Annotated in this window: 74 protein-coding genes and 5 pseudogenes (1 of these 79 cut by a window edge); 45 read left to right on the top strand and 34 right to left on the bottom strand. The window is 69.8% G+C overall.

Annotated features, from left to right (window positions below; genetic code table 11):
• Positions 1–97: pseudogene (locus ACFYTT_RS28575) on the top strand (IS3 family transposase); the annotation flags it as partial.
• Positions 98–763: 666 nt separating this feature from the next.
• Here ACFYTT_RS28575 and ACFYTT_RS28570 read toward each other — a convergent pair.
• Positions 764–868 (bottom strand): annotated as a pseudogene (locus tag ACFYTT_RS28570) (YciI family protein); the annotation flags it as partial.
• 114 nt (positions 869–982) lie between these two features.
• On the opposite strand from ACFYTT_RS28570, the pseudogene ACFYTT_RS28565 reads away from it, so the two are divergent.
• Positions 983–1422, top strand: a pseudogene (locus tag ACFYTT_RS28565) (VOC family protein).
• A 78-nt stretch (positions 1423–1500) separates the two neighbouring features.
• On the opposite strand, the gene ACFYTT_RS28560 reads toward ACFYTT_RS28565, so the two are convergent.
• Complete coding sequence (locus tag ACFYTT_RS28560; RefSeq protein ID WP_387263808.1) at positions 1501–1977, bottom strand: winged helix-turn-helix transcriptional regulator; 477 nt, start codon at positions 1975–1977, stop codon at positions 1501–1503.
• Here ACFYTT_RS28560 and ACFYTT_RS28555 point away from each other — a divergent pair.
• From ACFYTT_RS28555 to ACFYTT_RS28540, 4 genes and pseudogenes are all read left to right on the top strand, one after another.
• Positions 1874–2799 (top strand): annotated as a pseudogene (locus ACFYTT_RS28555) (SDR family NAD(P)-dependent oxidoreductase). The gene ACFYTT_RS28560 and the pseudogene ACFYTT_RS28555 overlap by 104 nt on opposite strands.
• Before the next feature lie 192 nt (positions 2800–2991).
• Positions 2992–3522: a hypothetical protein gene (locus ACFYTT_RS28550; RefSeq protein WP_387263805.1), complete on the top strand. Its 531-nt coding sequence runs from the start codon at positions 2992–2994 to the stop codon at positions 3520–3522.
• 52 nt (positions 3523–3574) lie between these two features.
• Positions 3575–4183 (top strand): hypothetical protein, encoded by a 609-nt coding sequence (locus ACFYTT_RS28545; RefSeq protein ID WP_387263802.1) that lies wholly within the window; start codon positions 3575–3577, stop codon positions 4181–4183.
• A 519-nt stretch (positions 4184–4702) separates the two neighbouring features.
• Complete coding sequence (locus tag ACFYTT_RS28540) at positions 4703–5491, top strand: NAD-dependent epimerase/dehydratase family protein (RefSeq protein WP_387263799.1); 789 nt, start codon at positions 4703–4705, stop codon at positions 5489–5491.
• 95 nt (positions 5492–5586) lie between these two features.
• Here ACFYTT_RS28540 and ACFYTT_RS28535 read toward each other — a convergent pair whose 3' ends face one another.
• Complete coding sequence (locus ACFYTT_RS28535; RefSeq protein WP_387263795.1) at positions 5587–6132, bottom strand: GrpB family protein; 546 nt, start codon at positions 6130–6132, stop codon at positions 5587–5589.
• A 213-nt stretch (positions 6133–6345) separates the two neighbouring features.
• Here ACFYTT_RS28535 and ACFYTT_RS28530 point away from each other — a divergent pair.
• Positions 6346–6649, top strand: a pseudogene (locus ACFYTT_RS28530) (Type 1 glutamine amidotransferase-like domain-containing protein); the annotation flags it as partial.
• A gap of 271 nt (positions 6650–6920) precedes the next feature.
• Here ACFYTT_RS28530 and ACFYTT_RS28525 read toward each other — a convergent pair.
• Both ACFYTT_RS28525 and ACFYTT_RS28520 read right to left on the bottom strand, forming a co-directional pair.
• Positions 6921–7634 carry a hypothetical protein gene (locus ACFYTT_RS28525; protein ID WP_387263793.1) on the bottom strand — a complete coding sequence of 238 codons (714 nt, stop codon included), beginning with the start codon at positions 7632–7634 and terminating at the stop codon, positions 6921–6923.
• A gap of 258 nt (positions 7635–7892) precedes the next feature.
• Positions 7893–10121 carry an MMPL family transporter gene (locus ACFYTT_RS28520; protein WP_387263790.1) on the bottom strand — a complete coding sequence of 743 codons (2229 nt, stop codon included), beginning with the start codon at positions 10119–10121 and terminating at the stop codon, positions 7893–7895.
• Positions 10122–10319: 198 nt separating this feature from the next.
• On the opposite strand from ACFYTT_RS28520, the gene ACFYTT_RS28515 reads away from it, so the two are divergent.
• Together ACFYTT_RS28515 and ACFYTT_RS28510 are read left to right on the top strand one after the other, a co-directional pair.
• Positions 10320–10946: a TetR/AcrR family transcriptional regulator gene (locus tag ACFYTT_RS28515; protein WP_387263788.1), complete on the top strand. Its 627-nt coding sequence runs from the start codon at positions 10320–10322 to the stop codon at positions 10944–10946.
• An 820-nt stretch (positions 10947–11766) separates the two neighbouring features.
• Positions 11767–13383 (top strand): LamG-like jellyroll fold domain-containing protein, encoded by a 1617-nt coding sequence (locus ACFYTT_RS28510; RefSeq protein WP_387263785.1) that lies wholly within the window; start codon positions 11767–11769, stop codon positions 13381–13383.
• A gap of 12 nt (positions 13384–13395) precedes the next feature.
• Here ACFYTT_RS28510 and ACFYTT_RS28505 read toward each other — a convergent pair whose 3' ends face one another.
• Positions 13396–14145 (bottom strand): SDR family NAD(P)-dependent oxidoreductase, encoded by a 750-nt coding sequence (locus tag ACFYTT_RS28505; RefSeq protein WP_387263784.1) that lies wholly within the window; start codon positions 14143–14145, stop codon positions 13396–13398.
• A gap of 91 nt (positions 14146–14236) precedes the next feature.
• Between ACFYTT_RS28505 and ACFYTT_RS28500 the strand changes: the two genes are divergently transcribed.
• From ACFYTT_RS28500 to ACFYTT_RS28480, 5 genes are all read left to right on the top strand, one after another.
• Entirely contained in the window at positions 14237–14836 is a 600-nt protein-coding gene (locus tag ACFYTT_RS28500) for a TetR/AcrR family transcriptional regulator (protein WP_236145516.1), read from the top strand.
• 146 nt (positions 14837–14982) lie between these two features.
• Positions 14983–15975 (top strand): RNA polymerase subunit sigma-70, encoded by a 993-nt coding sequence (locus ACFYTT_RS28495; protein ID WP_387263780.1) that lies wholly within the window; start codon positions 14983–14985, stop codon positions 15973–15975.
• A gap of 28 nt (positions 15976–16003) precedes the next feature.
• Complete coding sequence (locus tag ACFYTT_RS28490) at positions 16004–16465, top strand: DUF6069 family protein (RefSeq protein WP_387263777.1); 462 nt, start codon at positions 16004–16006, stop codon at positions 16463–16465.
• Positions 16466–16538: 73 nt separating this feature from the next.
• Positions 16539–16994 (top strand): Atu4866 domain-containing protein, encoded by a 456-nt coding sequence (locus tag ACFYTT_RS28485; protein WP_387263774.1) that lies wholly within the window; start codon positions 16539–16541, stop codon positions 16992–16994.
• The gene (locus ACFYTT_RS28480) at positions 16991–17524 is read left to right on the top strand and encodes a nuclear transport factor 2 family protein (protein ID WP_387263772.1); all 534 of its coding nucleotides are present in this window, start codon (positions 16991–16993) and stop codon (positions 17522–17524) included. Before ACFYTT_RS28485 ends, ACFYTT_RS28480 begins: the two co-directional genes overlap by 4 nt.
• A 21-nt stretch (positions 17525–17545) precedes the next feature.
• Here ACFYTT_RS28480 and ACFYTT_RS28475 read toward each other — a convergent pair whose 3' ends face one another.
• Entirely contained in the window at positions 17546–18373 is an 828-nt protein-coding gene (locus ACFYTT_RS28475; protein WP_387263770.1) for a helix-turn-helix domain-containing protein, read from the bottom strand.
• Between the two features lie 127 nt (positions 18374–18500).
• Between ACFYTT_RS28475 and ACFYTT_RS28470 the strand changes: the two genes are divergently transcribed.
• From ACFYTT_RS28470 to ACFYTT_RS28440, 7 genes are all read left to right on the top strand, one after another.
• On the top strand, positions 18501–19229 hold the full coding sequence (locus ACFYTT_RS28470; RefSeq protein WP_387263766.1) for an Atu4866 domain-containing protein: 729 nt from the start codon (positions 18501–18503) through the stop codon (positions 19227–19229).
• Between the two features lie 26 nt (positions 19230–19255).
• Positions 19256–20593 (top strand): amidohydrolase family protein, encoded by a 1338-nt coding sequence (locus ACFYTT_RS28465; protein ID WP_387263763.1) that lies wholly within the window; start codon positions 19256–19258, stop codon positions 20591–20593.
• A gap of 679 nt (positions 20594–21272) precedes the next feature.
• Positions 21273–22946 (top strand): cellulose-binding protein, encoded by a 1674-nt coding sequence (locus ACFYTT_RS28460; RefSeq protein WP_387263760.1) that lies wholly within the window; start codon positions 21273–21275, stop codon positions 22944–22946.
• A gap of 265 nt (positions 22947–23211) precedes the next feature.
• Positions 23212–23976 (top strand): polyphosphate polymerase domain-containing protein, encoded by a 765-nt coding sequence (locus ACFYTT_RS28455; protein WP_236145708.1) that lies wholly within the window; start codon positions 23212–23214, stop codon positions 23974–23976.
• Positions 23977–23991: 15 nt separating this feature from the next.
• Complete coding sequence (locus tag ACFYTT_RS28450) at positions 23992–24669, top strand: DUF4956 domain-containing protein (protein WP_387263757.1); 678 nt, start codon at positions 23992–23994, stop codon at positions 24667–24669.
• Positions 24669–26288: a CotH kinase family protein gene (locus ACFYTT_RS28445; RefSeq protein ID WP_387263754.1), complete on the top strand. Its 1620-nt coding sequence runs from the start codon at positions 24669–24671 to the stop codon at positions 26286–26288. The genes ACFYTT_RS28450 and ACFYTT_RS28445 overlap by 1 nt, the downstream gene beginning before the upstream one ends.
• 149 nt (positions 26289–26437) lie before the next feature.
• The gene (locus ACFYTT_RS28440) at positions 26438–27019 is read left to right on the top strand and encodes a hypothetical protein (RefSeq protein ID WP_387263752.1); all 582 of its coding nucleotides are present in this window, start codon (positions 26438–26440) and stop codon (positions 27017–27019) included.
• 148 nt (positions 27020–27167) lie between these two features.
• On the opposite strand, the gene ACFYTT_RS28435 is transcribed toward ACFYTT_RS28440, so the two are convergent.
• The 3 genes from ACFYTT_RS28435 to ACFYTT_RS28425 are packed head-to-tail and all read right to left on the bottom strand — an operon-like array spanning position 27168 to position 30417.
• Complete coding sequence (locus ACFYTT_RS28435) at positions 27168–28385, bottom strand: ABC transporter permease (RefSeq protein WP_387263749.1); 1218 nt, start codon at positions 28383–28385, stop codon at positions 27168–27170.
• Positions 28382–29197, bottom strand: coding sequence for an ABC transporter ATP-binding protein (locus tag ACFYTT_RS28430; RefSeq protein WP_387263746.1), 816 nt, complete (start codon positions 29195–29197; stop codon positions 28382–28384). Before ACFYTT_RS28430 ends, ACFYTT_RS28435 begins: the two co-directional genes overlap by 4 nt.
• Positions 29194–30417, bottom strand: a complete 1224-nt coding sequence (locus ACFYTT_RS28425) for an efflux RND transporter periplasmic adaptor subunit (protein ID WP_387263743.1) — start codon at positions 30415–30417, stop codon at positions 29194–29196. Before ACFYTT_RS28425 ends, ACFYTT_RS28430 begins: the two co-directional genes overlap by 4 nt.
• A 90-nt stretch (positions 30418–30507) precedes the next feature.
• Here ACFYTT_RS28425 and ACFYTT_RS28420 point away from each other — a divergent pair, with 90 nt between their 5' ends.
• Both ACFYTT_RS28420 and ACFYTT_RS28415 read left to right on the top strand, forming a co-directional pair.
• Positions 30508–31215, top strand: coding sequence for a response regulator transcription factor (locus ACFYTT_RS28420; protein ID WP_131052979.1), 708 nt, complete (start codon positions 30508–30510; stop codon positions 31213–31215).
• Complete coding sequence (locus ACFYTT_RS28415; protein WP_131052978.1) at positions 31212–33029, top strand: cell wall metabolism sensor histidine kinase WalK; 1818 nt, start codon at positions 31212–31214, stop codon at positions 33027–33029. The genes ACFYTT_RS28420 and ACFYTT_RS28415 overlap by 4 nt, the downstream gene beginning before the upstream one ends.
• Positions 33030–33093: 64 nt before the next feature.
• Here the strand turns inward: ACFYTT_RS28415 and ACFYTT_RS28410 are convergent, their stop codons facing one another.
• The 8 genes from ACFYTT_RS28410 to ACFYTT_RS28375 all read right to left on the bottom strand — a co-directional run bounded on the left by ACFYTT_RS28410 (position 33094) and on the right by ACFYTT_RS28375 (position 43121).
• Positions 33094–34656 (bottom strand): alpha/beta hydrolase-fold protein, encoded by a 1563-nt coding sequence (locus tag ACFYTT_RS28410; RefSeq protein ID WP_357218188.1) that lies wholly within the window; start codon positions 34654–34656, stop codon positions 33094–33096.
• A gap of 474 nt (positions 34657–35130) precedes the next feature.
• A complete protein-coding gene (locus ACFYTT_RS28405) occupies positions 35131–36093 on the bottom strand; it encodes a LamG-like jellyroll fold domain-containing protein (RefSeq protein ID WP_387263738.1) in 963 nt (320 codons plus the stop codon).
• A gap of 487 nt (positions 36094–36580) precedes the next feature.
• Positions 36581–36883, bottom strand: a complete 303-nt coding sequence (locus tag ACFYTT_RS28400) for a DUF1905 domain-containing protein (protein ID WP_131052975.1) — start codon at positions 36881–36883, stop codon at positions 36581–36583.
• A 157-nt stretch (positions 36884–37040) separates the two neighbouring features.
• Positions 37041–38753 (bottom strand): cellulose binding domain-containing protein, encoded by a 1713-nt coding sequence (locus ACFYTT_RS28395; RefSeq protein ID WP_387263734.1) that lies wholly within the window; start codon positions 38751–38753, stop codon positions 37041–37043.
• 290 nt (positions 38754–39043) lie between these two features.
• Entirely contained in the window at positions 39044–40015 is a 972-nt protein-coding gene (locus ACFYTT_RS28390; RefSeq protein ID WP_387263732.1) for a nitroreductase, read from the bottom strand.
• The gene (locus ACFYTT_RS28385; protein WP_131057294.1) at positions 40016–41104 is read right to left on the bottom strand and encodes a hypothetical protein; all 1089 of its coding nucleotides are present in this window, start codon (positions 41102–41104) and stop codon (positions 40016–40018) included. It abuts the gene before it with no gap.
• Complete coding sequence (locus ACFYTT_RS28380) at positions 41101–41541, bottom strand: DUF4188 domain-containing protein (RefSeq protein ID WP_131057296.1); 441 nt, start codon at positions 41539–41541, stop codon at positions 41101–41103. Before ACFYTT_RS28380 ends, ACFYTT_RS28385 begins: the two co-directional genes overlap by 4 nt.
• Before the next feature lie 2 nt (positions 41542–41543).
• On the bottom strand, positions 41544–43121 hold the full coding sequence (locus ACFYTT_RS28375; RefSeq protein WP_387263728.1) for a phenylacetate--CoA ligase family protein: 1578 nt from the start codon (positions 43119–43121) through the stop codon (positions 41544–41546).
• Positions 43122–43372: 251 nt separating this feature from the next.
• On the opposite strand from ACFYTT_RS28375, the gene ACFYTT_RS28370 reads away from it, so the two are divergent.
• The gene (locus ACFYTT_RS28370; protein ID WP_387263725.1) at positions 43373–44776 is read left to right on the top strand and encodes a non-reducing end alpha-L-arabinofuranosidase family hydrolase; all 1404 of its coding nucleotides are present in this window, start codon (positions 43373–43375) and stop codon (positions 44774–44776) included.
• A 98-nt stretch (positions 44777–44874) separates the two neighbouring features.
• On the opposite strand, the gene mgtE is transcribed toward ACFYTT_RS28370, so the two are convergent.
• Complete coding sequence (gene mgtE / locus ACFYTT_RS28365) at positions 44875–46203, bottom strand: magnesium transporter (protein WP_131051914.1); 1329 nt, start codon at positions 46201–46203, stop codon at positions 44875–44877.
• A gap of 454 nt (positions 46204–46657) precedes the next feature.
• Between mgtE and ACFYTT_RS28360 the strand changes: the two genes are divergently transcribed.
• From ACFYTT_RS28360 to ACFYTT_RS28350, 3 genes are all read left to right on the top strand, one after another.
• A complete protein-coding gene (locus ACFYTT_RS28360) occupies positions 46658–47674 on the top strand; it encodes a TerC/Alx family metal homeostasis membrane protein (RefSeq protein WP_387263721.1) in 1017 nt (338 codons plus the stop codon).
• Between the two features lie 82 nt (positions 47675–47756).
• The gene (locus ACFYTT_RS28355; RefSeq protein ID WP_387263719.1) at positions 47757–49877 is read left to right on the top strand and encodes an acyltransferase family protein; all 2121 of its coding nucleotides are present in this window, start codon (positions 47757–47759) and stop codon (positions 49875–49877) included.
• A 593-nt stretch (positions 49878–50470) separates the two neighbouring features.
• Positions 50471–51676: an acyltransferase gene (locus ACFYTT_RS28350; RefSeq protein ID WP_176095542.1), complete on the top strand. Its 1206-nt coding sequence runs from the start codon at positions 50471–50473 to the stop codon at positions 51674–51676.
• Between the two features lie 141 nt (positions 51677–51817).
• On the opposite strand, the gene ACFYTT_RS28345 is transcribed toward ACFYTT_RS28350, so the two are convergent.
• Positions 51818–52783 (bottom strand): NAD-dependent epimerase/dehydratase family protein, encoded by a 966-nt coding sequence (locus ACFYTT_RS28345; RefSeq protein ID WP_387263717.1) that lies wholly within the window; start codon positions 52781–52783, stop codon positions 51818–51820.
• Between the two features lie 111 nt (positions 52784–52894).
• Between ACFYTT_RS28345 and ACFYTT_RS28340 the strand changes: the two genes are divergently transcribed.
• Together ACFYTT_RS28340 and ACFYTT_RS28335 are read left to right on the top strand one after the other, a co-directional pair.
• The gene (locus ACFYTT_RS28340) at positions 52895–53587 is read left to right on the top strand and encodes a TetR/AcrR family transcriptional regulator (RefSeq protein WP_387263715.1); all 693 of its coding nucleotides are present in this window, start codon (positions 52895–52897) and stop codon (positions 53585–53587) included.
• 164 nt (positions 53588–53751) lie between these two features.
• The gene (locus tag ACFYTT_RS28335; RefSeq protein ID WP_387263712.1) at positions 53752–55314 is read left to right on the top strand and encodes a hypothetical protein; all 1563 of its coding nucleotides are present in this window, start codon (positions 53752–53754) and stop codon (positions 55312–55314) included.
• 95 nt (positions 55315–55409) lie between these two features.
• Here ACFYTT_RS28335 and ACFYTT_RS28330 read toward each other — a convergent pair whose 3' ends face one another.
• Entirely contained in the window at positions 55410–56576 is a 1167-nt protein-coding gene (locus tag ACFYTT_RS28330) for a M14 family zinc carboxypeptidase (protein ID WP_387263709.1), read from the bottom strand.
• A gap of 363 nt (positions 56577–56939) precedes the next feature.
• Here ACFYTT_RS28330 and ACFYTT_RS28325 point away from each other — a divergent pair, with 363 nt between their 5' ends.
• Positions 56940–57569, top strand: a complete 630-nt coding sequence (locus ACFYTT_RS28325) for an NTP transferase domain-containing protein (RefSeq protein WP_387263707.1) — start codon at positions 56940–56942, stop codon at positions 57567–57569.
• Positions 57570–57589: 20 nt separating this feature from the next.
• On the opposite strand, the gene map is transcribed toward ACFYTT_RS28325, so the two are convergent.
• The gene (gene map, locus ACFYTT_RS28320) at positions 57590–58357 is read right to left on the bottom strand and encodes a type I methionyl aminopeptidase (protein WP_387263705.1); all 768 of its coding nucleotides are present in this window, start codon (positions 58355–58357) and stop codon (positions 57590–57592) included.
• An 81-nt stretch (positions 58358–58438) separates the two neighbouring features.
• On the opposite strand from map, the gene ACFYTT_RS28315 reads away from it, so the two are divergent.
• A complete protein-coding gene (locus ACFYTT_RS28315; RefSeq protein WP_387263702.1) occupies positions 58439–58711 on the top strand; it encodes a helix-turn-helix domain-containing protein in 273 nt (90 codons plus the stop codon).
• Between the two features lie 80 nt (positions 58712–58791).
• Positions 58792–59424 (top strand): TOPRIM nucleotidyl transferase/hydrolase domain-containing protein, encoded by a 633-nt coding sequence (locus tag ACFYTT_RS28310; RefSeq protein ID WP_387263699.1) that lies wholly within the window; start codon positions 58792–58794, stop codon positions 59422–59424.
• A 10-nt stretch (positions 59425–59434) separates the two neighbouring features.
• On the opposite strand, the gene ACFYTT_RS28305 is transcribed toward ACFYTT_RS28310, so the two are convergent.
• A complete protein-coding gene (locus tag ACFYTT_RS28305) occupies positions 59435–59899 on the bottom strand; it encodes a hypothetical protein (RefSeq protein WP_387263696.1) in 465 nt (154 codons plus the stop codon).
• A 227-nt stretch (positions 59900–60126) separates the two neighbouring features.
• Between ACFYTT_RS28305 and ACFYTT_RS28300 the strand changes: the two genes are divergently transcribed.
• The 6 genes from ACFYTT_RS28300 (at position 60127) to ACFYTT_RS28275 (ending at position 65548) form a co-directional block, all read left to right on the top strand.
• The gene (locus tag ACFYTT_RS28300; protein ID WP_387263694.1) at positions 60127–62079 is read left to right on the top strand and encodes a fibronectin type III domain-containing protein; all 1953 of its coding nucleotides are present in this window, start codon (positions 60127–60129) and stop codon (positions 62077–62079) included.
• 109 nt (positions 62080–62188) lie between these two features.
• On the top strand, positions 62189–62821 hold the full coding sequence (locus ACFYTT_RS28295) for a hypothetical protein (protein WP_387263691.1): 633 nt from the start codon (positions 62189–62191) through the stop codon (positions 62819–62821).
• A 64-nt stretch (positions 62822–62885) separates the two neighbouring features.
• Positions 62886–63539: a hypothetical protein gene (locus ACFYTT_RS28290; RefSeq protein ID WP_387263688.1), complete on the top strand. Its 654-nt coding sequence runs from the start codon at positions 62886–62888 to the stop codon at positions 63537–63539.
• A complete protein-coding gene (locus ACFYTT_RS28285; RefSeq protein WP_387263686.1) occupies positions 63536–64300 on the top strand; it encodes a sulfite exporter TauE/SafE family protein in 765 nt (254 codons plus the stop codon). Before ACFYTT_RS28290 ends, ACFYTT_RS28285 begins: the two co-directional genes overlap by 4 nt.
• A gap of 100 nt (positions 64301–64400) precedes the next feature.
• Positions 64401–64925: an RBBP9/YdeN family alpha/beta hydrolase gene (locus ACFYTT_RS28280; protein WP_387263683.1), complete on the top strand. Its 525-nt coding sequence runs from the start codon at positions 64401–64403 to the stop codon at positions 64923–64925.
• A gap of 41 nt (positions 64926–64966) precedes the next feature.
• A complete protein-coding gene (locus ACFYTT_RS28275) occupies positions 64967–65548 on the top strand; it encodes a hypothetical protein (RefSeq protein WP_387263681.1) in 582 nt (193 codons plus the stop codon).
• On the opposite strand, the gene ACFYTT_RS28270 is transcribed toward ACFYTT_RS28275, so the two are convergent.
• Positions 65549–66478 carry an SDR family NAD(P)-dependent oxidoreductase gene (locus ACFYTT_RS28270; protein ID WP_387263678.1) on the bottom strand — a complete coding sequence of 310 codons (930 nt, stop codon included), beginning with the start codon at positions 66476–66478 and terminating at the stop codon, positions 65549–65551.
• 110 nt (positions 66479–66588) lie between these two features.
• On the opposite strand from ACFYTT_RS28270, the gene ACFYTT_RS28265 reads away from it, so the two are divergent.
• Positions 66589–67158: a TetR/AcrR family transcriptional regulator gene (locus ACFYTT_RS28265; protein ID WP_387263675.1), complete on the top strand. Its 570-nt coding sequence runs from the start codon at positions 66589–66591 to the stop codon at positions 67156–67158.
• Here ACFYTT_RS28265 and ACFYTT_RS28260 read toward each other — a convergent pair.
• Both ACFYTT_RS28260 and ACFYTT_RS28255 read right to left on the bottom strand, forming a co-directional pair.
• A complete protein-coding gene (locus ACFYTT_RS28260; RefSeq protein WP_387263672.1) occupies positions 67147–67899 on the bottom strand; it encodes an alpha/beta fold hydrolase in 753 nt (250 codons plus the stop codon). The genes ACFYTT_RS28265 and ACFYTT_RS28260 overlap by 12 nt on opposite strands.
• A gap of 9 nt (positions 67900–67908) precedes the next feature.
• Positions 67909–68229 (bottom strand): hypothetical protein, encoded by a 321-nt coding sequence (locus ACFYTT_RS28255; RefSeq protein WP_387263669.1) that lies wholly within the window; start codon positions 68227–68229, stop codon positions 67909–67911.
• Positions 68230–68735: 506 nt separating this feature from the next.
• Here ACFYTT_RS28255 and ACFYTT_RS28250 point away from each other — a divergent pair.
• Genes ACFYTT_RS28250 through ACFYTT_RS28240 form a run of 3 tightly spaced genes read left to right on the top strand, consistent with a single transcriptional unit; the run spans position 68736 to position 70012 of the window.
• The gene (locus tag ACFYTT_RS28250) at positions 68736–69557 is read left to right on the top strand and encodes a helix-turn-helix domain-containing protein (protein ID WP_387263667.1); all 822 of its coding nucleotides are present in this window, start codon (positions 68736–68738) and stop codon (positions 69555–69557) included.
• A gap of 12 nt (positions 69558–69569) precedes the next feature.
• Complete coding sequence (locus tag ACFYTT_RS28245; protein WP_387263664.1) at positions 69570–69776, top strand: DUF397 domain-containing protein; 207 nt, start codon at positions 69570–69572, stop codon at positions 69774–69776.
• Positions 69777–69826: 50 nt separating this feature from the next.
• A complete protein-coding gene (locus ACFYTT_RS28240) occupies positions 69827–70012 on the top strand; it encodes a hypothetical protein (protein ID WP_387263661.1) in 186 nt (61 codons plus the stop codon).
• Here the strand turns inward: ACFYTT_RS28240 and ACFYTT_RS28235 are convergent.
• Both ACFYTT_RS28235 and ACFYTT_RS28230 read right to left on the bottom strand, forming a co-directional pair.
• Positions 69990–70391: a hypothetical protein gene (locus ACFYTT_RS28235; protein ID WP_387263813.1), complete on the bottom strand. Its 402-nt coding sequence runs from the start codon at positions 70389–70391 to the stop codon at positions 69990–69992. The genes ACFYTT_RS28240 and ACFYTT_RS28235 overlap by 23 nt on opposite strands.
• On the bottom strand, positions 70391–70705 hold the full coding sequence (locus ACFYTT_RS28230; RefSeq protein ID WP_387263658.1) for a hypothetical protein: 315 nt from the start codon (positions 70703–70705) through the stop codon (positions 70391–70393). Before ACFYTT_RS28230 ends, ACFYTT_RS28235 begins: the two co-directional genes overlap by 1 nt.
• A 174-nt stretch (positions 70706–70879) precedes the next feature.
• Between ACFYTT_RS28230 and ACFYTT_RS28225 the strand changes: the two genes are divergently transcribed.
• Positions 70880–72538 (top strand): FAD-dependent oxidoreductase, encoded by a 1659-nt coding sequence (locus tag ACFYTT_RS28225; protein ID WP_387263655.1) that lies wholly within the window; start codon positions 70880–70882, stop codon positions 72536–72538.
• Positions 72535–73989: an ATP-binding protein gene (locus ACFYTT_RS28220; protein WP_387263652.1), complete on the top strand. Its 1455-nt coding sequence runs from the start codon at positions 72535–72537 to the stop codon at positions 73987–73989. The genes ACFYTT_RS28225 and ACFYTT_RS28220 overlap by 4 nt, the downstream gene beginning before the upstream one ends.
• Before the next feature lie 36 nt (positions 73990–74025).
• On the opposite strand, the gene ACFYTT_RS28215 is transcribed toward ACFYTT_RS28220, so the two are convergent.
• The 3 genes from ACFYTT_RS28215 to ACFYTT_RS28205 form a co-directional block, all read right to left on the bottom strand.
• Positions 74026–75069 (bottom strand): WxL protein peptidoglycan domain-containing protein, encoded by a 1044-nt coding sequence (locus tag ACFYTT_RS28215; RefSeq protein WP_387263649.1) that lies wholly within the window; start codon positions 75067–75069, stop codon positions 74026–74028.
• A 68-nt stretch (positions 75070–75137) separates the two neighbouring features.
• The gene (locus ACFYTT_RS28210; protein ID WP_131052490.1) at positions 75138–75770 is read right to left on the bottom strand and encodes a hypothetical protein; all 633 of its coding nucleotides are present in this window, start codon (positions 75768–75770) and stop codon (positions 75138–75140) included.
• A gap of 83 nt (positions 75771–75853) precedes the next feature.
• Positions 75854–80035 (bottom strand): ExeM/NucH family extracellular endonuclease, encoded by a 4182-nt coding sequence (locus tag ACFYTT_RS28205; protein ID WP_387263645.1) that lies wholly within the window; start codon positions 80033–80035, stop codon positions 75854–75856.
• 193 nt (positions 80036–80228) lie between these two features.
• Between ACFYTT_RS28205 and ACFYTT_RS28200 the strand changes: the two genes are divergently transcribed.
• Positions 80229–81155: an arginase family protein gene (locus ACFYTT_RS28200; protein WP_387263642.1), complete on the top strand. Its 927-nt coding sequence runs from the start codon at positions 80229–80231 to the stop codon at positions 81153–81155.
• On the opposite strand, the gene ACFYTT_RS28195 is transcribed toward ACFYTT_RS28200, so the two are convergent.
• From ACFYTT_RS28195 to ACFYTT_RS28185, 3 genes are all read right to left on the bottom strand, one after another.
• The gene (locus tag ACFYTT_RS28195) at positions 81134–82879 is read right to left on the bottom strand and encodes a BTAD domain-containing putative transcriptional regulator (protein WP_387263639.1); all 1746 of its coding nucleotides are present in this window, start codon (positions 82877–82879) and stop codon (positions 81134–81136) included. The genes ACFYTT_RS28200 and ACFYTT_RS28195 overlap by 22 nt on opposite strands.
• Positions 82880–83082: 203 nt before the next feature.
• The gene (locus ACFYTT_RS28190) at positions 83083–84039 is read right to left on the bottom strand and encodes a Gfo/Idh/MocA family protein (RefSeq protein ID WP_387263636.1); all 957 of its coding nucleotides are present in this window, start codon (positions 84037–84039) and stop codon (positions 83083–83085) included.
• On the bottom strand, positions 84023–84207 hold the final stretch of the coding sequence (locus tag ACFYTT_RS28185; RefSeq protein ID WP_357218268.1) for an inositol monophosphatase family protein. It continues 691 nt past the right edge of the window; the window shows 185 of its 876 coding nt (coding positions 692–876); its start codon lies off the right edge, out of view; the stop codon is at positions 84023–84025. Before ACFYTT_RS28185 ends, ACFYTT_RS28190 begins: the two co-directional genes overlap by 17 nt.

Here is an 84207-nt window from a genome sequence, read left to right as displayed (position 1 = left end):
CGGGGGCACCTACGGGTCGCCGCGGGTGACCGTCGAACTGCGCGCCCACGGCGTGCGGGTCAACCGCAAGCGGGTCGAGCGGATCATGCGGCAGCAGCGGTGGTTCCGGCTTCCCGGCAGCGAAGCCTCCTACGAGCACGACTTCCGGGTGGGCGGTGGCGAGATGGCGCGCAGCACCTTCACCGGGCTGGACGCGGCGCCCGAGCGACTGGAGTACCGGTCGCGGTACATCGACATCGTGGACGCATACCGGATCGTCTACAGCTACGAGGCTGTCGTCGACGGTGAACTGCGATGGGTCTCGCTGGTCACCGTTCGACTCGAAGCCGAGACACACGGAACTCGCCTGGAACGGACCGAACAGGTGACCTTCCTCAGATACGCGGGGGACGGCAGTGCGGACCTGGCGCATCTGCGCGGCGGGAGTGTGCTGCAACTGAACGGCCTCGACGCGGCCCTGCAATCCGGCCATCGGCGTCAGCAATTCGCAGTGCCCGGCCTTCTCGACCGTCCGTAACCGTCGGCCCGATAAGAACGGACCACCCATGACGACTGTTGGATCTTCCGCCAGGTCCAGGTCGCCGAAGCCGCGGACCAGGGCGGCCGGCAGCCGGCCACGTTCCTCGCGGAACACCGACGCCACCAACGCCACCGCGGCGTCGCCGATGCCTTGTCCGGCGCTCCGCGCCGGCCGCCCGTCCGTTCATCGCGGTCAGGCCCAACTCGGCCACCGGCCGGACCGCGACCGGCCGTCACTGCGGGCGCAGCGGGCAGCCCAGTCCAACGCGGCATCGAGGTCGGACACGTCGATCACATAGGAGCCGCCGAGCACCTCGCGCGTTTCCGCAAACGGTCCGTTGGTCACGACCCGCTAGCCATCCGACGTGATCCACAACGCGGGAAACGGGCATGTGTCGACATCCTCATCTGGCCGCTGTTGACGCGCGAGCGGCGCGCATGACACGACCGCGCGTACGCTGCCGTGGTGCAGATCGACTTGGTTGCCCTGATTGTCGACGAGTACGACCCGGCGATCGCGTTCTTCACCGACGTACTCGGCTTCGACCTCGTCGAGGACTCTCCATCGCTGACGAATGGCGGACGCCCCAAGCGGTGGGTCGTCGTCCGGCCCCCGGGTGCCCAGACCGGGATCTGCTCGCTCGCGCCGACGGAGAACACCAGCGTGCCGCTGTGGGTAACCAAGTAGCCGGCCGGGTCGGGTTCTTCCTCCGTGCCGACGACGTTGACGCCGCGTACCGGCGGATGACCGAGGCCGGTGTCACCTTCGTCCGGGAACCGCGGACCGAACCCTACGGTCGGGTCGCGGTCTTCCTCGACATTGCCGGCAACCGGTGGGACCTCCTCGGCACGACCTCACGTCACCGTGCTTGCCAGCCAAGCCGCCAAGATCACACATCCTGATCTGCCGCGGAGGGCTCGTCGCTGAAGGTGACGTCAGCGCTGGCCGCTGGTTGCGCGGCCGAGACGCGGATGCCCTTATCAGCAAGCGTCGTTGTCGGCGTCGTGACGGGCGCGGGCGTTACGGATTTCGTGTTCGTGGTCCTCCGCCCAGCGGCCGACCGCGATGATGAGGGGCAAGAACGAGCGACCCAGGTCGCTGAGGGAGTAGTCGACGCGTGCGGCAGGACCGGGGCTCGGTATCCGGTTCACCAGCCCGTCGCGCACCAGCGCCCGCAACGTACGGGTGAGGATCCGCCGGCTCAACCCGTCCACGGCCCGGTCGAGTTCGTTGAAGCCGTATGGTCGTTCTGCGAGCACTGCCATCAGCAACACGCTCCACTTGTCTCCGGCGCGCCGTAGTACGTCCGCTGCGGCGCACAAGGATCGGTCCTGCGCCGAGACCGGCACCGGGATGAGCGGAGACATCGATGTTCCCTCTTTCGCCATGCGGGCCGTCCACCGACGATCGAGCGTACCCGGCAGGAAGAAGGAGCATCTGGTGCGCACTTTGGTCATCACCGGCGGAACCCAGGGAATCGGTAAGGCCCTGGCGCAGCACTATCTGAACCGAGGCGACCGAGTCGTCGTCATCGGAACGAACCAGAAAAAAGTGAAGCGCTACTCGCCGAAGCGGATCGGCTCAGCGCCAGCGACCGGTGCTCATTTCTGCCCGCCGACCTCAGCTCGCCGACAGCGACCATCCGGCTCGCCGACCAGCTCCGCACGCGGTACCCGAGCATCGACGCCCTCGTACTCGGCGCCTTCCGTTACCAGACCAGGCGCCAGGAAACCGCCGAGGGTATCGAGCGCACCTTCGCACTGTACGTGCTCAGCCGGTTCCTGCTCGCCGAGGAACTGCGCACCGCGCTGGAACGAGCAGCACACCCAGTGATCGTGAACCTGTGCGGCACAGGCGGCAAAGCAGGCCGGCTGCACTGGGACGACCTTCAACTCCGCAGACAGTACCGGCCCCTCGCTGCCACCATGCAGGGCGCCCGCGCCAACGACCTACTCGGCGTCGCCTTCACCGACGAACATCCCGACAGTCCCGTCCGGTACGTACTACACAACCCGTTGTTCGTGAACACCGGACTCGCCGAACCATTCAGACAACCAACCCGCACCGCGATAAGCATCATCACAAAGGTGTTCGCCACGCCGGTCGCCAAAGCGATCCAGCCGATCATCGAACGGATCGACACACCACCACGCCCCGCGCTGTCCGCCTTCCGGGTAGACCGCATGATCGACATCACCGGCCCGGCCTTCGACCGGAACGCCGCCCGCCAACTGGCCAGCACGCTACGCCATTTGATCATCAACAGGACCCAGGATTAGCCAAGGACCGAGCAACAGTCGTCCAGCTGATTCCACGAAGCCCACCCCCCACGCTGAAACGCCTGCCTCGACGGCCGCGCGGCAGCCAACCAATTTGGGCCAACCCCAAGGGCTTCGTCAAACGGTGACACCGAACCCACCGGACTCACACGCCTCGGCGCCCGTCACTACGATGCCGCCATCGGCCGCTTTGTGTCCGTTGATCCGATCCAAGATATGGCGCAACCGCAACAATGGCACGGCTATTCATATGCCAACAACAGTCCGATCATCTTCAGTGATCCCAGTGGCCTTTACGCAACCGGAGATAATGAAGGCCACCTCAGGGACTACAGTCCGAAGCCGGGCTCTCACAAGATCGTCGACCATAGGCCCAAAGTAAGCAAAACAACAGAACATCGCCCGCCGACCGTGCTTGTGCACAATGTCAACTATACGGTCAAAGTAGACCACGCCGATGGTCAAGTCTTCCTCAACACGTATCCAGTGCCGCCGGGCATGAGCGCGCCACTACTCGCATCGCTCCTGAAGGACTTTTGCCAAGACGGTATCTGCGACGAGATCTTCAAATGCGGGAACTTCATGTCCTGCGCCATGCTCAACACAGATCAAGAAGCGGCAATGGCAATTTCGGCTATATGTAGCCAAGACCATTGCACTGAAGCATTCCGGTGGGCGAACGCTAAAGACTCGATGGTGTTACACTCGGACCGACGCGCGTGAACATTGCTGGCTATGGCGGATACCGCCACTGTTGACCTTAGAGTGGCGAATAATGAATCTTGAAAAGAACTCTCAGGACGCTTGCGCATCTGCTCTGTTTCGGTACGGCTTCAGGCCTAAGCGTAGGGGCATTCTATTGCAACCTCGGGACACCGCAGACGTTGAAGGCTGGCTTGGTTTGAATCTGGCTACTTGGGGCCTGCCTAACACAATCCAGATCAATCCTGTGGTGGGAGTCAGGCACGTTCCGCTTGAGAATGCTCTAGTCGCTCATGCGCGATGGAAGACTCCTGTTGCGTGTGTGTCAAGGCCTCTTGGCTACTTGATGCCTCAAAACGCTTTCGCGCAATGGGCCTTTCCGTCAGGTGGTGACCTTGCTGCTCCCGCAGAGGATTTGGCGACGGCCGTCGCCGAATATGGTCAGCCGTTCATTGAGAAGTGGGCGAATTGGGAAACATTCTCGAATGATATTTCCGAGTCGAAACTTCTGCTCGATAATCAAAAGAGCTTTGTGCTTCCATTGATTTCGGCGATCAACGGGGATCGCGTGCACGCTAATCATCTGATTCGCCGAGAGCTCGACCGGATTGCAGGGGCCTCAGACGTGTATTCAGAATCCTACCAGCGATTTGCCGAAAGCTTCATGAAGAATCCGTTGTGACTACGGATCAGAAGGTTAGGGGTTCGAGTCCCTTCGGGCGCACAAGATCGACAAGGCCTTGACCTGCCATTACGGCGGTCAGGGCCTTGTCTGTTTCTGTCCATGAGGGACGGTTGGCTGCTCGGTGGCTGCTCGTGCGACGAGCATCCCCTGCGTGTCGGTCTGTCCGTGGGCGTCCGGTCGGGTCCGTGCGAGCTTGACGATGCCGAACTTTCACCCTTCCTCAATCAATTCACGAATACTGATCGAATGCGTGGAGGGCGGGGTGGGGTGGGGGCGTGGTTCCGCATCTTGCCGTCGACGTGAACCCGCGCGGTTTGTGTTGTGGCGCGAGTGCATCGGGTTGGTCGCCGTTCGGGCGGCGGAGCCGTGGACGGAAGGAATTCGGTGGTGCTGGGAGGTTAGCGACGGTACGAACAGGGCGTACAGGGTGGGCGTCGTTCTGTCCCCGCCGCTGTGGGGACGGCGGGCTGGCACGGCGGGACTTGCTCTTTCGGCTTGTTGTAGAGGGGTGGTGTGGTGACGCGACGGGCGGCGTCGGGCGGGCGGCCGATTGTTCTGGTGACGGGTGTGGCTGGGGGAGTTGCGCGTTTGTTGCTGTCGGGGCTGGGGGCTGCGTACACTCTTCGCCTGACTGACCGGAGGCCTTTTCCGGGGGCGGTCGTGGGGGACCTGTGTGACGCCGGCTTTGCCCGTCGGGTCTGCGCGGGGGTCGACGCGGTCGTCCATCTCGCGGCCGATGCGGATCCCGATCAGCCGTGGCAGCAGTTGTGTGATCCGAACGCCACGGCGGTGGTGAACGTCCTGGACGCTGCCGTGGCGGTGGGCGTACCGCGCGTGGTGCTTGCCAGCTCGTTGCACGCCATGGGTGGTCACGTCGATGCCGGCCAGACCGAGATCGGCGAGGACATGCCGCCGTATCCCTGCTGTACCTACGGTGCGTTGAAGGTGCTCGCCGAGAATGTCGGCCGTCTGTACGCCGACGTGCATCGCTTGCGCGTCGTGTGCCTGCGCCTCGGTGGTGTGCTGGACCAGCCGCCGGCACGCAGCTGGCTACCGGGCTGGCTCAGCGGACCGGACCTGGTTCGCCTCGTCACCGCAGCCCTGACCGCCGAGGTGCGGTATGGCATCTACCACGGTGTCTCCGCAAACTCCTTCCGGACCTGGCGCAACGACCGCGCCCGAACAGAGCTGGGCTACGAGCCGCTCGACGACGCCGTCACCTATGCCGGCCAGGTACCGGACGACCTCACCGAAACATCCTCACACCATGCTGGGGTACGCCAAAGGATCCTCCACCTGACCTGAACAGCCCTGAAGCCCCTCCAGGCATGATTCAAGGGTGCACTCTCATGCCGATGAGCGTGCCTCGTCGGTGCTTGCGCCTCTACGCCGAGCTGTGGTCACGCATCACTAGGTCCGGGTGTCCAACCGACCTGCTGCGCCCATGCGTCGGCGTGTCGGATGATTTGCCACACGAAGGAGTCCTTCGCCTCGACGTATGCCTGTCGATCATGGCGGAACCGTTGCGCGCATCGGCGCTTTGTCTCGGCGTACGCGGCGGCCTCGTCCGGGTGGGACCGCAGATAGTCCCGGAACAGCAGCGGAATCTGCTGGGAGAAACTCCCGAGCTGCCGCACGTGGATATGTGTCCGCCGCTGGCCCGGCGGCTCCCGGAAGTAGCGCTTCGTCCGTTCGGGGTTGCTGGCGCGGTGAACGTAACCCAGTCCCTCCAGCGGTCCCAGGAACCCATCGACCGGTTCCAGCGACAGCACCGAAATTTGGATGTCGAGGACGGGCTTGGCAGCCAGGCCAGGTACTGAAGTGGAACCGATGTGGTCGATCCGAACTGCCACGTCGCCGAGGGCTCGGCGAAGTACGGCGCCCAGGCCGGCGAAGGCCACGCCCCAAGCAGGCTGATAGTCGACGATATCCACCGGGCTTGGCATCCCGTCATCATGTCATTGGCGCGCCGGTACCTTCGTTGGTCGGCCAGGGAACAGCCGATCGAACGGGCGTGCTCTTCTTCCGCGAACCAATCGTCACCTTGCGTAACGGCGATCCTGGTCGTCAACCTTTCCGGACGTAGCCGATGACAGTGTGTCTGAACCCCTGAGATTGTGCGGCAGCCCCGCGGACCGTGGCCCGGCTGTGCGTGAGGACCTTCGCTGCCGGACACGGTCTGGGTGGGAGTAAGTGCTGGAAGCATGGTGATGACGCTCGGATCGGAGACTACTTCGTCGAGTGGCCGTCCGCGCCGGACGACCGCACCCTAGGAGTCGTCGACTTCTCGATCTTCCCGCACCTGAACGCTTTCCCCACGAACACCCCGTCTGACGCGGAGCGGTAGGCCGGGCCGCCGACATCGGCGGCCCGGCCTACGCCATCGACGAACAGACGGCCATCAAAGTCATCGACGGCTCCGTCGAGGTGGTCTCCGAAGGCCAATGGACGAAGTTCGGGTGATTGCCGCCCGGACGGCCATCCGGATCTGCCGCACAGTGCGCGGCGTGGCACCAGTTACGCCTGCGGTACGACCACGTCGTTGGAGCGGGGCGGATCGAATGTCAAGGTCAACGAGCTGTGGTAGGCGACGGAGCGGCGCTGGGTTCGCGGCTGATCGGCCGGCTCGACGTCACCCGTCCAGACCTTCACGACTCGATAGGCAAAACCGTCCTGGCGCGCCCCCTCGGCGCGGAACGAAACGTGTTTCCGGGATGCGCTGTGATCGCGGGGTTCAGGCCAGGAGAATCTCGCGCATCCGCGCGCCCAGGTTGATTCCGCCGACCACTCGATGGCCGGCCGGATCGTGGACGTCGAGCGTGTTGTTGCGGCGCATCACCTCACGGACCGAGGCCGGCAGCCGGGGCGGGTCGTCCATGGTCGCGAGGACCTGCCCGGCGGTCGAGATCAGTCGGTCGGCCAGGGAGGCGGCATCGGTGTCCACCCGTACCTGGCCGTGTTCCATGGCGACGGTGGTGAGGTCGAGTACCTCGAACACGTGGGCCAGGAGCGGGAGCGGGTCGGTCACCTTATCGAGCCGGGACGCGTGGCTGCCGACGACCTCGACGGCGGCGGACACCTGCGCGTACGGGTGGAGGCCGCACGGCAACGTGAACAGCGGCCACCGCAGCGCCGGGCCGGCCTCCTTCCACAGCGGCCGGTAGTTCCGGCGGTGCACCAGGAGCCTGCGACCTGTGCGTCGGTACACGTCGTGGGCTTGGGCCTGCAGGTGCGTGTGGGCCTCGTTGGCGGCCTCGCTCACCATCCGGGCCGCTACCACCAGGCCGTCGTCGTCGTTCAGCGTCCGGGTGATCGCTTCGACCTGTTCCGGAAAGCGGGCCTGCGAGCCGGCGCCGTACCGGTGCCGCACGTCCCGCAGCAGCGTCTGCTGCCGCTCTGGATCGAGCTGGACTGGCCTGCTACCCAGCAATTGCCGGAGCCAACGCATCTCGCCTCGTTTCAGCCGCTGCGGACCGCGGCAATGCTAGTGCGTCGGGCCCACTTCGTATCGTGTGGGGTCTGTTCGCTCCTCCATCGTGGTGCCGGTGCACGCGTACCCGGTGACGGGGCGACCAGCACTGGCGGCGTCCTCGCCCGTACACGGTGGAGTGACCTGCCCGGCTTCGGTGGAGATCAGAAACAGGTGCTCCGATGGGGTGGCGGGTCTACTGCATCCCGCTACCCCATCGGAGCGACTTCACGAGCGTCAGGCGAGGTGTCGAGCCAGTGACTCGCCTTCGACGTCGAAGGTCGGCACGACCTTCTGCATCCAGCGGGGCATCCACCAGATGCGCCGGCCGAGGATGAGCATGACGGCCGGAACGATCAGCATGCGGACCAGGAAGGCGTCGACCAGTACGCCGATGGCCAGGGCGAAGCCGATGGTCTTGAGGATGATGTCGTCGGTGAGGGTGAAGCCCGCGAAGACGCCGACCATGATGAGCGCTGCGGCGGCCACGACGCGGGCGCTGTGGGTGAAGCCGTCGATGACCGCCTGGCGCGCCGGGGTGCCGTGGACGTACGCCTCCCGCATGCGGGTGACGAGGAAGACCTCGTAGTCCATGGCGAGGCCGAACAGGATGCCGGTGAGCAGGATCGGCAGCAGGAACAGCACCGGCCCCTCGGTGTCGAGACCGACGAGTTCGTTGAGCCAGCCCCACTGGAAGACCGCGACGGTCGCGCCAAGGGAGACGCCCACGGAGAAGAGGAAGCCGAGCGCCGCCTTGACCGGTACCCAGATCGAGCGGAACACGGCGATGAGCAGGATGAGTGCCAGCCCCACCACGACGGCGAGATAGAGCGGGAACACCTCGGTCAGTTCGTTGGAGATGTCGACGCCGACGGCGGTGACGCCGGTGACCAGGGCGCGGGCTCCGGTCTGGTCGGGCAGGTCGGAGAGCGTGGCCCGGATGTCGGCGACGAGGTCCTTGGTCGACTGGTCCGACGGTCCGGACTGGGGGATCACCGTGAGGGTCACGTACTGCGTCGTGCCGAGCTGCTGCATGAAGGCCTGCTGGGCTTCGGGGCTGTCGCTGGTGATGGCCGGGATCACGGCGATGATGTTGGAGTCGTCCTCCGCCGCCAGCGTCTGGAGCCTCTCGGTGGCGGTCCCGACTGCGGCGGCCGGGTCGGTGGCCTGCGCGGTGTCGATGACGATGAGCAGCGGCCCGTTGGCGCCCGCGCCGAAGTTCTCGTCGATGAGGTCGTAGGCGACGCGTACATCGCTGCCTGCGGGTTTGGTGCTGTCGTCCGGAAGCGCGAGTTGCAGGGAGGCCACCGGGATGGAGGCCACGGCGGCGACCGCGACGCCGACGATGAGCGCGGGCCAGCGGAGGCGGGCGAGACCTTCGACCCAACGGCGACCGAGGGTACGTGACGTGCGGGAACTCTGGTCGCTGCCGGTGTCCTCGGTGGCGGCGGCGGCGATCTGCTTCTTCACGACGCGGGCACCGGCGAAACCGAGCAGTGCGGGCAGCAGGGTCAGCGCGATGAGTACGGCGAGCGCGACGGTGAACGCGGCACCCAGCCCCATCTCGGTGAGGAATCCGATGCCGCAGAGGGCGAGGCCGACGAGGGCGATGACGACGGTGAGGCCGGCGAAGACCACGGCGGAGCCTGCGGTGCCGACGGCGCGGCCGATCGCCTCCTCCAGCGGGCGTCCCTGGCGGACCTCGGCCTGGTAGCGGGAGAGGATGAACAGCGCGTAGTCGATGCCGACCGCCAGCCCGAGCATCGTGCCGAGCGCGGGAGTGGTGGTGCTCAGATCGACGAAGCCGGTGAGAGCGGCGATGGAGGCGGCACCGATTCCGACGCCCACCAGCGCGGTCAGCAGCGGCATCCCGGCCGCGACGAGCGACCCGAGGGTGAGGGCCAGCACGACGAAGGCGATGGCGATGCCGATCAGTTCGGCGATGGCGCCACCGATCTCCACACCGAGTACGTCTCCGCCGACGGTGGCGGTCAGTCCGGCCCGCTCGGCGACGTCGCGGGCGGCTTCCAGCGCCTCCCGGTCCGAGGTGGTCAGGTCGACCGCGCTGCGGGCGTAGCTGACCGAGGCGAAACCGGTCCGCCCGTCCTCGGAGACGGCCCCTGCCTCGAACGGGTCGACGATCGACCTGACGTTCTCGGTCCTGAGCGCGGCGAGCGAGTCGGACACGGCCTGCTGGTTGGCCGGGTCGGCCAGCGTCTCGCCGTCCGGGGCCTGGAACACCACCCGCGCCGTCGCGCCGTTCGGCACGGCGTCGGGGTCGCGCTCCCTGATCAGGTCGAACGCCTGCGTCGACTCGATGCCGGACAACTCGAAGCTGTCATTCGTCTTGCCCGACAGGGTCGTCGCTCCGAGCGCCACGGTGAGGAGCAGCAGGGCCCAGATTCCCGCCACGGTCCAGCGGCGTCGGAACGACCAGCGTCCGAGCCTGAACAAGTGCCATGCCATGCCGTCTCCTCCTGCGTCTCGGTGAACAGGTCCCGCGTGGGCACCTCGCCCGGCTCCCGCCGACGAAGCGCGACCTCACGGCCTGTCGTGCCGCAGACGCTAGCACGAAAATATCCGACTGGATATTTTCGTGGTGGTGGTCATAGGATCGGGCAGGCGGCGCACCATGCCGACCGCCGATCGCTCTGGAGGTGGGCCATGACCGACCCGGAAAAGCGGGACCGCCCGAAGCGGGGGCCGTACGCCAAGGGGCTCGCGCGGCGGCAGCAGATCATCGACGAGGTGCTGGCGGTCTACGACCGGCTGGGATACGAGGGCACCTCACTGCGCGCCATCGGTGAGGCGATCGGCGTGACGCATCCGGTGCTCAAGCACCACTTCGGCACCCGCGAGCAGCTCTTCATCGAGGTGCTGCGGGAACACGACCGCCGCTTCCTCGAGACCGCGTACGACGGGGACGCCAGCTTCGTCGACCTCATCCACCAGTCGGCCGAGCACAGCATGCGCGTACCAGGGCTGATGTCGTTGCTGAACAGCATGGTGGCCCACGCCCTGGAGGCCGGAAACGAACACTCGCGCGCCCACTTCTCCGAGCGGTACGCCGACCTGCGCGAGCAAATCACGGGCCTGCTCGCCGAAGGCCAGGAGGCCGGGGCCGTACGCACGGACATCCCCCTGGACCAGGCGGCCTCACTCCTCCTGGCGGCGGCCGACGGCCTGGGCACCCAGTGGCTGCTCGACGGGAGCGCCGACATCAAGAGCGGCCTGCTACTGCTGCAACGCCTCCTCGCACCACCGGACCAGCAGGTGGCACAGACGCACTAGGCAGCAGCACTAATCGGTGGCCTCGCCGCCCTGTTCCGGCCTATCTTGCAGCGAGACCGTCTTCCTGCGACCCCCTACCGAGAGGACATCACCCCGCGTGACCCCGCCCGCTCTGTAGACCTGACCCATTCCGCGCATCGGTCGCCGACCTCGCCGTCGGCTCTCTTTCCGTGCCTTCCGTCAGGTCTTCAGAGGGATCATGTCTACGCGTCCTCTCATCATGTCGTTCCCCATCGGTCTAGTGACGCGGCTTCAGCCGCTGACGATTTCCCATGCTCACTGTCAATCCGACAACGCCTTCGCCCTCGTCATTCATGGCCTTCCCGAGCCGCTGATCGTGCGGTGGCGCCGGGGAGCGCGGCAGAGGTTCATTTGTCCGGTGCGAAGCCGTCGCCGCGGGCCCGAGCCGGGGCGGGAGATGCAGTGGCCTCGCCCCGGGCTGCATCACGCCTCGGTACGCGCGTGGTCGCGGGTCGCCGAACGGGACCGATGGTCGGGATCGGTGCGGTGCCGGCGCCGGAGGTGAACGCCGCTCGATCCGACCGTGGCGGTTGCATGTGCGGCGACCGTGTCGGGCGGTGGCCTGCGCTTCTCAGCCAGTTCTGAGCTCCGGAGCAGGCGTCCCTACCGGAGCATGGTCGCGCTCCGGTAGGGGCGGCGCACCCGTCTGTGGCTACGCCTTGTGATCGCTCTTTACACCGACCGTCTCCGATGCCTACTGTTCGTGCATCGACTGGCTTGATCACGGGGGTGTCAGGTGGCTGGTGACCGCACGGGTGCGTCTCGGCGTTGGTGGACGGTGGGGTTGACGCTGGCACTGGTGTCGTCGCCGCTGGCAGCGCCCACCTCAGCCGGGGCGGCAGCGTCCACCTCGACCGAGGCGCCACCGCCACCGGCGGCGGTGACCTCTAACGACTACCTCAGCGACGGTGCGCCGCGCGGCGGCGTCGGCCTGCCCGGCACGTTCGAGGTGATCCCGCCGACGACCCGCGCGCACGAGGTGAAGGAGTACGCCTACAGCCTCGAATCCGGTGTGGTGAGCGCAGCGGAGACTGTAGCGGCGCGGTCGACGGACCACGGCGCATCGATCACGGTGGCACCACGGCATGACGGCATCAATGTGCTCCACGTCTGGTCGAAGAGTCATGCGGGTCGGATCTCCACGATGCTGACGTACATGTTCTTCGTCCGAGCCGACTCCGGTCCCGCCGCCCGCTGGACGTTCGAGGAGACGGGCGCCGCCGCGACCGATGTCTCCGGCCACGGCAACGCCCTGACACTCGGTGAGCCTGCGGTCCGGGTCGCCGGCCGGTCCGGGGTGGGCACCGCGCTGTCGCTGCCGGGCACGACTGCGGCGACCAGGACCGCAGCGCTCCACACGCCGCACCCCTTCACCGGTGCGTCGACCCCGATGAGGACCGACGCGAGTTTCACCGTCGCCGCCTGGGCCAGGATCAGCTCGACGTCGGGTGGCGACGTGCAGACCGTGGTGAGCGCGAGCGGCTCGCGGACGTCCGCGTACTACCTCGGCTATGCCGGCGGTGACCAGCGCTGGCGCTTCTCCATGGCGGCCGCCGACACCGACGACGCGGCCCTGCACAGCGTGCTGTCCGACGCGGCACCGACGGTGGACAGGTGGACGCATCTTGCCGGCGTCTACGACGCGAGCACCAAGACGATGACCCTGTACGTCAACGGTGTCGCCCAGGCCGCGACCACGACCCTGGTCGGCGGGTTCGACGCCACCGCAGAGGTGGCGGTCGGCAAACGCAGGTGGAACGGTGGCGACGACGGCTTCTTCACAGGTCTCGTCGACGACGTACGGGTGTACACCTCTGTCGAGACCTCGACGGAGCTGGCGAAGCTGGCCGTGCCGCTGCCGCCGACGGTCACGTTCCCGCACGGCAGCGAGGTCACCGGGGGTGGACAGATCACCGTACGGTTCGACGCACGTGGTGACACGAACGTCATCGCCTTCCGGTACAGCATGGGCGACGCCGGCCTCGGTAGCACGGTGAATGCCGCCACGCCGGGCGGCACGGCCACCGTCACCCTCGACGTCGGCGACACCAGGGGTTCCCGCCCGGTCTACGCGGCGGCGGTCGCCGACGGAAACCGGGTGAGTGACAAGAACGACGGTGAGTTCACCGTGAGGCCGGCGACGAGCCTGTCCGGGAACGTGTGGAACGAATACTTCCTGCCGTTGGCGGGGGCGGTGGTCCAGTTGCAGCCCGGCGGATACCAGACCACCTCCGCCGCCGACGGCAGCTACGCCCTGACCGGCGTGCCGCCGGGGGTCTACACCGTCACCGCGACCTTCGGCGGTGAGTGCGGCCTGTCGCACAGCGCCCTGCTCGAAATAGATGGCCAGGGCTTGACGTTCGACTTCTTCCTCGGCGATTTCGGCGACGACCCGGGCGACGCCTGTCCCGAGTAGTGCAGCGCATCCTCAGATCTGGTTCTCGCCGCCGTCGACGTACAGGTTGGCGCCGAGCATGAAGCTGCTGTCGGCGGAGGCGAGGAAGGCCACTGCGGCAGCGATCTCCTCGGTGCGTCCCATGCGTCCGATGGCGATCCGGGCCGCCTCGTTGGCCTTGAAGGCCGTCGCGTTCTTCTCGCCGACGAGTTCGGTGATGCCGGAGGTGTCGATCGGGCCGGGTGAGATGGCGTTCACCCGGATGCCGCGTGCCTTGAGTTCGTTGGCCCAGATGCGGGTGAAGGTCCGCAGGGCCGCCTTGGAGGCCGCGTACGCGCCGAAGCCCGCAGTGCCGCGATCGGCGGCGGTGGAGGCGTTGATGATCACCGAGGCGCCGTGGTTCAGCACCGGGAGCGCCTTCTGCACGGTGAAGAGGGTGCCCTTGACGTTGATCCCGAAGATCTGGTCGAGGTCCCGCTCGGTGATCGTCTCGATGGTCGCGAACGAGGCCGTGGCCGCGTTGGCGAAGAGGACGTCCAGCCCGCGACCGTGGGCCGCGACCCTGTCGTAGAGCCGGTCCAGGTCCGCCGGGACGGTGATGTCGCCGGGTACGGCCGTCACGCCCGCGCCGATGGTCTGCACCGCCTCGTCCAACTCGGCCTCGCGTCGGCCGGTGATGAACACGTGCGCACCCTCGGCCACCAGTCGGGCAGCGGTGGCCCGGCCGATCCCCCGGGTGCCGCCTCCCGTGACGACGGCGGTCTTGCCTTCCAGCCTACGCATTTCTGACCTCCCCCAACTTCCGCACCGATCGGTACGGAACTAGACCGTAGCACTTCTGAACCGATCGGTGCACAAGGGGTAGGATGGTCGTGTGGAGAAGGTGCAACAGGGTCGGCCGCGCGGGTTCGACGCCGAGGCGGCACTTCAGAAGGCCATGACGGTCTTCTGGAAGCAGGGCTACGAAGGAGCCAGCCTGGCCGACCTGACCGAGGCGATGGGCATCTCCCGCACCAGCATGTACGCGGCCTTCGGCAACAAGGAGCAACTCTTTCACCTGGCCCTGCAACGCTACGAGGAAGGTCCCGGCGCCTACGTCGTCCAGGCGCTGGGAGCACCCACCGCCCGCGAGGTGGCGACCGCTTTCCTCACCGGTTCGGTTCAGGCCAACACCCGGCCCGGATGCCCCGCCGGCTGCCTGGGCGTCCAGGGCGCACTGGTCGTCGGCGAGACCGGTCAGGTCGCGCGCGACACCCTGGCCGCCTGGCGCGCCCGAGGTCAGCAGCACCTCCGCGACCGGTTCCAGCTGGCCGTCGAGAAGGGGGATCTGCCCGCCGACGCCGACCCGGACCTGATCGCCCGATTCGTCATGACGATCGCGAACGGAATGGCCGTGCAGGCGGCGGGCGGCGCGACACGCGAGGACCTCCAACGCGTGGCCGACGCCGCCCTACGGCACTGGCCGCCGACCTGAGAGGTGGGTAGATCTGTTGTCGCCCCAACGACAACAGATCTACCCACCTCCCTTGCGCATCCGGCGCTGCGGGCAGGAGTGATGAGTTGTCGGGCCCGCGCCCGTCATACCTATGTCAGGATGCGGCGAGGCATGAGGATGGCGTGATGGGCGAGCAGGTCATGAGTGGTCTGGGCGAGGTCGACGAGTCGGCGTTCTCGGGGCTGGCGGAACGGCACCGGCGGGAACTACACGTGCACTGCTACCGGATGCTGGGGTCGTTCGAGGACGCCGAGGACACCGTGCAGGAGACGTTCCTGCGAGCCTGGCGTCGGCGGGAGACATTCGAGGGACGGTCCACGTTCCGGGCCTGGCTGTACCGGATCGCCACCCACGCCTGCCTGGACCTGCTCGCCAAGCGCCGCCCCGAACCGGCGACCGGCGGCGAGGTGCTCTGGTTGCAGCCCTACCCGGACCGGCTGCTCGACGAGTTGACCACCGGCGACGCGGACGAGCCGGAGGCGGTCGCCGTCGCGCGGGAAACGATCGAGCTGGCGTACCTGGTCGCGGTCCAGCATCTCGCGCCGCGCCCACGGGCCGTGCTGATCCTGCGCGACGTGCTCGGCTGGCCGGCGAAGGACGTGGCGGAACTCCTGGGGGACTCGGTCAACTCCGTGAACAGCGCGTTGCAGCGTGCCCGCGCCGGCATGCGGGAGCACCTGCCCGCCGAGCGCCAGGACTGGACCGGCGGCGAGGAGGACGCCGGAACCCGTGAGCTGGTACGCCGCTACACCGACGCCAGTGTGGCCACGGACATCGGTGGGCTCACCGCGCTGCTGCGGGAGGACGTCCGCTGCTCGATGCCGCCCACCCCGGGCCTGTACATCGGTCGCGACCCGGTGGTGAAGGACTGGGTCGACAACGGCTTCGAGAACATGACGAACCTGCGTGGCATCCCCACCAGGGTCAACCGGCAGCCCGCCGTCGCCTTCTACCACCGGCGAGAGGGTGCAAGCGCGTACCTGCCGTTGACCATCGACGTCCTGCGCATCAGCGGCGGCGCGATCACCGAGATCATCACGTTCCACGCCGACCAGTTCCCCCGGCTCGGTGTGCCGACGTCGCTGCCGGCGGACGACACCGAACAGTCCCGGGCCTGATCCGACGAGGAACGAGAGGAGGAACGACATGAGCAGCACACATGACGCCGATGTCGTCGCCGGTCCGGCAGCGGACCGCCCCCGCCGTACCCGTCGATTCGGCCGACTCGTCGGCATCGGTCTCGTCGCCGCGCTCGCGGCGACGGTCGTGACCACCCTCGCCGCCGCACTCGCCCGGGTGGTGGGTGTCGACTTCGCGCTCCCCGAGGGAGGCGAGGCGATCCCGTTGGGCGGCTTCACGGTGGTGACCGGGTTCTTCTCGGTCGTGGGCGTCGTCATCGCCGTCGCCCTGCTCCACTGGAGCGCCCGTCCCGCCCGACGTTTCGTGTGGACCACGGTGGCCCTGACTGTGGTCTCGATGATCCCGCCGTTCCTGGCCGGCGGAAACGTCGCGACCATCGCCGCCCTCCTCGGGCTGCACGTCGTCCCTGCGGCGGTGGTGATCCCCGTCCTGGCACGGGAACTCCGGCGTCATGAGAGCCGGCCGTAAGGGCGGGTAGCGCGTTCTTCCTGGGAGTACTGGGACCAGGCTGTCGCCGGACCGGATACCTACCGTGGTCGACATGGCGAATTCGAGACTCGGGGGCCTGTTCAGCGCGACCTGCGGCGTCCTGTTGCTCGTGAGTTGCTCCGCCGAGGCGGGCAGTGGTGGTGCCGCTTCTGACGGCGCGACGCCGTACTCGGCGACTGCCGCACCGACTGCGACGCCGTCCGCTGTGACGCCACCGGCGGGGGCGGGTGACGTGTCGCCGCACCCGTACGTCGGGATGTGGGTGACGGCCGACGGCCACATCCGGCAGATGCTGCTGCCCGAGGGTCGGTACGACGAGGCCCGGGGCGAGCGGGAGAGCGCCTACACGGGTTCCTACCAGGTCGTCGGGACCCGGATCGAGTACGTCGACGACACCGGTTTCAGCGCGGACGGCACCTTCGACGGAGACGTCCTGCACCACGCGGGATACGTCTTCTATCGCGAGGGCAGCGACGCGCACCGGCAAGCGAGGGAGGAACGAGGATGAAGGACAGCGTGACGCAGCACAGCCGGCGGGTGCTCCTGACGGCAGGGATGGCCGGTGGACTGACGGCCCTGGCCGGGGTCGGTGCGGCCTCGGCGGCCCCGGCCGAGCGGGACGGCGGGCGCGGCCCCGGGAAACCGGGCGAGGAGGGCCGCAACCGGGCGGCGGTGTTGCGTGCCTTCGCCCGGCAGAACGCGGGCGGCGACATCTACGAGATCCTGCACGACGACGTCCGGTGGACGATCGTCAACGGTCGCACCTACACCTCCAAGGCCGAGTTCCTGGCGGAGGGTTCGGCACCGATCCTGGACCGGCTGTCGTCGATCCTCAGGATGACGATCAAGGAACTGTGGACCGACGGTGACACCGTGATCATCCGGTTCGGGGGTGACGCGACGGCCATCGACGGCGTCGACTACCACAACGAGTACTGCTGGATCTGGCAGCTGCGCGGCGGCAAGGTGGTGCGGTGCCACGCCTTCCTGGACATGATCGCGGTGCGGGAACTCGTCGAGCGCATCGAACTGCCGTGAATCGGCGGTACGAGCCCGGGGTCAGCGGAGCCAACGACTGACGGCCAGGGTGCCCAGCAGCCGCAGTGCCTCGGCGCTGCGGCTGTGCGGCTCCGCGCGGTACACGATCAACTGCTGGCCGGGCGCGTCCCGGACGTCGAACGCGTGGTACGACAGCGTCAGCTCGCCCACCGCGCTGTGCCGGAACGTCTTCGCCTCGTGCGTCTTGCCCTGCACGTCGTGCCGCCCCCACAGCCGGCGGAACTCCGGGCTCGCGGCACCCACCTGCGCGACCAGTTCCCGCGCCCGGCGGTCGTGCGGGTCGTGGCCGAGGGCCAGGCGCAGGTTCGCCACGCACGCCTCGGCGGTACGACGCCAGTCGGCGAAGAACGTCGTGCCGGCCGGGTCGAGGAAGGCCATCCGGACGAGGTTGTCCGCCTCGGCGAAGTCCGCGTAGAACGCGTCGGCCAGCGCGTTGCCGGCCAGCAGGTCGAGTCGCCGGTCGATGACCACGGCCGGGGTGTCCGGCCAGGCGTCGAGTAGTTCCCGCAGGCTCTGCCCGACCTGCGGTCGGGCGGGGGTCGGCGTACTGCCAGGTGCGAGCCCGGCCAGCCGGTAGAGATGGTCGTGAGCATCCGGCCCGAGGTCGAGCGCACGGGCCACGGCGGCCAGCACCGACGAGGACGGGTTGCGCTCCCGGCCCTGTTCGAGCCGGGTGTAGTAGTCGACGCTCACCCCGGCCAGCACCGCGACCTCTTCGCGCCGCAGCCCGGCGACGCGCCGGGTCCCACTGGAGACCAGGCCGACGTCGCCCGGGGTCAACCGGGCGCGTCGGGCGGTGAGGAACGCCCCCAGCGCGGTCGTCGGCATGCCACCAACGGTAACCGCGCGGCCTCCGACCAGGCAGGGTGCGGCACACCCTGGTTCGCTCCGGCCTGGCTGCCGACTCCGCCTCCGGTGACGGTGGGAGCACGAACCCAACCCCAGGAGGTACGCCATGAGCAGCCCCATGCTCGACGAGGCGGTACTGGCGGAGATCGCCGGGAACACCGGTGACCAGCACCGTCCACTGATGTTCGTCAACGCCGCCATCCACACGCTCGACCCGGTGATCGGTGACTTCGCCACGGCTGACCTGTTGGTCGGTACGAACGAGATCGTCGCGGTCGGCACCGGCCTGCACACCGCCGCCGAGGACGACGGCGCGATCGTCATCGACTGCACCGGCCTGGCCATCGTGCCCGCCGTCGTCGACGGTGTCGCTGTCGCCGGCCTGCGTGCTCGTCCGGCCGACCGGGTCGGCGCGCTCACCCCCGGAAACCCGGCCACCTTCGCCCTGATCGCCGGCCCGACCTCCGGCCGGTCCGTGCTGGAGATGATCATCTGGCGTCCGGAACAGGCCGCCGCGATCGTCGTCGACGGCGAGATCGCGCTGGCCAACGGTCGCCGACTCACGCCCGCTCCGGTCGAGCCGGACTCGGGACCACGATCGGTCGAGAGCCCCTACCTGGGCATGTGGATCGACGAGACCGGTTTCCTGCACCAGGAACTCACCGCCGACGGCCGGTACGACGAGACGCGGGGCGGTCGGCCGCACGCGTACCAGGGGGCGTTCTGGATCGACGGCGACCGGATCGTCTACCGCGACGACCTGGGCTTCTGGGCGTACGGCCGGTTCACCGACGGGGTGCTGTACCACGCCGGATACGTCCTGCGGCGCCGATGATCACCGACTACGAGGGGGAGAGTCCGATGATGTTGTTCAGCGGCGGCACGGTCGTCACCATGGACCCGGCGATCGGCGACCTGGAATCCGGTGACGTGCTGGTCCGCGAGGACCGGATCGTCGCGGTCGGCCCGGACCTGCGGTCGCACCCGGAGGCGGTGGGCGCGACCGTCGTCGACACGACCGGCCGGATCGTCAGCCCCGGATTCGTCGACACCCATCGGCACGCCTGGCAGGCGCAGATGCGCCGCAGCATCCCGGACGTGACCGACCTGGGGGCGTACGTGATGTCGACGCTGGCCGGGATCGCGCCCGCGTACACCCCGCACGACATGTACGTCGGCACCCGGCTCGCCGCGCTCACCGCCCTCGACGCCGGCATCACCACGATGCTCGACTTCTCGCACAACTCCCGTACGGCGGCGCACTCGGACGCGGCGATCCAGGCGCTTGTCGACACCGGCATCCGGGGCGTACACGCGTCGATGGGACCGCACTTCGGTGAGTGGGACCGCCAGTGGCCTGGCGATCTGGCTCGGTTGTGCGGGGCGTACCAGGCGACGAACGGCGGCCTGGTGACCCTGCGCCTGGCGGCGTTGGCCACCGACGAGATCGCCGGTCCGGCCCTGGCCTACGGGCCGGAGTTGGCGGCCGTCGCCCGCGATCTCGACCTCGGGGTCAGCGTGGACGCGGTGTTCGGCGTGCCGTCGTCGGCGGCGATCCTGCGCTGGGCCGCCGACGGGCTGCTCGGCCCCGACCTGACCCTGATCCACGCCACCGGCCTCACCCCGCAGGCGTGGCAGGCGATGGGCGACGCCGGAGTCACCGTGTCGCTGGCGCCGACCTCCGAGGCGCAGATCGGCCTGGAGACGGCGGTACCCGCGATCGACGAGGCGCTGGCCGTCGGCATCCGACCCGGACTCGGCATCGACGTGGAGGTGGCGCTGGCCAGCGACATGTTCACCCAGATGCGTACCCTGCACGCCATCCAGCGGATGCGCGCGGTGAACGCCGCGTACGGCACGGACACCACGCCGGACCGGATCACCACCCGGGACGTGCTGGACTTCGCCACCGCGCAGGGCGCCCGGACCAACGGACTCGGTGACGTCACCGGTTCGCTGACCCCCGGCAAGCAGGCGGACCTGCTGGTCGTCGCCGCTGACGACGTCAACACGATGCCGCTCAACGACGCGGTCGGCACACTCGTGCTCGGGGCGGACCCGCGCAACATCGAGACCGTGATGGTGGCCGGCCAGGTCCGCAAGCGGAACGGGCAACTCGTCGGCGTGGACATGGACGATCTGCGCCGACAGGTCACCGCGTCCCGCGACGCGATCCGCAAGGCCGCCACCACGGTCTGACCCGCCCACTGCCCCCGCCCGCCGTCCCCGCCCACCGTCCCCGTGCGCGCGATCATGGAGTTGTGGCCGCCGCGAAAAGGGTGAATCGGGACCAAAGCCTAGCCGCGACTCCATGATCGACGGGGCGAGGTGCCGTTCGTGTGCCGTTCGCGGCAGCCTGCGGTGGGCGGCCAGCGTTACTGGGGCCGGGTACTCCGGCTGCTGCCCCGGCTTCGCCAGGGATGACTGTGCTGGGCCGCTCCGTCAGGTGACCCCCTTTGGCTCCCTTTGCTCTGCTTCAACCCGCGCAACGGTTTCCGTACGGGAACAGTGCGTGGGTTGAAGCAGAGCAAAGGCGGCCGGGAGGACATGGGGCCGCCGGACCGGTGGCGCGGCTGAGCTGCGTCGCGATCCCGGACGGCCTGCACCGGCCCGTCGGCGTGCGGCCACGGGGAGTCAGGGCCCCGGACCCGCATCCCGGCGTGGCGGCGCGTACGGGAGCGGTGGCCGTCGGGCTGAGGTTCTGCAACAAACCTGCACATCCCTGCCCTTGCGCCACGAGTAAGCGCTTTCCTAGCCTGAGGTTACATCGACGTTTCGCTTTATAGCCAGGTCGAGGGTTTGCCGAAACGTCGTCACCTGCGGTGTCGGGCTGTGCAGGAAGTGCCTCGTGCCGCGCTCACTCCCAAGGAGTCCACCAGTGAGAACCACAGTGCGACACAGACTTCTGGCCGGCGGCACCGCAGTGGTCGCGGCGGCCGTGGTGGCCGCGGCGCTGCCGTTGACCCACGCGTCGGGAGCGGCGGACGGGCTCGTCGCCGCCTCGGTCGTCGCCAACGCGACCAACCTCAGCATCGGTGCCGGCGCCGACGGCTCCAGCAAGGGCGGCGGCACCAGTTACGGCAACGTGATCGACGGCGACGTGGGCACATACTGGTCGCCGTCCGGCTCGACCGGCCGCATCTCGGTCAAGTGGGGTTCCGCCACCACGGTCGGCTCGGTCACCATCCGCGAGGCGTCCGGCGCGGTCGGGGTCATCGGTGGCTGGCGACTGGTCAACAACGACACCGGCGCCACGCTGGCCAGCGGCACCGGGGCCGGGACGATCACCTTCGCCGCCGCCTCGCTGCGCAAAATCAACTTCGAGATCACCAGCGCGAGCGGTACGCCGAGGGTCGCCGAGTTCGAGACGTACGCCTCCGGCACGACGACCCCGCCGACCACGCCGCCGCCGACGACCGGGCCGACCACCCCGCCGCCCAGCACGCCTCCGCCGACCACGCCTCCGCCGTCGTCCAACACGCTCTACGTGGCGCCGGCCGGCACCGACAGCGCGCCCGGGACGCTGGCGAGTCCGACGACGCTCGCCTCCGCGATCACCCGGATCACCTCGGGCGGGACGATCTTCCTGCGCGGCGGGACCTACCGCCACTCGCAGACGATCACCATCGGCCAGGGCAACAACGGCACGTCAAGCGCCCGCAAGAACATTTTCGCGTACGCGGGGGAGACCCCGGTCCTGAACTTCTCGGCGCAGAGCGAGGACCCGGCGAACCGGGGACTCGAAATGGGCGGATCGTGGTGGCACGTCCGTGGCATCGTCGTCGAGCGGGCCGGGGACAACGGCATCCTGCTCGCCGGCAACAACAACATCGTCGAGCGGGTGGTGACCCGCCACAACAGGGACTCCGGGCTCCAGCTCTCGCGGCTGATCGCCAACGCGCCCCGGGACCAGTGGCCCTCCAACAACCTCGTGGTCAGCACGGTGTCGCACGACAACGTCGACTCCGACGGTGAGGACGCCGACGGGTTCGCCCCGAAGCTGACCGTCGGCGCCGGCAACGTCTTCCGCTACACGGTCGCCCACAACAACATCGACGACGGGTACGACCTCTACACCAAGAGCGACACCGGCGCGATCGGCGCGGTGACCATCGAGTCCTCCCTCGCCTACGGCAACGGCACCCTCAGCAACGGTGGTCAGGCCGGCAACGGTGACCGCAACGGGTTCAAGCTCGGCGGCGAGGACATCGCGGTGAACCACACCATCCGGGGCAACATCGCCTACGACAACGGCAAGCACGGGTTCACCTACAACCGGAACCTGGGCACGATGACGGTGTCGAACAACGCCAACATCGGCAACACCGAGCGCAACTTCAACTTCGACGGCGGTTCCTCGGTGTTCCGCAACAACACCTCGTGCAGCGGCGGCTCGAACGACCGGATCGTCGGCAACTCCGACAGCTCGAACCAGTTCTGGTCCGGCACCAACGGGTCCCGGTGTTCGTCGTACTCGGGGGCGTTGGGGTGGTCCTTCGCCTCCGACGGCCGGCTGGTCGTGACCTTCGGCGGCCGGGTGGTCACCCCCTAACGAACACGGACGACGTCGGCGTCACCGGTGACGCCGACGTCGTTCACCGGGGGTTCATCCGAGAAACAAAGCTCGTTCATAGGTACGCCTGTTGGTATTCGTTGGCATCTGTCGCCTACGGATCGGCCAACATCCCATGCTCACCTGGCGCAACCGGGCACCCGCCCGCTCCGCAACGCGTACACCATCGGCACCGATCGTCGGGTCCGGCCCGGCTGCGGACCGCGACGATCAGGCCGGCCACGCGCTCCGCGCCCCGAGCCGATTGCACGCCTTCAATCGGTACGAGGTCAAGTACGTGGTGCCGGTCGCCGACGTGGCGGCGCTGCGTGCCGAACTGGACGCGCGAATGGGGCGCGACAGCCATGGTGACCGGACCGGATACGGCGTGTGGAGCGTCTACTACGACACGGATCGACTGCTCTTTTACTGGGAGAAGATCGAAGGTCTCCGGTTCCGTCGCAAACTGCGGATAAGGCACTACGGCGACCGGTCCACGATCACCGACGACAGCCTCGTGCACGTCGAGATCAAGCAACGGGTCAACCGGGTCACCCAGAAGCGTCGCGTCGCTCTGCCGTACCGCCTGGCTCGCGATTTCTGCGACCGCCGGGAGATGGTCGCGCACCATCCCGACCAGCGGGCCTTCCTCGAAGAGGTGCTGGAACTGGTCTGTGGACTGGATCTGCGTCCGGTCGCGATGACCGGCTACCAGCGGGAGGCGTTCGTCGGGCGGGACTCCGACGTCGGCCTGCGGGTCACGATCGACCATCGGGTACGCGGGCGGGACCGCGACTTCCACCTGGGCGCGGAGGCGGAGAACCGCCTGATCGTGCCGGCCACGCTCGCCGTGGTGGAGATCAAGGCCAACGAGCGGGTGCCGTACTGGTTCACCGACCTGGCCGCCCGGACCAACCTGTCGATCGTCCGGTTGTCGAAGTACTGCCAGAGCGTGGAGGCGTTCGGTCGCGCCCCTCGATCCGTCTTCCACGTGACGGACGACGCCGCCGTCTCCCATCCCTACGTGTAGAGAGCAGCGATTCTCATGCCGTTCGAATTCCAGGATCTCTCCGGTACGTTCAGCGTCGGCGACATCGCCCTCGTCCTGTCGCTGTCCTTCCTGCTCAGCGCGATGATCGGCTGGGTCTACCGATTCACCCACCGGAACATCTCGTACAGCCAGTCGTACGTGCAGACGCTCGTCATTCTCGGCATGCTCATCTCGCTGATCATGCTCGTCGTCGGGTCCAACATCGCCCGCGCGTTCGCTCTGGTGGGCGCACTGTCCGTGGTGCGTTTCCGGAACGCCATCAAGGAGACCCGGGACGTCGGCTTCATCTTTCTGGTGATGGGTATCGGCATGGCCTGCGGCACCAGGTTCTACGTCCTGGCCGTGGTCGCCGCCGTCGTGATCAGCATGATCATCGTGCTGATGTACCGCTTCAACTGGTTCGCCGCGAACGTGCAGCGGCAGGTGGTGAAGGTGCAGGTCCCGCCCGTGGAGAACTACACCGAGTCCATCCAGGACGTCCTGGTGCGTCACACCGGCGAGTTCGAGCTGGTCAGCATGGAGACGATTCGGGGCGGCGCGTTGACCGAGATCATGTACACGGTCCGGCTGAAGAAGGGCACCGAACCCGGTGACCTGATCGCCGCGCTGGCCGAACGCACCGGCGGTCAGCGGGTCACGGTGCTGACCGGCTACGACCAGACGGACCTGTGATGAGGCTCAAGCACCGGATCCCGATCCGGGTCCGGCACTACTGGAAGTTCCTGGCCGGCTGCGCCGCCTTCCTGCTCGTCCTCACGGTGACGCTCAGCACGGTGCGCATCCGCCCGTACGTCACCAGCAGTGCGGTCGGCGGTGACCTGGTCACCCAGGACATCGCCGGCACCGTCGACCTGTTCGACGAGACCGTGGCACACCGCATCACGCTCGTCTTCCGCGACGCGGACTACCAGCGGATGTTGGACACCTTCTATGCCGAGGGCGAGAAGGACTACATCGAGGCGGACCTGGTCGTCGACGGCACCAGCGTGCCCAGCGTCGGCATCCGGTTGAAGGGGAACTCCACGCTGCGCAGCCTGAGCCGCAACGGCGAGACCCCGCAGGGCGGACCGGGCGGCGCGGCACCTGACGGTGCTGGTCCCATGCCGGACGGCGCCGATCGCGACGGTGCCGGTCCGCTGCCGAACGGCGGCGGGATGTCGCGGATCTCGCTCCAGGCCGAGGAACCGGAGAACCTGCCCTGGCTCATCCGCTTCGACGAGTACGTCGACGGTCGCCGCTACCAGGGGCATCGGGAACTCTCCGTTCGCGTCGCCGGCATGGGCGGCGGCTCCACGGTGCTCAACGAGGCGGTGACGCTCGACCTGCTCGGCGACGCCGGTGAGGTGGCCCAGGAGTACGCGTACACCAGCTTCACCGTCAACGACCGGCCGACCACCGCCCGCCTGGTGGTGGAACATCCCGACGAGAACTTCACCGCGAAGATCGACGGCAGTGGGGTCCTCTACAAGGCGCTGGCCACCGGCAGTTTCACCGACCAGGGCGACGACCCGACCGCCTACGACGACGACTTCAAACAGATCACCATGAAGGGCAGTCAGGACCTGCAACCGGTCATCGACCTGATCAAATGGGTCGAGAACGCCAGCGACACCGAGTTCGACGAACACCTCGCCGACCGGGTCGACGTGGAGTCCTTCGCCCGCTACGTGGCCTGGCAGAACCTGCTGCTCAATTTCGACGACATGTCCGGTCCGGGTCGCAACTACTACCTCTGGTACGACCTGACCAGTAAGAAGTTCACCGTGGTCGGCTGGGACTACAACCTGACGTTCAGCGGGGACGCCGGCCAGGGCCCGCACGAGCAGGGGCGCCTCGGTGGTGGTTTCCGGGGCGGGGGTGCCACCCGTACGACGCCCGGCCAGCCGGTAGGCGCGACCGGCGCTGCCGACACGATGCCCGAGCGTGCGGACCGTCCCGACACCGGGCAGCCACGTACGGGTGGGCGAGAGGGCAATAGGCCCGGTGGTGGTGGGCCCGCTGGCGGTGGGCCTGGTGGTGGTGGGCCTGGTGGGGGCGGCCACCTCCTCAAGGAACGCTTCCTTGCCAGCGAGACGTTCACGAAGGTGTACGAGGACGCGTACCGCCAGCTCTATCGGCAGGTCTATGCCGACGGCTCGGCACTGGCGGCACTCGACGGCATCACCGAGGTGTTGTCGAGCGTCGACGGGCAGGACGCGCAGACCGTGACGGACGACGCGGATCGGCTGCGCACCCTGATCGGTCAACGCACCGAGAGCCTCGCCGCAGATCCGGTGATCACCCAGAGCTGAGTTGTCATGGCCCTCCGTCGATGTCCGGCGGGGGGCCCGCCGACCTGACATGTTCCTCACGTCCGATCGGGAGGCTGGCTGCGGCCGGGCCGAGAACCGGCCGCAGTGGCCCGGGAATGTCCCGGTCCGATCGGACGAAAGGCGTTGTCATGCGCAGGAGTCGGACGCTGTTGATGGGTGCCGTCATGCTGATCGCGCTGTCGGCCTGCGGGGCGACGGCCGACGAGAAGAAACCGGACGACGGCAGCGGACAGGTGGCCTCGTTGGCCACCCCGGAGCCGGAACGGACCGGTTCGGCGCAGCCGAAGGAGGAACGTCCGCGCGAGCGGCTCGACACCACGTCGGAGGAGTACGAGGCGTTGCTCGGGCCGTACCGCAAGTGCCTGAAGCAGCAGGGTGTCCCGGAGAAGTTGACGGCCGGGCACCCTGGCCGGCCGTCCGGTGAGACCAACGCCAAGGAGGCGGAAGCGTACGAGGCGGCGAACCTGATCTGTGAGCCGAAGTTCTATCCGCTGCCGCCGTGGGAGAAGGACCCGGCCAACCCGGAGGCCCGGGACTTCGCGGTCGCCGTCGTGAAGTGCCTGAAGGACAAGGGCGTCAAGTACGTGGAGGTCTCCGAGGACGGCATCTCGCTCGCCTTCGGCGGGGACCAGAACCACTCCCGCTCGATCAGCATGGGCCTGGAGTTCGCACCCGAGTGCGAGCGCAAGGTCGCCGCCGCGCAGAACTGACGCCGCCCGACGAGCGCGGCGAGAATGTAAGGAGGGGTCCCTTCCTATACACGAGGCGTTAGGAAGGGACCCCTCCTTACACGCACAGCAGGGCGCGGCGGCCGGAGCACCGGTCGCCGCGCCCTTTCGTCTGTGCTGGCCGGTGGGGTCAGGCGGCGGCGAGGGCCTGCGTCGGGGGTAGCCGGGCCGCGCGTACGCAGGGGTAGACACCGGCGAGCACCCCGATCACCACGGCACCGCCGACCCCGAGGACCGCCGCCTGGCCGGGCAGCACCAGCGGCCATCCCTGCCAGGCCGCGTATCCGACGGTGGCGAGCAGTCCCACCGCCGTGCCGACCAGACCGCCGAGTGCCGCCAGCACCGTCGACTCGGTCAGGAACTGGCCCCGGATCTGTCCCCGGGTCGCCCCGAGTGCCCGTCGCAGGCCGATCTCGGCACGCCGTTCGAGGACCGAGACGACCATCGTGTTGGCCACCCCGATGCCTCCGACCAGCAGGGCGACCGCAGCCAGCGCCAGGAAGAGCACGGAGAAGTTGCCCTCGGTGGCCCGTTTCGCGGCCAACGCGTCGGAGGGGCGGCTCACCACCACCTGGCCGGGACGCTCCGGCGAGATCGTCTCCGCCAGGACACCGCGTACCGCCTCCAGTTGTGACTCCTCGCAACGGATGTAGATCACCGTCGGGTGGCCGTCGAACCGCAGTTCGCTGCGGGCCGCCGGCCACCCGACCAGCACCGACCGGTCGATGTCGGGGGAGAGCGGGGTCTCGGCCAGGATGCCGACCACGGTGAACCGCCGGTCCGCGATCGTCACCTGGGGCGCGGGTTGTCCGGCGGGCAGGTCGGCGATGCCGAGTCGGGTGGCGGCCACCGAACCGAGTACGACGGTGGGAAACTCCGCCGTGGCCGGGTTCAGCCAGCTGCCGACGCTGATCCGTGCGTTGATGGTGGGCAACAGGTCGAGGCGGGCGGCCAGCACGGTGAGGCCGGAGCCGTCGGTGGGATCGAGGAGGTCGTTGCGGCGTACCACGGTGCGGGTGTTGCCGACCGCGCTGGCCGCCGTGACCGGGCCGATCCGCTGCACCATCACCACGGCGGATTCCGGCAGCTTGGTCGGCGGATCACGATCCGGTGCCGCCACTGCCTGGAGGGAGTTCGTGCCGAGCGCGGTCAACTCGGCCAGCAGCGCGGCCTGGCCGGCGGCCGGGATGCCGGTGACCACGATCATCGTGGCGATGCCGATCGCGATCCCCAGCGCCGACAGCACCGCCCGCAGCGGGCGGGCTCGCAGGCCGGTCAGCCCGAGCGAGAGCAGGTCCGGTACGGCCAGCCGGGCCGGTCGTGGTGCCCGGTCGATCGGCCCGGTCACCGGTCCGACACCGCATCGCCGGCCGGGTCGCCCGACTCCACGGCACGCGCCAGGCCGCCCGACTCCACGGTGCGCGCCGAGCTGACCGACTCCACGGCGGGAGCCGACTCCACGGCCAGCGCCGGGACGGGCGACGGGTGCGTGTCGTCGCGGATCAGTCGTCCGTCGCGGATCTCGATCTGCCGGGGCAGTGACGCGGCGATGCCTCGGTCATGGGTGATCAGCACGATGGTGGTGCCTTCCTCGTGGAGCCGACGCAGCAGCCGCAGCACGGACTGACCGGTGGCGGTGTCGAGTGCGCCGGTGGGTTCGTCGGCCAGGACCAGCGACGGTTGGTTGGCCAGGGCGCGGGCGATCGCGACGCGCTGTTTCTCGCCGCCGGACAACTGCCCCGGGCGGTGCCCGGTGCGGTGCGCCAGACCGACCCGGGCCAGGGCGCGCAGGGCGTGCTCCCGCCGTTGCCGTCGTGGCACCCCGGCGTAGAGCAGGCCGGTTGCGACGTTGTCGACGGCACTGAGCCCGTCGGCGAGGTGGAACTGCTGGAAGACGAAGCCGATCTCCCGGGCCCGCAGCGCGGACAGCCGCCGGTCGCCGAGCGTGGCGACGTCCTGGCCGGCGATGTGGACGGTGCCCGAGGTGGGGCGGTCCAACGTGCCGATGATGTTGAGCAGGGTCGACTTGCCCGATCCGGACGGCCCGACGACGGCGACCAGTTCCCCGGCGGCGACGTCCAGGCTGACGTCGGCCAGCGCGGTGACCCCGCCGGGATAGACCATGGACGCGTGACGCACCGAGAGCACGGGTCCGGTCACGAGGGCACCACCACCTCGGTGCCCTCGGTCAGTCCGTCGCCGGTGATCTCGACCCAGCCGTCGGCGAACATGCCGGTGCTGACCGCGACCAGCCCGCCCGGTCCCTGCACCGCGTAACCGCCCTCGCGCAACGCCACCAGCGCCTCGACCGGCGCGACCAGCACGTCGACGGCGGTACGACCGGTGAAGTGCACCTGCACCTCACCGGAGTCGAGGTCGGCGATGGTCTGCGGCTTGTCGACGGCCACCGTCACGGTGAGCAGCGCTGGGCCGTTCGCGATGCCGCTGTCGCTGGCGACGAGATCACGGCCGACGGAGACGACCCGGGCGGGGACCTCACGGTCGTCGGGCAGGCCCACCCGGATCCGGTCCCCACGCTTGATGGCGGCGGCGTCGGTGAGTTCGGCACCGACCGTGATCACCTTGCGGACCGAGGTCACCGACATCAGTGGCGTCTCCGCCGGGTCACCGGGTTGGGCGGTCACCGAGTCCACCCGGACCGCCCCGCTGGCCACCTCGACGTGTCCGACCGGGATCGTGCCGGTCGCCGGCACACCGAGGTCGGTCTGCCAGCGCTTGATAGCCGCGACCAGTGCCGGCGTGAGGACGCCCTCGCCGCTGCGTACCCGCTGCGGTGCTGCCGGGGATTCCGCTGCCGCCGCCGGCTCGTCGTCGTCATCGTCGGCGGCGTTGCGGGTCGGCGGCTGCGGCGTCACCTGCTCGCCGGGCGACGGCTGCCAGCCGATCGGGTAACCGAGCGCACGGAGGTTGTCGGCGATCACCCGGACGTCCCGGCCGACCAGGTTCGTGCCGGCGATGTCCCGGTACATCGGGATGCTGCCGTAGAAGAGCACCACCGGCCGGTCGTCGGCCCGGAACAGTTGCCCACCCCGCTTGACCGTGGTGCCGGCCTTCGGCAACCAGGTGACCGTCGCGGTCAGGTGCCCGGCCAGCGGGCGCGTCGGGCCGTACCCGATGCTTCCGGGCAGCGTCCGGGTGGTCGACAGGTCACGGCGCGCGATCGGCGTGGTCGCGACCACGTCGGTTTCCCTCGACGCCGGCTGTGCGTCTGCCCGGTGCCGGGTCACCACGATCCCGGTACCCACCGTCAGCACCGCCACCACGAGCGCCACGGCGATCCACCGCACACCACGTCGCCGTACGGGCGGATCGGGTACACGCGGTATGAACTCGGTCGGGGCGTCCTGCTTCGGATCCATGCCGACGAGGGTGTCCAGCGGTCGTTAGAAACCTGTCAGGTATCGCCGCCGGAGCCCTGCCGTCGGGAATCCGGTCCTATCATCGCCGCCATGTGTGCACAGGTGCTGGTCGCCGATGACGATCCTCGCCAGGCCGAGGTGGTACGCCGCTATCTGACCGCCGAGGGGCACGAGGCCGTGGTGGTGCACGACGGTCGGGCGGCGCTGGAGACGGCCCGCCGACTCCGTCCCGACCTGCTGGTGCTGGACGTGATGATGCCGGAGATGGACGGTCTCCAGGTGTGCAAGACCCTGCGCGGGGAGTCCGACGTCCTGGTGTTGATGCTGACCGCCCGGTCCTCCGAGGACGACCTGCTGACCGGACTGGACCTGGGCGCCGACGACTACCTGACCAAGCCGTACAGCCCCCGGGAACTGATGGCCCGGGTGCGGACCCTGCTGCGGCGGGCGAGACCCGGCACACCGTCGCCCGCCGGGGCCGGGCTGCTGCGGGTCGGACCGATCGAGATCGACCCGACCGCGCACCAGGTGACCGTGGACGGCGTCCGGGTCGCCTGCACCCGGGGTGAGTTCGCCATCCTGGTGGCGATGGTGAAGCAGCCGAACCGGGTCTTCACCCGAGGCCAACTGCTGCACCACACGCGGGGGCTCGACCGCAGCTCGACCGAGCGGACCATCGACGTCCACGTGATGAACCTGCGTCGCAAGATAGAACGCGATCCGCAGCGGCCGGTCTGGTTGGTGACCGTCTTCGGGGTCGGCTACAAGCTGGCCGGCGCTTCGGCGACATCCCGGTGAGCACCCGGCGGGTGCCGATCCGGCACAGTCTGGTGACCCGGTTGCTGGTCACCTCGGTGCTGATCGCGATCGCCGCGATCACCTCCACCGCCTGGCTGGCCACCCGGACCGCGACCCGGGCGATCAGCCAGGAGCAGGGTCGCTCACTCGCCGAGAACACCGAGGTCTACAACGAGCTGATCGAGTACGCGGCCACCCACCCGGACTGGTCCGCGGTGTCGCCGCTCATCGAGCAGCGGGCCGCCGGACTGGACCGGCGGATCACGCTGATGACCGACGACCGGACGATCGTGGCCGACACGCTCGACGGCCCCTCGCTGGACGCCGCCCGCCCGGCCGCCGTGGTCGACCCGCTGAACCTGGACCTCGGCCTCACCGGCGGCACCGACCGCATCGACCCTCGGGCGGTCGGCCCGTTCCGGGTGCCGGACGACGTCAGCGACGAACTGCTCGCGAAGGCCGAGGAACAGTTGAGGTGCCTGCGGGGGAGTCGCCTGGACGGAGAGATCAAGCCGCTGCCCGACGGGCGGTTCACCGTCGTGCTGACCACGCCGGATCCGCGCGGGTCGGCAGATCGATGCGAGGCGAAGCCCGAGACGGCCGGCCAGGCCGAGGAGAAGGCGCTGCGGTCCCTGGGGCAGCTGGCAGGGAAGTGCCTCGACCTGGCCGACGACGAGGGACTGGAGATCCTGCCCGACTTCAGCGCGTACCTGATCAACATCTCCGTCGACGAGCGCAGCGTCCGTCCCGCCCCCCGGGAGACCTTCCGGGTCGACGTGGACGCGGACGAAGCGGCCCTGATCAGCGAGTGCGTGGAGCAGTCGCGGCGGAGCATGCTCCAGCCGCACGTGGCCCCGGCCGTGCTGCTGTTCATCACCGCCCCGGACAGCGGCGCCGACCAGACCACCTTCACGCTCTCCGGCGAGAACACCGTCCGCATCGTCACGGTCACCGGCGCGGTGCTGGTCGCCACCATCATCGTCACGGTGCTGGTCGGCCGCCGGCTGGTCCGTCCGTTGCGGACACTCACCGACGCCGTCGACCGGCAGCAGCCGGCCCCGGTCTCCGCACCGGACGAGATCGGCCGGCTGGCCCGGGCGCTGAACGACTCGACCCACCGTCGGGACCGCGCCGAGGCGCAGCGACGCGCCATGGTCAGCGACGTCGCGCACGAACTGCGTACGCCGCTGACCAACATCCGCAGTTGGCTGGAGGCGGCCCAGGACGATCTCGCGCCGACCGACGCCCAACTGCTCGACCTGCTGCACGAGGAGGCGGTGCTACTTCAGCACATCATCGACGACCTCGCCGACCTGGCCGCCGCCGACGCGGGCACGCTGCGGATCCATCCCGAGCCGACCTACGTGCGGGACGTGGTCACGCAGGTGGTGGACAGTCATCGGGGCACGGCCCAGGCGGCCGGGATCGCGCTGACCGTGCAGATCGATGAGGACCCCGTGTTGCCGGCCGACGCGGTACGGCTGCGGCAGATCGTCGGCAACCTGGTCTCGAACGCGATCCGCTACACCCCGCCCGGGGGGTCGGTCACCGTCGCCGCGCAGGACACCACGATCACCGTACGGGACACCGGGGTGGGCATCGCGGCCGAGCACCTGTCGAAGATCTTCGACAGGTTCTGGCGGGCGGACGGCTCGCGTACCCGGGCGACCGGTGGCAGCGGCCTGGGTCTGCCGATCACCCAGCATCTCGTGAAGGCACACGGCGGCACCATCGACGTGCAGAGCACCCTGGGCGAGGGCAGCCTGTTCACCGTCCGGTTGCCGGACACCCCGGCGGGGCCGCGTCAGGAATGACGCGGCCCCGCCGGTGCGGGTGGACCGAGGACGGGGGAGGTCAACGGCCCACCGTGTTCATCGGTCAGCGCACCCGCAGCTTCTGGTGCACCTCTGCGGTGGGCGCGTAGGTCCGGTCACCGGAGTAGGCGACGTGCACCGCGTACGACCCGGCGGACAGCCCGCTGGTCGGCAGCTTCACGACGGCCTTGCCCTTGTTCAGCGTCACCACGTGCGTGCTGCCGGCGAAGGTCACGGTGATCTCGCCGGTCGGCGTCGGCGACTTCTTGTGCTTCTTCTGTGCCCGCACCTCGACGTCGAGGGTGAACGCGCGGCCGGCGGGGACCGACGCGGGCGCGGCCTTCGCCTTGACCTTGGCACGGGCGTCACCGACCGTGTCGACGCCCGTCCAGAGGTGGTCGCGGGCGAAGATCGTGAAGAGCTGGCTGGCGGTCATGCCGTCGTGCGCACCCGGGACCTGGGTGGTGTGGGCGGTGTACCCACGGGCGCGGAAGTTGTCGGCGATGGCGTTCTGGTTGTTGAGGTTGCCCTCGAACACGCCGTTGCCGAGGAACACGAGGAGGTCGTCGTCGCCGACCGCGTTCGCGACGTTGTCGTAGTCCTGGGCGCTCAGCGACGGGTTGCCGGAGAAGTGACCGTAGTACCCGAACGTGGTCGGGTAGCCGCGGATCACGTGGGCGCCGGTCATACCGCCGTACGAGAACCCGGCGTACGCCCGGCCGGACCGGTCGGTGGCGACGTTGTACCGGTCCTCGATGAGCGGCAGGATCGTCTGGACCAGGTTGTCGGCGGCGTTGGTCTGGTTGTACGACGCGAAGCCGAGGCTGGTGCCCGTGAAGTGGTTGCCCATGGTGACGACCACGGTGGGCTCGATCTCGCCCTTCGCGGTCATGTTGTCCAGGATGTTCGGGACGTTCGCCGGCACCATGAAGTCGGTCTCGTCACCGAAGATGCCGTGCGCCAGGTACGCCACCTTGTACGGCTGTGCGCGCTTGGCGTTGTAACCGGGCGGCAGGTAGACACCGAGGTAGTGACCGCTGTCGCCGAGGATGGTGGTGTACGGGACGTACCTGACGGTGCCCCGGTCCTTGGGCTTGGCCGGCAGCTCGTACTCGGCACGGCTCTTGAGCACCGGGTCGTTCTGCTTGGTCGCGTACGGCACGTACACGGCGTCGAGGACGTCGTTGTTCCGGGTCCGGAACGAGGACTCGCCCGGCGGACGCGGGTTCGTCGAGGCCGGGTCCCAGATGCGCTTGTTCTCCCAGCCCTGGGTCGGGTCCCAGACCCGGTACCAGTAGCTGATGCCGCCCGCGTGCAGCGGCAGCGAGACCGACCAGTTGCCCTTCTTGTCCCTGGTCATGTCGCGGAGGAACTCGGTTCCCCCGGCGTGGTACCGACCCGGCTGCCACTCCTCCGGCTGGTACCGGGTGTTGCCGGTGTTCACGTCGAGCAGGGTCAGGTCCCCGGCGAGACGGACCTGGGTGGCGTTCGGGTTGCGGTAGACGAAGGTGACCGTGTATCCGGTCGGTGAGTGCTTGTCCGCCTTGACGGTCGCACCCTCCTTGGCCGCAGGCTTGGCCGAGGCGGCAGCCGGCGCGGAGACGACGAGGCCGACTCCGAGTGACATGGTCGCGAGCAACGAGACGGTACGCCTGAGCCTGCGCTTTCCGGTCTCTGTCTTCAACTGAGCACACTCCTCTACAACCGCTTCTCGCGGTGCTGTTCGGATCTCGTGGTCGTGTTCGGACCCTGGCTCTCGGCTCCGGCTTACTGCCGCCGGAGCCGCTGAAGGTGGGTGAGGTCTGCGCGACGAGGCGCGGGGTGGTCGGACATGGAGAGCCTCCTCGTGGGCCACGTGGGCTACTGCCCGGTGGGGGGTATGACCCGTTTCGGTACTCTGTGGATCTGGTCCTGTGCTAAATCGAATTAGCATCGGTAGTGTGGCGGGGGTCGCCTTTCGATGTCAAGAGTGTTCCAGGGCCGTTACGTCTCAGGTCGCTCCTGGTCACGGCCGTGCGGGGATCGACGCACCGTCACCATGGAGTCGTCTCGGCTTCCGATCGGGGGCCGGCTCACGTGTCCGGCGATCGCGGCGACGCCGTCACTCGTAGATGCGGAAGTTGTCGAACTCGAAGGCACCGCGACTCGTCGCGATCACCCCGGCGGTGCCGTCCGGGAAATCGACGGCGTCGACCGTCTTCACCTTCGTGCCGTTGATATAGAGATCGAGCTGATCGTCCTTGCCGACGATGGCCAGACTGTTCCAGCCCTCGGCGGTTATCTTCTCGGAACGCTCGGTCAGGCGGTAGGAGAATCCGAGGGTGTCGCTGCGCGCCACGAACGAATAGGTGCCGTCTCCGGAGAGCAGGAAGGCGTAGTACCGCTTCGGCTGACCGGACCACCGGTACATCAATCCGGCCGCGCTGGTGGAGAGGGCCCGGTCCGCGATTCGTACGTCGACGGAGACCGGCCTGTCGGTCATCTCGACCGGCACCCGGTCACCGGCGTTGGTGGCGTTGATCCAGATGTAGCGCACCCGGCTGGCGTCGGTCCGGTTGGAGAGGCGGAACAGACCCTGGACGGTGTCGATCTCGCTCCGCCACACGTCGTCGTCGCCGTCCTCGGTGTCGACCCAGAGCGCGTACCGCGCCAGGACCTCGTCCGGATCGCTGACGGTCGAGGTGAACGGCTCGGTGAACAACGCGTGCCGGAACGGGTCCGGCGGCTGCTCCTTCGGCATCAGCGCCGCGATGCCGGCAACGATCCCGACCAGGCCGCCGACGATGCCGATCAGCCCCGGGACCGACCTCAGCGCGCGACGGAGTCGCTGTCGCCGGGGGCGCGTCACCGCGGTGTCCGTCCCGGCCGGGTTGGTCTCGGTCGGGTTGGTCCCGGTCGGGTCGGCGTCCCGCTCCCCGGTGGCGGACGGAGTGCGTGGCTCGACGATGTCGGGGGTGTCGTGCGGAGTGGTCAGGTCGCTCTCGGCGGTTTCTGCCGACGACAGCGGAAGGTCCGCTCGACGTGCCCCGTCGTCGTCGAGCGGCGAAGGATGCTCACTTCTCATGAGCGGCATTCCTTTCCGGTCGTCGTCAGTGGAATTTCCACGATGTCGACGGGGAGTCGAGCCGCCGGAACGGCGGTGCGATTGAATCGTAGCGAGACGCGTCGGTAGTGCGGGAATTCGACGGGAATGCGACCCGGAGAATGCGCCCGTACGCGCGCGATCGACGGCGCGTCACTCGATCGCGGTCGGGGAATGGTCCATGATCTGTCAGCCGCTCGGTGGGTGGCGGTAGGAGCCCTCCATGGCGCCCCGGTCGCTCGACCGGGGCACCGAGGAGATGCCGTTATGTCGTCGTACGTCTATGTGTTGTTCCTGAGGTCGCCGTGCCGCTGCGCGGTACCCACGGTGACCGGGGGCCCTCAGGCCCTGCGACCCGGCCCTGCCCAACGGCACGTCGCTCCCGGTCCGACCCGGTGACGACTTCGGCGTGGCCCACTCCGGCCCGTGGTGGTCGCGGCCCCGACCAGCTCCGACGACACCGCCCTCATCAGTGGTCGACCAGTTCGACGGTCACGGTGGCGGTGTCGCCCACGTCGAGCGCCTCGGCGGTGCGGACGGCGCGCTTGACCGGGAGGACGTAGCAACCGCGTGTGCTGTCGGGGAACACCGAGGTCGTCCACCGGCTGCCGCCGATGGCGGCCCGGACGCGTACCGCACCGAAACCCCGACGGGTCCCGCCGGAGCGCTCGCGGATCTCCTCCGACGCCCCGACCGGCAGGCTGACGAAGGTCCAGCTCTCGTCACGCCGGGCAGCCCAGGTCCACAACTCACTGTCGAACGTCACGATCACGACGGTCAGCATCACATCCGGGACCGACAGTGCCGACGCCCCGCCGGTCGAAGGTCGCGCGCGAACGGTCCCAGCGACCGCCCACGGGCGGACGCCCGACGGCCCCTGCGTGGCGCGCGGTCCTCGCGCGCCACGCAGGGTGTGGACATGTCGTCGCTCAGTGGGTCAGGACGACGGTGGAGATGCTGCGCGCGCCCACGTTGACCGAGACCTGCCCGCCGTTGACGCTGGTCGGCTGGCTGGCCGCGTTGGCGCTCAGCGAGGTCAGGTAGTGCTCCGCCCGGGTGACGGACTGCGGCACCTGGATCACGGCGTTGTTGACCGCGCTGGTCGAGCGGTTGAGGATCACCAGCGTCGTCTTCCCGCCACCCTGGTACGCGGTCACCTCCAGCGGTGAGGCCTTGGAGCTCTTGGCCAGGGCGACCCGCTGGTAGCCGGGGCGGACGTACTTGGAGTACTGCGAGAAGGCGTATCCGCGCTTGAGCGGTGCGCCGGCCGTGGTGCCGAAGGCGGCCTCACCGTCACCGATGAAGGAGTAGTAGCGCTTGCCGTACCACCAGACGTAGGCGGTCCAGTTCGCCTCCATCGACCGGTGGACCGTACGCATGATGTCGTCGAGCGTCTCGTTCCAGACCGTCTGGTTGCCGGGGTTGCCCCAGATGTTGGAGCCGTTGCCGTCGGCCGCGTGCAGGTTCCACTCGGTCATCCAGACCGGCTTGTTGTGCTGGTCGGCCAGCGGGTACGACCGCAGCCGCCCAGCCGCCTCGGTGCCGTACAGGTGACCGCCGATGTAGCCGATGTTGTTGCGGGCGGTGGTGTCGTTGAGCGTCGGGTCGGTGTAGGTGTAGTTCAGGTTCACCGCCTCGGCGACCATCAGCTTGGTGTTCTGCACCCGTGTGCCGTGGTCACGGACGAAGTTGCGCAGCTCGGTGCCGCTCCAGTCCATCGAGTCGTAGTCCGGGTGCCAGTCCGGCTCGTTCTGCACGGAGGTGACGTCGATCGTCACGCCCTGCCCGCGCATGTACTGGACGTAGCTGTTGAGGTGGTTGGCGTAGTCGTCGTAGTAGTCGGTCCGCAGCTTGCCGCCGTTGACCCGACTGTTGTTCGTCTTCCACGCCGCCGGGGCCGTCCACGGTGAGGCCAGGATCTTCACGCCCGAACCGGAGGCCTTGGCCGTCTTCAACGAGTTCACATGCGTCGCCCACTCGCTCGACACCGGCGACAGACCGGTCCGCACGATGGACAACCCCAACTGGTTGGCGCCCATCCCGACCAATGTCTGCGTCTCGGCGGTCGACCACGCGCTGCCCCAGATCGACTGCGCCGCCCCGAAACCGTCGACCGTCTGGTGGCGGGTGGCGTTGTTGACCGTGATGTCCGCCGCGCCGGTGGGTGGCGGGGTGGTGGGTGGCGGGGTGGTCGGCGGTGGCGTGGTCGGCGGCGGGCTGGGGATGGTGCCGCCGGTGCAGCCCACCCCGTTGAGCGCGAAGATGACCGGGGCGGGGTTGCTGCCGGTCCAGGACCCGTTGAAGCCGAACGAGGCGGTGCCGTTGGTGGGGATCGTGCCGTTGTAGCTGACGTTCTGGGCGGAGACGGCGGCGCCGCTCTGGGTCACCGTGGCGTTCCACGCCTGGTCGATGGTCTGCCCGGCGTCGAAGCGCCAGGTCAACGTCCAGTTCGTGACCGGATCACCGTTGTTGGTGATGACGACGTTGGCGCCGAATCCGCCCTGCCATTGCGATGCCACCGTGTAGTTCACCGTGCAACCGGCGGCTGCCGCACCGGCGGGCATCGCTACGGCGACTCCGGCCGACGCCAGGAGTACGGCACCGGCGGTCACCCGGGCGGCATTGTGTGTGAACGCTCTCATTCGTCTTTTCATCGCTGCTCCGGTCTCCTCGGAATGGGATGCATCGACCTGCCGTCGGTGACGACGCAGAGACGGGAGCGCTCCCATGGCGCGGCGGGGGCCGCCCAGTTGCGCCCGGGACGGGGGCGGTGGTGAAAGCGCTTGCCAGATCGGCCTGAATGTATGCCGCGTCAACGATCGATGTCAATGTTGCGACGCGTCGCCTCCGAGGCGGCCGTCCGCAACCCGGATGTCGCGCCGGGCCGCGCCCGAGGTGTGCAAGGAAGGGCCCCCTACTAACGCCTGGTGTATTACAAGGGTCCCTTCCTTACATCTGGGCGGCGGGCGGAGCGGGGTGCCGGGTGGGTGGGGCGGCCCACCCGGGTGACGTGCAGCAGCCGCTCCGGCGCGACGTCCAGGAGCGTGCCGAGCGCCGACCGGGTGGCCGCGACGTCGACGAGCTGGCTCAGCGGGTGCGCCGCCAGCCCGGCCGCGTGCAGCGTCAACCAGCAGCGCAGCAGCACCCGCCCGAACTCCACCTGCCCGGCCGGGTCCAGGGCCGCCGGGGCGATGAGGACCACCACGTCGCCGCCTCGGGCGAGCGGATCGTCGGCGGCGGCGAGCAGCCTCGGCAGCCCCAGCCGGCGCAGCGCCGGATAGCTGGCCAGCGCCGCGCGCAGCCCGGTCGCGGCAGGACGGGACAACCCGAGGCAGCGGTCGGTGAGGCCGTCGGCGTGGTAGTCGGGATGCGCCGGGGTCAGGCGTAGCCAGCGGCGCAGCTCGGCGACGACCGCCGGGTCCGCGTACACCTGCCGGTCGGCCTCGCGCAGCAGGCCGCCGAGGCGGTCGGCGCGCGGCACGGTCCGGACGCCGCCGCCGGCCTGCCGGGCGACCGCGTCCACCGCCGCGAGCGCGTCGCTGTCCGGCCCGCCGACGAAACCGCCCCGATGGGTACGCCGATCCCAGACCTCGGTGGTGCGGAAGGGCGTCGGGTAGCGGCTCGGCGCCGACCGGAACCGCCCCACCCACGGGTCGTCGTGGTCGGCGACGTACTCCATCGGCAGGCCGGCGTCGGCGGCGACGATCAGGCAGGTCTCCACGAACGCGCCCAGGGAGAGGCGCAGGTCGCGGCCGGTGGGGTCGGCCGCCGGCAGGGTGTACGCCGGATCCCACCCGACCCGGATCTGTCCGGGCTCGTAGCGCAGCCGCCACGGCTGGGTGTTGTGCGCGCTCGGCGCCCGCCAGCACAGTGGTTCGAGCGCGCGGAACGCGGCGACGTCCACCTACCGCTCCTTGGCGTAGAAGGTGTAGCCGTGCAGCGGGCGGCCACCGAGCCGCCGGTACTGGGCCGCCGACGCCGGGTTGTCCCGACCGACGTAGGTGCTGCGCAGCGCGGTGTAGCCGGCGGTGTGCAGGTTGTGGTGCAGGTGCGTGGAGAGCAGCCGCTGGTAGCCGCGCCCCTGGTACTCCGGGACCACGCCCTTGACGATCAGCACCGCCTCCCGCCGGTAGCGGCGGCGGGTGCCGAGCAGCCGGATCTGGTTGACCAGGTGCAGGTCGCCCCGGACCGCCACCATGAACTCGCTGATGTCCGGTACGCAGAGCGTGAACGCCACCGGCTGACCGTCCCGCGTCAGATAGAGCAGCAGTGACTCGTCCAGCAGGTACGCCAGCCCGTCGGTCTGCCGCCGGAGCTGCCAGGCGCAGATCGGGGTGTAGTACCCGAGCTGGGCGAAGGAGTCGTTCAGCATGCCGCGAAGCAGGTCGAGTTGGTCGTCGAGACGCCGTACGTCGCCCCGGTGCAGCTCGATCCGCGCCCCGTCCGGATCCACGCGCACCGGGGGCGCCGGCTCGGCCGGGGTGGGCACCGGGCAGATCCAGGTGTCGGACTCGAACCGGCGCTGGAACCCGTACGCCTCGTAGGCGGCGGCGTAGTGCGCCGGGTTCCAGGCGCTGTCGACGAAGCCGCGTTCCGCGTACCCGGAGGTGATCACGCCACCGGCCTGGTTGGGCAGCAGCGCCACCGGGCCGAAGAGCAGGTCCCGGTCGGGATCGGCGTGCGCGGAGATCGCGTCGAACAGCGGTCGGGCGGCCGGGGCGGTGAACTCGGTCAGCCCGAAGAGCTGGCACCGGCGGCCGATCTTGGCGTCGAAGGCCGCGTCGATGTGCAGGGTGGTCCGGCCGACCACTGTGCCGGCGGTGTCCCGCAGCACGTACATCGGTATGCCGTCCTGCCACCACTGCCGGATCTGCTGGCGGGGGATGGGCACGTGGCGCGGCTCGTCGGCGTAGAGGCGGTCGGCGAGCCCGAGGAACTCCCGCAGGCCACGGCGGCAGGTGACCCGTTCGAAGCGGTACGCACCGGAACTCACCGGATCACCGCCGGGCCGGTCGTCTCCGCGCCGAGCGGAGTGAACGTCTCGATGTGGCCCATCTGCGGCGCCTCGGCCCGCCAGGTGCCGTTGGAGTACCCGTCCGGCGAGGCCGAGTAGAGCCGGATGAATCCGGCGGTGGCGTTGCGGGTGCCGTCGGTCAGCCACACCATCAACCGCCGGTGGTGCCGGGTCCGCGCGAAGCGCAACATCGCGTCGCGGTCGGTGAAGAACGCGATCGTGCCGAGCGTGAGGGGGAACTGCCAGTAGACGGTGTGCCAGCAGTAGCCGGACATCCGGCGCATGTCGCGGACCATCCGGAACCAGTCCGGGGCGAGCCGCAGCAGCACCAGCGGGTTGGCGTAGCGGGTCCCGCCGATGAACATGGCGCCGGCGCGGGCCTGCGCGGGCGCGCGGGAGAAGTCACGGGTACGCATGATCACCTCACCAGGTAGACGTTCTTGATCTTCTGTTCGCCGGCGAACGGGCCACTTCCCGGCTCGTGCAGCTCCACCCGCAGGTCACCGGCGGTCGGGTCTTCGAGCAGCGACTGCGCGAAGTCCCGGGAGACCGAGGTGAGATGCCGACGTACCCCGCTGCGGCAGGCGGCGACGAGTGCGTCGCGCTCCGGCGCGGCCAGCGGGCGGCGCAGTTCGATGTGGATCACGGGTCGGGTCTCCAGCGACGCGTCCTCGACCAGGGTCAGGCAGAAGCGGTTGATCTCGGCGGCGTGCGGGTTGCCGGTGTAGAGGCCGTACTCGACGTCCTGGGGGTACAGGTTGGCCCCCAGGTAGGAGACGGTGGAGTCGCGCCGGCCGAACAGCAGCAGCACCGGCAGGGTCATCCGCTCCACCGAGACGGCCGTGCGGAACTCGGCCCGGCGGACCGGGTCGGCGTGCGCCAACTCCACGATCCGCTGGTACGGCACCAGCACCGCCTCGTCGCCGACGTTGTAGCGCAGCCGGGGCTGGAGTACGTCGCCGGTGACCGTGCACACCAGCTCCCGACGGTCGTTCGTCTCCAGATAGGTGGCGAACGGGTTGTACTGGAACACCATCGGCAACCGCTGCTCGTCGGCGCCGAGCAGCTCGGCCCGCAGCCCACGGTCGGTCTGCAACCGCCGCCGCAGCCACACCGTGAACCGGGTCTCGGCACCGATGCCGATGGTCAGGTCCGACGCCCCGTACGCGGAGCGGACCAGGGCGAACCGCTGCTCCAGGTAGTCGCGCAGCGCCTCGGTCATGCCCTCGCCCCCGCAACTGGCGAAGACGCGGTACTTCCCCCACTCGAAGCCACCGGCGTCGAGCCGGTCCCGCAGGTGCTTGAGGAACGGCGGGTAGGCGGTCACCAGGTAGTCGTAGTCGGGGCCGAACTCGTGCAGCGTGTCGACGATCTTCCCGAGGTCCGGCCCGGTGTTCTTCACGACCGCGATCCGGGACATCGCCGCGCCGGTCGTGGTCCCGGTGGCCCAGGCCCCCATCGAGTACGCGTTGATGACGAACGGTCGACGCATCGGGAAGACCAGCCCGGTGTAGCCGGCGATGTCCCGGTGCACCGCGCGCAGCTCGTGGTCCCCCCGGGGCCAGTTGAACGGCCGCCCGGACGAGCCGGCCGACTCGTCGACCACCACACCTCGGGACGGCATGCGTCCGTGCCAGCACCGTGCGGCGGCGCCGTAGGCGGTCACGTACCCGTGCTTGTCGGTCTCCGGGAAGTCGGCCAGGCGGCGGCGGGTGCGGGCCGGGCGGGTGCGCAGGAAGGACCGGTACGCGGGGACCTGCCGGGCGGCCCGTTCGCAGACCGCCTGGGCGTTCGCCGCCGCCAGCCGGTCCAGGAGCGGGTGGTGCCGCCGGGCCAGCCAACGCCATCCGGCGGGGTGGCGACCGGCGAGGCGGGTCAGTGCGGCGACCGCCCGGCCGCCGGTCGCCAGCGTCGTCTGTCGGCACCGCGCGGCCAGTGCCGGCAGCGGCGACTCGGCGGTACCCAGTGCGATGTGTCGGTGCGGCAGTTCGGCCATGTGGCCATCCTGTTCGCGTCGACGCGTGGACACCTGAGCGCGCGAACCGGAGTGCGGTGAGTACGCGTACCCAGGCGTGGGTGGGCGTCTGCACCGGTCGCGGTGGGTGCGAAAACCCGAATGTATCCATCGCCGTCAAAGGTTGAGGCGTTGGGAGCGCTCCCGTAGCATCCCTGACACGTATGTTAACGCTCACCTAACAATGACCCTCGCAAATGCGTCGGTCTACTCCGTGCTGGGAAGGATGCTTTATGGCTAGATCCAGAATGGTCAATGCCAGTCTGGCGTCGGCCGGTGTGGCGATTCTGGCGACGTCGGCAGTGGCCGTCGTCGCACCGCCGGCCGGCGCCGCAGCGGCAGGTTGTTCGGTCACGTACTCCGTGGCGTCGCAGTGGCAGGGTGGATTCGGCGCCAACGTCTCGATCACGAATCTCGGTGATCCGTTGACCAGTTGGACGTTGACGTGGTCCTTCGGCGCCGGGCAGACGGTGACGCAGTCCTGGAACACCACGTTGACGCAGAGCGGTGCGGCGGTGACCGCGAGGAACGTGAGCTACAACGGCGCGATCCCGACCAGCGGATCGGTGTCGTTCGGGTTCAACGGCTCCTGGACGAGCAGCAACCCGGCGCCGACCAGCTTCGCCCTGAACGGGGTGGCCTGCAACGGCGGCACGACCCCGACGACCCCGCCGCCCAGCACGCCACCCCCGACCACGCCGCCCCCGACCACTCCGCCGCCGTCGGGTAACTGCTCGCTGCCCTCGTCGTACCGGTGGTCCTCGACCGGCGCGTTGGCGCAGCCGCGCTCGGGCTGGGTGTCGTTGAAGGACTTCACCCACGCCCCCTACAACGGCCAGCAGCTCGTCTACGCCACCACCCACGACACCGGCACCAGCTGGGGCTCGATGAACTTCGGCCTCTTCTCCAACTGGAACCAGATGGGCTCGGCCAGCCAGAACGCCATGCCGTTCTCCGCCGTCGCCCCCTCACTGTTCTACTTCGCACCCCGCAACGTCTGGGTCCTCGCCTACCAGTGGGGCGGCCCCGCCTTCTCCTACCGCACCTCCACCAACCCGGCGAACGTCAACAGTTGGGGACCGGCGCAGACCCTGTTCACCGGATCCATCTCCAACTCCGGCACCGGCCCCATCGACCAGGCCCTCATCGGCGACAGCCAGAACATGTACCTCTTCTTCGCCGGCGACAACGGCCGCATCTACCGGGCCAGCATGCCCATCGGCAACTTCCCCGGCAGCTTCGGCTCCAACTACACCACGATCATGACCGACACCACCAACAACCTCTTCGAAGGCGTACAGGTCTACAAGCTCGAAGGCGAGAACCGGTACCTCATGCTCGTCGAGGCCATCGGCTCCCAGGGCCGCTACTTCCGCTCCTTCACCGCCACCAGCCTGGGTGGCACCTGGACTCCGCAGGCGGCCACCGAGAGCAACCCGTTCGCGGGTAAGGCCAACAGCGGCGCCACCTGGACCAACGACATCAGCCACGGCGAACTGCTGCGCACCAACGCCGACCAGACGATGACCGTGAACGCCTGCAACCTGCAACTGCTCTACCAGGGCCGTTCACCCAACTCCGGCGGCGACTACGGCCTCCTGCCCTACCGCCCCGGACTGCTCACCCTGCAACGCTGATCACCCGGCAGCGCTGAACCACCGCCACACACCCGGCGGGCCTACGACAGGCCCGCCGGGTGCGGTCGGAGGACGGTTGCCGGCGCGAGCGGGGTCAGTCAGAACGTCAGGACGACGTGGGCGACGGCGAAGTAGATGATCAGCCCGGTGGCGTCGACGAGCGTGGTCACCATCGGCGCGGAGACGACCGCCGGGTCGATGCGGAGCCGCTTCGCCAGCACCGGCATGGTGGCGCCGACGGTGGCGGCCCAGGCGCAGATGATCACCAGAGAGATGCCGACGACCAGCGCGATCTCACCGCCGACCAGGACCACGCCGACGGCCAGGCCGACCGCTGCCAGCACCGCGCCGAGCAGCAGGCCGACCCGGGACTCCCGCCAGATCACCGCCGGCAGGTCCGAGCCGCGCAACTCGCCCAGCGCGAGAGCGCGTACGGCCGACGTGGTGGCCTGTGCACCCGCGTTCCCGCCGGTGCCCACGAGCAGCGGGATGAACAGGGCCAGCGCGGTGACCTGCGACAGGGTCGCCTCGAACGCCTGGAGCACGTTGACGGTGAGCACCGAGGCGACGATGAGCAGCAACAACCAGGGTGCCCGGGAACGCGCCAACCGCCAGACGCTGACCGCCATGTAGTGACCGGGCCAGGGTGCCGTGCCGGCCTGACGGGCCACGTCCTCGGTGTCGGCCGCCTCGATGATCTCCATCGCGTCGTCGATGGTGAGCAGGCCGACGAGACGGTCCTCGCTGTCCACGACCGGCAGGGCGAGGGTGTTGGTCTCCCGCATCAGGCGAGCGGCCTCCTCGGCCGGGTCGGTGGCGCGGGCCCGGAAGACGTGGGTGTCCACCAGGTCGGCCACGGGTACGTCAGCGTCACTCAGCACCAGGTCCCGCAGCTCCACGACGCCGACCAGGCGGCGGCCCGGGTCGACCACCGGCAACACGTACACGGTCTCGGCCTCGGCGCCCTTGCGCCGCACCACGTCGAGCGCTTCGGCGGCGGTGACCTGCCGGGGCAGCGCGACCGCCTCCGGCGTCATGATCTGCCCGACCGAGCCGGGCGGGTAACCGAGCAGTTCGGCGGTCATCTGCCGCTCGCGCGGCGACAGCCCGGCCAGGACGCGGCGGGCCACCTTGGCCGGCGCCTCGGTGAGCATGCGGGCCCGGTCGTCCGGGTCCATCTCCTCGACCAGCTCGTGGAACGCCTGGTCGCGCAGCCCCACCAGGATGCGCTGCTGGTCCACGGGGTCCAGTTCCTCGAAGACGGCGAGAGCCGGGTCCTTGTCGAGAAGCCGGAACGGCACCCCGGCGGCGACCGCGTCGAGTCGGGCGAGTTCGTCGGCGATCTCGTAGGGCGGTCTGCTGTCCAGCCACCCACGGATCATCTCGAGGTCGTTGCGGGCGACGAGCTGCTGCAACGTCCCGGTCATCCGATCACCTCCTTGGGTGGTGCTGGTTCGGTGCAAAGTTTCGTAGCTACCCGGCGGACGGGCCGAGTACGCCGACAGGCCGCCTGGCGTGGTCCAGGCCATACCGGTCGCCGCCGAACGCCCCGGCGGTGGGCGTGCCGGCGCTCGTGTCCGCCCTGTCCAGGCGAATCGCTGTCGGTGACGTGGGACGACGTCCTCGGTGATCTCCGCCACGGTCGTGCCCCGGGCGGTGCCGCCCACCTCGCACGGAGTGGGTGGGATCCCGCCGCACCGGCGCGCCGCGCGCCGACGCCTGGCGGCCCGGGGCGGCCTGTCCTAACCTTGGCCGTACGAGGGGAGTACTTCCCACGAACCATACCGGTCAGTACGGCGCACCCCGGGTGTGCCTCGGGTGGTTGCCCACGAACGGTGGGTGAAGGAGACCTCGAACATGCACGGTGTTCGAGGAAGGCCCATGCCCGAATTGTCTTACTCCGCCAGTGAACTCCACTCCGTAGGCACGCCGTTGCTCTGGACGGCGACGATCGTCGGGGTGCTGGCCCTGCTGGTGCTCGACTTCGCGGTCACCCACCGCCCGCACCGCGTGTCACTGAAGGAAGCGCTGGGCTGGTCGGCCTTCTACATCGCTCTGCCGTTGACCTTCGGTGCCTGGGTGTGGTCCGAGTTCGGCTCCGAGCCGGGCGTCCACTACCTGACCGGCTATCTGGTCGAGAAGTCGCTGTCGGTGGACAACCTCTTCGTCTTCATGCTGTTGTTGGCGGCGTTCGCGGTGCCGACCGAGCTGGCGCAGCGGGTGCTGCTCTTCGGCATCACCGGCGCGCTGGTGCTGCGGAGCATTTTCATCGCGTTGGGCGCGGCGGCGTTGCAGACGCTGGACTTCGCATTTCTGATCTTCGCGTTGATCCTGTTGTTCACCGCCGCGAAGCTGCTGCGCGACGCGTTCACCGGGCACGAGCAGTCGGTGGACATCGGCAACATGCGCTCGGTGCGGCTGCTGCGTCGGTTCATGCCGGTGGTCCAGGAGTACCACGGCACCAAGATGGTCGTGCGGGTCGACGGTCGGCGTGCCCTCACGCCGCTGGCCCTGGTGGTGGTGGCGGTCTTCGCCGCCGATGCGGTCTTCGCGGTGGACTCGGTCCCGGCGGTCTACGGCATCACCGAGGACCCGTACCTCGTCTTCGCCACCAACGCCTTCGCGCTGCTGGGTCTGCGGGCGCTCTACTTCGTGCTGCACGCCGCGCTCAGCCGCCTGGTCCACCTCAGCTACGGCCTCGCCGTGATCCTGGCGTTCATCGGCGTCAAACTCGGTCTGCACTGGGCGCACGGCGTCTGGGAAGGCGTGCCGGAGATCCCGACGCTGGCGTCGTTGCTGGTCATCATCGGTGTGCTGACGGTCGTGACGATCACCAGCCTGCGTGCCACCCGCAACGTGGTGCCGGGCTCCAAGGAGGTCGTCACCGAACGGCAGTGAGCCCCAGGCGCCGTAGCTGGTCCAGCTAAAACGGTCAAAAGCCCCATTATTGCCTTTATGCTCCGCCCCGAGAGGGGTGGAGATGACACGAGTAGGGGAACGAGCCGGGCCGATCCTGTCGGGCCGGTTCCGCGAGGACATCGAAGGGCTGCGGGGCCTCGCGCTCGTCCTGGTGCTCGTCGGGCACGCCGGGGTGGCCGCGCTGCCGGGCGCCTTCGTTGCCGTCGACGTCTTCTTCGTCATCTCCGGCTTCCTGATCACCGGGCTGCTCGTCGACGAACTGCGCCGGACCGGCGGGATCTCGATCACCGCCTTCTACGTCCGGCGCGCCAAGCGGCTGCTGCCTGCCGCCAGCGTCGTCGTCGTGGCGAGCATGCTGCTCACGTACCTCTTCCTGCCGCCGATCCGGTGGTCCGAGACCGCCCGGGACGCCCTCGCCAGCGCCGTCTACGCGATGAACTGGCGGCTGGTCGAGCAGTCGACCGACTACCTGCGGTCGGAGGAGGCGCCGAGCATCCTCCAGCACTTCTGGTCACTGGCGGTGGAGGAACAGTTCTATCTGCTCTGGCCGCTGCTCCTGCTGGCCGCCGTGGCGCTCGGGCGTCGACGGACGCAGTCGATCGAGGCGCGGTCGCCGGTGGACGTCCGTGGGCGGCACCGTCGACGGTTCTTCGCCGACCGGACGTCCACCCCGGTGCTCGTGGCGATCGCCCTGGTCGGCGTACCGTCGCTGGCCTGGTCGGTGTACCTGAGCCAGGCCGAGCCCGCGCGGGCGTACCTGGTCACCACCACCCGGATGTGGGAACTGGCGCTGGGTGGTGCGCTGGCGATCCTGAGCGGCCACCTCTCCCGGCTGTCCCGTCCGACCGCGGTCACGCTCGGCTGGGCCGGCATGCTCATGATCGCTCTCGGTGCCGTGCTGATCGGGCCGGACGCGGCCTATCCGGGACACCTCGCGCTGCTGCCCACGCTCGGCGCGGTGGCGGTCATCGCGGCCGGTCCGGGTGCCGGGCGGTACGGTCCCGCGCTGCTGCTGGAGATGCGGATGACGCGAGCGGTGGGGGTGGTCTCGTACTCCTGGTATCTCTGGCACTGGCCCTTGCTGGTCGTGGCGGAGGCGCGCTGGGGTCCGTTGGGGACCGGTGCCGGGCTGGCGATGATCGTCTGCTCCGCGCTCCCGGCGGTGCTGACCCACTACCTGGTGGAGAACCCGTTCCGGTACGCACAGTTCTCCCCGGCCCGCACCCTGCGGATGGGACTGGCCGCCACCAGCCTGACCGTCCTGGCCGGCGTCGGCCTGAGCCTCGCGGTCCGGCCACCGACCGCTCCGGGTCCGCCGCAGTTCGCCGGTGTGGGTCAGGCGTCGCCGGGCGGGGACCCGGCGCTGGTGGACCGCTTCGCCCGGATCACGCCCGACCCGCTGGCCGCCCGCGACGACCTGCCCGACGTCTATCGGGACGACTGTGTCACGCAGGCGCAGGAGTCGCGCCTGCGCACGTGCGTCTACGGCGACCAGGACTCGCGGGTCGAGGTCGCGCTGGCCGGCGACTCGCACGCGGCGCACTGGGTGCCGGCGTTGCAGCAGGTCGCGTCGGAGCGCGGGTGGCGCCTGGTCACCTACATCAAGACCGCCTGCTCGCTGATGACCGCCCCGACGGTCGTCGGCGGACGGGTCGATGAGAGCTGTACGGAGTGGAACCGCGAACTGCGGACGGCGCTCACGGGTGAGCGGCGGCCCCGGCTGCTGATCGTCTCCAGCGTGACCCAGATACCGCTGGTGGCCGGCAGTACGCCGGCACCCGGGCCGTCGACGGCCGACGCGCAGACGGAGGCGCTGACACGGACCTGGTCGGAGCTGACCGGGGCGGGCATACCGCTGGTGGTCATCCGGGACACCCCGGCGTTCAGGGTGGACATGGCCGAGTGCGTCTCCGCCAACCGGGAACGCCTCAGCGCCTGCGCCCAGCCTCGGCAGCCCGCACTCGTCTGGGGCGTACCGCAGGAGCGGGCTGCGGCCTCGGTGGCGCAGGTGCATCTGGCCGACCTCAACGACGCGATCTGTCCGAGCGAGCGCTGTCCCGCCGTGATCGACGGGGTGCTCGTCTATCGAGACGCGCACCATCTGACCGCCACGTACGCGCGCCGTCTCGCGCCACGACTGGACGACTTCCTGGTGAGGCACACCGCGCGGCACCTGTCGTGACCCTCACGGCGGATTCAGCCTTCCGGGTTATCTGGGGCATTTGGCGGTGCCATGCTGAACCGCGTACGAGAAGTCGAACGTCGTGGGCGGTCCCGCACCTGGTCGGCACCCGACCGGTGGGCACGGGACGACCTCTGATCTCGTCGTCTCCTCGTGGACCCGAGGAGTACGACACGAGCCGGCCGATTCCGGACAGCATCCGGGTGCCCGCCGCCGAGGTCGCCACCCCGCGTTCGGGCTCCGCCCGGAGGTGACCCGCGCCTGCGCCGGTCCGTCGACCCGGCGGGGCACTGTGGACGGTGGTCGACGGTCTGCTCGGACATCTGCCCAGCGGCGGTCGTGGTGCGAGTCGACCACGACCGCCGCTGGCGGCCGTGGTGCGGCCTGCTCCGCAGGCCCGCTGCCCGCCGGTCGGCCCGGCCGTCCGCCGACGTCAGCCCGGTCGTCCGACGACCCGGCAAAACGGTGCAGAGTGGACAAATTATGAAAATCAAAATATAAGGCTTAAAAGTGCCGATACTGCATGTGTCACATGCGGCGGTCGGCACGACGACTCGACCACCGTCCGGATTGGTCCTCAAGGGAGTCCTCACGTGCAGGCGTGGTTCAACGAAGGGCGCTCGCCGACGCTGCAAGACAGATACTCGGCCCGGCACAACGCGTTCGGCGCGCTGCGTCTGGCGATGGCGTGCGGTGTGATCATCGCCCACTCCGGGCCGATCGGGTTCGGGGTGGGAAACCTCGGCACGGGCCTCTTCGCGGGGCAGAGCGACATCGGCACGATGTCCCTCTACGGCTTCTTCCTGATCTCCGGGTTCCTCATCACCGACAGCGCGTTGCGCTCGTCCCTGCCGCAGTACATCCGCGCCCGCGCGCTGCGGGTGCTTCCCGGCCTGTGGGTCTGCCTGCTGGTCACGGCCTTCGTCATCGCGCCGCTGGTGGCGATCTACGAGAACGGCAGCCTCGACGGCTTCTGGGGACACCCGGAGGGCCCGTTCGACTACGTCACCACGAACGTCCTCGCGTCGATGGAGCAGTTCCCGATCTCCGGCCTGCTCGCCGACACCCCGTACGGGCGGCTCGGCGGAGGTCCGAGCGCGTTCGACGGCTCGCTCTGGACCCTCCGGTACGACCTGGCGTTCTACGGCGTGGTGGCCCTGCTGATGATGACCGCGGTCCTGCGCCGGTCGCCGCGTGCCGTCCTGCTGTTGACGGTCATCTGCTACGCGCTGGTCCTGTGGGACTTCCTGAACGGACCGACCATCACCGCACGCCCGCCGCAGCACGGCGCGATCGGCCCGTTCCCGCTGATCGGTGCCTTCGCCGCCGACTGGACGCTGATGCTCGGCTTCCTCTTCCTGCTCGGTACGGCCGCACGTCTCTACGCACACCGCATCCCGGTCAACGGCGTGTGGGCCGCACTGGCCGGCGTCGTGCTGACCGGCTCGCTGCTCAAGGGCGGCTTCTTCGCCGTCGGCCTGCCGGCCTTCGCCTACGTGGTGCTCTACGCCGCGGTGGCGCTGCCGAAGCAGCTGTCCAGGATCAGCCGACGGCACGACTACACCTACGGCCTCTACATCTACGGCTTCCCGGTGCAGCAGGTCATCGCCCTGGTCGGCGGCGCCGAGTTCGGGATGTTCGGCTACACCGTGCTGAGCATCCTCGGCACCCTGGCGTTCGCCGTACCCTCCTGGCACCTGGTGGAACGTCCCGCCCTGCGCTTCAAGACCGAGAGCGTACGGGCCCGCAGTCGCGTCGACCGCGACGCGGAGACCCGGCAGACCCTGCCGGTCTCCTGACGGTCGGGAGGGCTCCGGCCGCGCCGGGAGCAGCGGGAAGCGGTGGTCCTCAGACCACCGCTTCTCGCGTCTCGGCGTGGTGCGGGAGCAGCTCAGCGGTACGCGGCGAGCCGACGGCGCTCGTCAGATGCGGTGTCGTCGTCAGGCGGCGGTCGGGAAGGGCGCAGCGGTGCCGGCGCTCGTACCCGGTGCCTCGCGCAGCAGCGTGATCGCCTCGCGCAGCGCCTCGTCGATGGGCTGGGGACGCAGCCCGAACGTGGTGGTGGCGGCCGAGGAGTCCAGCACGAACGGCCGCGCGAACTGGTACGCCGTGGTCTGGAACTCGCGCAGCATCGGGGCGAAGAGACCGGCGGCCCGGAAGACCGGTGCGGGAATGCTGGTGAGCTTCGGCGCGGGCACCCCGGCCAGCTCGGTGAGGCGGGAGGTGAGCTGCCGGATCGTCATCGGCGCCGCACTGGGCACGTGCCAGGGGCGGTTCCAGGCCCGCTCGTCGGTGGCGGCGGTGACCAGCATGGCCGCCACGTCGTTGATCGAGGTCCAGGTGTGCGGCACGTCGAGCGGGGCGGGGACGACGGCACGGCGTCCGGCGAGCAGCGGCTGACCGAGGAAGAGGGTGAGGATCGACTGCGCCTGGAGGTAGTCGCTGGCGCGTACCTCGGTCACGGCGTGCAGGCGCCCGGCGCGCTGGGCGGCGAGGGCGTCGCGCCACATGTCGGCGCGCATCCGTAGCTTGGGGTGCGTGGCGGCGAGCGGAGTCTGTTCGGTCATCGGCCCGCTGACCTCGCCGTACCCGTAGAGGCAGCCGGCGATCACCAGTGGCGCGCCGGACCGCTCGGCGGCGGTGAGCAGCGCGTCGGCCATCGGCGGCCAGTCGGTGAGCCAGCGGTGGTAGGCCGGATTGAGGCAGTTGTAGACGGCGGTGGCGCCCTGCGCGAGTTCGCTGAGCCGGTCGGCGTCCGTGGCGTCGGCGGCGATCCGCTCGATCCGGGCGTGGATCGGGCCCCGCCCGGACCGGCTGACGATCCGGACCTGCTCGCCACGCGTGGCGAGCAGTCGCGCGGTGGTCGAGCCGACCATGCCGGCGCCGACGATCAGGTGAACGGTCATCGAAGTCTCCCCTTGTCTTGAGAGCAGTGCTCTCTGTTAAGACCAATGCTCACCCATGGCGACGGCTCTCGTCAAGAGCAGTGCTCTCGAATGTGTGCGACACTCTCTGGCATGCCTGCCGCCACCATCCGGGCCAGGGCCCGAGCCGAGATGATCAACGAGATCAAGGCGATCGCCCGCCGCCACCTCGCCGCAGAGGGGGCGAACCTGTCCCTGCGTGCCGTCGCCCGGGACATGGGGATGGTCTCCTCGGCGATCTACCGCTACTTCCCGAGCCGCGACGAGCTGCTCACCGCGCTGATCCTCGACGGCTACCAGGCACTCGGCGACGCGGCCGAGGGGGCCGACGCCGAGGTCACCGCCCGCACCGACCTGCGCGGCCGATGGCTCGCCGTCTGTCATGCGGTACGCCGCTGGGCGCTGGCCCACCCGGCCGAGTACGCCCTGCTGTTCGGCAGTCCGGTCCCCGGGTACGCCGCACCGCAGGAGACCACCGTGGCGGCGTCCCGGACCCCGACCACCCTGATCCGGATCCTGCTCGACGGCTTCACGGCCGGCGTCCTGGCCGATCCGGGCCCGGACGAACTGCCCGTTCCGGTCCACGCCGACTTCGCCGCCGTGCGGGATCGACTCTTCGCCGGGCTGCCCGAAACCCTGCTGGCCAGGGGCTCCGTCGGCTGGATCCACTGCTTCGGCGCCGTCAGCTTCGAACTCTTCGGCCAGCTCGACGGCCTGATCACCGCACGGGACGAGTACTTCGACCACCAGATGCGCCGGATGGCCGACCTGATCGGCCTGCCCTGATACGGCTGTCGGGGGGACGGTGCGGGCGGCGAATGTGATCTAGCATCAGCTTTCCCGCCGTTGTCGTACTGTGGGATCGGCTTCCACTCACGGGAGTTCCTGGATTGTTCTCCACTCTCATCGGGGCCGCCTCCGGCCCCGGATCGTCCTCGCGTGTCCGCGTCATGACCCGGGCCGCCGTCGCGTCGGCACTGGTGCCGGCGCTGCTGCTCGGTGCCGGCGCACCTGCCGTCGCGGCGACCAACACGCTGACCGTCACCACGCTGGACCGCAACGGCAAGAAGGTCACCGTCACCACGACCGTGGTCAACCTCGCCACCAGCGAGCGCCGTTCGGTCACGTCCAACAAGGCCAAGAAGCTGCCGAAGGGCACCTACGCGGTGCTCGCCTCGATCCGCACCGGGGAGACCTCGACCCTCGGTGCCCGCACGGTCAAGGTCTCCGGGGCCAGCAAGACCACCGTGGACGCCCGCAAGGGCAAGCGGGTCTCACTCGGCCTCAGCCCGGCGATCGACACGGCCGGGCGGGAGATCCGGACGATGGCCCGGATCTGCACCGTAGGCAAGTCCTCGTACGAGCACGTGGGGGCCGCCGACCTCGGCGGCGGGCTGTACGTCGTGCCCAACTCGTCGAAGCGGCTGGCCTTCGCCGCCATGCGGTCCTGGGTCGACCACAGCGGCGCGTCACCCCACTACGTGGTCAAGTACCGCACGACCGGCGTTCCGAGCAGCCCGACCCGGACCTTCGCGCAGTCCTCGCTCGGCACGGTCGACGTGGAGAGCCGGCGCGGTCCGTCGGCGGGAACTCTCAGCAACCTGGCGGTGCAGCCGGCCGACCGTGCCTGCGGCGACGAGATGTACGGACTTCTGTTCGACACCGAACAGCCGTACCGGACGAAGCTTCACCTGTCGGCCGGCAAGTGGTACGTCAGGGCGCACGCCCGTGCTGAGGCGAAGGACGGTTCCGCACCGGTCGTCGGCAGCTACCTCGTCCCACGTACGGTCAGCGCGGGCAAGTCGCAGACCGTGCGGTTCTTCCGGTCCGCCTGGGGGCCGTCCACCCGGCTGCCGCAGGTCAACTACGGCTGGCTGTCGTACTCGCTGAACGACATGTTCGCCGACCCGGGCTTCCCGCGTGACAGCGTCGAGGGCGGTGACAAGGCGACCGCGACGCTGAAGTTCGGCGGCAAGACGGTCAAGACCAAGAAGGACAGGGGCTGGGAGTCGGAAATGACCAGCCTTGAGTACAAGGTCAAGAAGAGCGGGTGGTACACGCTCACCAACGACGCGAGCCGGTACTACCCGGAGATCACCTTCCCGGCCGGGATGCTGTCGCCGAAGACCAGCGTCACGTACCGGTTCAAGGCGAAGCCGAACACCTCGGTGACCGCGCCCGTCTACGCGCTCACCGTGCTGCCCACCGGGCTTGACCTGTACAACCGGGCCAAGGCCGGCGGCAGCACGAACGTCCAGTTGAAGCTGAGCCGCCCCAAGGCCGGTCCGGACGCCAAGCTGGGCAAGAACCCGAAGGTGAAGACGGTCACCGCCAAGGCGTCCTTCGACGGCGGCAAGACCTGGCGCTCGGTGTCGGTCAAGAAGATCGACGGCGTCTGGACCGCCCAGGTGGGCAACCCGACGTCCGGCGCGGTCTCGCTGCGGGCGCGGGTCACCGACACCATCGGCGGCTACACCGACGTGACGATCATCCGGGCGTACGCGATCGGCTGACGCTCCGGCCGTGACGACGACGGGCCCCCTTTCCCGACCGGGAAGGGGGCCCGCTCGGTGACCGGATGCGCCCGGTCACCGATCTGTGGTGATGCCTACCAGTACTTCGGTAGCTCGTAGAAGTCGTCGCCGTTCAGGCTGTCGACCGACCGGTCCGCCATCCGCTCGGCGATGCCGACGATGCCGGCCTCGACGGCTTTGGTCAGTTGACCCTTCTGCTTCTGGCCCCAGGCGTGGGACTGGCCGCGCACCTCGAACAGGACGCTCGCGCTGCCGTTGAGGGCGAACGCCGACCGGGCCTGCCCGGCGTAGTCGCGGTCGAAGCTGTAGCCGTCCGACACCTGGTAGTGGACGTACTGGCTGACCCCACCGAAGAACGGCGAACCCGTACCGGAACCGTTGCCCGCGTGCTGCATCATGCCGAGGGCGGCGGCCAGCGTGTGTCGACGGGAGGCGTCCTGGTCGAGCAGCGGCCAGTCGGCGTACCTCGGGTTGCCGTCGACCTCCGAACCGAGCGGCGGGAAGTCCAGCGCCACCGTGACGTACTGGTCGGTCCCGATGTTCTCGTTGCACGGGCCCATGTGGTGCAGGTCGACGTAGGCGTGGACCTTGCCGAACTCGTCGCGCAGGTTGACGTAGAGGTCACGCAGGGCACGGGACTCGTTGGTCAGGTACATGCCGGGCAGCGTCTCGTTGGAGGGCCGCGTCGCGGGCGAGGGCTCGGCCGTCAGGTCCGCGCTGAAGTCCCGGTTGACGTCGAAGCCGCGTGCGCCGTTGCTGTAGTAGTACGGCGCGTTCGTGCCGGCAAGCTGCGGGAACTTCTCGACCACCTCGGTCCACGGGAAGTCGTTCTGCCGACGGTTCAGCTCCGCACCGTCGGGGTTGAACTTCGGAACGGCGACGATCGTCAGGTTGTCCCGGATCATCTTGGCCTGCGGGCTTCCACTGGACCCGAGGGTCTTGAGCATCTGGAGCAGGGCCTCGGTGCCGGTCTTCTCGTTGCCGTGGATCTCGCTCGTGATCAGGAGTACGCGGTCACCGGTGCCGACCCGCGCGGTGTAGATGTCCCGGCCCCGGTGGGACTGGCCGATGACGTCCACGGCGACCCGGCCGTTGCTGGTCGCCTCGATCTGGGCGAGCTGCTTGCCGAGTTGTGCGTAGTCGGTCCACCCGGAGGCGGATCGGTTGCCGGGAAGATTGCCGCAGTTCGCGTTCACGTTCTCCGCTGACGAGGACGGCGCGAACAGGGTTACGGCACACATTGTTGCGACAGTTGTCGACACCAAAAGGCGACGGTGCATCAGACCTCCTACATCTGTATGAATTCGGCTGCGCGGTGCGTCGATGCGGGCGTTTTCCGGGCGGCTCCCACCTCGTTTTCGCTGTCCTCTGCGGCCACGTATCGCCTGCTCGCAGGCGTTCGGTGGCGTGAATCCGTCGATCGGATGAGGCAAAACTAAAGGCGTTGGTTAATGTGCATCGGTGTCGACCAGCGTGTTTGAGGAAACTTTGAGGTTCGCGGTGGTCGATCGAGTTGCGGCGGCTCTCGACGGCACTACTCAAAATCGGTCCACTCGCGCAATGGTGGCGCTGAGTTCTCGGCTGGCCGGTGTTAACGTCCAGGGGTGGATTCGACACGTGCCGGGTCCGGCTCGCCGGTCGCCGGGCTGGTGCTCGCGGCCGGTGCAGGCCGCCGGTACGGGCGACCCAAGGCGCTCGTGGAGGTGCACGGCCGGCTGCTCGTGGAACGTGCGGCGGCCACCCTGGCGGCCGGTGGCTGCGATTCGGTGGCCGTGGTGCTCGGTGCCGACGCGGAGTCGGTCGCCGCCCGCGCCGATCTGGCCGGAGCGACGGTGGTCGTCAATCCGGAGTGGGCCGGCGGGATGGGGTCGTCCCTGCGTGCCGGTCTCGCCGCGCTGACGCCGACCCCGGCGGTGGCCGTGGTGGTGCTCCTGGTCGACATGCCGGGCATCACCCCCGAGGCGGTACGCCGACTCGTCGGTCTCGCCGCGCCGCAGGTGCTCGCGATGGCGGGGTACCACACCGGGCGCGGTCACCCGGTCCTGCTCGGCCGGGCGCACTGGGCGGGCGTCGCCGCTTCGGCCGTCGGTGACGTGGGTGCCCGTCCCTATCTGCGCGAACGTGCCGAGCAGATCCGGGTCGTACCGGTCGCCGACGTGGCCGACGGCGGTGACATCGACACCGAGGCCGACCGGGCCAGGTTTCTCGCCGCCGGGGAGGTGGCGAGCGCCTGAGGTGTCTGTCGGTGCCGGTCTCAGCGGGCGGTGAGGATCACCGGCCCGTCCTCGGTGACCGCGATGGTGTGCTCCCAGTGCGCGGCCCGGCTGCCGTCGGCGGACCGGAGCGTCCAGCCGTCCCGGTCCACCCGGTATCTGTCGTTCCCACCGGCGATGAACATCGGTTCGAGCGCGAGGACCAGCCCCGGCCTGAGCCGTAGGCCCCGGCCGGGCTTGCCCTCGTTGGGCACGAACGGGTCCTCGTGCATGGCGCGGCCGATCCCGTGGCCGCCGTGGTTCTCCATCAGGCCGAATCCCTGCGACCGGCCGACGGTGCCGATGGCGTGGGCGATGTCGCCCATCCGGGCGCCGGGCGTGGCGGCGGCGATGCCGGCGTGCAGGGCGCGGCGGGTCTCGTCGACGAGCCTCTGGTCGTCCGGGTCGGCGGAGCCGACGATGAAGGTCACCGCCGAGTCGCCGTGCAGCCCGTCGATGTACGCGCCGCAGTCGACGCTCAGCACGTCCCCCTCGGCGAGCCGGTACGACGTGGGGATGCCGTGCACCACCGCGTCGTTGACCGAGGTGCAGATGACCGCCGGGAAGGGGCTGGGGGCCGACCGGGGGTGGTAGTGCAGGAACGAGGGCTTCGCGCCGGCCTCGCTGATCACCGTGGCGGCGATCTCGTCCAACTCCCGCAGGGACGTGCCGACCGTGGCCGCCTCCTGGGTCGCGGCGAGCGCCGTCGCCACCACCCGCCCGGCCTCGCGCATCACGGCGATCTCGTCCGGCGTCTTCAACTCGACCATCTCTACCTCTTCGTCCTTCGTGCCGGCGGGGCGGTGTGCTCCCCGGCCCTGGTATTTTAATACCAGGATTACTATAGGCGCATGGTGCGTACCCCGATGACCGAGGACGAGCGGGCGCGTGGCCTGGTGCTGGGGCGGCTGCTCCAGCAGGCGCGTGGCGGTCGGAGTGCCGCCGCCGTCGCCCTCCAGGCCGGCATCTCGCTGGACACGCTGCGCAAGATCGAGCGCGGGGCGATCGCCTCGCCCGCCTATTTCACCGTCGCCGCCCTGGCCCGGGTGCTCGGGCTCTCGCTGGACGACCTGGCGACCCGGCTCGCCGAGCCGACCCCGTCCACCGGGCGGCTCGCCTCCTGACCGCTCGGCCCACGCGGTAACTCGCTGGGCCGCCTGGGGGCAGGTCGGCATGATGGTGCTGACCGGCCAGGAGGTGAGGGGTGCGGATCCCGATCGACGCCCTGGGTGACGCCCGCGCCGTGCTCCTGGTCGAGGGTGCCAGCGACCAGGCGGCGGTGCAGGCGCTCGCCCTCCGGCGCGGCCGGGACCTGGCCGCCGAGGGCGTACGGGTGCTGCCGATGGGCGGCATCACCAACATCGGGCACCATCTGGTCCTGCTCGGCCCGCAGGGGCGCGGACTACGGCTGGCCGGCCTCTACGACGTGGCCGAGGAGGGCTTCGTCCAGCGCGGACTCGACCGGGCCGGCATCGCCACCGCCGCCTCCACCGTCCGGATCGCCGAACTCGGGTTCCACGTCTGCGTACGGGATCTGGAGGACGAGTTGATCCGGGCCGTCGGCACCGACGGGGTGCAGGAGTTCCTGGACGCCGTCGGGGACCTGCGGTCCTTCCGGCTGTTCCAGCGACAGCCGGCGCAGCAGGGACGGGAGTTGACCGCCCAGTTGCACCGGTTCGTCGGCACCCGGTCCGGCCGCAAGGAGGCGTACGCCCGGCTCATGGTGCAGGCGCTCGACCTGGACCGGATGCCACGCCCGCTGGACGCGGTGCTCGACTCGGTCTCCGCTCACCACCTGGGCAGCATCGAGCCGGACAACCGGCCGCCGGGCCGGTAGGCCACGCACATCACGTCGCGATCACCGGCCGCCCAGGTCTCCTCGGTCGGAAGCACCGGATAGAAGCGCAGGTCCCGGTCCTGAGCGTCGGGCCAGGTACGGGTGAACAGTCCCGGCAGGCACCCCAGGCGAACTCGCCCAACGCGGCCGGCGCCCAGTCCGCGTCGTCGTCGGCGTGCACGAACCCGTACGTCTGGTTGTCCGCCGTCGACGCGCACGGCCGGTAGCGGACGACCGCTCCGCCGGCCTCGGGCAGGTGCACCGGATCGTCGAAGCACTCGCCACCCTCGATGTCGAGGACGCCCGGCGTCTGCGCGCTGATGAAGTGTTCGTCCTTGACCACCACGGCGGCCGGGGCGGAACTGCCGACCAGGGCCCCGAGCAGGACCGCAGTGCAGAGCAGGGCGCCGCCGGCACGCAGCCGACGACCGGTGCGGTCGGGGTGGGGTGGCGGGGCGGTGTGCTGATCGGTCATAACGCCGCCGAGCGTACGAAGAAGACGCGGTACGTCTGTGTCGAGCGGATGGCCGGCAGGCCAACAGTTGCTGGTCAGGGCGGGATCACGGACGACTGTTCACTCACTCGAAAGGATCTTGTCGCCGTCCGGTCGGGCACGACTGCGCGAATGACGACGGCGCGTGCCGGCAGGTGATCGACGACCGGCGCCGCCGTCCGCCTCCTCATTGAAGGGTGACCAGAGTCGTGACCGACCAGAAGGCTCCCTGGCGCAGCGGAGCGCGCCGGACGAAGATCGTGGCGATCGGTGCCGCGGCCCTGATCGCCGGTGGTGTGGCGATCAGCCCCTCCGCCTTCGGCGACGCCCCGCCGCCCAAGCATCCCGCCGCTGAGATCCATAAGCCCTCCCCCGTACCGGACCGCATCATCCTGACCCCGACCACCACACCGTCCACCTCGCAGCGCGTCACCTGGCGGGCCGAGGCGCCGGCCGAGTGGGCCCGCGCCGAGATCCTCGAAGCACCACGGGCCCTGGGTGACGTCGTACCGCCCACCGGCGCGGTGACCCGCCTCTCCGCGCTGGCCAGCACGGCGGTCAACACCTCGCTCGGGTACGCCTCGACCTACCACACCGTCGAGTTCACCGGCCTCACGCCGAACACCCGGTACACCTACCGCGTCGGCGACGGCAGCAACTGGAGCGAGTGGATCGACTTCACCACCGCCGCCGCCGACTTCGCGCCGTTCTCCTTCATCTACTACGGCGACGCCCAGAACTACATCGACTCGGCCGTGCCCCGCGTCTTCCGGCAGGCGTTCGCCGACCGGCCGAAGGCCAAGGCGATCGTCAACGCCGGTGACCTCATCGACCACGCCAACAGCGAGGAGCAGTGGGGCCAGTGGTACAAGGCCAGCGGCTTCATCGACGGCCAGATCAACAACATCTCGGTCCCGGGTAACCACGAGTACAGCGGCGGGCTGTCGCAGTTCTGGCGGCCGCAGTTCCCGTACCCGGACAACGGGCCGGGTAACCCGGAGCTCAAGCAGACCGTCTACTCCCTCGACTACCAGGGCGTGCGCTTCGTCGCCCTGGACTCCAACCACCAGAGCAACGCCACCCTGATGGCCGCGCAGACCGCCTGGCTGGAGGGAGTCCTCAAGGACAACCCGAACAAGTGGACGGTGGTGACCTTCCACCACCCCGTCTACTCGACCACCGGCAGCCGCAACAACGCCCAGGTCCGCAACCAGTGGGGCCCGCTGTTCGAGAAGTACGGCGTCGACCTGGTGCTCCAGGGCCACGACCATTCGTACGGCCGGGGCAACGTGGCCACGAACCGTCGCTCCGCCGCCGTCCACGACGGCACGGTCTACGCGGTGTCTGTCTCCGGCGGCAAGATGTACCAGCTCAACAACGGGCAGAACTGGACCGGCAACGGTGCCGAGGTGACCAGCACCAGCCAGAACACCCAGCTCTACCAGCTCATCGACGTCGAGCAGGGCACGCTGCGCTACGAGTCGCGCTACGCCAACGGGCAGCACCACGACGGGTTCCTGATCCGCAAGAACGACCAGGGCGAGCGGACCGTCAACGAGCTGCGTACCCCGCAGAACACGGTCGGGCAGCAGGTCACGGTCGACAGGACCACGGTCGACGTGAAGGGCACGGTCGCGGTCTCCGCGTACGGCTACGACCCGGCCGAGAAGGTCGCCGTCCACCTGCGCGCTGCCGGCAGCACCGGTGACACCGGCCGGGACGAGGACCGCGTCGCCACCGTGACCGCCGACGAGCTGGGTCGGGTCACCTATGCGCTGACCGTGCCGACCAGCGCCAACGCGGGCAGCGCGTACGAGGTGTTCCTGACCAGCAAGAACCAGAAGATCACCAGCCCGGCCATCTCGGTGACCGGCTGGAAGGTCGACGTCCAGGCCCGCGCCCACTGCGTCGGCACCACCGCGCACGTCTCGGTCACCGCCCGCAACACCGACACCGGTCCGCTGGACGTCGAGCTGGTGACGCCGTACGGCTCGCGGAAGGTCTCCGACGTCGCTCCCGGCAAGTCCGCCAGCCAGGCGTTCACCAGCCGGGCCAGGTCCGTGCCGGCGGGTACCGCGACGGTCAAGGTCACCGGGACGGTCGACGGCGACCCGGTGACGATGCGGGTCGAGGTGCCGTTCGACGCGGCGAGCTGCGACTAGTCCACCTCGGTGGCGGCGTCCTCCCCGGCGCCGCCACCGTCTCCCGCCCGGACGAAACCGTCCGGCGAAGCCATCAGTTCCGCCACAGCGAAGATCGACGGAGTAACGGATGAACACATGGAATCGTGAGCGGCTGCTCGCGGCGGTCGCCGCCGGTGCGCTGCTGGCCGGGTCGGTGGCGCTGGCGTCACCGGCGCTGGCCGAGCCCGGCACCAGCGGCGACGTGTCGGTGACGGTCGACATCGAGGAGATCAAGGAGCCGGGAGTGCTCGCGATGTCGATCGCGGGCGACTCGGTGGCGCTGACCGAGGACGGGTCGACGCTGCTGGTGCGTCAGTTCGTCGGCGGTCTGCCGACGGTGACGGTCACCGACACCCGTGCCGCCGACGAGGTGCCGTCGGGTGCGGCGTGGGCGGTGCTGGGCAGCGCCACCGACTTCACGGGTGCGGCTGGTCAGGAGCCGATCGGCGCCGGGCACCTGGGCTGGAAGCCGCGTCTGGTCGACGGCGGTGACACCGGTCTGGTCAGCGAGGGTGAAGAGGTCGTCACCGTGCTGGACGAGCCGACGCAGCCGGGCAACAACGTGGGTCTGGTCGACCAGGAGTTGCTGGTCTCGACGTTCGACTCCGGTGCCGTCGCCGGTGGGGCGTACTCGGTCGACGCGGACCTGTTCCTGCGCACCCCGGCCGACGTGGCCGCCGGTGCGTACACCTCGACGTTGACCCTGTCCCTGTTCGAATGACCGCCGTGGGCCGTGGGGGACGCGCGGTCGGACCCCCACGGCCCGGCGCGTTCCGGAGAGAACCATGAATCACCGCAGCATCGCGGGTGCGCTGCTCGCCGGCACGGCGGCCCTGGCCGTCACCACCGGTGGCGGCGTGCCCGCCGCCGCCCATCCCTTCGGGCCGCCCACGACGGCCCAGGTCGCCGTGGACGGTTCCCGGGTCGACCTGTCCTGGCAACCCGCCGAGGACGACTGGGTCGCGCTCGGCCAGTCACTCGGCGCGTTCGAGGACCCCACCAAAGGCCCGGTCGCCACCCAGGTGACCGGCGAGCAGAAGCTCCGCGACTCCGCCGCCGTCCAGGACTACCTGCGCGAGCGGATCACGGTCAGCCAGCAGGGCCGACCCTGCCGTGGGGAACTCCAGCCGCTGGACGCTCTGCTAGCCCAGGGAGCCCGGCTGCGCTTCGAGTGTCCGGCCCCGGTGACCGCGCTCGACATCACGGTGACCGCGCTCACCGACCTCAACCAGGCGTACCGCACGGTGCTGCGCGCCGAGTCGGCGACACCGGCCGAGGCACTGTTCACCGGCGCCGACGGCACCCACCGCGTCGACTTCACCCGCTCGGGCGGCGGATCCGCCCCGGCCGCCGCGCTGGCCGTCGGCGTCGTCGCCGCCGGTGGGCTCGGTGCGCTGCTCGTTGCCCTGACCCGACGACGTAACCGGAGTACGGCATGAACGACCTCAACGGGCTCGACGAGCGCCTGATCGCCCTGTTCGACAACGCGGCCCTGTTCTGGGTCGCCCTGGTCGTGGCGGTCGGTGTCGGCGCCGCACACGCGGTGGCACCCGGGCACGGCAAGAGCGTCACCGCCGCGTACCTGGTCGGTACGCACGGCCGCTACCGGGACGCGCTCCGGCTCGGCGTGATCGTCGCGGTGATGCACACCTTCTCCGTCCTGGTGCTGGCGCTGGTCTGGACGGGATTGAGCGGCGTGGCCGACCTCGGCACCAGGACGATCACCGCCGTGCTCCAGGTGGTGGCCGGGATCGTGGTGATCGGTGTCGGCGCGCACCTGATCCGACGTCACCTCACCAAGCGGGGCCACCACCATCACCATCACCACGGCGACGACGGCCACCACCATCACCACGACGTCCCGGTCGACCCGTGGTCCCGGCGTGGGCTGATCGCGCTCGGGCTCTCCGGTGGGCTGCTGCCCTCGCCGTCGGCCTTCCTGATCCTGGTCAGCGGCCTGCTGACCGGCCGCTCCCTGGGGGCGGTGGTGATCGTGCTCGGGTTCGGCGTCGGGATGGCGCTGACGCTGACCGGCGTCGGCGTGCTCACCATCCGGGGGCAGGCGCTGCTCGCCGGGCGAGCCGGCCGAGGTGCGCTGGTGGCCGGTCTGGCGGCCTGGATGCCGGCGATCGCCGGTGCGGCGGTCTGCCTCGGGGGATGCCTCTACGTGGCCGCGGCCGTCTCGGCCCTCGCCGCCTGACCGGCCGTCTGAGCCTTCGCCGTCCGTCTCGGCTTTAGCCGCCTGACCGTCCGTCGAAACAGGACTGACGGGACGGGTGCGTGCGATTACCGTCGGCCGGGTGACTCGACACCTGCTCGTGCCCGGACGGGGAACGCCGCGCCCCGAGCACTGGATGAACTGGCTCGCCGGCCGGCACCCGGACTACCGGTGGGCGCCCGAGCCGCCCGGTCCGCCGCTGGTCCTGCGGGACCGGGTGGCGGCGCTGCACGAGGCCGTGCACGCCTCGACCGAGCCGGCCGTGCTCGTCGCGCACAGCGCCGGATGCGTCAGCACCGTCGTGTGGGCGGCCGCGCACACCGGTCCGGTCGTCGGCGCCCTGCTGGTCACCCCGCCGGTCATCGACGGGTACGAGCCGGACGAGCCGGGGGACCTGCCCTGGATCGTGCCCCGCACCCGGTTGCCGTTCCCGACCGTCCTGGTCGCCAGCCGGACCGACCCGTACACCACCTTCGCCCAGTTCACCGAGTACGCCGAGGACTGGGGCGCGGAACTGGTCGACGCGGGCGAGGTCGGACACCTCGACAGCGCGGCCGGATTCGGCCCCTGGCCCGAAGCGGAGCGGCTGATCGCCCGGCTCGGCTGAGCGGGGCTGCGCATCCATCGCGTCCGGTCGATAATGCGAGGGTGGTGAGAATGGGCTGGGTGCTGGTCGCCGCGCTGCTGTCGACGGTGACGGCCTGCGACGGCACCCCGAGTCCGAGCCCGTCGGGGCAGGTCGCCACCACATCGGCGCCGACGGAGTTCGCCGCCCCGCCGCTCCGGCTGCCCACCGTGGCACCCGGGGACGCTTGCCCGGTCACCGAGCCGCAGCCCTGGCCCCACCCCGACCAGGCCAGCCGGGTGCTCGGCCCCGGTCCGCTCTATCCGGTCGCCGACTACTTCCGGAGCGGCGTACTGGAGTTGCGCGCCATGGACCGGCAACAGGACGGCACGTACACGAAGAAGGTCCGGTGGATCGGCTCCGGCTATGCCGGGCCGGTGCTGGTGCGGGCGGCCCGGATCGACGGGCCCGGCCCGGCCGGTGCGGAGTTCGCCTACCTCGGGGAGCCGCGCGACGGCGGGCACCACGCCCTGCTGGTCCGTCCGGAGAACGACCTGCCCGCGACCACCACGGTCGGCGGGCCGGGGTGCTACGCGTACCAGGTCGACGGCACCACGTTCAGCGTCACGGTGGTGTTCCGCGCCGCCCTGGAGACGGCTGGCTGATCAGTGCGGCGTGGCCACGGTCGGTGCCTCCAGGTAGTGCACGCCGGTGGCCTCCTCGGAGACCTGCCAGAGCCGTGCGGCCAGGGCCGGGTCGTCGGCGGGGGCGACGACCGGGCGGCTGTGCACCCGGTTACCCCACCGGAACAGTGGCGGGCCGTGGAAGACGCCGGTCTCGGCGGTCGGGGCGGTGGCGGCGTAGAGGAGCGGGACGGTGCCGCTCTCGGAGCTGCGGGCCAGCAGCAGACCGCCGATCCGGGTCACCGCCCATTCCCCGGCGTTGTCGTACCGGCGGTTCATCGGGGTGCGGGCCATGCCGGGGTGGGCGAGGAGGCTGCGCACCGGGCTGCCCGCGCGGCGCAGTCGACGGTCGAGTTCGACGCCGAACAGGGCGTTGGCCTGCTTCGACCGGATGTACGGCACGGGCTCGGCGGCGGCCGGTTGCCCGGTCAGGTCGTGCAGGTCGGGTCCGCCGCGCAGCAGTCGATAGAAACCGGAGCCGACGGTGACCACCCTCGGGTCCCGATCCGGCCGGAAGAGGTCGAGCAGCAGGCCGGTCAGGGCGAAATGGCCCAGGTGGTTGGTGGCGAACACGCTCTCGTACCCCTGGGCGGACCGCTCGTGTCCCGGCTTGGCGATCCCGGCGTTGTTGAGCAGCAGGTCGACCTGTCGGCCCTCGGCGCGCAGTTCGGCGGCGAACTCGCGGACCGAGTCGAGATCGGCCAGGTCGAGTCGGCGTACCACCAGGTCACCGGCGATGCCGGCGCGGGCCTGCTCGGCCTTGGCGGGGTCGCGTACGGCCATGACGACCGTCGCGCCCCGGGCGGCGAGCTGCCCGGCGGCGACCAGGCCGAGACCACTGCTGGCCCCGGTGACGACCGCCGTCCGGCCGCGCTGGTCGGGGATGTCGTCGAACGTCCAGGAAACGGGCATGAGGCACCTCCGGTCGATCGCAGCGGATGAACTATCCGCTGCGGTGGTGTCGACCGTAGCACGGAGCGGATAAGTAATCCGCTGGTGTGCGGATGGATTATCCTCGTGCTGTGTCCACCGACCCGCCGACGAACGCCGAGCCCCTGCGTGCGGACTCGGCCCGGGTGCGTGCCCGGATGCTGCGCGCAGCCCGGGAACGGCTGGCCGCCGGTGACGTGGAGCTGCCGATGAACGCGATCGCCAAGGCGGCCGGGGTCGGCGTCGGCACCGTCTATCGGCACTTCCCCAGCCGGCAGGCCCTGCTGGAGGCGTTGGCCGCCGACCGGTTCACCCAACTCGTCGACGCGGCCGAACAGGCCGCCGCCGGGCCGGACGTCGTCGCCGAGATGGCCCGGCTGCTCCGGGTCGCACTCGATCACCAGCTCGGTGACCCGGCGCTCGCCGCCGTCCTGGCCGAGCCGGAGCCCGCCCGCCCGGAGACCAGGGAGCTGGGCCGGGCGCTGACCACAGCGGTGGACAAACTGCTGCACCGCGCCCGCGCCGCCGGTGCCATCCGCCCGGAGATCACCGCCGACGACCTGCGGGCGCTGTTCTGCGGCCTCCAGCACGCGGTCACGGTCAGCGGCGACACCGACCGGGACCGGTACGTCGAGATCCTGCTCCGGGGACTACGCGCCTGACGGCTCGGCGCGGGCCGTGGGCGGGTCGGCGTCGGCCGTGGGCGGGTCGGCGAGGAAGGACTCGACCGTGCTGACGAAGGTGTCGGGTGCCTGCGCGTGGACGTGGTGGTCGGTCGGGATGGTCACCAGGCGGCTGGCGGGGAGGCTCTCGGCCATCCGGGCCATCGGCTCCTGCGGCAGGTAGCTGCCCGGCCCACCGGCCACCACCAGCGTGGGCACCGAGAGGCTGGCCAACGCCGACCAGCGGGCCGGGTCGGGAGCATTCAACTCTGCCAGCACCGAGGGTCTGATCTCCCGGTCGTAGTACGGCGCACTGTCCGGCAGGTCGGTGGGAACGATGATCCCGAGCGGCACCGGCGGCGGGCACTCCTCAAGCACCAGGGCGAACACCCGCTCCGGATCCCGCTCGGCGGCCAGCAGCGCCACAGCGGCACCCAACGAATGCCCGACCAGGACCACCCGTTCCAGGGCCAGCCGGTCGAGAAACGCCAGCACGTCATCACGCAGCACGGTGAGCGAATACGGCCCGACCTGGTCGCTGCGTCCCATCCCCCGCAGATCGGGCAGGTGGACGGTGCGGTGCCGGGCGAACGTCGGTGCCAGCGCGTCCCAGGTGGTCCCGTCGCCCCCGCCGCCGTGCACCAGCACCATCGGCGGCGCGGCCTCCGTGCCTGGCCCGCCCTCGATGCTGCGGTACGCCAGCCGACCCCACCCCATGTCCACCGACCGGTACGCCAGCATGGCGGAAGCCTACGGCGGCGTTCCCGGGTCCGCTGTCCCTGCGGAGGCCGCGCCGCAGCGCTTGGAGGAAACCCTCTTCCGCCCCGATCGCCGGACCGCCACGGGTGCCGGTGCGGTCCGGAGTCCGGCCGGTTGGACGAAGATGGCTCGGCGGTCGACCGCATCTCCTCGGCCGTTGAGCTGGTAGCCCTCCAACCAGATCCACCCGTCGTACGTGGTCCAGTCCAGGACCCGGATCACGCGGAACAGAATCGGCTGTCGGAACTGGACGCTCGCTTCACGTCCCACACGGAGCAGGTCACCGGCGCGGGGTGTGGTCAGGTCAGCCATCCGAGGAACCTCCGGCGGAGGCTTTCCGTGGGCACCCAGCTCAGATCCTCGGCGGCTGACAGCATGTACGAACTCAGGTAAAGGGTCAGGCAGGTGCGTGCTGCGCCGTACTCGTCGACCAGCTCCGTTCGGCTGATAGCGCACGGCCAGGGTGCCTCGCAGCGGAGACAGACCCAGGTCGGCCGAACCGGTAGGTGCTCCGTCATCGCCAGTGCCCCCGGTTGATCAAGACGCGCTGCTTCACGCGGCAGGGCAGGGGCGACCCGCACAGGCACACGCGCCTTGCCCGGCGCAGCGACCACACCGGCCTGTGCTTGCGCGCCAGGTCCTCGGCCAGAGCTAACACGTACTCGGCGTAGGTCATGTGCTTGGACATGTCCGCTCCCGCAAGATCAGAATGGTCCTCTAATTTGGAAGTCTAAATTGATCGTACGGACGGAGTCACGATTTGGGAACACAGAGCGATGTCTCATGTCACGCGCTGTCAGGTCGGCCATACTCAGGCGATGGTCAATCCGACGATCCAGCGACGGCGACTCGGCAACGAGCTGCGCAGAGCGCGCGAGGCAGCGGGCAGGACGCAAGATGAAGCCGCTGAGGTGATCGACTCTTCATCGAGCAAGATCAGCCGGTTGGAGCTGGGTCAGTCCGGCATCCGCCTCACCGATCTCAAACTGCTACTCGACTTCTACGGCGTGACCGGCGACGAAGCCGAGCCATTGCGCGACCTTGCGCGGGCAGGTCGGCAGCGCGGGCGGTGGAGTGGCTACCGCAACGTGGTGCCCGACTGGTTCCGGCAGTACCTCGACCTTGAAGCCGATGCGGCAGAGATCCGCTGGTATCAGCCCGAGGTCATCCCCGGCATCTTGCAGGTTGAGTCCTACATTCGGGCGATGATCGACGGTGACGACGTAGATCGACAGATCGCCGTCCGGCTCGAACGGCAGACGGTCATCGATCGCGAGGACGGGCCGGAGCTGAGTCTGATCCTCAGCGAGTCGGCGCTACGACGTAACCTCGGTGACCGGACGACGATGCGAGAACAGCTCCTCCACCTCGCGGAGGTCAGCCGCCGTAAGAACGTGACGCTGCAAGTCTTTCCGCTCAACGCCCCCACGTACGTAGCCTCGTCGTACAACTTCATCGTCCTGCGGTTCGGGGAGGCATCCGACGTTATCTACGTCGAAACCTTCACTGACGCCGACTACCTTGACAGTCCTGAAGCCGTCCGGGCATACACTCGGCTATGGGATCGCCTCCAGGCGGCAGCCCTCGGGCCGGTAGAGTCCCGCAAGCTCATCCTACGGATCGCAGACGAGATCAAATAGAGGTTGACCATGATGACCCCGGACCTCACTAACGCGGTGTGGCGGAAATCCACCCGCAGCGATAGCAACGGTGGTGCGTGCGTCGAGGTGGCAGGCAACCTACCCGGCGTGGTCGGGGTCCGCGACAGCAAGGACCGGCAGGGCCCCCTGCTGTCCTTCACGACCGACCAGTGGATCGGCTTCGTCCAGGGCGTCAAGGGCGGGACGCTCGACGCCTGAGCGTCCACCGTCGATGGTCGTTCCGCGGGCAACCGAGGTGGAACACCGCCGTGCTTTCCGTCGACGACGAACCGGCGGTGTCGCGGGCCGTCGCCCGCGACCTGCGGCGTCGCTACGGCGACCGGTATCGGGTGGTGCGCGCGAACACCGGCCCGGAGGCGCTGTCGGAGATCAATGTGGCCTGTGACGCTGGCCTCGGGGCTGGCACCCCGGTCACTGGTTCGGCATGTGGTTGATCGGCAGGCCCTCGCCGTAGCGGTGACCCTCCCCGGTCAGGATCTGTGCCCCGTGCTCCAGCGATGCCAGCACCGTCGTTGCCAGGTCGACCCGACTGGTCACCCCCAGCCAGTACGACAGCTCCCACCAGTCCTCGCCCCACGTGGGCAGCACCGCGCAGGCATCCATCGCCAGCAGTGTGTGGAGGTCTTTCCGGTCCTTCGAGTCGGTCACCAGCTTCAAGGCCTCAGCCACGGTGACGGCGGTGACACCGAAACGCTGCCGGTCGGTGATGACCTCGCCTAATGGCTCCACGGCGTGGATCGACCCTGCTACGTACGCCAGCAGCGCCGAGCGGTCCAGCACGAGCGTGACCGGGGGCAGTTCGTCCTCGGGGATCACGCGGCCGACGCCGACTGGTCCCCGCCGGCCTGCTCCTGCTCCATGTGCTGGCGGACCCGCTCGCGGACCGCCGCGAATCGCTCCGCAGGCCACTCGGCCTGCACCGCGTACCGGCGCGCGCGGGCGGCGGCCATGCCCTCCGAGGTCAGCGCCACCCCACGGCGAACCTGCTCGTCACGGAACTGCTCCCACGCCCTCTGGGCGCGCACGGCCCCGGTCACGTAGGCGCTCGCCTTGCCCGGACCCTGCTGCTCCAACGTCTCAGCCACATCCTGAGGGACGGAGATCGACAGCTTCTTCACCGTGGTCATACCGTCAGCGTACTTCGGTAGCACCTTCCTCGTGCCAGCAACACGGGGGCAAGTTCACAGCCCCTGCCCTGCGTACAGGGCGTCAATGACGGGACGCTCGACGCCTGAGCGTCCACCGTCAGCGGGCGTTTCGCGGGCAACCGAGGTGGAACACCGCCGTGCTTTCATTGGCCCATGGCGAACCCGGTGATTCTCTCCGTCGACGACGACCCGGCGGTCTCCCGGGCCGTCGCCCGGGACCTGCGGCGTCGCTACGGCGACCGGTACCGGGTGGTGCGCGCCAACGCCGGCCCGGAGGCGCTGGAGGCGCTACGGGAGATCAAACTGCGCGGTGAACAGGTGGCCCTGCTGCTGGCCGACTACCGGATGCCAGAGATGACCGGGATCGAGTTCCTGGAAGCGGCGATGGACCTGTTCCCGGCGGCCCGCCGGGTGCTGCTGACCGCCTACGCGGACACCGGCGCGGCGATCGACGCGATCAACCTGGTCGACCTCGACCACTACCTGCTCAAGCCCTGGCACCCGCCGGAGGAAAAGCTCTATCCGGTGGTCGACTCGCTCCTGGACGCCTGGTCGGCGAGCCCGATCGCGGCGGCCACCGAGATCCGCGTGGTCGGGCACCGGTGGTCCGCCGAGTCCTTCGCGATCCGTGACTTCCTCGCCCGCAACCTGGTGCCGTACCGCTGGCTGCTGGTCGACGACCCCGAGGGGGTGCGGCTGCTCGCGGCGGCGGGGGTGACCGAGGCCGACGTACCGCTGGTGGTCACCGGCGACGGCAAGACGCTGGTGGCCCCGGCGGAGGCGGAGCTGGCCGGGCTGATCGGTCTGAACGTCACCCCGACGGCCGATTTCTACGACCTGATCGTGGTCGGTGGCGGTCCGGCCGGGCTGGGCGCGGCGGTGTACGGCGCCTCCGAGGGGCTGCGGACCGTGCTGGTGGAGCGGCTGGCCACCGGTGGACAGGCCGGGCAGAGCAGCCGGATCGAGAACTACCTCGGCTTCCCCGACGGTGTCTCCGGCGCGCAGCTCACCGACCGGGCCCGTCGTCAGGCGCTCAAGTTCGGCGCGGAGCTGCTCAGCACCCGTGAGGTGGTCGGCCTGGACGAGGCCGGCTCGGCGCGGGTGCTGCGGTTCAGTGACGGTCAGAGCCTGGCCGCGCACTCGGTGGTGCTGGCCACCGGCGTGTCGTACCGGATGCTGGCGGCACCCGGCCTGGACGAGTTCACCGGCCGGGGGGTGTTCTACGGGTCGGCGTCCAGCGAGGCGCCGAGCTGCGTCGGCGCGGACGTCTACATCGTCGGCGGGGCCAACTCGGCGGGGCAGGCGGCGGTCTACTTCTCCCGGTACGCGCAGCGGGTGCACCTGCTGATCCGGGGCGCCGACCTGACCGCCTCGATGTCGCAGTACCTGATCGAGCAGCTCGGCCGCATCGAGCAGGTGACCGTGCACCCGCACACCGAGGTGGTCTCCGCCGCCGGCGACGAACACCTGCAACAACTGACGTTGCGCGACACCCGCACCGGCGAGCAGCGGGACGTGGACACCTCCTGGCTGTTCGTCTTCATCGGCGCGGAACCGCGTACCGGCTGGCTGGACGGCACGGTGGTCCGCGACGACCGGGGCTTCGTGGTGACCGGGCCGGACCTGGTCGCCGCCGGACGGCGGCCGGCCGGCTGGTCGCTGCCGCGCGACCCGTACCACCTGGAGGCGAGCGTGCCGGGCGTCTTCGCCGCCGGTGACGTGCGCGCGGCGTCGGTGAAGCGGGTGGCCTCGGCCGTCGGCGAGGGCGCGATGGCGGTATCCCTGGTGCACCGTTACCTGGAGGCGCAATGACCACCGACGGACCGACAGCCGGAGCGGAGCCGCAGCGGCTGACCGAGGACGAGCTGCGGACGCTGTTCCTGTTCGAGTCGCTCGACGCCGAGCAGTTGGCGTTCCTGGCCAGTCAGGGGCGGGTCGAGCGGCGGGCCGGCGGTGAGCTTGTCTATGGGGAGAGCGACCCGGCCGAGTGCTTCTTCGTCCTGCTCGACGGCACGGTACGCCTCTGCCGCACGGTGCACGGCGACGAGGTGGAGATCAGCCGCACCTCGCAGCGCGGCGCGTACGGCGGTGCCACCCAGGCGTACGTGGGCGACGCCCGGCAGTATCGCAACAGCATGTGGGCGTTGACCGACTCGGAGTTCTTCGTGCTCCCGGCGGAGCAGTTCGCGCACGCGGTGCGGTCCTGGTTCCCGATGGCGATGCACCTGCTGGACGGCATGTTCATCGGCATGCGGGACACCCAGACGCTGGTCGGTGAGCGGGAGCGGCTGCTGGCCCTCGGTTCGCTGTCGGCCGGGCTGACCCACGAGCTGAACAATCCGGCGAGCGCGGCGGTGCGGGCCACCTCCAGCCTGCGCGAGCGGATCGCCGCGATGCGGCACAAACTGGCGTTGATCGCCGACGGCCGGATCGACGGCCGACGGCTGCACGCCCTCGTCGGCCTCCAAGAGGAGGCGGTCGAACGGGTGGCGAAGGCCGCGCCGCTGTCCGCCCTGGCCGCCAGCGACGCCGAGGACGCGCTGACCGACTGGTTCGACGAGCAGGGCTTCACCTCCGGCTGGCAGTTGGCGGAGACGCTGGTCAGCGCCGGGCTGGACGTCGACTGGCTGGAGCGGGTCCAGGCGGCGGTGGGGCCGGAGGACGTCGAGGCGGCGGTGCGCTGGCTGACCTACGCCGTGGAGACCGAGCTGCTGATGGCGGAGATCGCCGACGCCGCCATCCGGATCTCCACGCTGGTCGGCGCCGCCAAGCAGTACTCCCAGCTCGACCGCGCGCCCTACCAGGTGGTGGACGTGCACGAGCTGCTCGACGCCACGCTGGTGATGTTCAAGGCGAAGGTCCCGGCCGGGGTGCGGGTGGTCCGGGAGTACGACCGGAGCCTGCCGGCCATTCCCGCGTACGCGGCCGAGCTGAACCAGGTGTGGAGCAACCTCATCGACAACGCCCTCGGCGCGATGCCCGACAGCGGCACGTTGACCGTCCGCACCGCCCTGGTCAACGACCAGTTGGCCGTCGACATCGCGGACACCGGACCGGGTATCGCGGCGGAGATCCGACCGCGCATCTTCGAGCCGTTCTTCACCACCAAGCCGGTCGGCGAGGGCACCGGTCTGGGGCTGGACATCTCGTACCGGATCGTGGTCAACAAGCACCACGGCGACATCCGGGTGACGAGCACGCCGGGCGACACGGTCTTCCGGGTGTTGCTGCCGACCGACCTGGCCCAGCCGCCGACCGGCTGACCCGGCACCCCGCCGAGGCGGGCGCCGGGTGGCCGGTCAACCGACGGTGGCCTTGCGGCCCTCGGCACGGCCCTCTTCCCGAGCGGTGGCGAGCAGGTTCGCGAGTCGCTGCCGACGGCGCCGGAGCACGGTCCGAACGGCGACGACGAGTACGCCGACGACCAGCAGGAGCACGAGCTGCGCCCACGGGACGCTCCACGTGGTGACGGTGGCCGAGGCGGGGCGGATCACGGCGCCGGTGGCGTCGCCGCCCTGCACGGCGGGGGTGAGGTCGACGGTGGTCCGTATCCGGCCCAGCCCCCACACGCCGTCGACGCGGGCGTCGAACGTCTTCTGGCCGCCCGGCAGGATCTCGTCGACCTCGGTCGGGGTCTCCCGGCCGGTCAGGCCGAACAGTTCGCGGACGGCCACGTCGCCACCGCCGGTCACCGTGACGTTGCCGTTGTTGGTGGCGGTGTAGCTGACCTCGACCGTGCCGCCGGAGAACGGGTTCCACGAGGGCGTGTAGGTGGCGCTGAGCCCGTCGACGGCCAGGCTGGCGGTGATCGTGCCGCTGGCGCGCATCATCACCCGGAAGCCGACCCGGCTCTCCACGGCGACCGTGCCGCCGGTGCTGGTGACGGTCGCCGCGATACCCGCCGGGTGGTCGCCCGGGGTGGCGTTCTCCGGCACGGTGATGGTGAAGGGGACCACCTTGGTCTGCTTGGCGCCGACGGTGACCTGCTCCTGCACGTCGATCCAGGTGCCGCCGTCCACCGAGGTCTCGTTCGAGGGCAGCATGTTGAAGCGGCCCTTGTCGGTGAGGTAGCCGTCAGCCGCCTTGAGGGAGAAGACCACCGAGGAGTCGCTGAAGTTGCGGACCGCCAGGTGTTCGGTCATGACCTGACCGGGGTCGAGGGTGTGCTCGATCCACCGCCGCCCGTCCGGACCGCTGCGGTCGGCCGGCTGGACCGCCCAGGTGACGGTCGGGGTGGTCGGCTCCGCCATCGCACCGGCCGGCGCGATCGGCGTGGCGACGAGCACCACGGCCAGCACGGCGAGCAGCCGCGACAGCGCTCGCGGTGGCGAGGTTCGGAACATGGCGGGATCCCTTCGGCGGTAGGGGTGCGGCCGGGGGAGCCGCCCGAGGCGGCTCCCCGACCAGGGCACTACTCGAACAGGGAGAGGGTCAGCGTCGAGGTGTACGACCCGGCGGCCACATCAGCCGGGGTCCGCAGGAACAGCCCGGCGTTGACGGAGTACGCGTCACCGGTGACCGCGCCCGAGTCGAACGTCGAGATCAGCAGCTCCTGGTCGACCAGACCCACGTTGTTGCCCGGCTGGGTCGGCTCGTCCAGCACGGTGACGACCTCTTCGCCCTCGCTGACCAGGCCGCTGTCGCCGCCGTCCACCAGGCGCGGCTTCCAGCCCAGGTGTCCGGCGCTGATCGGGTCCTGGCCGCTGCTGCCGACGAAGTTGGTGGCGCTGCCCAGCACCGCCCAGGCGGAGCCCTCCGGCACCTCGTCGGCGGTCCGGGTGTCGGTGACGGTGACCGTCGGCAGGGTGCCGACGAACTGGCGGACCAGCAGGGTCGAGCCGTCCTCGGAGAGCGCCACCGAGTTGCCGGCGACCGAGAGGGCGAGCACGCCCGGTTCCTTGACCTCTTCGATGTCGACGGTGACGCGGACGTCGGTGCTGTCGACCGGCTCGGCGAGGGCCGGCGACGCCAGCGCCACCGACCCGGCCAGCAGCGCACCGGCGGCAGTGGCCGCGATCAGGCGCTTGTGGTTCCTTGTGTGCATTCGATGCTCCGTTTGGTGCTCATGTCTGTCGAACGGGGATGGTGCGGTGGCGGCACCCGGAGGCACCGCCACCGCGAGACGAACTAACCGCAGGTGAGCGCGGGGAACGGCGCCTCTACCCGGGTGGTGACGGGCTGGCCGTTGACGGTACCGGTGACCTTGACCGTCGAGGTGCCGGCCGCCACCGTCTTGGCCCGGGTGTTGAACGCCTGGTAGGCGGTCTTGCCCGGAGCCACATCGGTGACCGTGCGCGAGCCGTGCGGGGTGACCAGTTCGATGGTCAGTGCCACGTCGTCGGCGTTCTGGGCGCTGACCGAGACGTACGCGTTGGTGCCGACGCACTGGCTGCGGGCCTGCACCGTGACGTCCCAGTCCGGGTCGCCCTGCCCGACGGTCGAGCGCGGCGTGGTGTCCGCGGTGACCGGCGAGTTGGCGGCGAGGTAGTTCACCAGCATGGTGAGGTCGTTGTCGCCGGTGGTGGCCCGGTCGGTGCCGCCACCGAGGGTGGTGAAGTTGTCCCCGCCGGAGGCGAGGAACGAGTTCACCGTCACCCGGTAGGTGCCGGTCGGGTCGATCGGCGCGCCGTCGAGCTGTATCGAGGTGATCCGTGAGCCCTGCGCGGCGGCCGGGTCGTAGGTGTAGCTGAAGCCCTTCGACACACCCAGCCACAGCACCGGACGGGACGCGCCCGCCGGCTGCCACTGCTGCTCCAGCACCTGCTTGATCTCGGCACCGGTGTAGGACTTGGTGACCACGTCGTTGGAGAACGGCTGGACCGAGAAGGCGTCGGAGTAGCTCACCGTGCCGTCGGTCCGGTACAGCAGGTCGGCCCGCAGACCGCCCGGGTTCATGAACGCGATCTGCGCCCCGCCCCGGCCGGCGTCGGCGGTGCCGGCGAGCTGCACGTCGGCGATGAAGTTGCCCAGCGCCGACTCCTTGCCCCGGTCCTCGTTGCCGTCGGTGTAGGCCCGCCGGATGTCGGCGGTGATCTCACCGAGCTTGCGCTGACCCAGCTCCTGGGCCTTGACCTTGGCGGCGGCGACGATCTCGGCCACCGCCGGGTCCTGCGGCGCACCGACCACGTCGACGAGCGACGCGTCGGCGGCGGTGACCGAACCCGACTGCGGGTCGAAGGTCAGCGTGACCTTGCCCAGTCGCTTGCCGTAGTCCTCGGCCTGGACCACCGGACGCAGCTTGTCGGTGCCCGGGACCGGGACCTCGAAGGCGTACGGCTGGTGGGTGTGACCGCTGAAGATGGCGTCGATGGTGGCGTCGACCCGGGTGAACTTGCCGAAGACCGGGTCGTTCGCCAGGGCCTCGGGGGAGTCGATGTTCTCCGTGGCGGCGCCCTCGTGCGTGAGCAGCACCACCACGTCCGCCTCGCCGTTGTCCGGGTTGCCGTCCTTGAGCTGGGCGGCGACCAGGTTCGCCTCGGCAGCCGGGTCGCGGAAGGTCAGGCCGGCGATGCCGTCCGGGCTGACCAGCGACGCGGTCTGCTCGGTGACCACGCCGATGAAGCCGACCTTGATCCCACCGATGCTGCTGACCGAGTACGCCGGCAGCGCCCGGGTGTCGCCCCGGTACACGTTGGCGCCCAGGATCGGGAAGTCGGCCCGCTCCATCACCCGGTCGGTCAGGTCGGTCATGCCCTGGTCGAACTCGTGGTTGCCCACCGCCGAAGCGGTCAGCCCGGCCTGGTTGAGGAAGTCGATCGTCGGGTTGTCGTCGTCGATCGCCGAGATGAAGGTGGACGCGCCGATGTTGTCACCGGCGGAGACGAACGCCGTGTTCGGGTTCTGCGCCCGCAACTGGTTGACCAGACCGGCGAGCTGGGCGGCACCGCCGACCGGCTGACCGTTCACGGTGGCCGGTGACTCCAGCCGACCGTGGAAGTCGTTGATCGTCAGCAGTTGCAGGTCCACCGGGGCGGCCCCGGTGTTGAGCCCGACGATCAGCGGGTTGTGGTCGCTGGCGCGGTACGGGTCCGGCGCGAAGAACGAGGCCAGACCGTCGTACTGGAAGGCGTACGACTCGACCGCGTTGGTCTGCCAGACGTCCACGCCGGTCACCCGGTCCGCAAGCGACGGCGAGGCCAGGGCGTGGTCCAGCGAACCGGACTCGCCACCGAAGACGTAGCTCGTCTTACCGGTGTCGTTGAGGTTGCCGTACTGCTTGGCGTAGAGGACCTGCATCGGGTCCTCGTGCGTGTACGAGTTGAAGTCACCCAGCAGCAGCACGTTGTCGGTGCCGCTGTCGGCCTTCACCTGGTCGACGAAGGTGGCCAGCGCCGTGGCCTGGCGGATCCGGTCGCCGTTCCAGCCACCCTGACCGTCCCCGGCGTCGGCGTTGTCACCGCTGCCGGCGCCACTCTTGGACTTGAAGTGGTTGACGACCACGGTGAAGTCGAGCGGACCGGCGGTGAAGGTCTGCGCCAGCGGCTCGCGGGCGTTGAACCAGACCGACTCGTCGTTCACCGAACGCGACGGACCCTTCGGCTGGGCCTTGGCCGGCTTGAAGATGATCGCGGTGGTGATGACGTCCTGCTGTGCGGCACCCGGCAGCTCGGTCGGGGTGCGGACGTAGTCCCAGGTGCCCGCGCCGTCCTCGGTGTTCAGAGCGGCGACCAGCCGCTTGAGCGCCTGCTGCGGGTCGGAGGTGTTGAAGCGGACCGAGTTCTCGATCTCCTGAAGTGCGACCACGTCGGCGCCGAGTGCGCTGATCGCCGAGACGATCTTCGCCTCCTGCTTGACCAGTGCCGCCTCGTTCGCGGCACCGCGTGCGTCACCGCCGAAGTGGACGAAGTAGTTCAGCACGTTGAAGCTGGCCACCCGCAGGTCGCCACCGACGTTGACCGGAGCGGCGGTACGCGGGTTGGTGGACTTGAAGGTGGTCCGGTCGGCCGGCGGGGTGTCGGCGTCGACCGGACGGGTCGGCTGCAGACGCCACTCGTTGAAGGCGTACGACAGCACCGACGGACCGAACGCCTCGACCGAGTCGCCGACCCGCAGCGGGGCGGCCGGGGAGACGTACGGCGGGAGCAGTCCGGCGTTGGCCAGGTTGGTGGTCTTGCCGTCGTCCACCAGGAGCCGGCGCGCCTTGTTGTCGGCGGCGATCTGGCGGGCGGTCTCCGAGCCAGGCCGGGCCTTGTCGGTCGGGGTGGCGGCGGGCTTGTCACCGGCGGTGAGGACGACCTCGCCGAACCGGTTGGTGTTGTAGACCTCGGAGACGGCGTACGCGCCGACCGGGGCGACCAGCATCGACTCGACCGACTCGCGGGCGTCGTCGCTCAGCGGCAGCTCCACCGGGACCGGAGTGGGCAGCGGTGCGCCCTGCTCACAGACCTGGACGTCGCTCTTGGCGGCGATGGTGAGCTGGGTGAGGCCGTTGAACTCGCTCGGCGTGCCGCTGACCCGGACCCGGTCGCCGATCGCGACCGACGGGTGGTTGGCGGTGTTCGTGGTCAGATAGACGAAGACCGCGTCCGAGGCGGTCCCGGCGGCGACGGTGCGTTCCCCGCCGCTGCCCGCCGTCTGCACGTACACGCCGTTGTAGCCACCGGTGCGGTGGTCGGCGGTGACGATGCCCTCGACGGTGACCCGGGTGCCGGCCAGCGGCGTGGCGTCGCCCGTGCCCTGGACCTCGGCGATGGTGCGGTCGACCGTGACGGTGCAGCCCAGCGGCGGGTCCGGGTCCGGGTCCGGACCGGGGCCGGATTCGCCGTTGCGCACCCCGAAGCTGTGCGGCGCCGGGGGCCGCCAGGTGCCGTCGATCTTCTGGAGGGAGTGGCCGACCGGGGTGGACCCGGTCTCCTCCACGCCGATGTCGACACCGGTCCGGCCGTTCGCCGGCCCGCCGACCGCGGTGAAGGTGCCCTCGTAGGTGAGGAACTCGGCGACCCCGCCGTCGGGCTTGACCAGGGCGACGCCGTCGGGCGCACCGTTCTGGATGCCGTCGACCGGGTACGACGCGACGACGACGCCCGCCGTCGGAACGGCACCGCTGAGCGTCCTGGTGTTGTACGGCGCACCGTTCGCGCCGTTGTAGAGGACGATCTGCCAGCCGCTCAGGTCGTAGCCGACCGGCGCCTCGATCTCGATCGCCTCGCCGACGTCCGCGCCGACGTTGTCGTAGTGGATCTCACTGATGAACGGCGTCGTGGGCACCGGGTCGGCGAACGCGGCGGTGCCACTGGAGAGGGTGAGCGCGGCGGCGGTGACCAGTACGCCCGGGATTGTGAGTAGTCGTGTACTTCTACTTCGCTGCATGTGCGCGGCCTCCGAGGGTTAGACCTCGGGAGGATAAGCGGCGTCGGTGTCCGTGCGGGAGCCACCAGATGTACTAAACACGGGAAAGTGGTTGGCTCGGACCACCGGCCTGGCCTGCCGGATCGCCGGATCCGCACCCGTCGCGGGCACTCCGGTGCCCGGCAGCGACGCATCGGTGGGGTGATGATGAGGCATGACCACCGCATGGGACGTCATCGGTGCACCGTCGAGCGCGGGCGCGCACACCCCCGGCGTGGAGCAGGCGCCGGCCGCGCTGCGCGAGGCGGGTCTGGTCCGGCTGCTGCGGCGCACCTGCGAGGTCGACGACCTCGGTGACGTGCCGTCGTCCCGCTGGCGTCCCGACCCCGCACGTCGTACCGGCCAGAACGCGGCCGAGGTGGCACGGGTCGCGACGGACGTCGCGCAGCAGGTCGAGGCGGCGGTACGCCGGTCCCGACTGCCGCTCGTCCTCGGTGGTGACTGCACGGTGAGCCTGGGGCTGGTCGCCGGGCACGTCCGGGCCGGTGCACCGGCGGCGCTGGTCTACGTGGACGGTGGACCGGACCTGTACACACCGTTGACCAGGGCGAACGGGAACATGGACGCGATGGGTCTGGCACACATGCTGGGGTTGCCCGGCACCCGGCCCGAGGTCGCCGCCGTCGGTGGTGCCGTGCCGCTGCTGACTCCCGACCGGGTGGTCGTGTACGGAGACTCGCTGCCCCCGGGGGACCACGAGTACGACCTGGTGGCCGAGCTGGGCATCACGTACGTGCCGGCGGACGAGGTGCACGCCGATCCGCTCGCGGCGGGACGACGGGCGTGCGCTGCCGCCGAGGCCGCCGCCGAGTCGTTCGTGGTGCACTTCGACGTCGACGTGCTCGACTTCGTCGAGACTCCGCTGGCCGACGTGCCGGAACCGACCGGACTCACGCTGGCCGAGGCGTCGACCACCCTCGCCACGCTGGTGCGCAGCCCGCGCTTCGCCGGACTGGCGGTCACCGAGATCAACCCGGACCACCTGCCGGACGGCGCGGTGCTGACCCGGTTCGTCGAGGTGCTGGCCGATGCGCTCGGCACCGGCCGGGTGGGTTCCGGTCAGGCGGCCGGGGAGAACTGAGTGGGCGGGGCGGCGCACTCCCGGGCGAAGATGCGCAGCAGGTTGGGCAGGTGGAAGCGCTGCCCGGTGCCGTCCGAGTCGACCGGCACCAGCAGGTTGTGCGCCACGAGGTCCTCGACCACCCGGTTGGCCTGCGGTCGGGGCAGGTGCAGGATGTCCCCGGCGCTGGACTGCGTGATCAACAGGTCGCTGCTGGCCAGCGCGTTGAGCGCGGCCCGCGCCTGGGGCGTCAGTGACTGGTAGCTGCCGGAGAGGCTGTGGCGGACCGAGATGTCACCGACGGCGAGTTCTTCCAGGCGGTTCTCCTCCCGTTCCAACTGCTCGGTGAAGCTGGGCAGGGCGATGCCGGGCTGGTCGGCGATGCGGCTGCCCACGATCCGCAGCGCCAACGGCAACTGGTCGCAGGCTGCCGCGATCCGACCGAACACCTCCGGCTGTTCGCGTACCCGGTGCTCACCGGCGATGGTCGCCAGCAGTTGCACCGCGTCGACCCGGCTCAGGGGCCCGAGACTCAGCCGCCACCCCACGTCGAGGTCGAGCAGGCGCTGTCGACTGGTGATCAGCACCAGGCTCCGGCCGGCGCCCGGGAGCAGGGGCCGTACCTGCTGGGCGCAGTCGACGTCGTCGATGATCAGGAGCAGTCGCCGATCGGCGAGCGTGCACCGCAGCACCGCAGCCCGCTCCCGGACGTCCTCGGGCACGTCGGTCAGGGCGACGCCGAGTTCGACGAGCAGTTCCCGCATCAGGTCGGCGGTGCTCCGGGGCGTACCGGCGGCGTGGTCGAAGCTGACGAAGAGTTGCCCGTCGGGAAAGAGGTCAGCCAGGTCGTAGCCGTTGGCCACGGCGAAGCTGGACTTGCCGACGCCCGGCGCGCCGGTGACGAGCACGACGGCCGCGTGCTCGTCGGCGCCGAGGGTGTCCGCGATGGCGCGCAACTGGTGGGCGGCGGCGACCCGTCCGACCAGCCGGGGCGGCTTCATCGGCAGGGCCCGGCGACCGGCCGGTGGATCGACAGCGACCGGGGGCGGTCCGCCCGCGATCACCGCCGACCAACCGCCGGGCGGCCGGGCCTCGGCCGAGTCCGCGTCGAGCGCGACCTGTAGGGCACCCTGGAGGGTGGGACCCGGATCGACGCCCAACTCGTCAACGATCACCCGTCGTGCCTCCTGATAGGCGGCGAGCGCCTCCGCGACCCGGCCTTCGAGCGTGAGCGCGACGACGAGTTGGGCCTGCCGGGGCTCGTCGAACGGCTCCTCGGCCACCATCCGCCGCAACTGCGGGATGACCGCTGCGGGCTGTCCCAGTCGGAGCCGTACGTCGATGAGCTCGGTCACCGCCGCCCGCCGTTGTTCCTGTAGTGCCACGGTGCACGCGGCGACGTCGGTGCCGAGATCCGGCAGATCCTCCAACGGATGTCCGTGCCACTGGTCGAGGGCCTTGCCGAGCAGGTCGACGGCGATGTCCAGGCGCTCCTCCCGGGCCGCCCGGTGTCCCTGGCCGACGAACCGCTGAAACCGCAGCAGGTCGAGTTCGTCCTCCTCGACCCGCAACCGGTAGCCGGTGCCGTCGCGGACCAGCCGGTCGGCCGAGTCCCCGACCTGCTCAAGGAGCTGCCGTAGCCGGTGGACGTAGGTCCGGACGTTGTGCAGCGCCGAGGCGGGCGGTGACGTCGGCCAGATACCGTCGATGAGGCGACCGGTAGCGACCGTCCGACCGGGATTCATCAGCAGGATCGAGAGCAGGGACCGAGGTTTCGCCCCGTTGATCGGAAGCGGACCAGCTTTGGTCGCTAATGTCAATGGGCCGAGCACATTGAATTGCATAAATTCTCTCTCCCTGCGGCAGGACAACGCCGGTGAGCAATTCCTCGATTTCGCAGTCCCCGCCGGGAGGGAGTATTAACGCGGCCAGCAGATGATGAAAACAGTCACCGATCGGGCTCTGTCCCACCGCGAACGGCCACCGCCGCGCTGGCCTGGTACGCAGCGTCGAGCACCGCCGCCGCATCCGCCGTCCCCGCCCCGGTGGAGCGTCCGGTGCGTACCAGGTCCACGAAGTCCTCGGCCTGGCGAGCCAGGGCGGCGTACATCGTGGCGTCACCGTCGGCCGGGTCGAGGAAGGTCAGGCGTACGTGGTCACGGGTGCCGAAGACCTCCACACTCGCCATGTCGCCGCCCGGGTGATGCCGTCCCAACGAGACGAGCGCGGTGGCACCGCCGGAGAGGCCCAGCAACGCCTGGGCGCTGTCCACGTCGTGCCCGCGTACCGCCGGGTCGGTCACCGGCCCGGCGGCCTGCCCGCAGACCCGGACCACCCGCTGCCCGGTCAACCACTGGACCTGGTCGAACTCGTGCACCCCCATGTCGACGAAGATTCCGCCGCTGCCGGTGCGGAAGGCCGCCCCCGGCGGCTCACCGTCCCACTGCAACGCCGCCACGAACAGGATCTCGCCCAGCTCACCCGCCGCGATCCGCTCCCGCAGCTCGCGCAGCGCGGGCACGAAACGGCGCCAGTAGGCCACCTGGAACGGAACACCGGCCGAGGCCGCCACCCGGCCCGCCACCCGCGCGTCGTCGGCGGTCAGCCCGGCCGGTTTCTCGCAGAGCACCGGCAGCCCGGCCTTGGCCGCAGCGGCGACCAGCGCACCGTGTCGGCCGGTCGGCGCCGTCACCAGCAGGCCGTCGGGTGTCGTCTCGGCGAGCAGATCCTCGACCGAGGCGTACGCCGGCAGACCGGTGCCGGCGACCACGGCGCGGGCCGCCGGCACCGGGTCGACCACCGCGGTGACCGCCACCGTCGGGTTGCCGGTGAGCGCGCGCAGATGGTGCCGGCCCATCCGGCCGGCCCCCACCAACGCGAGTCGGAAATCAGGACTGCTGGTCATCTCGCCACTCCTCCTCGTCGGCACGGTCGTCTCCGGTCGGGCCCAGCCAGTCCGCCAGTGCCGCCACCACCGCCGGAGCGCCGGTGGCGAAGACGCGACGGCCCGCCCGGTGCCAGCGCCGACTCGTCCCACCGGTCGCCTCGATCAGGGCGGTGCCGGCGGCGATGT

The sequence above is a fragment of the Micromonospora sp. NPDC003816 genome, from assembly GCF_042874705.1.
In the GTDB taxonomy this organism is placed as follows: Bacteria; Actinomycetota; Actinomycetes; order Mycobacteriales; family Micromonosporaceae; genus Micromonospora.
Note: the sequence above shows the minus strand (reverse complement) of the source record. Positions and strands in the feature narration are given on the sequence as shown.

Excerpts from the sequence above, each read along its gene's own strand:
- ACFYTT_RS28560 (WP_387263808.1), bottom strand. The coding sequence starts at position 1,977 with ATGACCAAAGTGCGCACCAGATGCTCCTTCTTCCTGCCGGGTACGCTC.
- ACFYTT_RS28545 (WP_387263802.1), top strand. The coding sequence starts at position 3,575 with ATGAATCTTGAAAAGAACTCTCAGGACGCTTGCGCATCTGCTCTGTTT.
- ACFYTT_RS28535 (WP_387263795.1), bottom strand. The coding sequence starts at position 6,132 with ATGCCAAGCCCGGTGGATATCGTCGACTATCAGCCTGCTTGGGGCGTG.
- ACFYTT_RS28525 (WP_387263793.1), bottom strand. The coding sequence starts at position 7,634 with ATGCGTTGGCTCCGGCAATTGCTGGGTAGCAGGCCAGTCCAGCTCGAT.
- ACFYTT_RS28520 (WP_387263790.1), bottom strand. The coding sequence starts at position 10,121 with ATGGCATGGCACTTGTTCAGGCTCGGACGCTGGTCGTTCCGACGCCGC.
- ACFYTT_RS28515 (WP_387263788.1), top strand. The coding sequence starts at position 10,320 with ATGACCGACCCGGAAAAGCGGGACCGCCCGAAGCGGGGGCCGTACGCC.
- ACFYTT_RS28505 (WP_387263784.1), bottom strand. The coding sequence starts at position 14,145 with ATGCGTAGGCTGGAAGGCAAGACCGCCGTCGTCACGGGAGGCGGCACC.
- ACFYTT_RS28495 (WP_387263780.1), top strand. The coding sequence starts at position 14,983 with ATGGGCGAGCAGGTCATGAGTGGTCTGGGCGAGGTCGACGAGTCGGCG.
- ACFYTT_RS28490 (WP_387263777.1), top strand. The coding sequence starts at position 16,004 with ATGAGCAGCACACATGACGCCGATGTCGTCGCCGGTCCGGCAGCGGAC.
- ACFYTT_RS28485 (WP_387263774.1), top strand. The coding sequence starts at position 16,539 with ATGGCGAATTCGAGACTCGGGGGCCTGTTCAGCGCGACCTGCGGCGTC.
- ACFYTT_RS28480 (WP_387263772.1), top strand. The coding sequence starts at position 16,991 with ATGAAGGACAGCGTGACGCAGCACAGCCGGCGGGTGCTCCTGACGGCA.
- ACFYTT_RS28475 (WP_387263770.1), bottom strand. The coding sequence starts at position 18,373 with ATGCCGACGACCGCGCTGGGGGCGTTCCTCACCGCCCGACGCGCCCGG.
- ACFYTT_RS28470 (WP_387263766.1), top strand. The coding sequence starts at position 18,501 with ATGAGCAGCCCCATGCTCGACGAGGCGGTACTGGCGGAGATCGCCGGG.
- ACFYTT_RS28465 (WP_387263763.1), top strand. The coding sequence starts at position 19,256 with ATGATGTTGTTCAGCGGCGGCACGGTCGTCACCATGGACCCGGCGATC.
- ACFYTT_RS28450 (WP_387263757.1), top strand. The coding sequence starts at position 23,992 with ATGCCGTTCGAATTCCAGGATCTCTCCGGTACGTTCAGCGTCGGCGAC.
- ACFYTT_RS28445 (WP_387263754.1), top strand. The coding sequence starts at position 24,669 with ATGAGGCTCAAGCACCGGATCCCGATCCGGGTCCGGCACTACTGGAAG.
- ACFYTT_RS28440 (WP_387263752.1), top strand. The coding sequence starts at position 26,438 with ATGCGCAGGAGTCGGACGCTGTTGATGGGTGCCGTCATGCTGATCGCG.
- ACFYTT_RS28425 (WP_387263743.1), bottom strand. The coding sequence starts at position 30,417 with ATGGATCCGAAGCAGGACGCCCCGACCGAGTTCATACCGCGTGTACCC.
- ACFYTT_RS28420 (WP_131052979.1), top strand. The coding sequence starts at position 30,508 with ATGTGTGCACAGGTGCTGGTCGCCGATGACGATCCTCGCCAGGCCGAG.
- ACFYTT_RS28410 (WP_357218188.1), bottom strand. The coding sequence starts at position 34,656 with ATGTCACTCGGAGTCGGCCTCGTCGTCTCCGCGCCGGCTGCCGCCTCG.
- ACFYTT_RS28405 (WP_387263738.1), bottom strand. The coding sequence starts at position 36,093 with ATGAGAAGTGAGCATCCTTCGCCGCTCGACGACGACGGGGCACGTCGA.
- ACFYTT_RS28395 (WP_387263734.1), bottom strand. The coding sequence starts at position 38,753 with ATGAGAGCGTTCACACACAATGCCGCCCGGGTGACCGCCGGTGCCGTA.
- ACFYTT_RS28380 (WP_131057296.1), bottom strand. The coding sequence starts at position 41,541 with ATGCGTACCCGTGACTTCTCCCGCGCGCCCGCGCAGGCCCGCGCCGGC.
- ACFYTT_RS28375 (WP_387263728.1), bottom strand. The coding sequence starts at position 43,121 with ATGGCCGAACTGCCGCACCGACACATCGCACTGGGTACCGCCGAGTCG.
- ACFYTT_RS28370 (WP_387263725.1), top strand. The coding sequence starts at position 43,373 with ATGGCTAGATCCAGAATGGTCAATGCCAGTCTGGCGTCGGCCGGTGTG.
- mgtE (WP_131051914.1), bottom strand. The coding sequence starts at position 46,203 with ATGACCGGGACGTTGCAGCAGCTCGTCGCCCGCAACGACCTCGAGATG.
- ACFYTT_RS28360 (WP_387263721.1), top strand. The coding sequence starts at position 46,658 with ATGCCCGAATTGTCTTACTCCGCCAGTGAACTCCACTCCGTAGGCACG.
- ACFYTT_RS28355 (WP_387263719.1), top strand. The coding sequence starts at position 47,757 with ATGACACGAGTAGGGGAACGAGCCGGGCCGATCCTGTCGGGCCGGTTC.
- ACFYTT_RS28345 (WP_387263717.1), bottom strand. The coding sequence starts at position 52,783 with ATGACCGTTCACCTGATCGTCGGCGCCGGCATGGTCGGCTCGACCACC.
- ACFYTT_RS28340 (WP_387263715.1), top strand. The coding sequence starts at position 52,895 with ATGCCTGCCGCCACCATCCGGGCCAGGGCCCGAGCCGAGATGATCAAC.
- ACFYTT_RS28335 (WP_387263712.1), top strand. The coding sequence starts at position 53,752 with ATGACCCGGGCCGCCGTCGCGTCGGCACTGGTGCCGGCGCTGCTGCTC.
- ACFYTT_RS28330 (WP_387263709.1), bottom strand. The coding sequence starts at position 56,576 with ATGTGTGCCGTAACCCTGTTCGCGCCGTCCTCGTCAGCGGAGAACGTG.
- map (WP_387263705.1), bottom strand. The coding sequence starts at position 58,357 with ATGGTCGAGTTGAAGACGCCGGACGAGATCGCCGTGATGCGCGAGGCC.
- ACFYTT_RS28315 (WP_387263702.1), top strand. The coding sequence starts at position 58,439 with ATGGTGCGTACCCCGATGACCGAGGACGAGCGGGCGCGTGGCCTGGTG.
- ACFYTT_RS28305 (WP_387263696.1), bottom strand. The coding sequence starts at position 59,899 with ATGACCGATCAGCACACCGCCCCGCCACCCCACCCCGACCGCACCGGT.
- ACFYTT_RS28295 (WP_387263691.1), top strand. The coding sequence starts at position 62,189 with ATGAACACATGGAATCGTGAGCGGCTGCTCGCGGCGGTCGCCGCCGGT.
- ACFYTT_RS28290 (WP_387263688.1), top strand. The coding sequence starts at position 62,886 with ATGAATCACCGCAGCATCGCGGGTGCGCTGCTCGCCGGCACGGCGGCC.
- ACFYTT_RS28285 (WP_387263686.1), top strand. The coding sequence starts at position 63,536 with ATGAACGACCTCAACGGGCTCGACGAGCGCCTGATCGCCCTGTTCGAC.
- ACFYTT_RS28270 (WP_387263678.1), bottom strand. The coding sequence starts at position 66,478 with ATGCCCGTTTCCTGGACGTTCGACGACATCCCCGACCAGCGCGGCCGG.
- ACFYTT_RS28260 (WP_387263672.1), bottom strand. The coding sequence starts at position 67,899 with ATGCTGGCGTACCGGTCGGTGGACATGGGGTGGGGTCGGCTGGCGTAC.
- ACFYTT_RS28255 (WP_387263669.1), bottom strand. The coding sequence starts at position 68,229 with ATGGCTGACCTGACCACACCCCGCGCCGGTGACCTGCTCCGTGTGGGA.
- ACFYTT_RS28250 (WP_387263667.1), top strand. The coding sequence starts at position 68,736 with ATGGTCAATCCGACGATCCAGCGACGGCGACTCGGCAACGAGCTGCGC.
- ACFYTT_RS28245 (WP_387263664.1), top strand. The coding sequence starts at position 69,570 with ATGACCCCGGACCTCACTAACGCGGTGTGGCGGAAATCCACCCGCAGC.
- ACFYTT_RS28230 (WP_387263658.1), bottom strand. The coding sequence starts at position 70,705 with ATGACCACGGTGAAGAAGCTGTCGATCTCCGTCCCTCAGGATGTGGCT.
- ACFYTT_RS28225 (WP_387263655.1), top strand. The coding sequence starts at position 70,880 with ATGGCGAACCCGGTGATTCTCTCCGTCGACGACGACCCGGCGGTCTCC.
- ACFYTT_RS28220 (WP_387263652.1), top strand. The coding sequence starts at position 72,535 with ATGACCACCGACGGACCGACAGCCGGAGCGGAGCCGCAGCGGCTGACC.
- ACFYTT_RS28215 (WP_387263649.1), bottom strand. The coding sequence starts at position 75,069 with ATGTTCCGAACCTCGCCACCGCGAGCGCTGTCGCGGCTGCTCGCCGTG.
- ACFYTT_RS28210 (WP_131052490.1), bottom strand. The coding sequence starts at position 75,770 with ATGCACACAAGGAACCACAAGCGCCTGATCGCGGCCACTGCCGCCGGT.
- ACFYTT_RS28205 (WP_387263645.1), bottom strand. The coding sequence starts at position 80,035 with ATGCAGCGAAGTAGAAGTACACGACTACTCACAATCCCGGGCGTACTG.
- ACFYTT_RS28200 (WP_387263642.1), top strand. The coding sequence starts at position 80,229 with ATGACCACCGCATGGGACGTCATCGGTGCACCGTCGAGCGCGGGCGCG.
- ACFYTT_RS28195 (WP_387263639.1), bottom strand. The coding sequence starts at position 82,879 with ATGAATCCCGGTCGGACGGTCGCTACCGGTCGCCTCATCGACGGTATC.
- ACFYTT_RS28190 (WP_387263636.1), bottom strand. The coding sequence starts at position 84,039 with ATGACCAGCAGTCCTGATTTCCGACTCGCGTTGGTGGGGGCCGGCCGG.